99 protein-coding genes and 1 tRNA gene (1 of these 100 running past the window's edge) are annotated in these 115,343 nt (G+C 71.2%); 88 read left to right on the forward strand and 12 right to left on the reverse strand.

Annotated elements, in window-relative coordinates; genetic code table 11:
- Positions 1-43: 43 nt before the first annotated feature.
- The 5 genes from BOSE127_RS16210 (at position 44) to BOSE127_RS16230 (ending at position 7,653) form a co-directional block, all read left to right on the forward strand.
- On the forward strand, positions 44-1,015 hold the full coding sequence (locus BOSE127_RS16210) for an AAA family ATPase (RefSeq protein ID WP_027465773.1): 972 nt from the start codon (positions 44-46) through the stop codon (positions 1,013-1,015).
- 98 nt (positions 1,016-1,113) lie between these two features.
- Entirely contained in the window at positions 1,114-2,427 is a 1,314-nt protein-coding gene (locus BOSE127_RS16215; RefSeq protein ID WP_236559579.1) for a DUF58 domain-containing protein, read from the forward strand.
- Complete coding sequence (locus BOSE127_RS16220; RefSeq protein WP_159558003.1) at positions 2,424-4,901, forward strand: DUF3488 domain-containing protein; 2,478 nt, start codon at positions 2,424-2,426, stop codon at positions 4,899-4,901. The genes BOSE127_RS16215 and BOSE127_RS16220 overlap by 4 nt, the downstream gene beginning before the upstream one ends.
- Complete coding sequence (locus tag BOSE127_RS16225; RefSeq protein ID WP_328698931.1) at positions 4,898-6,832, forward strand: zinc-ribbon domain-containing protein; 1,935 nt, start codon at positions 4,898-4,900, stop codon at positions 6,830-6,832. The genes BOSE127_RS16220 and BOSE127_RS16225 overlap by 4 nt, the downstream gene beginning before the upstream one ends.
- Positions 6,833-6,897: 65 nt before the next feature.
- On the forward strand, positions 6,898-7,653 hold the full coding sequence (locus BOSE127_RS16230) for a hypothetical protein (RefSeq protein ID WP_159558005.1): 756 nt from the start codon (positions 6,898-6,900) through the stop codon (positions 7,651-7,653).
- 47 nt (positions 7,654-7,700) lie between these two features.
- On the opposite strand, the gene BOSE127_RS16235 is transcribed toward BOSE127_RS16230, so the two are convergent.
- The gene (locus BOSE127_RS16235) at positions 7,701-8,693 is read right to left on the reverse strand and encodes an asparaginase (RefSeq protein WP_159558007.1); all 993 of its coding nucleotides are present in this window, start codon (positions 8,691-8,693) and stop codon (positions 7,701-7,703) included.
- A 34-nt stretch (positions 8,694-8,727) separates the two neighbouring features.
- On the opposite strand from BOSE127_RS16235, the gene BOSE127_RS16240 reads away from it, so the two are divergent.
- From BOSE127_RS16240 to rbfA, 12 genes are all read left to right on the forward strand, one after another.
- The gene (locus BOSE127_RS16240) at positions 8,728-9,237 is read left to right on the forward strand and encodes an OsmC family protein (protein WP_017885731.1); all 510 of its coding nucleotides are present in this window, start codon (positions 8,728-8,730) and stop codon (positions 9,235-9,237) included.
- 6 nt (positions 9,238-9,243) lie between these two features.
- Entirely contained in the window at positions 9,244-10,215 is a 972-nt protein-coding gene (locus BOSE127_RS16245) for an FKBP-type peptidyl-prolyl cis-trans isomerase (RefSeq protein WP_017885730.1), read from the forward strand.
- A 2-nt stretch (positions 10,216-10,217) separates the two neighbouring features.
- Positions 10,218-11,330 (forward strand): 1-deoxy-D-xylulose-5-phosphate reductoisomerase, encoded by a 1,113-nt coding sequence (gene dxr, locus BOSE127_RS16250; RefSeq protein WP_159558009.1) that lies wholly within the window; start codon positions 10,218-10,220, stop codon positions 11,328-11,330.
- Between the two features lie 128 nt (positions 11,331-11,458).
- Entirely contained in the window at positions 11,459-12,787 is a 1,329-nt protein-coding gene (locus tag BOSE127_RS16255; protein ID WP_175470761.1) for a M50 family metallopeptidase, read from the forward strand.
- Between the two features lie 25 nt (positions 12,788-12,812).
- Positions 12,813-14,327 (forward strand): purine-cytosine permease family protein, encoded by a 1,515-nt coding sequence (locus tag BOSE127_RS16260; protein ID WP_071251712.1) that lies wholly within the window; start codon positions 12,813-12,815, stop codon positions 14,325-14,327.
- Positions 14,324-14,884, forward strand: a complete 561-nt coding sequence (locus BOSE127_RS16265) for a cysteine hydrolase family protein (protein ID WP_071251711.1) — start codon at positions 14,324-14,326, stop codon at positions 14,882-14,884. The genes BOSE127_RS16260 and BOSE127_RS16265 overlap by 4 nt, the downstream gene beginning before the upstream one ends.
- Positions 14,885-14,940: 56 nt before the next feature.
- The gene (gene ispG, locus BOSE127_RS16270; RefSeq protein WP_171907786.1) at positions 14,941-16,095 is read left to right on the forward strand and encodes a flavodoxin-dependent (E)-4-hydroxy-3-methylbut-2-enyl-diphosphate synthase; all 1,155 of its coding nucleotides are present in this window, start codon (positions 14,941-14,943) and stop codon (positions 16,093-16,095) included.
- A gap of 489 nt (positions 16,096-16,584) precedes the next feature.
- Positions 16,585-18,336, forward strand: coding sequence for a proline--tRNA ligase (locus BOSE127_RS16275; protein WP_159558011.1), 1,752 nt, complete (start codon positions 16,585-16,587; stop codon positions 18,334-18,336).
- 258 nt (positions 18,337-18,594) lie between these two features.
- Entirely contained in the window at positions 18,595-19,590 is a 996-nt protein-coding gene (gene nusA, locus BOSE127_RS16280; protein WP_031259736.1) for a transcription termination factor NusA, read from the forward strand.
- Positions 19,591-19,658: 68 nt separating this feature from the next.
- Entirely contained in the window at positions 19,659-19,970 is a 312-nt protein-coding gene (locus BOSE127_RS16285; protein WP_031259737.1) for a YlxR family protein, read from the forward strand.
- A gap of 74 nt (positions 19,971-20,044) precedes the next feature.
- A complete protein-coding gene (gene infB, locus BOSE127_RS16290; RefSeq protein WP_042540195.1) occupies positions 20,045-22,897 on the forward strand; it encodes a translation initiation factor IF-2 in 2,853 nt (950 codons plus the stop codon).
- Positions 22,898-23,011: 114 nt separating this feature from the next.
- Positions 23,012-23,482, forward strand: a complete 471-nt coding sequence (gene rbfA / locus BOSE127_RS16295; protein WP_017887156.1) for a 30S ribosome-binding factor RbfA — start codon at positions 23,012-23,014, stop codon at positions 23,480-23,482.
- Here the strand turns inward: rbfA and BOSE127_RS16300 are convergent.
- Complete coding sequence (locus tag BOSE127_RS16300) at positions 23,479-24,405, reverse strand: A/G-specific adenine glycosylase (protein WP_442873461.1); 927 nt, start codon at positions 24,403-24,405, stop codon at positions 23,479-23,481. The two genes, rbfA and BOSE127_RS16300, sit on opposite strands and share 4 nt — an antisense overlap.
- 52 nt (positions 24,406-24,457) lie before the next feature.
- On the opposite strand from BOSE127_RS16300, the gene BOSE127_RS16305 reads away from it, so the two are divergent.
- The 5 genes from BOSE127_RS16305 to BOSE127_RS16325 are packed head-to-tail and all read left to right on the forward strand — an operon-like array spanning position 24,458 to position 27,720.
- Positions 24,458-24,904, forward strand: a complete 447-nt coding sequence (locus BOSE127_RS16305; RefSeq protein ID WP_052481889.1) for a hypothetical protein — start codon at positions 24,458-24,460, stop codon at positions 24,902-24,904.
- A gap of 22 nt (positions 24,905-24,926) precedes the next feature.
- Positions 24,927-25,889: a tRNA pseudouridine(55) synthase TruB gene (gene truB, locus BOSE127_RS16310; RefSeq protein WP_159558013.1), complete on the forward strand. Its 963-nt coding sequence runs from the start codon at positions 24,927-24,929 to the stop codon at positions 25,887-25,889.
- Positions 25,886-26,251 (forward strand): hypothetical protein, encoded by a 366-nt coding sequence (locus BOSE127_RS16315; RefSeq protein WP_017887160.1) that lies wholly within the window; start codon positions 25,886-25,888, stop codon positions 26,249-26,251. The genes truB and BOSE127_RS16315 overlap by 4 nt, the downstream gene beginning before the upstream one ends.
- Positions 26,252-26,296: 45 nt before the next feature.
- Positions 26,297-26,749 (forward strand): hypothetical protein, encoded by a 453-nt coding sequence (locus BOSE127_RS16320; protein ID WP_017887161.1) that lies wholly within the window; start codon positions 26,297-26,299, stop codon positions 26,747-26,749.
- An 8-nt stretch (positions 26,750-26,757) separates the two neighbouring features.
- Positions 26,758-27,720, forward strand: coding sequence for a bifunctional riboflavin kinase/FAD synthetase (locus BOSE127_RS16325; protein ID WP_017887162.1), 963 nt, complete (start codon positions 26,758-26,760; stop codon positions 27,718-27,720).
- A 118-nt stretch (positions 27,721-27,838) separates the two neighbouring features.
- On the opposite strand, the gene BOSE127_RS16330 is transcribed toward BOSE127_RS16325, so the two are convergent.
- Together BOSE127_RS16330 and BOSE127_RS16335 are read right to left on the reverse strand one after the other, a co-directional pair.
- Positions 27,839-29,071 (reverse strand): DUF349 domain-containing protein, encoded by a 1,233-nt coding sequence (locus BOSE127_RS16330; RefSeq protein ID WP_017887163.1) that lies wholly within the window; start codon positions 29,069-29,071, stop codon positions 27,839-27,841.
- Between the two features lie 113 nt (positions 29,072-29,184).
- On the reverse strand, positions 29,185-29,997 hold the full coding sequence (locus BOSE127_RS16335) for a peptidylprolyl isomerase (RefSeq protein WP_056068799.1): 813 nt from the start codon (positions 29,995-29,997) through the stop codon (positions 29,185-29,187).
- Positions 29,998-30,126: 129 nt separating this feature from the next.
- Here BOSE127_RS16335 and BOSE127_RS16340 point away from each other — a divergent pair, with 129 nt between their 5' ends.
- The 23 genes from BOSE127_RS16340 (at position 30,127) to BOSE127_RS16450 (ending at position 56,767) form a co-directional block, all read left to right on the forward strand.
- Positions 30,127-31,479, forward strand: coding sequence for a replication-associated recombination protein A (locus tag BOSE127_RS16340; RefSeq protein WP_017887165.1), 1,353 nt, complete (start codon positions 30,127-30,129; stop codon positions 31,477-31,479).
- Positions 31,480-31,728: 249 nt separating this feature from the next.
- Entirely contained in the window at positions 31,729-32,358 is a 630-nt protein-coding gene (gene rpsD, locus BOSE127_RS16345) for a 30S ribosomal protein S4 (RefSeq protein WP_017887166.1), read from the forward strand.
- A 123-nt stretch (positions 32,359-32,481) separates the two neighbouring features.
- Complete coding sequence (locus BOSE127_RS16350) at positions 32,482-32,664, forward strand: hypothetical protein (protein ID WP_017887167.1); 183 nt, start codon at positions 32,482-32,484, stop codon at positions 32,662-32,664.
- A gap of 60 nt (positions 32,665-32,724) precedes the next feature.
- Positions 32,725-35,382, forward strand: coding sequence for an alanine--tRNA ligase (alaS, locus tag BOSE127_RS16355; protein WP_159558015.1), 2,658 nt, complete (start codon positions 32,725-32,727; stop codon positions 35,380-35,382).
- 8 nt (positions 35,383-35,390) lie between these two features.
- Positions 35,391-35,834, forward strand: a complete 444-nt coding sequence (gene ruvX / locus BOSE127_RS16360; RefSeq protein ID WP_031259739.1) for a Holliday junction resolvase RuvX — start codon at positions 35,391-35,393, stop codon at positions 35,832-35,834.
- Positions 35,835-36,040: 206 nt separating this feature from the next.
- Positions 36,041-37,507 (forward strand): endolytic transglycosylase MltG, encoded by a 1,467-nt coding sequence (mltG, locus tag BOSE127_RS16365; RefSeq protein ID WP_159558017.1) that lies wholly within the window; start codon positions 36,041-36,043, stop codon positions 37,505-37,507.
- A 42-nt stretch (positions 37,508-37,549) separates the two neighbouring features.
- On the forward strand, positions 37,550-38,770 hold the full coding sequence (aroC, locus tag BOSE127_RS16370; RefSeq protein ID WP_031259741.1) for a chorismate synthase: 1,221 nt from the start codon (positions 37,550-37,552) through the stop codon (positions 38,768-38,770).
- Positions 38,767-39,348: a shikimate kinase gene (locus BOSE127_RS16375; protein WP_159558019.1), complete on the forward strand. Its 582-nt coding sequence runs from the start codon at positions 38,767-38,769 to the stop codon at positions 39,346-39,348. Before aroC ends, BOSE127_RS16375 begins: the two co-directional genes overlap by 4 nt.
- Positions 39,345-40,442 carry a 3-dehydroquinate synthase gene (gene aroB / locus BOSE127_RS16380; protein ID WP_140448096.1) on the forward strand — a complete coding sequence of 366 codons (1,098 nt, stop codon included), beginning with the start codon at positions 39,345-39,347 and terminating at the stop codon, positions 40,440-40,442. Before BOSE127_RS16375 ends, aroB begins: the two co-directional genes overlap by 4 nt.
- A gap of 178 nt (positions 40,443-40,620) precedes the next feature.
- Positions 40,621-42,312, forward strand: coding sequence for an ABC1 kinase family protein (locus BOSE127_RS16385; RefSeq protein WP_159558021.1), 1,692 nt, complete (start codon positions 40,621-40,623; stop codon positions 42,310-42,312).
- 110 nt (positions 42,313-42,422) lie between these two features.
- Positions 42,423-42,986: an elongation factor P gene (gene efp / locus BOSE127_RS16390; protein ID WP_017887175.1), complete on the forward strand. Its 564-nt coding sequence runs from the start codon at positions 42,423-42,425 to the stop codon at positions 42,984-42,986.
- Between the two features lie 11 nt (positions 42,987-42,997).
- On the forward strand, positions 42,998-43,450 hold the full coding sequence (gene nusB, locus BOSE127_RS16395) for a transcription antitermination factor NusB (RefSeq protein WP_017887176.1): 453 nt from the start codon (positions 42,998-43,000) through the stop codon (positions 43,448-43,450).
- Positions 43,451-43,474: 24 nt separating this feature from the next.
- Positions 43,475-44,074, forward strand: a complete 600-nt coding sequence (gene pyrR / locus BOSE127_RS16400; RefSeq protein ID WP_017887177.1) for a bifunctional pyr operon transcriptional regulator/uracil phosphoribosyltransferase PyrR — start codon at positions 43,475-43,477, stop codon at positions 44,072-44,074.
- Entirely contained in the window at positions 44,074-45,048 is a 975-nt protein-coding gene (locus BOSE127_RS16405; RefSeq protein ID WP_140448093.1) for an aspartate carbamoyltransferase catalytic subunit, read from the forward strand. Before pyrR ends, BOSE127_RS16405 begins: the two co-directional genes overlap by 1 nt.
- Positions 45,045-46,403 carry a dihydroorotase gene (locus tag BOSE127_RS16410; protein ID WP_056068790.1) on the forward strand — a complete coding sequence of 453 codons (1,359 nt, stop codon included), beginning with the start codon at positions 45,045-45,047 and terminating at the stop codon, positions 46,401-46,403. Before BOSE127_RS16405 ends, BOSE127_RS16410 begins: the two co-directional genes overlap by 4 nt.
- Complete coding sequence (locus tag BOSE127_RS16415) at positions 46,400-46,963, forward strand: PH-like domain-containing protein (protein ID WP_042540296.1); 564 nt, start codon at positions 46,400-46,402, stop codon at positions 46,961-46,963. The genes BOSE127_RS16410 and BOSE127_RS16415 overlap by 4 nt, the downstream gene beginning before the upstream one ends.
- Positions 46,960-48,159, forward strand: a complete 1,200-nt coding sequence (gene carA, locus BOSE127_RS16420; protein WP_159558023.1) for a glutamine-hydrolyzing carbamoyl-phosphate synthase small subunit — start codon at positions 46,960-46,962, stop codon at positions 48,157-48,159. The genes BOSE127_RS16415 and carA overlap by 4 nt, the downstream gene beginning before the upstream one ends.
- Positions 48,159-51,452, forward strand: a complete 3,294-nt coding sequence (gene carB, locus BOSE127_RS16425; protein WP_042540292.1) for a carbamoyl-phosphate synthase large subunit — start codon at positions 48,159-48,161, stop codon at positions 51,450-51,452. The genes carA and carB overlap by 1 nt, the downstream gene beginning before the upstream one ends.
- 11 nt (positions 51,453-51,463) lie before the next feature.
- Entirely contained in the window at positions 51,464-52,348 is an 885-nt protein-coding gene (gene pyrF / locus BOSE127_RS16430) for an orotidine-5'-phosphate decarboxylase (protein WP_231564113.1), read from the forward strand.
- Complete coding sequence (gene gmk, locus BOSE127_RS16435; RefSeq protein ID WP_017887185.1) at positions 52,345-53,268, forward strand: guanylate kinase; 924 nt, start codon at positions 52,345-52,347, stop codon at positions 53,266-53,268. The genes pyrF and gmk overlap by 4 nt, the downstream gene beginning before the upstream one ends.
- 27 nt (positions 53,269-53,295) lie before the next feature.
- Positions 53,296-53,559, forward strand: a complete 264-nt coding sequence (gene rpoZ / locus BOSE127_RS16440; protein WP_017887186.1) for a DNA-directed RNA polymerase subunit omega — start codon at positions 53,296-53,298, stop codon at positions 53,557-53,559.
- A gap of 5 nt (positions 53,560-53,564) precedes the next feature.
- Positions 53,565-54,776, forward strand: a complete 1,212-nt coding sequence (gene metK / locus BOSE127_RS16445; protein WP_017887187.1) for a methionine adenosyltransferase — start codon at positions 53,565-53,567, stop codon at positions 54,774-54,776.
- A gap of 8 nt (positions 54,777-54,784) precedes the next feature.
- Positions 54,785-56,767 carry a primosomal protein N' gene (locus BOSE127_RS16450; RefSeq protein ID WP_159558025.1) on the forward strand — a complete coding sequence of 661 codons (1,983 nt, stop codon included), beginning with the start codon at positions 54,785-54,787 and terminating at the stop codon, positions 56,765-56,767.
- A gap of 124 nt (positions 56,768-56,891) precedes the next feature.
- Here the strand turns inward: BOSE127_RS16450 and BOSE127_RS16455 are convergent, their stop codons facing one another.
- Positions 56,892-57,347 carry a DUF4383 domain-containing protein gene (locus tag BOSE127_RS16455; protein WP_017887189.1) on the reverse strand — a complete coding sequence of 152 codons (456 nt, stop codon included), beginning with the start codon at positions 57,345-57,347 and terminating at the stop codon, positions 56,892-56,894.
- Positions 57,348-57,458: 111 nt separating this feature from the next.
- Between BOSE127_RS16455 and BOSE127_RS16460 the strand changes: the two genes are divergently transcribed.
- From BOSE127_RS16460 to BOSE127_RS16540, 17 genes are all read left to right on the forward strand, one after another.
- Entirely contained in the window at positions 57,459-60,413 is a 2,955-nt protein-coding gene (locus BOSE127_RS16460) for a DEAD/DEAH box helicase family protein (protein WP_159558027.1), read from the forward strand.
- A 67-nt stretch (positions 60,414-60,480) separates the two neighbouring features.
- Positions 60,481-61,416, forward strand: coding sequence for a methionyl-tRNA formyltransferase (gene fmt, locus BOSE127_RS16465; RefSeq protein ID WP_159558029.1), 936 nt, complete (start codon positions 60,481-60,483; stop codon positions 61,414-61,416).
- Positions 61,413-62,981, forward strand: coding sequence for an RsmB/NOP family class I SAM-dependent RNA methyltransferase (locus BOSE127_RS16470; RefSeq protein ID WP_236559580.1), 1,569 nt, complete (start codon positions 61,413-61,415; stop codon positions 62,979-62,981). The genes fmt and BOSE127_RS16470 overlap by 4 nt, the downstream gene beginning before the upstream one ends.
- A gap of 35 nt (positions 62,982-63,016) precedes the next feature.
- Positions 63,017-63,676 (forward strand): ribulose-phosphate 3-epimerase, encoded by a 660-nt coding sequence (gene rpe / locus BOSE127_RS16475; RefSeq protein ID WP_017887193.1) that lies wholly within the window; start codon positions 63,017-63,019, stop codon positions 63,674-63,676.
- A gap of 101 nt (positions 63,677-63,777) precedes the next feature.
- Positions 63,778-64,041, forward strand: a complete 264-nt coding sequence (locus BOSE127_RS16480; protein WP_031259753.1) for a phosphoribosyl-ATP diphosphatase — start codon at positions 63,778-63,780, stop codon at positions 64,039-64,041.
- A gap of 70 nt (positions 64,042-64,111) precedes the next feature.
- A complete protein-coding gene (gene hisG / locus BOSE127_RS16485; RefSeq protein ID WP_017887195.1) occupies positions 64,112-64,951 on the forward strand; it encodes an ATP phosphoribosyltransferase in 840 nt (279 codons plus the stop codon).
- Positions 64,948-65,718, forward strand: a complete 771-nt coding sequence (gene hisF / locus BOSE127_RS16490; protein WP_017887196.1) for an imidazole glycerol phosphate synthase subunit HisF — start codon at positions 64,948-64,950, stop codon at positions 65,716-65,718. The genes hisG and hisF overlap by 4 nt, the downstream gene beginning before the upstream one ends.
- Positions 65,719-65,743: 25 nt before the next feature.
- Positions 65,744-66,142 carry a phosphoribosyl-AMP cyclohydrolase gene (gene hisI / locus BOSE127_RS16495; RefSeq protein WP_017887197.1) on the forward strand — a complete coding sequence of 133 codons (399 nt, stop codon included), beginning with the start codon at positions 65,744-65,746 and terminating at the stop codon, positions 66,140-66,142.
- Positions 66,139-67,683 carry an anthranilate synthase component I gene (locus tag BOSE127_RS16500; protein WP_017887198.1) on the forward strand — a complete coding sequence of 515 codons (1,545 nt, stop codon included), beginning with the start codon at positions 66,139-66,141 and terminating at the stop codon, positions 67,681-67,683. Before hisI ends, BOSE127_RS16500 begins: the two co-directional genes overlap by 4 nt.
- Positions 67,680-68,378: a Trp biosynthesis-associated membrane protein gene (locus tag BOSE127_RS16505; protein ID WP_017887199.1), complete on the forward strand. Its 699-nt coding sequence runs from the start codon at positions 67,680-67,682 to the stop codon at positions 68,376-68,378. Before BOSE127_RS16500 ends, BOSE127_RS16505 begins: the two co-directional genes overlap by 4 nt.
- Positions 68,375-68,614 (forward strand): HGxxPAAW family protein, encoded by a 240-nt coding sequence (locus BOSE127_RS16510; RefSeq protein ID WP_017887200.1) that lies wholly within the window; start codon positions 68,375-68,377, stop codon positions 68,612-68,614. Before BOSE127_RS16505 ends, BOSE127_RS16510 begins: the two co-directional genes overlap by 4 nt.
- Positions 68,615-68,624: 10 nt before the next feature.
- Positions 68,625-69,419: an indole-3-glycerol phosphate synthase TrpC gene (gene trpC / locus BOSE127_RS16515; RefSeq protein ID WP_442873462.1), complete on the forward strand. Its 795-nt coding sequence runs from the start codon at positions 68,625-68,627 to the stop codon at positions 69,417-69,419.
- Between the two features lie 128 nt (positions 69,420-69,547).
- Positions 69,548-70,762: a tryptophan synthase subunit beta gene (gene trpB / locus BOSE127_RS16520; RefSeq protein WP_017887202.1), complete on the forward strand. Its 1,215-nt coding sequence runs from the start codon at positions 69,548-69,550 to the stop codon at positions 70,760-70,762.
- Entirely contained in the window at positions 70,759-71,553 is a 795-nt protein-coding gene (trpA, locus tag BOSE127_RS16525) for a tryptophan synthase subunit alpha (RefSeq protein WP_159558031.1), read from the forward strand. The genes trpB and trpA overlap by 4 nt, the downstream gene beginning before the upstream one ends.
- Positions 71,554-71,649: 96 nt before the next feature.
- Complete coding sequence (gene lgt, locus BOSE127_RS16530) at positions 71,650-72,636, forward strand: prolipoprotein diacylglyceryl transferase (RefSeq protein WP_017887204.1); 987 nt, start codon at positions 71,650-71,652, stop codon at positions 72,634-72,636.
- A gap of 160 nt (positions 72,637-72,796) precedes the next feature.
- Complete coding sequence (gltB, locus tag BOSE127_RS16535; RefSeq protein ID WP_374101238.1) at positions 72,797-77,401, forward strand: glutamate synthase large subunit; 4,605 nt, start codon at positions 72,797-72,799, stop codon at positions 77,399-77,401.
- 53 nt (positions 77,402-77,454) lie between these two features.
- Positions 77,455-78,912: a glutamate synthase subunit beta gene (locus BOSE127_RS16540; protein ID WP_017887206.1), complete on the forward strand. Its 1,458-nt coding sequence runs from the start codon at positions 77,455-77,457 to the stop codon at positions 78,910-78,912.
- A gap of 10 nt (positions 78,913-78,922) precedes the next feature.
- On the opposite strand, the gene BOSE127_RS17460 is transcribed toward BOSE127_RS16540, so the two are convergent.
- Positions 78,923-79,048, reverse strand: a complete 126-nt coding sequence (locus BOSE127_RS17460; protein WP_268892448.1) for a hypothetical protein — start codon at positions 79,046-79,048, stop codon at positions 78,923-78,925.
- 115 nt (positions 79,049-79,163) lie between these two features.
- Between BOSE127_RS17460 and pyk the strand changes: the two genes are divergently transcribed.
- The 3 genes from pyk (at position 79,164) to BOSE127_RS16555 (ending at position 83,162) form a co-directional block, all read left to right on the forward strand.
- Positions 79,164-80,609 carry a pyruvate kinase gene (gene pyk, locus BOSE127_RS16545; RefSeq protein ID WP_017887208.1) on the forward strand — a complete coding sequence of 482 codons (1,446 nt, stop codon included), beginning with the start codon at positions 79,164-79,166 and terminating at the stop codon, positions 80,607-80,609.
- Positions 80,610-80,739: 130 nt separating this feature from the next.
- Positions 80,740-81,834 (forward strand): VIT1/CCC1 transporter family protein, encoded by a 1,095-nt coding sequence (locus BOSE127_RS16550; RefSeq protein ID WP_159558033.1) that lies wholly within the window; start codon positions 80,740-80,742, stop codon positions 81,832-81,834.
- Between the two features lie 32 nt (positions 81,835-81,866).
- The gene (locus tag BOSE127_RS16555) at positions 81,867-83,162 is read left to right on the forward strand and encodes an acyltransferase family protein (RefSeq protein WP_081612288.1); all 1,296 of its coding nucleotides are present in this window, start codon (positions 81,867-81,869) and stop codon (positions 83,160-83,162) included.
- Here BOSE127_RS16555 and BOSE127_RS16560 read toward each other — a convergent pair.
- Positions 83,104-83,643, reverse strand: coding sequence for an HdeD family acid-resistance protein (locus tag BOSE127_RS16560; protein ID WP_159558035.1), 540 nt, complete (start codon positions 83,641-83,643; stop codon positions 83,104-83,106). The two genes, BOSE127_RS16555 and BOSE127_RS16560, sit on opposite strands and share 59 nt — an antisense overlap.
- 151 nt (positions 83,644-83,794) lie before the next feature.
- Between BOSE127_RS16560 and exaC the strand changes: the two genes are divergently transcribed.
- From exaC to BOSE127_RS16575, 3 genes are read left to right on the forward strand one after another with little or no spacing between them, the layout of a single operon-like run.
- The gene (gene exaC, locus BOSE127_RS16565; RefSeq protein ID WP_056068770.1) at positions 83,795-85,336 is read left to right on the forward strand and encodes an acetaldehyde dehydrogenase ExaC; all 1,542 of its coding nucleotides are present in this window, start codon (positions 83,795-83,797) and stop codon (positions 85,334-85,336) included.
- Positions 85,336-85,734: a DUF779 domain-containing protein gene (locus tag BOSE127_RS16570; protein ID WP_159558037.1), complete on the forward strand. Its 399-nt coding sequence runs from the start codon at positions 85,336-85,338 to the stop codon at positions 85,732-85,734. The genes exaC and BOSE127_RS16570 overlap by 1 nt, the downstream gene beginning before the upstream one ends.
- Before the next feature lie 52 nt (positions 85,735-85,786).
- Positions 85,787-87,010 carry a GAF domain-containing protein gene (locus BOSE127_RS16575; protein ID WP_159558039.1) on the forward strand — a complete coding sequence of 408 codons (1,224 nt, stop codon included), beginning with the start codon at positions 85,787-85,789 and terminating at the stop codon, positions 87,008-87,010.
- A 25-nt stretch (positions 87,011-87,035) separates the two neighbouring features.
- Here the strand turns inward: BOSE127_RS16575 and BOSE127_RS16580 are convergent, their stop codons facing one another.
- Positions 87,036-87,506 carry a hypothetical protein gene (locus tag BOSE127_RS16580; RefSeq protein WP_159558041.1) on the reverse strand — a complete coding sequence of 157 codons (471 nt, stop codon included), beginning with the start codon at positions 87,504-87,506 and terminating at the stop codon, positions 87,036-87,038.
- A gap of 149 nt (positions 87,507-87,655) precedes the next feature.
- On the opposite strand from BOSE127_RS16580, the gene BOSE127_RS16585 reads away from it, so the two are divergent.
- From BOSE127_RS16585 to BOSE127_RS16605, 5 genes are all read left to right on the forward strand, one after another.
- Positions 87,656-88,339 carry a response regulator gene (locus tag BOSE127_RS16585; RefSeq protein ID WP_236559581.1) on the forward strand — a complete coding sequence of 228 codons (684 nt, stop codon included), beginning with the start codon at positions 87,656-87,658 and terminating at the stop codon, positions 88,337-88,339.
- Positions 88,336-89,826 (forward strand): sensor histidine kinase, encoded by a 1,491-nt coding sequence (locus BOSE127_RS16590; protein WP_159558043.1) that lies wholly within the window; start codon positions 88,336-88,338, stop codon positions 89,824-89,826. The genes BOSE127_RS16585 and BOSE127_RS16590 overlap by 4 nt, the downstream gene beginning before the upstream one ends.
- Before the next feature lie 12 nt (positions 89,827-89,838).
- Positions 89,839-89,920 (forward strand) — tRNA-Leu (locus BOSE127_RS16595).
- Between the two features lie 128 nt (positions 89,921-90,048).
- Positions 90,049-90,654 carry an ANTAR domain-containing response regulator gene (locus BOSE127_RS16600; protein WP_017887240.1) on the forward strand — a complete coding sequence of 202 codons (606 nt, stop codon included), beginning with the start codon at positions 90,049-90,051 and terminating at the stop codon, positions 90,652-90,654.
- A gap of 116 nt (positions 90,655-90,770) precedes the next feature.
- On the forward strand, positions 90,771-91,241 hold the full coding sequence (locus BOSE127_RS16605) for a GNAT family N-acetyltransferase (RefSeq protein WP_159558045.1): 471 nt from the start codon (positions 90,771-90,773) through the stop codon (positions 91,239-91,241).
- Positions 91,242-91,273: 32 nt separating this feature from the next.
- On the opposite strand, the gene BOSE127_RS16610 is transcribed toward BOSE127_RS16605, so the two are convergent.
- Positions 91,274-91,696: a PaaI family thioesterase gene (locus BOSE127_RS16610; RefSeq protein ID WP_159558047.1), complete on the reverse strand. Its 423-nt coding sequence runs from the start codon at positions 91,694-91,696 to the stop codon at positions 91,274-91,276.
- A 47-nt stretch (positions 91,697-91,743) separates the two neighbouring features.
- Between BOSE127_RS16610 and polA the strand changes: the two genes are divergently transcribed.
- The 15 genes from polA (at position 91,744) to BOSE127_RS16685 (ending at position 113,000) form a co-directional block, all read left to right on the forward strand.
- A complete protein-coding gene (polA, locus tag BOSE127_RS16615) occupies positions 91,744-94,413 on the forward strand; it encodes a DNA polymerase I (protein ID WP_056068718.1) in 2,670 nt (889 codons plus the stop codon).
- Between the two features lie 254 nt (positions 94,414-94,667).
- Complete coding sequence (locus BOSE127_RS16620; RefSeq protein ID WP_056069112.1) at positions 94,668-96,347, forward strand: DUF885 domain-containing protein; 1,680 nt, start codon at positions 94,668-94,670, stop codon at positions 96,345-96,347.
- 158 nt (positions 96,348-96,505) lie between these two features.
- Complete coding sequence (gene rpsA / locus BOSE127_RS16625) at positions 96,506-97,984, forward strand: 30S ribosomal protein S1 (RefSeq protein WP_042540921.1); 1,479 nt, start codon at positions 96,506-96,508, stop codon at positions 97,982-97,984.
- Positions 97,985-98,076: 92 nt separating this feature from the next.
- On the forward strand, positions 98,077-98,679 hold the full coding sequence (gene coaE / locus BOSE127_RS16630) for a dephospho-CoA kinase (RefSeq protein WP_159558049.1): 603 nt from the start codon (positions 98,077-98,079) through the stop codon (positions 98,677-98,679).
- A gap of 120 nt (positions 98,680-98,799) precedes the next feature.
- Positions 98,800-100,872: an excinuclease ABC subunit UvrB gene (uvrB, locus tag BOSE127_RS16635; RefSeq protein WP_031259778.1), complete on the forward strand. Its 2,073-nt coding sequence runs from the start codon at positions 98,800-98,802 to the stop codon at positions 100,870-100,872.
- Positions 100,862-101,779 (forward strand): SDR family NAD(P)-dependent oxidoreductase, encoded by a 918-nt coding sequence (locus BOSE127_RS16640; RefSeq protein WP_017887248.1) that lies wholly within the window; start codon positions 100,862-100,864, stop codon positions 101,777-101,779. Before uvrB ends, BOSE127_RS16640 begins: the two co-directional genes overlap by 11 nt.
- 48 nt (positions 101,780-101,827) lie before the next feature.
- A complete protein-coding gene (gene uvrA / locus BOSE127_RS16645) occupies positions 101,828-104,884 on the forward strand; it encodes an excinuclease ABC subunit UvrA (protein ID WP_056068716.1) in 3,057 nt (1,018 codons plus the stop codon).
- A complete protein-coding gene (gene uvrC, locus BOSE127_RS16650; protein ID WP_042540917.1) occupies positions 104,885-106,939 on the forward strand; it encodes an excinuclease ABC subunit UvrC in 2,055 nt (684 codons plus the stop codon).
- 103 nt (positions 106,940-107,042) lie between these two features.
- Positions 107,043-107,942, forward strand: a complete 900-nt coding sequence (gene rapZ / locus BOSE127_RS16655) for an RNase adapter RapZ (protein WP_140448078.1) — start codon at positions 107,043-107,045, stop codon at positions 107,940-107,942.
- Positions 107,943-108,016: 74 nt separating this feature from the next.
- Positions 108,017-108,997, forward strand: a complete 981-nt coding sequence (gene whiA / locus BOSE127_RS16660) for a DNA-binding protein WhiA (protein ID WP_017887252.1) — start codon at positions 108,017-108,019, stop codon at positions 108,995-108,997.
- A gap of 269 nt (positions 108,998-109,266) precedes the next feature.
- Entirely contained in the window at positions 109,267-110,271 is a 1,005-nt protein-coding gene (gene gap, locus BOSE127_RS16665) for a type I glyceraldehyde-3-phosphate dehydrogenase (RefSeq protein ID WP_017887253.1), read from the forward strand.
- A gap of 3 nt (positions 110,272-110,274) precedes the next feature.
- Positions 110,275-111,492 carry a phosphoglycerate kinase gene (locus BOSE127_RS16670; protein ID WP_017887254.1) on the forward strand — a complete coding sequence of 406 codons (1,218 nt, stop codon included), beginning with the start codon at positions 110,275-110,277 and terminating at the stop codon, positions 111,490-111,492.
- Positions 111,489-112,268 carry a triose-phosphate isomerase gene (gene tpiA, locus BOSE127_RS16675; RefSeq protein WP_031259782.1) on the forward strand — a complete coding sequence of 260 codons (780 nt, stop codon included), beginning with the start codon at positions 111,489-111,491 and terminating at the stop codon, positions 112,266-112,268. Before BOSE127_RS16670 ends, tpiA begins: the two co-directional genes overlap by 4 nt.
- Positions 112,269-112,376: 108 nt before the next feature.
- Positions 112,377-112,628: a preprotein translocase subunit SecG gene (gene secG / locus BOSE127_RS16680; protein WP_017887256.1), complete on the forward strand. Its 252-nt coding sequence runs from the start codon at positions 112,377-112,379 to the stop codon at positions 112,626-112,628.
- A 3-nt stretch (positions 112,629-112,631) separates the two neighbouring features.
- On the forward strand, positions 112,632-113,000 hold the full coding sequence (locus tag BOSE127_RS16685) for an RNA polymerase-binding protein RbpA (protein ID WP_027465686.1): 369 nt from the start codon (positions 112,632-112,634) through the stop codon (positions 112,998-113,000).
- Between the two features lie 299 nt (positions 113,001-113,299).
- Here BOSE127_RS16685 and pgl read toward each other — a convergent pair whose 3' ends face one another.
- The 3 genes from pgl to zwf all read right to left on the reverse strand — a co-directional run.
- Entirely contained in the window at positions 113,300-114,070 is a 771-nt protein-coding gene (pgl, locus tag BOSE127_RS16690; RefSeq protein WP_017887258.1) for a 6-phosphogluconolactonase, read from the reverse strand.
- 100 nt (positions 114,071-114,170) lie between these two features.
- Entirely contained in the window at positions 114,171-115,115 is a 945-nt protein-coding gene (locus tag BOSE127_RS16695; RefSeq protein ID WP_027465684.1) for a glucose-6-phosphate dehydrogenase assembly protein OpcA, read from the reverse strand.
- A protein-coding gene (gene zwf / locus BOSE127_RS16700; protein ID WP_017887260.1) for a glucose-6-phosphate dehydrogenase crosses the window boundary here: on the reverse strand, positions 115,112-115,343 show its 3' end. Its footprint extends 1,307 nt past the window's final position; only the last 232 of its 1,539 coding nucleotides appear in the window; the start codon falls outside the window, past its right edge; its stop codon occupies positions 115,112-115,114. The genes BOSE127_RS16695 and zwf overlap by 4 nt, the downstream gene beginning before the upstream one ends.

Consider the following 115,343-nt stretch of genomic DNA (forward strand, 5'->3'; position numbering starts at 1 on the left):
GCCCTCTGCCGCACCTCCCGCCACGACCGAAGGACCATCCCGCATGAGCATGACCCCGGAGCAGGCCACCTGGTTCGCCGACGTCGCAGGCCGCATCGTGACCAACGTCGAGCAGGTGCTCCTCGGGAAGACGTTCGTGATCCGCCTCGCGGTCACGGCGATGCTGAGCGAGGGGCACCTGCTCCTCGAGGACGTCCCCGGCACGGGCAAGACGAGCCTGGCCCGGGCGATGGCGCAGAGCGTGCAGGGCACCACGAACCGCATCCAGTTCACCCCCGACCTGCTGCCGGGTGACATCACCGGCATCAGCGTCTACGACCAGCGGACGCAGGAGTTCGACTTCCACCGCGGGCCGGTCTTCGCGAACATCGTGCTCGCCGACGAGATCAACCGTGCCAGCCCGAAGACCCAGTCCGCGCTGCTCGAGGCGATGGAGGAGTCCGCGATCACGGTGGACGGCGTCAACCACCGTCTCGCTGCGCCGTTCATGGTCATCGCGACCCAGAACCCGATCGAGCAGGCCGGCACGTACCGCCTGCCCGAGGCGCAGCTCGACCGCTTCCTGATGAAGACGTCGATCGGCTACCCGGACCACGCCGCGACGGTGAAGATCCTGGAGACCTCGTCGGCTCCCTCGGCGTCGGTCCCGCTGGCGAGCGTCGTGCCCGCCGCGACCATCACCGAGATGGCTGCCCTGGCGCGCACCGTGCACGTCGACGCCGTGATCGCCGACTACGTCGCCCGCCTGGTCGACGCGACCCGCTCGGCGAGCGAGGTCCGACTCGGCGTCAGCGTCCGCGGTGCGATGGGCCTGATCCGTGCGTCCCGTGTCCTCGCGGCGCTGAGCGGCCGGCACTACGTCACCCCGGACGACGTGAAGGCGCTTGCGGTCCCCGTCCTCGCACACCGCCTGGTGCTCGACGCCGAGGCCGAGTTCGACGGCGTCAGCGCACCGAGCGTCATCGCACAGCTGCTGGTGGAGACCCCGCCGCCCGCCGACCGAGTCACGACGTGACGGACCGCCGGTCCGTCTCCACGCGCTCGCGCCGTCCGTCCTCGACGCGGTCGCGTCGTGGCACGACGGCGTACGAGCGCACGGGGACCGTCACCGGCATGACCAACGTCCGGACGCGCATCGTCGGTGACCGCGACGGCGTCGCAGCGGATGCGGTCATCGGGATCGTCCGGCTCTGGGCAACGGCCTGGAGGTTCGTCCTGCGTCTCTGGGGCGAGGTCTCGTCCGTCGTCACCGGGCTCGGGTGGACGGTCGCCGCGCTGACGCTCGTCGCGTTCGTGGTCGGCTACCGGTTCGGCCTGCGGGAGATCGTCGTCGTCGGGTTCGCCGGTGCGGTGCTCGCGGTCGTCGCCGCGGTGGCGCTGATCGGCCGGTCGCGGCTCGCGATCCGGATGCGGTTGCCGCAGCACCGCGTCGCGGTCGGCGACGAGGCCGGTGTGATCGTCACGGCCGAGAACCCCACACGGTTGCCGTCGGTGCCGACGACCGTCGAGGTGCCGGTCGGATCGGGCCTCGTGGACGTGGCGATCCCCGCCATCGGGCCGCAGGGCACCTTCGAGCGGCAGGTTCCCGTCCCCACGCTCCGCCGCGGGGTGCTCGACGTCGGTCCCGTGACCGGGGTCCGCGCCGACCCGGTCGGGCTCGTCCGCCGCGAGGTCGTCTGGACCGCCCGCGAGCAGGTCATCGTGCACCCGCGCACGATCGCGATCCCGTCGACGAGCACGGGCCTGGTGCGCGACCTCGAGGGGCAGGCGACGACCGACCTGTCGCCGTCGGACATCGCCTTCCACGCGATCCGCGAGTACATGCCCGGTGACGACCCCCGCACCATCCACTGGAAGTCGACCGCCAAGTCCGGCGCGCTCATGGTCCGGCAGTTCGAGGACACCCGACGCTCGCACCTCGTGGTCGCGCTCGGCATCGCCCGCGGCGAGTTCGCCGACGACGAGGAGTTCGAGCTCGCGGTGAGCGCCGCGGCGTCGCTCGGTACCCGGGCGATCCGTGACGGCCGTGAGGTCTCGGTCGTGGTGTCGCAGCGCACCCCGGAGTTCGCCAAGCGCGCCGTCTACGCCGTGCGGACGCTCCCGACCGTGACGCCCACGCGCCTGCTCGACGACTTCGCCTCGGTCGGCCTCGCCGACGCCTGCCTGCCCATCGCCGAGGTCTCGCGGATCGTCGGCAGCGACACCGAGGGCATCTCCGTCGCGTTCCTCGTGGTGGGGTCCACCGTCGGCCTGCCCGCCCTGCGGCTCGCCGCAACCCGGTTCCCCGTCGGGGTGGAGGTCGTCGCGGTGATCTGCGAGCCCGAGGCCCAGCCCCGGTTCCTGCGGGTCGCCGGCCTGACCGTGATGACCATCGGCTACCTGGACGACCTCCGGCACGCCCTGCACCGATCGGCGTCGGCAGCGTGAGCGCCGCACCCGTGACCACCCCGGCACCCTCGGCGGACCGGGCGAGGCGTTCCACGCGACGGTCGGACCGTCGCGATGCCCGACGGCTCGTCCCGTTCCGGCTCGCCGGCGGCACCCTGGCGGTCTGGCTGCTGCTGGCCGTCGCGAGCACGTCGTGGTGGCCGGTGTACCGCGACCCAGCGATGCTCACCGCAGCGGTCACCGCGATCGTCATCGGGACGGTCGTCGCGCTCCTCGGCACCCTGTTCCGGCTGCCGACGGCCGTCGTGGCGATCGCGACGGTCGCCGCCTTCACGGTGAGCGGTGTCCCCGCCGCCGTGCCGAGTCAGGCCAACGGCCTGCTGCCCACCGGGCGCGGATTCCTCGACCTCTTCGCGGGCGTCGCCCTCGGCTGGAAGCAGCTGGTGACCATCAGCCTGCCCGTGGGGTCGTACGAAGCGTTGCTCGTGCCGTACTTCGTGACGCTGCTCGTCGCCACGGTGACCGCCGTGAGCGTGGCGACCCGCGCCTCCAGGCAGGAACTCGCGAGCATCCCGGCACTCGTGCTCTTCGCGGTGGGCGTGGTCGTCGGGCCGAGCCGGCTCGACACGTCGATCGTGACGGCCGTCGTCCTGGTCGGCATCGCGCTCGTCTGGGCGCTGACGGTGCGGCACGCGCGTCGCGCGGTCGCGGTGGCCACCACCATCGGTTCCCGTGTGCCGGTCGCGCGGTCGATCGTCCGTCCGGCGCTCGTCGGCACGGGGACCATCGTGGCCGCGGCGGTCGTGGCGACCGGTCTCGGCCTGGTCGCTCCGCCGTCCGGGGACCGCACGGTCGCGCGCACCGACGTCGTGAAGCCGTTCGACCCCCGCGACTACGTCAGTCCGCTCAGCGGGTTCCGTGCCTACGAGGAGTCGACGGCATCGGACGCCACCCAGCTCCGGGTGACCGGACTGCCGAAGGACGGGTTCGTCCGCGTCGCGACGCTCGACACGTACGACGGCGTGGTCTACCGCGTCGGCGGGTCCGACGGTTCGGCCGGCTCGGGCACCTTCGAACGGGTGCCGACCGCGGTCGACGTCCGGGGTGTCCGGGGCACCACGGTCGACGTCGGGGTGACCGTCGACGGCTACCGCGGTGTCTGGTTGCCCACCGTCGGCGACCTGGAACGTGTGCAGTTCACCGGGAAGGACGCCGACGACGAGCGCGGCGCGTTCTTCTACAACGGGTCGACCAGCACCGGCGCGGTTGTGGGCGGCGTCGGCGACGGCACCTCCTACGACCTCACCGCGGTGCTGCCCGACCAGCCGACCGAACGGCAGCTCGCCACCGCCCGGCCGGGGAGCGCTGCCGTGCCCACCGCGCGGGACGTCCCCGACGCCGTCCGCGACACCGTGGAGTCGACCACGAAGGACGTGTCGGCGCCCGGGGCGAAGCTCCTCGCCGCGCTGCAGGCGCTGCAGCGGAACGGGTACGTCAGCCACGGTGTCGGTGACGACCGGAAGAGCCGGTCGGGCCACGGCGCCGACCGGGTCCAGGAGCTCCTGACCGCACCCCTGATGATCGGCGACCAGGAGCAGTACGCCGCGGCGGCCGCACTCATGGCGGACGAGATCGGGTTCCCCGCACGGGTCGTGATGGGCTTCACCGCCGGGGGAGACTCGGGCCGGAACGGCACCGCACAGCGCGGGGGGACGACGACCTTCCGCGGGTCCGACGTGACGGCCCGCATCGAGGTGGACACCGCGCAGTGGGGATGGGTGATGCTCAACCCGAACCCCGAGGTGCGCGACATCCCGAACGAGCAGCAGCAGACCCCGCAGCCGGTGACCCGGCCGGAGACCGTCGTGCCGCCGCCTCCGGTGGACCAGCAGGACCAGGACCAGCAGGCGCCTCCGGAGAGCGACCGGAACACGCCGCCGGTGCAGCCGCTCTGGCTCCAGATCCTGCTCGCGGTGCTGCCCTGGGCACTCGGGACCCTCGGCGTGGTCGCACTCGTGCTCCTGCCGTTCGCCGTGATCGTGCTGCTGAAGCGACTGCGACGGCGCCGACGGCGGAACGCCGCCTCGCCGCGGGGCCGCATCGTCGGTGCCTGGGACGAGTACCGTGACCAGCTGCTCGACCGTGGGCACGACGTGCGGCGTTCCGCCACTCGTCGTGAAGCCGTCGTCGGCGCACCCGGCGAGGGCGGTACCGGACTCGCTGCGCTGGCCGACCGCGCGGTGTTCGGACCGAGCGACCCCGACCAGACCACCGCCGACCGCATGTGGTCCGCGACCGACGACGCGATCGGCTCGTTGCGCCGCGACCGCACCCGCCGGGAGCGGTTCCGCACGGCGGTCTCGCTCCGGTCCCTGCGGGGAACGCTGCGGCGTCCGACGGCGCGGGCTCGTCGGCCGACCGGCGGCCAGGGTGCACCGGGGCGCGGCGACTACGATGTCCAGAGGCCGGACGAGCTTCGTGGTCGGCCGAGTGAGGACAGAGGCACCACGTGATCAGATGCGAACACTGCGGATCGATGCTCCCGGACGGGGCGATCTTCTGCGGTGAGTGCGGCCGCGCGGTCACCGCTGCGGCGAGCCGTCGCCCGGTCGCGCCGACCCCCGTCGAGCAGGCACCGCCGCCGCCGTTGCAGCAGCCCGACGCGCACGGCCGACGATCCGACCCCGCCTCCGACGCCTGGTTGCCCGAATCCACGCTCGACCCCGCGACCCGTGCCTGGCTCACCGGTGCCGACCGCCGCGGCGAGGAACCGCCGGCCCCCGTGCCGGTGCAGCGTCCCGATGACCTCGCCCCACGACAGGCGCCCTCGCACGTGCACGGTGCCGGGTCGGGGCTCGACGACTGGTCGGGTGCGGCGGACCGGTCAGCGGCCGAGCCGGTCCTGGACCCCGACGCCTACGCGTCCGACCCGCTCGACGCCGACGACCCCGAGCGGACCCGGATCGCCCCGGCACCCGGTCGACCCGCGACACCCGCGACACCCGCGGCGCCGGCGAACGACGCCGATGCGCCCACCGTGCAACAGCCGGTGCCGTCTCCGCCAGCCGCTCCCGTCGCTCCCGTCGCGCCTGTCGCGCCCGAGCCCTCCCTGCCCGTCTGGGCACCGCCAGCCGACTCCGCACCGCCGGCAGCACCCGCCGGTCCGTCCTGGTGGGTGGGCCGGGGCGCACCTGCCGCCGCCGAGGCACCCGCCGAGCCGGTCGTCCCGCCCATGCCAGGAGCACCGTCCGAACCGGTCGCCGAGCAGGACGCTCCGGCTTCCGCGCGTGCGTCCGACGCGCCGGTCGTTTCCGCGCCGGAGCCGGACCACCTGACCGTCGCTGCCTCGGAGACCGCTGCCGACGACGACCAGTCGCCCGTCGTGTCGCCCCCGCAGCCCGGGGACACCGCCGTGGTCGAACCGCTGATCGACCGCCGTCCGCCGCGTCCGGCCCCGCTCGTCACACCGGGCATGCACGAGACGACCATCTGCCACGTCTGCGGCAACCGGCTCGAGCCGGACGACATCTTCTGCGGTGAGTGCGGGGCGGTCCGGCCCGCCGTGACCGCGGCCTTCACCGGCCCGGTCATGCCGTTGCCGATGACCCGGCCCGACTGGGCAGCGGACGACACCGCCGGCACCGAGACGTCCGAGGCGAGCACCGCCACGAACCAGGCAGACGGGCACGACAGCAGTGCGGACGAGCCCGCGGACCCAGACCGGTCCGCCGACGTCGCCGCACTCGACGAACCGGATGACGAGATCCAGGCGGACGACGAGTCCGTCCCCGTCCCCGCCGACGTGGAGCAGTCGAGTCCGGGCGGACGCCCCCGCGGGGCGCACGCTGCACCGGAGACCGAATCGGAGACACCGCGCGGGGCGCCTTTCGTCGCGGATTCGCCGATCCCACCCGTGCCGGGTTCCGTCGCCGCGCCGTCCTCGGCGCCGTCCACCACGACCACGGGCGCACCGCTCGCTGCGCCCCTGCCCCCGATCCCGGGCGTGACCGGACCGGCGCTGCCCCTGCAACCTGCTGACCGGCCGGACTCGAACGCCGGAGTCGACGACCTCGACGAGGACGTCGACGAGACCCGCATCGTCGCGAAGACCCCGACCCGGGCTCCGTTCGTGCTGCACTTCAGCACGGGTGAGCGACTCGGCGTGCACGGCACCGGGCTCCTCGGTCGACTGCCCCGACCGCAGCCGGGGGAGCGCTACGACGACCTGCTGACCGTGCACGATCCGGGCAAGTCCGTGTCGAAGACCCACCTCGAGCTCGGCCGGGACGGCGATGACCTGTGGGTCTCGGACCGGTTCTCCGGCAACGGCACGGTCGTCCGGCACATCGACGGATCCATCCGCCGCTGCGAGCCCGGTCGCCGGTACCGCGTCGAGCGGGGCGCGCGCGTCGACATCGGTGAGCAGTTCTTCCTGGTGCAGTAGGGCACTTCTCCACAGATCCGCTCCCGGGCCAACGCCGGGCACCCGGTTCCTGGTGCGATGGGGACATGTCCCGGTTCACCGCTCGCTGCGTGGTCGTGGGGGCCGCGGTCGCGCTCGTCCTGGTCGGCGTCCTCGCGCCGCTCAGCGGCGTCGGGCACGGTGTCCTGCTCGGCGCAGGCGCGTGCTGCGCCCTGGTCGACGTGGTGCTCCACCGTTCCGCGTCGGCGCTCCCGGCGGACCGTCCGGTCGTGGTCGTCGCGCCGTCGATCCCCGACCGGGTCGGTGCTCCGGGCACACCTCCTGACACGTCAGAACGCCTCCACGTGCTGCAACCGCCGGCGGCCCTCGTCCCCGACGCCGATGGTGGGTCACCCACACTCGTCCTCGGACACGGTCCCGGCGATCACGTGGTCCGGGTCGATGCGGCGTCACACGTCGCGGTCGTCGGGACCGGGGCACTGGCCCTCGCGGTGTTCCGCGGGCTCGCCGAGCAGCTCCGTGCCGCTGCCGTCCACGACGGGGACGACCTGCGGTGGGCCGTCGCGCCCGGACTCCTCGACGCCGGGGGACCGACCAGCGACGAGCCCTCGCCGCGCACCCTGCCGCGGGGCACCTCGGTCGCGGTGTGGATGGACGAGGGCGGCCGACCGCTCGGCACCGTGGTGCTCGTGGCCGGACTCGGATCGGTGCCCCGACAACGAGACGTCACCGTCGAGGTCACGCGGTACGGCTGTTCCGTCCGCCGATCCGACGACCACGACGTCGTCCGGGTCGCCCCGGCGCTCCCGCTGCTCGACCTCGACCCCGTCGGCACCGGCTGAGGAAGCGCGCCGGACGGGGGCGCCGATCGATCAGCGACGACCGAGCATCAGCGCAGCCCGGCGCCCGCGCGCACCGTCCCGACGGGCACACCGCCACCGAGGACCCGCTCACCGGTCGCCTCGAGCACGTCGGCCACCCCGTCGGCCGCGACGAGCCCGTTGCGCTCGAGCAGGGCCAGGGCTGCCAGGGTGCCGGCCCGTTGCGAGCCGTCGAGCACCTTCACCGCGACCGCCGCACCGCCGGGCAACCCCATGACCATGACGCCCTCGGCACCGAACTTCGCGAGCACCTGCAGCCGCTCGATGGTCACCGTGTTCGCACGTCCGACGCCGTCGATCGCCCACGGGTGGGCCAGGACCGCGTCGGTCAGGGCGGCGGAGTCGTCGTCGGCCCGTGCCACGACCCCGGCGAACCCGCGCGCGAGCCCGGTCAGGGTCAGTGGGAACACGGGAGCGCCGCAGCCGTCCGTGCCGACCAGGTCGACGGTCTCGTGCGTGTACTCCTCGACCACGGAACGCACCCGCTGCTGCAACGGGTGCTCCGTGTCCAGGTACGTGGCTTCGTCCCACCCGTTCACCCGGCAGGCGGCGAGCATGCCGGCGTGCTTGCCGGAGCAGTTCATGGCCAGTCGGCGGGGGCCGTCCATCGTGCGGGCGGTCCCGCGGTCGAAGGGCATGTCCGGCGGGCAACCGAGGTCGGCCTCGACGTGGTCGAAGGACTCGAGCATGTGCAGGGCGAGCGCCTGGTGCGCGGCGGTGCCGGCGTGGCTCGCGGTGGTGAGGACGAGCTCCTCGTCGGAGAACAGCGCACCGGCTCGTCGGACCGCCAGCGCCTGGAACGGCTTCATGGTGGAACGCGGGTAGATGCTCGCGGTCACGTCGCCGACGGAGTCGATCACCGTGCCGGTCGCGTCGACGACGACGCCGGCTCCGACGTGTCGGCTCTCGTCGAACCCTGAGCGTTCGAGCACCGCCAACTCGACGGAACCGTCGGCGGTGAGAGGATGGCGATCACTGCGGACTTCGGGGCTCACCGTCATGCCGCCATGCTAGCCAAGGCGAAGGGGCGCACCCGTGCACGACCACTCCTACGAGGTCTCCGTCAGCTGGACCGGCGACCGCGGGACCGGCACCTCCGGGTACCGCGACTACGGCCGCGAACACGTCGTCTCGGCCACCGGCAAGCCGGACGTCCCCGGCTCCGCCGACCCGACGTTCCGCGGGGACCGTGACCGTTGGAACCCCGAGGAGATGGTGGTCGCGGCACTGGCCCAGTGCCACATGCTCAGCTACCTGCACGTCGCGGTCACGAAGGGCTTCACCGTCGTCGACTACCGGGACACCGCGACCGCGTCGCTCCGCCTGAACCGCGACGGGTCGGGCGAGCTGACCGAGGCGACCCTGCACCCGGTGGTCACGATCCTCGAGGCCGACCGGGTGGCGGACGCCGAGGCCGCGCACACCACGGCCAACGAGCTCTGCTTCATCGCGCGGTCGGTGGCGTTCCCGGTGCACCACGAGCCGCAGCTGGTCGTCCGACCTGCGTCATTGGCAGGGGACTCTTCGGCTGGTGGGGCAGACTAGGTTCCCGTGAAGCGTCTCCGCCTGCTCCCGATCGCCATCGTCCCCGCCGTCGTGCTGGGACTCGCCGCCTGCTCCGGCTCCGGTTCGAGCGGGCCCTCGGCCTCGCCGACCCCGTCGGCCAGTGCCACGGCCTCGGCGATCACCTCGTGCCCCGACCCCGGCAAGTCGTCCGACTCGATCAAGGCGACCGGGGCGTTCGGGGGAGCGCAGGCGCCGACCGTGAAGTTCGCGTCCGGTCTGTCCGCCAAGACCCCGCAGGCCACCCGGCTCGTGCAGGGCAAGGGCGCGTCCCTCGACGAGGGCGACTACGCGCAGGTCTCCTACAGCGTGTACGAGGCGTCCGACGCCAAGAAGCTCGGCACCGTCGGCTTCGACGAGGGCAACCCGCAGGTGCTCTCCGTCGGTGGCAAGGGCTTCGGCGCGCTCCTGGCCTGCTCGAAGGTCGGCGACCGGATCGCCGCGGTCGGACAGTCCTCCGCACTCGGCTTCAACACCGGCGGCGAGATCGTCGTGGTCGCCGACGTCGTCGCGCAGACCCCGACCAAGGCGAACGGCACCCCGCAGGACCAGGACCCGGGACTGCCCACGGTCAAGGACAAGGCTTCCGGTGAGCCGGAGATCACGGTCCCGAAGGGCGTGAAGGCACCCACGAAGACCACGGTCGAGGTGCTGAAGCAGGGCGACGGCGCCGCGATCGCCGACGGCGACACCGCGCTCGTGCAGTACAAGGGCGTCGTCTACGACACCGGCAAGGAGTTCGACTCCTCGTGGTCGAAGGGCGTCCCCACCACCTTCACCGTCTCGGAGAGCGCGCTCATCAAGGGCTTCGTCACCGGGCTCGTCGGCCAGAAGGTCGGCTCGCAGGTGCTCATCGTCGCCACGCCGGAGGACGCCTACGGCGCCAACCCGCGGGAGGGCTCGGGCATCCCGAAGAACGCCACGCTCGTCTTCGTCGTCGACATCCTCGCCAAGGGCTGACCGTGACGGACGACCGCGTCGGCAGCGCCGGTCCGGAGCGTCGGCGCATCGTCGTCCTCGGCAGCACCGGCTCGATCGGCACCCAGGCGCTCGACGTCGTCGCCCGCAACCCCGACCGGTTCGAGGTCGTCGGGCTCACTGCCGGCAGCAACCGTGCACTGGTCGCCGAGCAGGCCGCCCGGTTCGGCGTCCGCGACACGGCGTTCGGTGCGGCGGACTCGGAGCAGCTCATCCGCAGCGTCGAGGCCGACGTCGTCCTGAACGGCATCACGGGCTCGGTCGGCCTCGGTCCGACGCTCGCGGCGCTCGAGAGCGGCGCCACACTGGCCCTCGCCAACAAGGAGAGCCTGATCGTCGGCGGCTCGCTCGTGCAGCAGGCCGCGGCGCCCGGGCAGATCGTGCCCGTCGACAGCGAGCACTCCGCGATCGCGCAGGCGCTCCGTTCCGGCGCCGACACCGAGGTGCAGCGGCTCGTCCTCACCGCGAGCGGCGGTCCCTTCCGCGGGCGCACCCGTGAGCAGCTCCGCGACGTCACCCCCGCCCAGGCGCTGGCGCACCCCACCTGGGACATGGGACTCGTCGTCACGACGAACTCCGCGACCCTGGTGAACAAGGGGCTCGAGGTCATCGAGGCGCACCTGCTCTTCGGCGTGCCGTACGACCGCATCGACGTCACCGTGCACGCGCAGTCGATCGTGCACTCGATGGTCGAGTTCGTCGACGGCTCCACCATCGCCCAGGCATCGCCGCCGGACATGCGGCTGCCGATCGCGCTCGGCCTGGCCTGGCCGGACCGCGTGCCCGGCGTCGGCGTCCCGCTCGACTGGACGACCGCGAGCACGTGGACGTTCGAGCCCCTCGACCAGGACGCCTTCGGAGCCGTTGCCCTCGCGAAGCGCGTGGGCGAACTGGGGGGGACGTTCCCGGCCGTGTTCAACGCCGCGAACGAGCAGGCCGTCGCCGCGTTCCACGCCGGCGCGATCGGTTTCCTGGACATCGTCGACACGGTCGAGCGCATCGTCGAGGAGCACACCGCGGGGGAGCCCTCACTCGACGGCGTGCTCGCTGCGGAGCAGTGGGCGCGCACCGCTGTGGACCGCGCACTGACCCGCTGACGCGGGTCGCGCCTCCCGTCCGACGCGGAGGCGGCAGACCGCGGACGTGACGCACCGGCCTGGAGGCCCAGCTCGCCTCGCAGACGGCGCTCGGCTCCGTCATGGAATCAGTCCCGTACTCTTTCCCGGTGACCGTCGAATCCGTCCTGCTCTTCGTCCTCGGCGTGGTCGTCTTCATCATCGGCCTGCTGGTCTCGATCGGACTCCACGAGCTGGGGCACCTGTCCTTCGCGAAGCTCTTCAACGTCAAGGTGACGCAGTACTCGCTGGGCTTCGGCAAGGCGATGTGGTCGTTCAAGCGGGGTGAGACCGAGTACGGCATCCGCCCGATCCTGCTGGGCGGGTACATCTCGATGGTGGGCATGCTCAAGCCGCGCGCTTCGGGCCGCGAGATCACGAACACGGGGATGTACAGCGCGTTCGTGCAGGACGCCCGTCAGGCCAGCGCCGAGCAGATCGCGGACTCCGGCGGCGACGACTCCCGCGCCTTCTACCGCCTGACGCCGTGGAAGCGGATCATCGTGATGGTCGCAGGCCCGGCGATGAACCTGGTGATCGGCATCGTGCTGTTCGGCGTGCTGCTGTGCGGGTTCGGGGCACCGACCACGACCTTCACGTCGAGTGTCGGCTGCGTCCTGCCGAACAGCCGGACGACCGAGTGTTCGCCCGGCGACGCCGTGTCCCCGGCGAAGCAGGCCGGCATCGAGTCCGGCGACGTCGTGCTCTCGGTGAACGGCGAGCAGGACCCCACGATCACGCGCGTCTCCCAGGTCTTCCAGGAGTCCGCGGGTGAGCAGGTCACCGTGGTCGTCGACCGCGACGGCGCGCGGAAGACGCTCGAGATCACCCCGACGACCGCCACCCGTGACGTCTACGACGCCGAGGGGAAGGTCGTCAAGAACGACGACGGCACCACGAAGACCCAGCGCGTCGGCGTGGTCGGCGTCAGCATCGGTCAGTCCCTGGTGCGGCAGTCCCCGGCCGCGGTCCTGCCCGCGACGGGCGCCCAGATCGCCGCGTCGGCGCACCTGATCATCGACCTGCCGCAGCGTCTGGTCGCGGTGTGGAACGCCGCGTTCGGTGCGCAGGAGCGGTCGCAGGACAGCCCCGTGTCGGTGGTCGGTGTCGGTCGTGCGATCGGGGAGGTCTCGTCGATGAGCGGTGTCCCCGTGGTCGACAAGGCGTACACGATCCTCGGGCTGCTGGCCTCGCTCAACATCGGCCTGTTCGTGCTCAACATGGTGCCGCTGCTGCCGCTCGACGGCGGGCACATCGCGGGCGCGCTGTGGGAAGCGATCAAACGACGGTCGTTCAAGCTCGTCGGCAAGGCCGACCCGGGGCCCATCGACCTGGCGAAGACGATGCCGCTGACGATGGTCGTCGTGGTGCTGCTGGCGGGCATGAGCGCGCTGCTCATCTACGCCGACATCGTCCGACCTGTGAACCTGTTCGGGTAGCGCTCGGAGCCACTACGCTCAGCGCATGAGCACAGCCGCCACGAACCCTCCCGAGGTTCGCGCCGTCGAACGACAGGGGCTCGACGTCATCGCCGAGTCGGATCGGAAGGGCTCCCCGAGGGGGCTGTTCTGGCCGTGGTTCGCGGCGAACATCTCCGTCCTCGGCATCGCGTACGGGTCGTTCGTCATCGGGTTCGGTATCTCGCTGGCCCAGGCGACGATCGTCTCGGTCATCGGGGTGGTGTTCTCGTTCCTGCTGTGCGGCATCGTCGCGATCGCCGGCAAGCGCGGTTCGGCGCCGACCATGGTGCTGAGCCGAGCGGCGTTCGGGGTCCGCGGCAACCGGGTGCCCTCGTTCCTCAGCTGGGTCCTCACCGTCGGGTGGGAGACCTCGCTCGCCGCGCTGGCGGTCCTGGCGACCTCGACCGTCTTCACCGAGCTCGGTTGGGACGGCGGGGTGCTGACGAAGGTCGTCGCGCTGATCGTCGTCGCAGCGCTCGTGGTCGGCGCCGGGATCGCCGGGTTCGACGTGATCATGCGCCTGCAGACCGTGATCACCGTCGTCACCGCCGTGTTGACCGTCGTCTACATCGTGCTCGCCGCGCCGACGATCGACTTCGCGGCGCTCGGTGCCCTGCCGTCCGGCAGCACCCAGAACGTCATCGGGGCGCTCGTGCTCGTGATGACCGGGTTCGGCCTGGGCTGGGTGAACGCCGCCGCCGACTACTCGCGGTACCTGCCGCGGGGCGCGTCCACCGGTGGCGTCGTCGGGTGGACGACCCTCGGTGGCGCACTGGCACCGGCGATCCTCGTGGTCTTCGGCGTCCTGCTCGCCGGGTCCTCGCCGGACCTGAACGCGGCGATCCAGGACGACCCGATCGGCGCGCTCACCACGATCCTGCCGATCTGGTTCCTCGTCCCGTTCGCGATCGTGGCGATCCTCGGGCTCGTCGGGGGAGCCGTCCTCGACATCTACTCGTCGGGCCTCGCGCTGCTCAGCGCCGGCGTGAAGATCCCGCGGCCGGTCGCCGCCGGGGTCGACGGCGCGTTCATGGTCGCCGGCGCCGTGTACATCGCCTTCTTCTCGGAGAGCTTCGTGAAGCCGTTCCAGGCGTTCCTCGTGACCCTCGGGGTGCCGATCGCCGCATGGGCCGGCATCTTCGTCGCAGATGTCCTGCTCCGTCGTCGCGCCTACGCCGAGGCGGAGCTCGACGATCGCCGCGGGCGCTACGGAGACGTCCGGTGGCTGCCGATCGCGCTCGTCGTGCTCGGCACGGTGCTCGGCTGGGGTCTGGTCACGAACACGTACGGCGTCCCCGCGTGGCTGAACTGGCAGGGCTACCTGCTCGGCCCGTTGGGACTCGGCGGACGCGGAGGCGCCTGGGCGTACGCGAACCTCGGCGTCCTCGTCGCCCTGCTGGTCGGGTTCCTCGGCACGCTGCTGTTCGCGCGTGGGTCGATCCGCCGTCAGGAAGCACTGAGCACCCCGGAAGCACTCGGCACCCCAGAAGCACTCGGCACCCCGGACGACCTGCGATGAGCGCGGAGGTCCCCGACGACGCCTGGCTCGTCGTCATCGACATGCAGCAGGTCTTCACCGGCGAGAACCCGTGGGCGGCACCGCGCTTCGACCACGCCGGCGCCGGCATCGAACGGCTCCTGCCCCGGTTCACCGGTCGCACGGTCTTCACCCGCTTCGTCGCCCCGGTCCAGCCCGAGGGCGCGTGGGTGCCGTACTACCGCGAGTGGCCCTTCGCGCTGCTCCCGGACGCCGACCCGCTGTACGCGCTCACCGAGCCCTTCGCGTCTGCTGCCGCGGACCGGAACGACCCCGTCGTCACGGAACCGACCTTCGGCAAGTGGGGGACGAGCCTCCAGGCCGTCGTCGGCGACCATCCGCACCTGGTGCTCACGGGGGTGTCGACCGACTGCTGCGTGCTGTCGACCGCGCTGGCGGCGGCGGATGCCGGCGCGACGGTGACGGTCGTGGCCGACGCCTGCGCCGGCGCCAGCGACGCGGACCACGACCGGGCCCTCGCGGTGATGCGGCTCTACGCCCCGCTCATCACGGTCGTGGACTCGGTCAGGGAGCTCTGAACGGACCCACGGGGACCAGAGCCGGCATGGTCAGACCGAGCGCGTAGAGTGCTCACGTGCCCGCAGTCAACCTCGGTATGCCCAAGTCCCCCGAAACCCTCGCTCCGCGTCGCAAGTCGCGGCAGATCCGGGTCGGCAAGGTGCTCGTGGGCGGCGACGCCCCGGTGTCCGTGCAGTCGATGACCACGACGCAGACCACCAACATCAACGCGACGCTGCAGCAGATCGCCGAGCTCACGGCGTCGGGCTGCGACATCGTCCGGGTCGCCGTGCCCACGCAGGACGACGCCGACGCGCTGGCGATCATCGCGAAGAAGTCGCAGATCCCCGTGATCGCCGACATCCACTTCCAGCCGAAGTACGTCTTCCAGGCGATCGACGCTGGCTGCGCGGCGGTCCGCGTCAACCCGGGCAACATCCGCAAGTTCGACGACCAGGTCGGCGCGATCGCCAAGGCTGCCAAGGACGCCGGCGTCTCGCTCCGCATCGGTGTGAACGCGGGGTCGCTCGAGCCGAGCCTGCTCCAGAAGTACGGCAAGGCCACCCCCGAGGCGCTCGTCGAGTCCGCCGTGTGGGAAGCCTCCCTGTTCGAGGAGCACGACTTCCACGACTTCAAGATCTCGGTCAAGCACAACGACCCGATCGTCATGGTGAAGGCCTACCGCCAGCTGGCCGCCGCTGGTGACTGGCCGCTGCACCTCGGCGTGACCGAGGCCGGGCCGGAGTTCCAGGGCACCATCAAGAGCGCCACCGCGTTCGGCATCCTGCTGGCCGAGGGCATCGGCGACACCATCCGCGTGTCGCTCTCCGCCCCGCCCGCGCAAGAAGTCAAGGTCGGCCTGCAGATCCTGCAGTCGCTCAACCTGCGCGAGCGGAAGCTCGAGATCGTCTCCTGCCCCAGCTGCGGCCGCGCCCAGGTCGACGTCTACCAGCTCGCGAACGACGTCACGAAGGGGCTCGAGGGCATGACCGTCCCGCTCCGCGTCGCCGTCATGGGCTGCGTCGTGAACGGTCCGGGCGAGGCGCGCGAGGCCGACCTCGGCGTCGCCTCCGGCAACGGCAAGGGGCAGATCTTCGTCAAGGGCCAGGTCGTCAAGACCGTGCCCGAAGCCGAGATCGTCCAGACGCTCATCAACGAGGCGAACCGCATCGCGGACGAGATGGGTCCCGCGGCCGCCACCGGCACGCCCCAGGTGATCATGGCGCCGTAGGCGCGACCACCATCCCGACCGGAGGCCCGGTGCCAGCTGGCACCGGGCCTCCGGTCCGTCGTCGGGCGGCGCCGGCGCTGGCGACAGCGCCGGTCTGCACGGTGCGTGCTTCGCGGTTCCGTGCCGGGTTGATCGCCCCGTGCGAGCCTGCAGGCGCGCACGGAGCGGCTGGTGCCGCACCGGCCGATCAACCCCGCACCGTGCGGCGCTGCTCCGCGACGCCTGCGACGCCGGCGACGCGCGTGCCGCGCCGGTGAACGGCCTGGAGGCCCGGCGCGGCTGCTCGACGTGCGTCCCGTCGGCACGGTGCGGACTTCGCGAGCGGCAGCCGGGTTGATCGCCCCGTGCGAGCCCGCAGGCGCGCACGGAGCGGCTCGTGCCGCACGAGCCGGCGAACCTCGCACCGTGCCGAGCGGCGATCCTCGCGCACAGCGGTGGGGACACCGCCGGGAACCCGCGCCGCCGGCCCGCCGCCACTAGGCTTGCCCCGTGGTCACACGGCTTTCGCATCTGTTCCTCCGTACGCTCCGCGACGACCCCTCCGACGCCGAGGTGACGAGCCACAAGCTGCTCGTCCGCGCCGGGTACGTCCGTCGCCAGTCCCCGGGGATCTTCGCCTGGCTGCCGCTCGGCCTCCGGGTGCGCGCCAAGATCGAGGCGATCATCCGCGACGAGATGGTCGCAGCCGGTGCGCAGGAGGTCCTGCTGCCAGCGCTCCTGCCGCGTGAGCCGTACGAGGCGACGAACCGCTGGACCGAGTACGGCGACGGCATGTTCCGCCTGCAGGACCGCAAGGGGTCCGACTACCTGCTCGCCCCCACGCACGAGGAGATGTTCGCGCTCCTGGTGAAGGACCTGTACTCGTCCTACAAGGACCTGCCGGTCACCCTGTTCCAGATCCAGGACAAGTACCGCGACGAGGCCCGGCCCCGCGCCGGCCTCCTGCGCGGCCGCGAGTTCACGATGAAGGACGCCTACTCGTTCGACCTCACGGACGAGGGGCTCGAGCGCAGCTACCAGGTCATGCGCGATGCGTACGAGAAGATCTTCGCCCGCCTGGGCCTCGACTACGTCATCGTCAAGGCCGATGCCGGCGCGATGGGCGGCTCCAAGTCCGAGGAGTTCCTGCATCCGATCGGCGTCGGCGAGGACACCTTCGTCCGCAGCGCCGGCGGTTACGCGGCCAACGTCGAGGCGTACGTCACCCCGATCCCCGAGTCCCTGCCGATCGAGGGCCAGCCCGAACCCGTGCTCCTGCCGGCGTCGGACACCCCGACGATCGACACCCTCGTCGCCCACGCCAACCAGGTCGCCCCGCGCGACGGCGCACCGTGGACCGCGGCCGACACGCTGAAGAACGTGGTGCTCGCACTGACGCACCTCGACGGCACGCGCGAGGTCGTGGTCGTCGGCCTGCCCGGTGACCGCGACGTCGACCTGAAGCGTGCCGAGGTGTCGTTCGCCCCGGCCGAGGTCGAGGCCGCCGGCGACGACGACTTCAAGAAGCACCGTGGCCTGGTGAAGGGCTACATCGGCCCGCAGGTCCTCGGCGCCGACAGCGCCACCGGCATCCGCTACTTCGTCGACCCGCGCGTGGTCGACGGCACGAGCTGGATCACCGGCGCCAACGAGCGCGGCGTGCACGTCTCCGGCGTCGTCGCCGGCCGCGACTTCGTGGCCGACGGTGTCGTCGAGGTCTCCGACGTCCGCGCCGGCGACCCGTCCCCGGACGGCTCCGGCCCCCTCGAGACCGCCCGCGGCATGGAGATCGGGCACGTCTTCCAGCTCGGTCGCAAGTACGCCGAGGCGCTCGGCCTCAAGGTGCAGGACGAGAACGGCAAGCTCGCCACGGTGACGATGGGCTCCTACGGCATCGGCGTGACCCGCATCCTCGCGATCCTGGCCGAGTCCCACAACGACGAGAAGGGCCTGGTCTGGCCGAAGAACGTCGCACCGTTCGACGTGCACATCGTCGCCACGGGTCGCGACCAGGTCGCCTACGAGCTGGCGTCCTCGGTCGTCGCCGAGCTCGAGGGCGAACGGTTCGACGTGCTCTACGACGACCGCCCGAAGGTGTCGCCCGGCGTGAAGCTCCGTGACGCCGAACTGCTCGGCATGCCGATCGTCGTCGTCGCGGGTCGCGGCGCCGCCGACGGCGTCGTCGAGCTGTGGGACCGTGCGACGGGCGACCGCCGCGACGTGCCGGTGGCCGAACTGCTCGACGCGGTCCGCGCGATCTGACACGACGCCGTCGTGTCCGCTGGACACCGCCGATCCGACGAGACGCCGCCCAACCGGGCGGCGTCTCGCGCATCTGGCGGCGTCTCGGCGAGTCGACGGCGTGTCACGACCTGGACGTGACCACCTGACGGACGGGAGGCCCGTGGCGACGCCGCCACGGGCCTCCTGTCCGCCGTCTGGTTCTGGGGTACGCTTGTGGCCGACTTCTGCGCAGTTCCACCCCGCAGGAGCGACTCATCTGAATACGGAGGCACCTCGGTGAAGATCGATCTCGCAGTCCTGCGACTCATGGAGCGCGAGCGGGAGATCCCGTTCGACGAGCTCGTCCAGATCATCGAATCTGCCATCCTGACCGCCTACCAGAAGCACGCCGACGAGAACGGCGAGCCGGCCCACGCGCAGTCGCGTGTGGAGCTCGACCGCAAGTCCGGCGAGGTCAGCGTCTACGTCCCCGAGCTCGACGACGAGGGCACTGTCATCGGTGAAGCCGTCGACCAGCCGAGCGACTTCGGGCGCATCGCGGCCTTCGCGGCGAAGCAGGTCATCAACCAGCGCCTGCGCGACATCGGCGACGACAAGATCCTCGGCGAGTTCCGCGGCAAGGAAGGCGACATCGTCGCCGGCGTGGTCCAGCAGGGCCCGAACCCGAAGATGGTGCACGTCGACCTCGGCACGATCGAGGCGATCCTGCCGCCCGAGGAGCAGGTGCCGGGGGAGTCCTACACGCACGGCTCCCGCATCCGCGTCTACGTGACGAGTGTCGCCCGCGGCAACAAGGGTCCGCAGATCACCGTCTCGCGCACGCACCCGGGCCTGGTCCGGAAGCTCTTCGCGCTCGAGGTCCCGGAGATCGCGTCCGGCGTCGTCGAGATCACCTCCCTCGCCCGCGAGGCCGGTCACCGCACGAAGATCGCCGTCAAGGCCAACGAGCCCGGTGTCAACGCGAAGGGCGCCTGCATCGGCGAGCTCGGCGCACGTGTCCGGTCCGTCACGAACGAGCTCGGTGCCGAGAAGATCGACATCGTCGACTACTCGTCCGACCTGGCGTCGTTCGTCGCGAGCGCCCTGTCGCCGGCCAAGGTGACGAGCGCGTTCGTGCTCGACGCCTCGACGAAGGCCGTCCGCGCACTCGTGCCGGACTACCAGCTGTCGCTCGCGATCGGCAAGGAAGGCCAGAACGCCCGCCTCGCCGCGAAGCTCACCGGTGCACGCATCGACATCCAGCCGGACTCCATCCTGGACGGCGAGGACTAGGACGATTTCGCCCCCGGCGTGCCCCTCGAGGGCGCGCCGGATCGCGCACGTCCGAGGCAAGGAGTAGAGTGGTTCCCGTCAGAACGTGCATCGGCAGTCGCCGTCGCGCTTCCCGATCCTCCCTCCTCCGAGTCGTCGCCCTGAGCGATGGCCGTGTCGTGGCGGATCCGAAGGCAGTCATGCCGGGCCGGGGAGCATGGCTCACACCGACCGTCGATGCCTACGATCTGGCCGTCAAGCGCAGGGCTTTCCGCCGTGCGCTCCGGTTGGATCGCGATCCCGACACGTCCGCGGTGCTCGACCACATCGTCGGTCTCCCACAGGAACCGGCCGAGCGCCCGGACATGACAGAACAGGCTGAACGGCTTATGGACAACTGATGAGCGGCTCGAAGTGAGACCCGTCATCCATTGAGTCCTGCCCCTTCACGGGGTGGGACCCGTGAAGGAGAACAGTGGCTAAACCACGCGTACACGAGATCGCAAGCGAACTCGGCGTCGACAGCAAGACCGCACTCGAAAAGCTCAAGGAGCTCGGCGAGTTCGTCCGGGGTGCCAGCTCGAGCATCGAGCCCCCCGTGGCACGGAAGCTCCGTGCCGCCCTGCAGGCAGACGGCGTCCCCGCGTCGAAGCCCGCCGACTCGGCGTCCGCGCCGAGCGCACCCGCCAAGGCCAGCGCGCCGAAGTCGAGTGCACCCAAGCCCGGCGGCCCCCGTCCGGGTCCGGCTCGTCCGGCCCCCGCGCCGGAGCCCGAGGCCCCGGCAGCACCCGCTGCCGACGTGCCGGCACCGGCCGCACCGAAGTCCGTCGCCCAGCGACAGGCCGAGGCCGAGGCCGCGCAGAAGGCCCGTGCCGAGAAGCAGGCCGCTGAGCAGCAGGCCGCCGCGCAGGCCGGCGACTCGACCGACGAGGCACCGAAGTCCGACGCGGTGAAGCCGGGCAGCAGCCCGAAGGCTCCCGCGGCGGCCGGTCCGAAGCCGGGTGGCCCCAAGCCCGGTGCACGTCCGGGCAACAACCCGTACTCGTCGAACCAGGGCATGGGCTCGCGCCCGCCGCGCCCCGGCAACAACCCGTACTCCTCCAACCAGGGCATGGGCCAGCGCCCGGCCGCCGGCGCAGCCGGTGGCGGTGGCATCCCGCGTCCGCAGCCCCCGCGTCCGGGCACGCCCCGTCCGGGTGCTCCGCGTCCTGGTGGTCCCGGTCAGGGCAACCGTCCCAACGGCTTCGGGCAGCGCCCGGGCCAGGGTGGAGGCCGTGGCGGCCCCGGTGCCCGTCCGGGTGCCGGCGGCGGTGCCGGTGGCGGCTTCCCGCGTCCGGCCTTCAGCGGCCCGCGTCCCGCCGGTGGCGGTGGCCGTGGTCGTGGCCCCGGTGGTGGTACCGCCGGTGCGTTCGGTCGCGGTGGCGGCAAGAGCCGTGCCCGCAAGTCGAAGCGGACGAAGCGCGCCGAGTACGAGATGCGTCAGGCCCCGTCGCTCGGCGGTGTGCAGGTCCCTCGTGGCGACGGCAACACGGTCGTCCGACTCCGTCGTGGTGCGAGCATCTCGGACTTCGCGGACAAGATCGACGCCATGCCCGGCAACCTCGTGACGGTGCTGTTCCACCTCGGTGAGATGGCGACCGCGACCGAGTCGCTGGACGAGGCCACGTTCGAGGTCCTGGGCGACGAGCTGGGCTACAAGATCCAGATCGTCTCGCCCGAGGACGAGGACAAGGAGCTCCTCGAGGGCTTCGACATCGACCTCGAAGCAGAACTCGAGGACGAAGACGACGACGTGCTGCAGCAGCGGCCGCCGGTGGTCACCGTCATGGGTCACGTCGACCACGGCAAGACCCGCCTCCTCGACGCGATCCGCAACTCGAAGGTCGTCGAGGGCGAGGCTGGCGGCATCACCCAGCACATCGGTGCGTACCAGATCGTCGCCCAGCACGAGGGCATCGACCGCCCGATCACCTTCATCGACACCCCGGGTCACGAGGCCTTCACGGCCATGCGTGCTCGTGGTGCCCAGGTGACGGACATCGCGATCCTCGTGGTCGCGGCGGACGACGGCATCATGCCCCAGACCATCGAGGCGTTGAACCACGCGCAGTCGGCCGGTGTGCCGATCGTCGTCGCGGTCAACAAGATCGACAAGGAAGGCGCGAACCCCGCCAAGGTCCGCCAGCAGCTCACCGAGTACAACCTGGTGGCCGAGGAGTACGGCGGCGACGTCATGTTCGTCGACGTGTCGGCGCGGCAGAACATCGGTATCCAGGAGCTCCTGGACGCCGTGCTGCTCACCGCGGACGCCGGTCTCGACCTGCGTGCCAACCCCGACAAGGACGCACGTGGTGTGGCGATCGAAGCCCGACTCGACAAGGGTCGCGGTGCAGTCGCCACGGTCCTCATCCAGTCCGGCACGCTCCACGTCGGTGACGCCATCGTGGCCGGCACGGCGTACGGCCGTGTCCGTGCGATGACGGACGAGAACGGGGTCGCGGTCAAGGCTGCGACGCCGAGCCGCCCCGTCCAGGTGCAGGGTCTGTCCTCGGTGCCCCGCGCCGGTGACACCTTCCTCGTCACGGAAGAAGACCGCACGGCCCGTCAGATCGCTGAGAAGCGTGAAGCGGCCGAGCGCAACGCCCTGCTGGCGAAGTCGCGCAAGCGCATCTCGCTCGAGGACTTCACCCGTGCGCTCGAAGAGGGCAAGGTCGAGTCGCTCAACCTCATCATCAAGGGTGACGTCTCCGGTGCCGTCGAGGCACTCGAGCAGTCGCTCCTGGACATCGAGGTCGACGACAGCGTCCAGCTCCGCATCCTGCACCGCGGTGTCGGTGCGATCACGGAGTCGGACATCGACCTCGCCACGATCGACAACGCCATCGTCATCGGCTTCAACGTCCGTCCGGACGTCAAGGCCCGTGAACGTGCGGCGCGCGAAGGCATCGACGTGCGCTTCTACTCGGTCATCTACAACGCACTCGACGACATTGAGCAGTCCCTCAAGGGCATGCTCAAGCCCGAGTACGAAGAGGTCCAGTCGGGCGTCGCCGAGATCCGCGAGGTGTTCCGTTCCTCGAAGTTCGGCAACATCGCGGGTGTCATCGTCCGCTCCGGCACGATCACGCGCAACGCCAAGGCGCGCGTCATCCGCGAGGGCGTCGTGGTCGCCGATGGCCTGGCCATCGAGTCGCTGCGTCGCTTCAAGGACGACGTGACCGAGGTCCGCACGGACTTCGAAGCCGGTATCGGTCTGGGCAAGTTCAACGACATCCAGATCGGCGACGAGGTCGAGACGACCGAACTCGTCGAGAAGCCGCGCGACTGATCGCGTGACTCCTCTGGGCCCCGGCCTCCCCACGCGGGAGGCCGGGGCCCGACCCCTTTCCCACGCAGGACCACCGGCGGGAAGCGTCCCGCCACTGCCTCAGGAGGCACCCACATGGCCGATCCGCAGCGCGCACGCAAGATGGCGGACCGCATCAAGGAAGTCGTCGCACGTCGACTCGACAAGGGTCTGCGGGACCCGCGACTCGGGTTCGTCACGATCACCGACGTCCGTGTGACCGGTGACCTGCAGCACGCGTCGATCTTCTACACCGTCTACGGCACCGACGAGGAGCGCGCAGACTCCGCAGCGGCGCTCAAGGCCGCGACCGGCATGCTCCGGTCCGAGGTCGGCAAGAACATCACCGCCCGGCTCACGCCGTCGCTGGAGTTCATCGCGGACGCCCTGCCCGAGACGTCGGCGCACATGGAGGACCTGCTCGTGCAGGCCCAGGTGCGCGACGAGCAGGTCCGTGCGGCCTCGGTCGGCGCGTCGTACGCCGGTGACGCCGACCCGTACAAGCGCGACGAGGACGACGAGGACGACGACTCCGAGGACGACGGCGCCGCCGAAGCCCGTTCCTAGACCCCGGGCAGCTGGTAGCCGCTCGCGTCGTCGCCGACGGCGAGACCGTCACGCAGCAGCGACGCGAGCGCCCGGTCGCGCTGGTCGGCGTCCGGCCACACCGGTTCGATCTCGGTCCGGGTGACCGGCACGTCGCTGGCGCGCAGCTCGGCCATGATCAGGCCGCGGACCTGCCGATCACTGCCGGCGAACTTCGCCTGGCGCGGTGCCCGCGGTCCGTCGTGCTCCGGGTAGCCGGCAGCAAGCCAGGCGCAGCGGTCCGCGATCGGGCAGGCGTCGCACGCGGGGGAGCGTGAGACGCACACCAGGGCGCCGAGCTCCATCACGGCGGCGTTCGTGGCCGCGGCGTCGTCACGGTCCACCGGCAGGACGGACTCCATCAGCGGGAGGTCCTGCTTCGCCTTCGCCGGCCCGGGTTCGCCCTGGCCGAGGACCGCCCGTGCGAGCACGCGGCGAACGTTGACGTCGACGACCGGGTGCCGGTCGCCGTAGGCGAAGACCGCGACGGCCCGTGCGGTGTAGTCGCCGATGCCCGGCAGCGCGAGCAGGGCGTCGACGTCCCGAGGCACCACGTTGCCGTGGTCGGTCGCGATCGCGGTCGCCGCGGCGTGCAGCGCGAGCGCGCGTCTCGGGTAGCCGAGCCGGTCCCAGGCGCGCACCGCCTCGGACGGAGGCGATTCTGCGAGGTCGCGAGGCGTCGGCCACCGGGTGAGCCACGCCTCCAGACGGGGGATCACGCGCGCGACCTGCGTCTGCTGCAGCATGATCTCGCTGACCAGGGTGCCCCAGGCGGGGAAGCCGGGGCGGCGCCACGGCAGGTCCCGCGCCTGCTGCCGGAACCACGCGATCAGCGGGGTCGCGATGTCGGGCTGTTCCGGCGTGGCCGGTTCCTGCACACCGGCTCCCGCGGTCGGGTTGTCCACATTCTGTCTGGAGGCCCGACTCGCGTTCACCACGACAGCCTACGGTGGACGCATGGCACGCTGGGCACCCGAAGAGACCGACACGATGGCCGCGATCGCTGCAGAGGCGATCGCGCAGGTCGGCACCAACCGCACCGTCATCGGCATCGACGGGCAGGACGGCACCGACCTCGAACGGGTCGCCGCCGCGCTCGTCTCCGGGTTCGAGCAGCACGGGGTCTCCGCCATGGCGGCCGCTGCGCCGTCGGCCGACCAGGACACGCTCCGGGCCGATCTGGTCACGCCCTTCCGCACGACCGGCGCCGGCGACGGCGTGTTGATCGTGCACGGGCGGGGCCTCCTCGCCCCCGGGGTCCGCACCCTGTGGCGCTGGTCGCTGTGGGTGGAGCAGGAAGCCGGGCGGCTCGAGCGCCGGGCCGACGTCAAGATCGCGGCCTCCGCGGTGCTCGACGTCACCGATCCCGAGCACCCCCGCCGTGAGTGGAACGACGCCTGCTGACCGGCGCTGGTAATCTCTCCTGGTGCTCGAAACCGCGCCGGACGGCATCCTCCTCGTCGACAAACCGCAGGGGATCTCCAGCCACCGGGTGGTCTCCATCGCCCGCCGGCGACTCGGCCTGAAGAAGGTCGGCCACGCGGGCACCCTCGACCCCATGGCCACCGGGCTGCTCCTGCTCGGCATCGGGCCGTCAACCCGGTTGCTCACGCACCTGGTGGGGCTCGACAAGACGTACACGGCGACCATCCGGCTCGGTGTGTCGACGGACTCCGACGACGCCGACGGCACGCCCACCACGGCTCCCGGTGTGACCGCTGCCGACGTCTCGGAGGCCGCCGTCGAGGCCGCCGTCGCCGAACAGCGCGGTGTGATCGACCAGGTCCCGTCCACCGTCAGTGCGATCAAGGTCGACGGGCGCCGCGCCTACGACCTGGCGCGGAAGGGTGAGGCGGTCGAACTCAAGTCCCGCACGGTGACCGTCTCGCAGTTCGACGTCACGAACCGCAACGACCGGACCGTCACCGTGGACGGCACGGACGTCGCCGTGGTGGACCTCGACGTCGTCGTCACCTGCTCCTCGGGCACCTACGTCCGTGCGCTCGCCCGTGACGTCGGCGCGACGCTCGGCACCGGCGCACACCTCGTCGCGCTCCGTCGGACCCGGGTCGGACCGTTCGACGTGCGGGACGCGATCGACCTCGAGGACGATGCCGTCGACGTCCGCGCCGCGCTCGCACGTCCTGCGGACATCGCCCGTCGACTGTTCTCCTCCGTCACCCTCGATGCCGCGTCGGCGAAGGACCTCACCGACGGCAAGCGCGTCGCCGCGGAGCACCCCGACTCGGACGGGCCAGTGGCAGCGGTCACCGCCTCCGACGACCGGCTCGTGGGCCTGGTGTCCGTCCGGCGCGGGCTGCTCCGGGTCATCACCAACTTCCCGGCGCCCGGTGCGTCGCCCTCCTCGCAGACCGGAGCGCGCGCGTGATCGAGTGGTTCATGTGGGTGCAACTGGTGCTCGCGGTCGTGGTGGGGCTCTTCGCGGTCGTCGTGGGGTTCATCGGCTGGAAGCCGAACGACTACACCGTCGGCGCACTCGTGCTGATCGAGCTGCTGCTCCTGGTGCAGGGTGTCATCTCGATCGTGCTGCCGGCGACGGGCAGCCCGCCCGACGGCAACGCACTCGAGTTCGGGGTGTACGCGGTGTCGGTGCTCCTCGTCCCACCGGCCGCGGTCGTGTGGGCGCTGATCGACCGGACGAAGTGGAGCACCGTGGTGCTCGGCGCCGGGGCCTTCACCGTCGCGGTGATGGTCTACCGGATGTACCAGATCTGGTTCGCGTTGAACTGACGTCGCAGGTCATGCGCGCAGCCGCGCGTCGGTAGAATCGGTGCAATGGCGACCAGATCCTCACTCGCGACCGGCATCGGCCGCGTCCTCATCGCCGTGTACGGCATCCTCGCGCTGGCGGCGACCGGACGCAGCGTCGTGCAGATCATCGAGAAGTTCTCGTTCGCGCCGTTCGCGTACACGCTCAGCGCCGTCGCCGCGGTGGTGTACATCGTCGCGATGATCGCCCTCATCGTGCCCGGTCGGTTCTGGTACCGGGTCGCCTGCGTCACGATCGCGTTCGAGATGACCGGGGTGCTCGTCATCGGCACCCTGTCGCTGTTCGACCGTCAGCTGTTCCCCGACGACACCATCTGGTCGTACTACGGCATGGGCTACGCCTTCGCGCCGCTCGTGCTCCCGATCGCCGGGCTCTGGTGGCTCCGCAAGCACCACCGCACCGCGGTCGCCGAGCCGACACCGGTTGCGTCCTCGTCCACTGCCCCGGCGAGCGAGTAGGGGCCGCCGTGCAGTTCTACGAGGACACCGCCGACGTGGCGGACGGGTTCGGGCCGAGTGCGGTCACCATCGGCAAGTTCGACGGTGTGCACGTCGGGCACCGAGCCGTCATCGCGCACCTGGAGCGTGCTGCGCGCGAGCACGACCTCGTGGCGACCGTGGTCACGTTCGACCGGCACCCGCTCAACGTGATCGACCCACCGCACGTCCCGCCGGCCCTGACGAGCACCGCGCAACGCCGCGAGCTGCTCGAGGACGCCGGGGTCGACGCGACCCTGCTGCTCCGCTTCGACCAGGAACTCCAGTCGAAGTCGCCCGAGGCGTTCGTGTCCGAGATCCTCGTCGACACCCTGCACGCCCGCCTGGTGTTCGTCGGCAGTGACTTCCGCTTCGGCGCGAAGGGCGCCGGTGACGTCTCCCTGCTGCGTGTCCTGGGGGAGCAGCACGGGTTCACGGTCGAGCTCATCGACGACGTGGACCTGATCGACGACGTCCGACCCGACGACGAGCGCCGGGTGTCCTCCACCTGGATCCGTGAGCTGCTCGGCCAGGGCCGCGTCGCCGAGGCCGCACGGCTCCTCGGGCGTGAACACGCCGTCCGCAGCGTCGTGGTGCACGGCAACCAGCGCGGCCGCGCGATGGGGTACCCCACCGCGAACCTCGATCCGGCGTGCGAGGGGTTCGTCCCCGCCGACGGTGTCTACGCTGCGCGGGTGCTCCACGACGGCACGGTCTACCCGGCTGCGGTGTCGGTCGGCAACAACCCGACGTTCGAGGGCGTGCCGGCCAAGCAGATCGAGGCACACCTGCTCGACGTCGACATCGACCTGTACGGCGACCGGATCTCGGTGCTCTTCGTGTCGTACGTTCGCGGCATGGTGAAGTTCTCGTCGATGGACGAGCTCGCCGCGCAGATGCGCCAGGACGACCTGGACATCCGACTGCTCCTCGGGCTGCCCGCGCCGGTCTGAGCCGCGTGTCCGCCGTCCCCGCGATCACGCTGATCCGGCCTGCACGCTGTGCTCGGCCCGCACGACGACGCCCCCGTGACCGTTCCGGTCGCGGGGGCGTCGTGGGTGGTGCTGCGGCTCAGCCGCCCAGGGCGTCGAGCCAGATCTTGCGGGCGTCGAGGGCTTCCTGCGCGTCCTTGATCTTCCGGGCGTCACCGGTGGCCTGGGCCGCGGCGAGCTCGGACTGGAGCTTGCCGATGGCGTCCTCGAGCTGGCTCGCGAGACCGTTCTGACGGGCCTTGCGCTCCGGGTTCGATTCCTTCCAGTGCGCGTCCTCGAGCCCACGGACGTGGTCCTCGATCGCGCGCAGGCGGTCCTCGACACGACGGACATCGGCGCGGGGGACCTTGCCGATCTCGTCCCACCGGCGCTGGATCCCGGTCAGGGTCTTGCGCGCGGCGACCCGGTCGGTCGCCTGCAGGAGCGGCTCGGCCTCGGTCAGCAGGGCCTGCTTCGCTTCGAGGTTGGCGGAGAACTCTTCGTTCTCGGCCGCGCTCTCGGCGTGGCGCTGCTCGAACAGCACGTCACCGGCGGCCTTGAAGCGGGCCCAGAGTGCGTCGTCGTGCCGCTTGCCCGCACGCCCGGCGTTCTTCCAGTCGTCGAGGAGCTGACGGTAGTCCGGGATCGCGTCGGAGCCGCGGGGTGCGAGGGCCTCGGCCTGCGCCACGAGCTCCTGCTTGCGGGTCCGGGCGTCACGGTGCTGTGCGTCCAGTTCGGAGTAGAAGGCACGACGGTGCTGGTCGACGGTGGACCGCGCTGCGCGGAACCGCTTCCAGAGGTCGTTCGCCTCGTTCTTGGGGATCCGGGGCCCGTCGTGCTGGTGCTGCTGCCAGCGTGCGAACACGTCGTCGAGCTGCGCCGTGATCTGCTTCCACTGCGCGCGCGCCGGGTCGACCGCGGCGAGTGCCTCGGCTTCCTCCACCAGGGCGGTGCGGTGCGCCAGCGCGTCCTGCAGGGCCTGCTGCGCCTGCTCTGCCTGCTCCTTGGTGAGCGAGCCGAGCTGCTCGGCCAGGACACCCACGCGGGTTTCGAGCGACTTGATGTCGCCCACCACCCGTGCATCGGCCACCAGGGCCGTCAGGTGCTCGACCGTCCGCGCGACGTCGTTCGCCGACGCGCCGCGCTGGACGCGCTGCTCGGCGATCTTCACCTGCCCCTCGAGGTCGGCGTACTTCCGCGCGAAGTAGGCGAGTGCTTCTTCGGGGGTGGCGTCCGGGTACTCACCGACAGCACGTTCGGTCTCTTCGTACCGGACGTACACGGTCCCGTTCTCGTCGACCCGCCCCCAGGTCGTTGCTTCGTCAGATCCCACAGGTCTCGCCTCGATCGTGGTCGTGCATCGCCGACGTCACCGTCGGCACGGTCAGGTCGTCAGCCTATTGCACGGACGGGCTCCGCCGCCCGACCGGTGCGACGGGTTGTGGACTACTTCTCCTCCGCGATGGTCGCGTCGGTGATCTTCGTCGCCACCTTCGGCTCGCCGGTGCCGTCGCTGCCGGGGGATGCGATGCCCTTCGCAGCGATCTCCGACTCGAGCTCGGACAGGCCGCTCGTGACCTTCCCGACGACCGTGTAGCCGCCTGTGGAGCCGTCGAGCGTGGTGTCCCCGTAGACGATGAAGAACTGCGTCGACTGCGAGTAGGGGGAGTCCGACCGAGCGATCGCGATCGTGCCCTTCTCGTAGACGCCGTCCTTCGGCACGTTCTCGAGCGGGCCGTACTCGAAGCCCGCGTCGCCGGTACCGTCGCCGTTCGCGGATCCGCACTGCAGGAACTTCAGACCGGCGCTGTCGGCGAGTCGGTGGCACGTGGTGCCGTTGTAGAACTGGTCGCGGATCAACGAGATCTCGGCACTCGCGGCCTGCGGTGCCTTCGCCCCGTCGAGCTCGATGCCGAGGTCGATGCTCTTGTTCAGCGTGAGCGTGCCCGTCCAGGTCGCGCCCTTCGCGATGGACTTGCTCGGCACGTCGCCGGTGTTGCCGGCCGTCGCACTGGCCGACGGCGTCGCCGTGGACGACGCGGAGGTGCTCGGTGTCGGGGCGTCCGACCCCCGCGACCCGGCGAAGGCGAGCTGCGACCCGGTGGCGAGGGCCGCGACGAGGACGAGGGCGCCTGCACCGATCAGGTTGTCGCGCACACGGCGGCTGCGCTGCCGCTCGTGCAGGCCCTGACGGGCTTGGTAGAGGCGGAGCCGCTCGCGCGCCTCACGGTTGTCACGCGCTGGGTTCTTCGGTGCCACGGTGCTGGTCTGCCCTCTCGTCGCAGTGTGCAACGAGCGTAGCCGAACGGTCACCACCACCGGCTCGGAGGCGCGGCGTGCGTCGGTGGTGCGGCTTACGATTGCAGGATGGCAGCGGATCGTTCGGGCATGCACGCGCCCACCACGGGTGGTCGCGCCGGTCTCGCGCAGGGTTCCGTCCCGCTCGCCGTCCGGATGCGACCGACCAGCCTCGACGAGGTCGCCGGCCAGCAGCACCTGCTCGGGCGGGGCTCACCCCTCGTGCAGCTCGCCACCGGCACGCGTGACAACCCCGGCGGGGTCTCCGTGATCCTCTGGGGTCCGCCCGGCACCGGGAAGACCACGCTGGCGCAGGCCATCGCACGCCAGTCCGGCCGCGAGTTCGTCGAGCTCTCCGCCGTGACCGCCGGCGTGAAGGACGTTCGCGAGGTCATGGAGAAGGCACTGACCCACCGCGACCTGTACGGGTCGACCACGGTGCTGTTCCTCGACGAGATCCACCGCTTCAGCAAGGCCCAGCAGGACGCCCTGCTGCCCGGCGTCGAGAACGGGTGGGTGATCCTGATCGCCGCCACCACCGAGAACCCGTCGTTCTCGGTCATCTCGCCGCTGCTCTCCCGCTCGCTGCTCCTGACGCTCAAACCACTCACCGATCCCGACCTCGGCATGCTCGTCGACCGTGCGGTCGAGGACCCCCGGGGCCTCGGCGGCGCCGTCGTCCTGGGCGACGAAGCCCGCAGTGCGATCATCCGGCTCGCCTCCGGTGACGCCCGACGCGCCCTCACCGCGCTCGAGGCCGCTGCGGCATCGGCCACCGCGGCGCAGGACGACGACGACGACACCGTGCCGGTCGTCGACGCCGACACCGTCGCCGCCGCCGTCGACCGGGCCCTGCTCCGCTACGACCGACAGGGCGACGAGCACTACGACGTCATCAGCGCGTTCATCAAGTCGGTACGGGGGAGCGACGTCGACGCAGCCTTGCACTACCTCGCCCGCATGATCGAGGCCGGCGAGGACTCCCGGTTCATCGCGCGGCGGATCATCATCTCCGCGTCCGAGGACATCGGCATGGCCGACCCGCAGGCGCTGTCCATCGCGGTCGCCGCGGCGCAGGCCGTCCAGCTCATCGGCATGCCCGAGGGCCGCATCCCCCTGGCCGAGGCGGTCGTCTACCTGGCGACGGCACCGAAGTCGAACGCCGCCTACAACGGGGTGAACCAGGCGATGGCCGACGTCAAGGCGGGGCGGATGGGCACCGTGCCGATGCACCTGCGCGACGCGCACTACGCCGGGGCGAAGCGACTCGGGCACGGCAAGGGGTACGTCTACTCGCACGACGCCGAGCACGGGGTCGCCGAGCAGCAGTACCTGCCGGACGCCCTCGAGGGCACCGAGTACTACACCCCGACGGCCAACGGGTACGAGCGAGAGGTCGGGCCGCGGCTCGAACGACTCCGGAAGATCACACGCGGGCACTAGTGTCGGTGCTTCTTCGCCGGGCTGGATGCTGCTAGCATTGACGGGCCTACGTCCTGGTCCTCGAGCACGGCTGCGTCGAGGACAGAGTGCCACTCCGGTGGTACGGGGGCAGAGGTTCGGACTGTAGCCGTCCGATCCCACAGGCTCATCCCTCTGGATCCCGTCGTCGGGACCGAGCACGTGCTGCACCACTGAGCGTGCTGTTGGAGTGCCCGGCGAGTATTCAGTTCGAACAGAGAAAAGGACCCTGTGTCTACCAAGTCACGTACCCGCAGCAAGACCCGCCTGTCGCGCGCGCTCGGCATCCCGCTGACGCCGAAGGCGGCCCGTTACCTCGAGAAGCGCCCCTACGGGCCCGGTGAGCACGGCCGTACGCGCCGTCGTGCGGACAGCGACTACGCCGTCCGCCTCCGTGAGAAGCAGCGTCTGCGCGCCCAGTACGGCATCCGCGAGAAGCAGCTCCGCATCGTCTTCGAAGAGGCCCGCAAGACGAAGGGCCTGACCGGTGAGAACCTGGTCGAGCTCCTCGAGCAGCGCCTCGACGCCCTCGTGGTCCGTGCCGGGTTCGCCCGCACCACCGCGCAGGCCCGTCAGCTGATCGTGCACCGTCACATCCTGGTCGACGGCAAGCTCGTCGACCGCCCCTCCTTCCGCGTCAAGGAGGGCCAGCTGATCCACGTCAAGGCGAAGTCCGAGTCGATGGAGCCCTTCCAGGTCGCCGCTGCCGGTGGCCACCAGGAAGTCCTCCCGAAGGTCCCGGGCTACCTCGAGGTCGAGATCGAGAAGCTCCAGGCCCGCCTCGTGCGTCGCCCGAAGCGCGCCGAGGTCCCCGTGACCTGTGAAGTGCAGCTCGTCGTCGAGTACTACGCAGCTCGCTGATCCACTGAACACACCCGAACGGCGGGTCGTCCTCTCGAGGGCGACCCGCCGTTCGGCGTTCCGGCGCCGGCGGCTAAGCTTGTCCGGGCATGCACCGCCCGGGTGCACAGAGGGAGAGGCACCGTGAAGCAGCTGTTCTTCGTCGCCGTCGGCATCGTCATCGGCTTCGCCGTCGCACACCGGGTCGCCCAGACCTCCGGTGGCGCCCGGCTCTTCGCCGAGGTGAACGCCAAGACGAAGGCCTTCACGGGTGCCGTCGCGGACGGCTACCGATCGCGCGACGCCGAGCTCCGCACGGACGTCTGAGCGCTCCGCTTCGAGCTGTCACGACTCTCCTCCACCCACGACCTGAACCCAGGAAGCACCATGCAGACCGCAGAGATCCGCCGCCGTTGGCTCCAGTACTTCGGTGACCGCGGCCACACCGTCGTCCCGTCCGCATCCCTCGTCTCCGACGACCCGTCGCTCCTCTTCACGGTCGCCGGCATGGTGCCGTTCATCCCGTACCTGACCGGGCTCATCCCGGCGCCGTTCCCGCGGGCGACGAGCGTGCAGAAGTGCATCCGGACGAACGACATCGAAGAGGTCGGCAAGACCCCTCGCCACGGCACGTTCTTCCAGATGAACGGGAACTTCTCGTTCGGCGACTACTTCAAGGAGCAGGCGATCCAGTTCGCCTGGGAGTTCCTCACCAAGTCGGAGACCGACGGGGGGCTCGGCTTCTCGCCCGACGACCTCTGGGTCACCGTCTACGAAGAGGACGACGAGGCGATCGCCTTCTGGAAGCAGCACTCGTCGCTGCCCGACGAGCGGATCCAGCGTCTGGGCAAGGACACGAACTACTGGTCGACCGGGCAGCCCGGACCCGCGGGTCCCTGCTCCGAGATCTTCTTCGACCGCGGCCCCGACCACGGCATCGACGGCGGCCCGGCCACCGACGACGACCGCTACGTCGAGATCTGGAACCTCGTCTTCATGCAGTACCAGATCGCCGACGTGCGGTCGAAGTACGACTTCGAGATCACGGGCGAACTGCCGAACAAGAACATCGACACCGGCATGGGGCTCGAGCGCGTCGCCTTCATCAAGCAGGGCGTCGACAACATGTACGAGATCGACCAGGTGCGCCCGGTGCTCGACCGCGCGGCCGAGATCTCCGGCCGTCGCTACGGTGCCGTGCACGAGGACGACGTGCGCATGCGCGTCATCGCCGACCACGTCCGTTCCTCGCTGATGCTCATCGCCGACGGCGTGAGCCCGTCGAACGAGGGCCGCGGGTACATCCTCCGTCGCCTGCTCCGCCGGACCGTGCGCGCCATGCGCCTGCTCGGCGTCGAGGCCGCCACGTTCCCCGAGCTCTTCCCGGCGTCCCGCGACGCGATGCGCGACGCCTACCCCGAGGTGGCGTCCGACTACGACCGGATCTCCCGCATCGCCTACGCGGAAGAGGAGACCTTCCTCCGCACCCTGGCGCAGGGCACGACCATCCTCGACGTCGCGGTCGAGCGCGCGAAGCAGGACGGTGCCCCGTCGATCGGCGGCGACACGGCGTTCCTGCTGCACGACACCTTCGGGTTCCCCATCGACCTGACGATGGAGATGGCCGAGGAAGCCGGCGTGCACGTCGACCGCACGGCGTTCGAGACCCTGATGTCCGAGCAGCGCGCCCGGGCGAAGGCCGACGCGAAGAGCAAGAAGACCGCGATCGCCGACCTGAGCGTCTACAGCGCGTTCCGGGCGAAGGGCGAGACGACCTTCCTGGGCTACGACGCACTCGAGACCGAGACGCGCGTGCTCGGCATCATCGTGGACGGCGTCAGCGTCGACCGCGCGGTGGTGGGCGACATCGCCGAGGTCATCCTCGGCGAGACCTCGCTGTACGCCGAGTCCGGCGGCCAGGACGCCGACCAGGGCTCGATCGTCGGCAACGGGTTCGACCTCGAGGTACTCGACGTCCAGCGACCGGTCTCCGGGCTCTGGAGCCACACCGTGCAGGTCCGCTCCGGCGAGGTCGGGGTCGGCGACGCCGCGAGCACCGTCGTCGATGCCGAGTACCGCCGTGGCGCGACCCAGGCACACTCCGCGACGCACCTGGTGAACGCGGCGCTCCGCGACATCCTGGGGCCGGAGGCGCTGCAGGCCGGTTCGTACAACAAGTCCGGCTACATGCGCCTCGACTTCTCGTGGTCGCAGCCCGTGTCGCTCGAGACCCGCTCCGAGATCGAGGAGGTCGTGAACACCGCGATCCGCACCGACCTCGAGGTGTCCACGCGCATCCTGCCCATCGACGAGGCGAAGGCCCTCGGCGCGCAGGCCCTGTTCGGTGAGAAGTACGGCGCCGAGGTCCGCATGGTCGACATCGGCGGCCCGTGGTCCCGCGAGCTCTGCGGTGGCACCCACGTGGCCTCGAGTGCACAGATCGGACTGGTCAACCTGGTGGGGGAGTCGAGCGTCGGTTCGACGAACCGCCGCGTCGAAGCGCTGGTCGGGCTCGAGGGGTTCCGCGACCTCGCCGTCGAGCGCACGATCGTGTCGCAGCTCTCCAGCGCGCTCAAGGCACCCCGTGTCGACCTGCCGGCCCGCGTGCAGAACCTGATGGAGGACCTGCGGAGCGCCCAGAAGAAGCTCGCCGAGTACGAGTCGGCGAACCTGCAGCAGCGCGTGCCCGCCATCGCCCGCAACGCCACGACCGTCGGTGCCACCACCGTGGTCGCCGAGACGGTCGACGGACTGCAGTCCGGCGACGACCTGCGCTCGCTCGCCACCGGTGTGCGGGGCCAGCTCGGTGACGGTGCTGCCGTCGTCGTGCTCGGGGCGGTCGTCGGTGGCAAGCCGATCGTGATCGTCGCGACCAACGACGCCGCTCGTGCTGCGGGCGTGCAGGCGGGCCCCCTGGCGAAGGAGGCCGCCGGCGTGCTCGGTGGCGGTGGCGGTGGCAAGCCGGACCTGGCGCAGGGCGGCGGGACCGACGCGGCCGCGCTCCCCGCGGCGCTCCGTGCCGTGACCGCACGGCTCGCGGGCTGACCGTGGGCATCCGGTCCGGGCGGCGGCTCGGCGTCGACGTCGGGCGCGCCCGGATCGGGGTCGCGGTGTGCGACCGTGACGGCCTGCTGGCGACGCCGGTCGAGACCGTCCGTCGCGACGACTCGAAGGACCTCCGGCGCATCCTCGAGCTCGCGGACGAGTACGACGTCGTCGAGGTCGTGGTCGGTCTGCCCCTGTCGATGTCGGGCGCGGACACCGCCTCGACCGAGGACGCCCGCGTGTTCGCCGCCCGGATCGCAGCGCGTCGTCCGGTGCGCCTGGTGGACGAACGACTGTCGACGGTGACCGCCCAGCGCGGGCTGCACCAGGCCGGCAAGAACACGAAGAAGTCCCGGGCCGTGATCGACCAAGCAGCCGCTGTTATCATTCTGCAACACGCGCTCGACCACGAGCGCAGTGCAGGTGCCCCTCCGGGCACCACGCTTCCCTGACAGGGCTGCCCGGTACCGCGCAAGGGTGCTCCCGTCGTCAGTCCGCGGACGACGGTGCCCAGGTGGAGTTCCCGACCGAGAGACCGAGGACGTTGGCAGACGATCTGGACTGGAACGCGATCATCGCGCCCGGCAACGACGCCGAGCGGCGGAAGGCGACTTCCGACCGCACGACAGGCACCGATGACCGCGACGACGCTGGTCGGGTGACCCCACCACCCGCGCCTCCGATGTCCCGACGCGAAGCCCGCGCACTCGAGGCCGAACGAGCCCGCGTCACCGGCTCACCCGCCCCGGAGCCCACCGACGAGCCGCAGGCCCCCGAGCCGGCCGACGATGCTCCGGCGACCACGCGCGACGAACGCCCGGCGTCTCCCGCCGACGCACCGATCGCCACCAGCCCCGACGAGCTGCACCCCGAGGTCGCAGCACTCCTGACCGGCGAACTGCCGACCGGGTACGCGGCGACCGCCGCGGGCGGCGGGTCCGGTGCCGACGGGACGGACCACGGCGACGCGACCGGCGGCGGTGGCGCCGCGGGAGGCGGCGGACGCGGGGGACGAGGCGGCAGAGGACGCTCCTCCAGGCAGCCGCGCGACCCGCGACCGAAGCGTCGACGCGGACCGCTCGTCGCCGGGCTCGTGATCGTCGCGGTGGTGCTGGCCGCGGGTGTCGGGGCCTACACGTTCGCCGCCCCGAAGATCCAGCAGCTGATCGGCGCGATCAGCGGTGCGCAGGAGCCCGACGACTACACCGGTGACGGCACCTCGAAGGTGACCATCACCATCAAGCAGGGGGACATCGGCGAGAACGTCGCCGCGACGTTGCAGCGCAGCGGCGTCGTCAAGGACTCGAAGGTGTTCTACAAGCTCCTGCTCGCCTCGCCGGACGTGCAGTTCCAGCCCGGTTCGTACGCGCTGAAGAAGCAGATGAGCTCGAAGTCCGCGCTGGCCGCCCTGCAGGACAAGGACAACCGGGTCCAGGCGTCGATCATCATCCCCGAGGGCACCGCGCTGGCCGACATCGAGGCCGGCATGGTCTCGAAGGCCGGCCTGACGAAGAAGCAGGTCGACGCGGCCGCGAAGGACCTGTCGGCGTACGACCTGCCGGCAGGCGTCACGACGCTCGAGGGCTGGCTCTTCCCCGCGACCTACCCGATCAACCCGGGCTGGTCCGCCGAACAGTACTTCAAGTCGATGGTCGACACGATGAAGGAGCACCTCGCCGCCGCCGGCGTCAAGGAGGCCGACCAGGAGCGCACCATCGTCTTCGCGTCGCTGGTGCAGAAGGAAGCCGGGCTCGCGGCCGACTACCCGAAGGTCGCGCGGGTGTTCCAGAACCGGCTCGACCAGGGCATGAAGCTCCAGTCCGACGCCACGGTCGCGTACGGCACGGGCAACACGCACACCGTGACCACGACCGACGAGGAGCGCGCGGACGCCTCGAACGAGTACAACACCTACGTGCACGAGGGGCTGCCGCCCGCACCGATCTCGAACCCGGGTGACGTCGCGATCAAGGCGGTCACGGCTCCGGCCGCGGGCAAGTGGCTGTACTTCGTGACGGTCGACCTGGAGTCGGGCAAGACGGTCTTCTCGGACACCTACGACCAGCACCTGGTCGCGGTCGAACAGTTCCAGGCCTGGCTGCGGGCGCACCCCGACTACCAGTAGGCGCCGACGTCGCACGGACGAACGCTGTGGGAGGATTGCCGCATGCTTCGTTGGTTGACCGCTGGTGAGTCCCACGGACCCGAACTGATCGCCATGCTCGAGGGCCTGCCCGCGGGTGTCCCGGTGTCGTTCGAGTCCATCCGTGCCGACCTCGCACGCCGCAAGCTCGGCTACGGCCGCGGCTCGCGGATGAAGTTCGAGCAGGACGAGCTGCACGTGTCCGGCGGCGTCCGACACGGTTACTCGCTCGGCAGCCCCATCGCGATCCGCATCGGCAACACCGAGTGGCCGAAGTGGGTCGAGGTCATGAACCCCGAGCCGATCGAGTCCACCGAGATGTCCCGCGGCCGGAGCGCCCCGCTCACCCGACCGCGTCCGGGTCACGCCGACCTGGTCGGCATGCAGAAGTACGGCTTCGACGAGGCCCGCCCGGTCCTGGAGCGTGCGAGCGCCCGTGAGACCGCGGCACGCGTGGCGCTCGGCGCCGTCGCGAAGTCCTTCCTGGCCGAACTCGGCATCCGTTCGGTGGCGCACACGCTGCAGGTCGGGACGGTCCGGGTGCCGGACGGCACCGACCTGCCGCTGCCCGACGACGTGGACCGCCTCGACGAGGACCAGCTGCGCTGCTTCGACGCCGAGACCTCCGCGCGCATGGTCACCGAGGTCGAGGCCGCCAAGAAGGACGGCGACACCCTCGGCGGTGTCGTCGAGGTGCTGTTCTACGGTGTTCCGCCCGGCCTCGGCTCGCACGTCCACTGGGACCGCCGGCTCGACGCCCGCCTCGCCGCGGCGATCATGGGCATCCAGGCCATCAAGGGTGTCGAGGTCGGCGACGGCTTCGCGACCGCCGGTCGCCGTGGCTCCGCGGCCCACGACGAGCTGTACCGCGAGGACGGCGAGATCTACCGCACGAGCGACCGTGCCGGTGGGACCGAGGGTGGGATGTCCACGGGCACCGTGCTGCGCGTCCGAGCCGGCATGAAGCCGATCGCCACGATCCCGCACGCCCTGCACACGGTGGACGTCGTCTCCGGTGAGGACGCCGCGGCGCACCACCAGCGCTCGGACGTCTGCGCTGTGCCGGCTGCGGGGGTCGTCGCCGAGGCGATGGTGGCCCTGGTGCTCGCCGACGCGGTGCTCGAGAAGTTCGGCGGCGACAACGTCGTCGAGACCAAGCGCAACCTCGACGCCTACCTGGCCGCGATCCCGGAGACCCTGCGCACGCGCCGGACCGAGCCCTCGGCGACCTCGACCGACCTGTGAGCACCGACGTCCGACGCGCCGACGCGCCCGTGGTCGTCATCGGCCCGATGGGTGCCGGCAAGTCGAGCGTCGGCAAGCGGGTGGCGAAGGCCCTCGGCGTGCCGTTCACGGACACCGACCGGGCCATCGTCCGCGAGCACGGACCGATCCCCGGCATCTTCGCCGACCGCGGTGAGCCGGCGTTCCGTGCGCTCGAGGCCGAAGCCGTCCGGGCAGCGCTGTCCACGGGCGGCGTCGTCGCCGTCGGCGGGGGAGCCGTCACCCACGCGGACACCCGGCGGGCCCTGACCGGAGCGCGCATCGTCCTGCTCACCGTCTCGCCCGAGGCCGTCGCCGAGCGCATCGCCGGGTCCGACCGGCCGTTGCTGGCGAACGGTGGGATCGACGCCTGGCAGACGATCATGGACGAGCGAGCGGCCACCTACGCCGAACTCGCGCACGTCGTGGTCGACACGTCCCGACGGCCGATGTCCCGTGTGGTCGACGACGTCGTCACGTGGGTGCGCAGCGAAGCTGGCACTCACGCCGCGCCCGGCAGCACGACCACCAGCACCACCAGCACCGAAGGAGCACCGTGACCGAGCCGACCCTGCCCGCCGGGACCACCGAGATCCGGGTGGGCGGTGACGACGGCTACACGGTGGCCGTCGGCACGGACCTGCTCGGCACCCTGCCCGGGATCCTGGGCCCGCGTGTCGCGAAGGTCCTGATCGTGCACTCGCCGACGCTCGGCGCCCGGGCGAACGAGCTCCGAGCACTCCTGGTCGAAGCAGGCCTCGAGGCCCTGATCGCCGAGGTCCCCGACGCCGAAGGCGCCAAGCGTGTCGAGGTCGCGGCGTTCTGCTGGCAGATCATGGGGCAGGCCGACTTCACCCGCACCGACGCGGTCATCGGCCTGGGCGGCGGTGCCGTCACCGACCTCGCCGGCTTCGTCGCCGCGACCTGGCTGCGCGGTGTCGCGTACGTGTCCGTCCCGACGAGCGTGCTCGGCATGGTGGACGCCAGCGTCGGCGGCAAGACGGGCATCAACACGAACGAGGGCAAGAACCTGGTCGGCGCCTTCTCCGCCCCCCGCGCCGTCGTCGTGGACCTCGACCTCGCCCGCACCCTGCCGCGCAACGAGATCCTGACCGGGTTCGCCGAGGTCGTGAAGGCCGGGTTCATCGCCGTGCCCGAGATCCTGGACATCGTCGAGGCCGACGTCGCCCGGGTGACCGACCCGACGACGCCGGAGTTCCGCCGGGTCGTCGAGCTCGCCATCGCGCTCAAGGCCGAGGTCGTGTCGGACGACTTCACCGAGCAGGGCCGACGCGAGATCCTGAACTACGGGCACACCCTGGGGCACGCGATCGAGCACGCCGAGCGGTACCAGTGGCGCCACGGTGCGGCGGTGTCGGTCGGCATGGTGTTCGCCGCCGAACTCGCCCGGCTGACCGGACACCTCGACGACGCCACGGTCGACCGCCACCGGACGATCCTGGAGTCGCTCGAGCTGCCGACCTCGTACGGCGTCGGACGGTGGCAGGGGCTGCTCGCCACCATGCGTCGCGACAAGAAGGCCCGTGCCGGCATGCTGCGGTTCATCATCCTCGACGGCGTCGGCAAGCCCGTCGTGCTCGAGGGCCCCGAGGACCACCTGCTCTTCACCGCCTACCAGGAGGTCGGCGTCTAGCCTGCTCGGTCAGCGCAGGACCCGACGAATCCACTGCAGAGACCGAGCCCCGCGCCGGGCCCGCGCGGACCTGTGGAAGCCGCGCCGGGCCTCCAGGCTGTGGAGGAGGATGGGGCGACGCGACGGACGGCACCACCCGCACGCGGCGGACCCAGCAGCGGGGAGCAGACTGACGGGCGTGCCCACCCCACCCCGACTGAGCGACCTCTCCGGCCCGCGCGACGCCGACACCGGCACGCTGCGCTCCCGGGGCCGGCGTTTCACCGAACTCCTCTCGATCGCCCGCCGACACCACCTGGTCCCCTTCCGCCGCCTCGACTTCTCGCACGACCCGGCGACCTCGGACCTGCGTCGCGACCAGGCCGAGCACCTGCGCCGGGCGCTCGAGGAAGCCGGCGGCGGGTTCGTGAAGATGGGCCAGCTGCTCTCCACGCGCGACGACCTGCTGCCCGAGGAGTGGACCGAGGGACTCGCGCACCTGCAGCGGAACGTCACGGCGGCGCCGGCGGACGAGGTCCGTGCGCTGCTCGAGCAGGAGCTCGGTGCGCCGGTCGACCAGGTCTTCGCCACGTTCGACCCGGTGCCGGTGGCGGCTGCGTCGATCGCGCAGGTGCACCGCGCCCGGCTGCCCGACGGCACCGCGGTCGCCGTGAAGGTGCAGCGGCCGGGCATCGACGCCGCCGTGCGCCGCGACGTCGACATCGCCCTGCGGGTCGTCCGGTTCATGGCCAGGTGGTCGACCGAGGCGCGACAGGTCGGCGTGCAGGACATCGCCGGCCAGTACGCGGACGACCTGATCCGTCAGGTGGACTTCGTGTCCGAGCTGCGGAACCTCACTGCGCTCCGTGCGGCCCAGGCCCGCAGTGCGCGTCCGGACGAGGTCCGGTTCCCGGACCCGTACCCGGACCTGTCCGGCCGGCGCGTGCTGGTGATGGAGTTCCTGGAGGGCGACACGCTCAGCGTGATCCGCGCCGAGCGCTCCGAGCGCGACCTCGACGCGCCGATGCGCGCGATCCTCCGCGCCTTCCTGCGCCAGGTCGTCTTCGACGGCCTGTACCACGCGGACCTGCACCCGGGGAACGTCCTGGTGCTGCCCGACGGGCGGCCCGCGTTGATCGACTTCGGATCGGTCGGGAGGCTCGACCCGGGTCTCCGGGACACGGTCCAGGACCTGTTGGCCGCCTACCTGCAGGACGACACGTCGCGGATCGCTGATGCGGTCCTGCGGATGGCGCCCGTGCGCGATGCGCACGACGAGCCCGACTTCCGTCGGGACATCGCCCGCTTCGTCGCGGACGAGCTCGGCCCGGGTGCACGCATCGGCGTCGACACCGTGGACGACGCGGTCGAGGTCTTCGGGCGGTACCGGTTGAAGCCGCCGCCGGACTTCGTCGCTGCGGCGCGTGCCCTGGCGATCTTCGAGGGCACACTCCGCACGCTCGCACCGTCCTTCGACCTGCTCGAGGAGTCCCGCGGACTCGCCCGGGAGCAGATCACCGACCAACTCCGGCCGGGCAAGCTCCGCGACCTGGCGGCGAAGGAGCTGCTCGGGGTCGTGTCCGCGGCCCGCCGGCTGCCGCGCCGGGTGGACCGCATCGGCGAGGCGATCGAGACCGGCCGGTTCACGGTGAACATCCGGCTCTTCGCGGACAGCCGCGACCGGCAGCTCGTGTCCGGCATGATCCGGCGCATCCTGCTCGTGCTCCTCGGGGCCGGGGCGGGGGTCCTGGCGATCGTGTACCTGTCGTTGCCGGCGCGGCCGACGGCGACCCTGTCCACCGGGGTCGCGGGTGCGTTGCTCGGGGGAGCGGCGGTGGTGCTGCTCGCCTGGGCGGCGGTCGACGCCTGGCTCGCCCGACGACGGCGCTGAGCGCGACGGGCACCGCTCCGGCCGCCGGGCGGGCGTCCGCTACACTCGTCCGGGGCCGTCCGCGGCCCGAGGACACTTCACAACACGACCGAACGGGACACCGACGACTCATGGCCAGTACCACAGACATCAAGAACGGCGCCGTTCTCATCATCGACGGCCAGCTGTGGTCGGTCGTCGAGTTCCAGCACGTCAAGCCGGGCAAGGGCGGCGCGTTCGTCCGCACGAAGCTCAAGAACGTCGTCTCCGGCAAGGTCGTGGACCGCACGTTCAACGCCGGCGCGAAGATCGACACCGCTGTCGTCGACCGTCGTGACTACCAGTTCCTCTACGAGGACGGCGACTCCTACGTGTTCATGGACACCGACACGTACGACCAGATCCCGGTCTCCGCGACCGTGGTCGGCGACGCCAAGAACTACCTGCTCGAGTCCGCGATGGTCACCATCGCCATGAACGAGGGCAACCCGCTGTACGTCGAGCTCCCGACGTCGATCGTCACCGAGGTCGAGACCGAGCCCGGCCTGCAGGGTGACCGTTCGTCCGGTGGCACCAAGGACGCGACCATCATCGCGACCGGTCACCGCATCCAGGTCCCGCTGTACCTGGAGAGCGGCACCCTGGTGAAGATCGACACGCGCGACGGCAGCTTCCTCGGCCGCGTCAACTCCTAGGCGCTGACCGTATGAGTGCTCGTTCGAAGGCCCGCAAGCGCGCCCTCGACATGCTGTACGTCGCCGAGGTGCGCGAGCTGCCGATCGCGGACGTGCTCGCCACCGAGACGGTCCGGCACCTGGACCAGCCGGAGCGTGCCTCCAGCTGGGACTACGCCCGGCAGATCGTCACGGGTGTCGACGACGCCCGTCACGAGATCGACGCCGTGATCGTCGACCACGCCCAGGGCTGGTCGATCGCCCGGATGCCGGTCCTCGACCGCTGCATCCTGCGGATGGCCGTCTGGGAGCTCCGGTTCAACCCCGAGGTCCCCGACGCCGTCGCGATCGCCGAGGCGGTCGAGCTCGCGCAGTCGCTGTCCACCGAGGACTCTGCCGGCTTCGTCAACGGCGTGCTCGGGGCCGTCGCCGGCGGTCGTGCACCGTCTGGTCGGACGGTCGCAGGAGACCAGGAGTCCCGGTAGGGTTGGCCACGTCAGCATCCTTTAATGCCGTCCAGTGAGGCGGGGAAGGGGGTCGACGTGGGAACCAGAACGGTCCTGCAACAGCCCGACATCACGCGTGCCCTGACACGCATCGCGCACGAGATCCTCGAAGCCAACCACGGGGGCTCGGACCTCGTGCTCCTCGGCATCCCGACCCGCGGCGCCGTCCTGGCGGAACGCCTCGGCCGGATCCTGGCCGGCATCGAGCCGGAGTGGTCCTCGGCCGCCGGTGGCATCGGGACGGAGCGTGTCGGCACGCTCGACGTCACCATGCACCGCGACGACCTCGGCCACGGCATCGGTCGAGCCCCGCACCGGACGGTCATCCCCGCCGGTGGCATCGACGGCAAGGTCGTCGTGCTCGTCGACGACGTGCTGTACTCCGGCCGCACCGTCCGCGCCGCGCTCGACGCGCTGCAGGGCATCGGCCGGCCGCGTGCCGTCCGGCTCGCCGTGCTCGTCGACCGCGGCCACCGCGAACTGCCGATCCGCGCGGACCACGTCGGCAAGAACCTGCCCACGGCGTCCGACGAGCGGGTCACCCTGCACCTGGCCGAGACCGACGGCGACGACACCGTGTTCATCGAGCAGGGGGTGGCGTGATGCGGCACCTGCTCTCCACCGCCGACCTGTCCCGCGACCAGGCCGTCCACATCCTCGACGTCGCCGAGGAGATGGCCGAGGTCAACACGCGCGAGGTCCGGAAGCTCCCGGCCCTGCGCGGCAAGACCGTGGTGAACCTGTTCTTCGAGGACTCCACGCGCACGCGCATCTCGTTCGAGGCCGCCGCGAAGCGCCTGTCCGCCGACGTCCTGAACTTCGCCGCGAAGGGCTCGAGCGTCTCGAAGGGCGAATCCCTGAAGGACACCGTGCAGACCCTCGGCGCGATGGGCATCGACGGCATCGTCATGCGCCACGGCGCGTCCGGCGCCCCGCGGGTGCTCGCCGACGCCGACTGGATCGACGTGCCGGTGGTCAACGCCGGCGACGGCACCCACGAGCACCCGACGCAGGCGCTGCTCGACGCCTTCACGATGCGCCGCCGCCTGCACGGCGCCGGTTCGCGCGGCCAGGGCCTCGACGGCGTGCGGGTCCTGATCATCGGCGACGTGCTGCACAGCCGTGTCGCCCGGTCGAACGCCTGGCTGCTCCGCACCCTCGGCGCGAGCGTGACCTTCGCCGCGCCGCCGACCCTGCTGCCCGCCACGACGACACCGTTCGGGGCCGCGGTGCACCACGACCTCGACACCGCCCTGGCCGAGGACCCGGACGTCGTCATGACGCTCCGCATCCAGCAGGAACGCATGAACGACGCCTTCTTCCCGAACCCGCGCGAGTACACGCGGCACTGGGGCCTGACGGCGGCGCGCTTCGGACGGCTGTCCGAGCGCACGCTGATCATGCACCCCGGTCCGATGAACCGCGGGCTCGAGATCGCCGGCGTCGCCGCCGACGACCCCCGCTCGACCGTCGTCGAGCAGGTCGAGAACGGCGTCTCGGTCCGGATGGCCGTCCTCTACCTCGCCCTGACGGGCAGCGCCGGCAACGGCACCGACGCGAAGGAGTCCGCCGCATGACCGCTCACCTGATCCGTGGCGCGCAGCTGGTCGACGGCTCGCGTGCCGACATCCGTCTGGAGGGCCGGCGCATCACCGCGATCGGGTCCGGTCTCGACGCGGCGGGCGCCACCACCGTGGACGCGGACGGGCTCATCGCCCTGCCCGGTCTCGTGGACCTCCACACGCACCTGCGCGAGCCCGGCCACGAGGAGTCCGAGACGGTCCTCACCGGCTCGCGTGCCGCGGCCGCCGGCGGCTTCACCGCCGTGAACGCGATGGCGAACTCGAGCCCGGTCGCCGACACCGCGGGCGTCGTCGAGCAGGTCCAGGCGCTCGGTGACGACGCCGGGTACGTCACGGTCCGCCCGATCGGCGCCGTGTCGCAGGGGCTGCAGGGCACGCACCTGTCCGAGATCGGTGCGATGGCGACCTCGCGGGCGAAGGTCCGGGTGTTCTCGGACGACGGCTCCTGCGTGGCCGACCCGCTGCTCATGCGCCGGGCACTCGAGTACATCAAGGGGTTCGGCGGGGTGCTCGCGCAGCACGCCCAGGAGCCACGCCTGACCATCGGCGCGCAGATGAACGAGGGCCGGCTGTCCTCCGAGCTCGGCCTCGCCGGGTGGCCCGCCGTCGCGGAAGAGGCGATCATCGCCCGCGACGTCCTGCTCGCCGACCACGTCGGGGCGCGGCTGCACGTCTGCCACGTCTCGACGGCCGGCAGCGTCGAGGTGATCCGCTGGGCGAAGTCCCGTGGCATCGACGTCACGGCCGAGGTCACGCCGCACCACCTGGTGCTCACCGAGGACCTCATCGCCGGGCACGACGGCGCCCCCGGGTACGACGCCCGCTACAAGGTGAACCCGCCGCTCCGCGCCCGCGAGGACGTCGAGGCGCTCCGCGCGGCCCTGGCCGACGGCACCATCGACATCGTCGCGACCGACCACGCGCCGCACACCGCCGAGGCGAAGTGCTGCGAGTGGCCGGCCGCCGCGAACGGCATGGTCGGTCTCGAGTCGGCGCTGAGCGTGGTGCAGTCCGCCGTGGTCGACGACGGCCGGCTCGACTGGGCCGACGTCGCCCGGGTGCTGTCCGAGGCGCCGGCGCGGATCGGTCAGGTCGAGGGGCACGGGCAGCGCATCGCCGAGGGCGCGCCCGCCGAGATCACGCTCTACGACCCGTCGGCCAGCCGTGAGTTCGCGGTCACCGACCTCGCCGGCCAGTCGCAGAACTCGCCGTACCTCGGCATGACCCTGCCGGGCCGGGTCGTCGCGACCTTCCACCAGGGGTACGCGACGGTGCTCGACGGCCGGGTCGTCGACGCGGACACGATCGCGGCGCACGCCGCGGCGCTCCGGACAGGGGCGCGCGCATGAGCGGCGACACGCAGCGCTGGCTCCTCGGCGCGGTGATCCTGCTCGCGGTCGCCGCCCTGTTCGTCGCGATGGCGCGCACCTGGCGGACGCGGACCAGGAAGCAGGCGGAAGCCGTGCCTCCGGTCCGGGTGCCGGCCGACCTGGCACCGGCGGTCGGGTCGTGGGACGGGTTCACCGTCGCGACGACCCGCGCCGACCAGCCGTTGGAACGCATCACCGCAGGCGGCCTCGGGTTCCGCGGCCGCGGCGGGGTGACGGTCCACGCGACCGGCGTGGTGATGCGCCTCGCCGGTACCGACGACCGCTGGATCGCGCGTGACGCGGTCCGCGGCGCCGACCGCTCCACGTGGGCGATCGACCGAGTGGTCGAACCCGGGGGACTGGTCCGTCTGCGATGGACGGCGACCGGCGCCGCAGGTGCGACGGACCTGGACACCTACTTCCGGTTCCCGGAGGGCGACGCAGCCGCGCTGCACGCCCTGCAGGGACTGACCGAGACCGGGCCGCAGGCGACTGCGGCCGATGCTCCGCGAACCGCGGGCGAAGGGAAGAAAGCATGACACGCGAACGGGCCGTCCTGGTCCTCGAAGACGGCACCCGGTACGACGGCTGGGCCTACGGCGCCCGTGGGCGCACGCTCGGCGAGGTGGTCTTCGCGACCGGCATGACCGGCTACCAGGAGACGCTGACCGACCCCTCCTACGCCGGGCAGATCGTGGTGCAGACCGCGCCGCACATCGGCAACACGGGGGTGAACGACGAGGACCCCGAGTCCCGTCGCATCTGGGTCGCCGGGTACGTGGTGCGCGACCCCAGCCGCGTGGTGTCGAACCACCGCGCGAACGCCACGCTCGACGACCACCTGGTGCGCGACGGGATCGTCGGCATCGCAGGGATCGACACCCGCGCCCTCACCCGCCGCATCCGCGACGCCGGCGCCATGAAGGGCGGCGTCTTCAGCGGCGCCGACGCGGCACTGCCGGAGTCGGAGCAGCTGGACGCCGTGCGGTCGCAGGCCACCATGGCGGGCGCGAGCTTCTCGTCGCTGGTGTCCACCCCGGAGACGTACGTGGTGTCGGCCGAAGGTGAGCAGATCGGCACCCTGGCCGTCCTCGACCTCGGTGTGAAGGCGTCGACCACCCGGTACCTCGCCGCCCGCGGCTTCGAGGTGCACGTCGTGCCGCAGGACATCTCCGCCGAGGAGCTGGAAGCCCTCGCACCGGATGCCCTCTTCTACTCGAACGGCCCCGGTGACCCCGCCGCCTCGGACGCGCAGGTCGAACTGCTGCAGGGCAGCCTGCGCACCGGCCGGCCGTTCTTCGGCATCTGCTTCGGCAACCAGCTGCTCGGCCGTGCCCTGGGCTTCGGCACCTACAAGCTGCCCTTCGGCCACCGCGGCATCAACCAGCCGGTGCTCGACACGACCACGGGCAAGGTCGAGATCACGAGCCAGAACCACGGCTTCGCGGTCGACGCGCCCCTGGGCGAGGTCATCGAGTCGCCGGCCGGGTTCGGTCGGGTCGAGGTCTCGCACTACTCGCTGAACGACGACGTGGTCGAGGGCCTCCGAGCGCTCGACGTGCCGGCGTTCAGCGTGCAGTACCACCCCGAGGCCGCCGCCGGGCCGCACGACAGCATGTACCTCTTCGACCGGTTCGCGGACATGGTGCGCGAGCGTCGCGACGGTGAGCCGCTCGACGCGGCCACCGCCGACGCCACGACCCCAGCAGCAGAAATCACCAAGGAAGCGAACTGATGCCCAAGCGCGCAGACATCAACTCCGTCCTCGTCATCGGTTCCGGCCCGATCGTCATCGGTCAGGCCGCCGAGTTCGACTACTCCGGCACCCAGGCGTGCCGCGTCCTGCGGGCCGAGGGCGTCCGGGTCATCCTCGTCAACCCGAACCCGGCGACGATCATGACCGACCCCGACTTCGCCGACGCGACCTACATCGAGCCGATCACGAACGCGTCGCTCGAGGAGATCATCCGCATCGAGAAGCCGGACGCCGTCCTGCCGACCCTCGGTGGTCAGACGGCCCTGAACGCGGCCATCGCGCTCGACGAGGCCGGCATCCTCGCCAAGCACGGCGTCGAGCTCATCGGCGCCAAGGTCGAGGCGATCCAGCGCGGCGAGGACCGCCAGCTCTTCAAGGAGCTCGTGCTCGAGTCCGGTGCCGACGTCGCCCGCAGCCACATCGCGCACACCTTGGAAGAGGCGAAGGAGTTCGCGAAGGACCTCGGGTACCCGCTCGTCGTCCGCCCGTCCTTCACCATGGGCGGCCTCGGCTCGGGCTTCGCCTACAACGAGGCCGAACTCGTCCGCTTCGTCGGCGACGGGCTGCAGTCCAGCCCGACGACCGAGGTCCTGCTCGAGGAGTCCATCCTCGGCTGGAAGGAGTACGAGCTCGAGCTGATGCGCGACAACTACGACAACACGGTCGTCATCTGCTCCATCGAGAACGTCGACCCGGTCGGTGTCCACACCGGTGACTCGATCACGGTCGCCCCCGCGCTGACCCTGACCGACCGCGAGTACCAGAACATGCGGAACATCGGCATCGACATCATCCGTCGCGTCGGCGTCGACACCGGTGGCTGCAACATCCAGTTCGCCGTCGACCCGTCCAACGGCCGCGTCATCGTCATCGAGATGAACCCCCGCGTGTCCCGCTCGTCGGCCCTGGCGTCGAAGGCCACGGGGTTCCCGATCGCGAAGATCGCCGCGAAGCTCGCGATCGGCTACCGGCTCGACGAGATCGAGAACGACATCACGAAGGTCACCCCGGCGAGCTTCGAGCCGACGCTCGACTACGTGGTCGTGAAGACCCCGCGGTTCGCGTTCGAGAAGTTCCCGGCCGCCGACGCCACCCTGACCACCACTATGAAGAGCGTCGGCGAGGCGATGGCCATCGGCCGGAACTACGCCACGGCGCTGCAGAAGTCGCTGCGCTCGCTCGAGAAGCGCGGGTCGAGCTTCCACTGGGACACCCCGGCGTCCGAGCTCGACAAGGACGCCCTGCTGGCGAAGTCGTCGATCCCGACCGACGGCCGCATCGTCACGGTCCAGCAGGCCCTGGTCGCGGGTGCCACCGCGGACGAGGTCTTCGAGGCCACCAAGATCGACCCCTGGTTCATCGACCAGATCGTGCTCATCAACGAGGTCGCGGACGAGGTCCGTGCCGCGGAGACCCTCGACGCGGACACGATGCGCTGGGCGAAGGAGCACGGCTTCAGCGACACCCAGATCGCGAGCCTGCGCAGCACGGACGCGGCACCGGTCTCCGAGCAGCAGGTCCGTGACGAGCGGCACGCCCAGGGCATCCGACCGGTCTTCAAGACGGTCGACACCTGTGCCGGCGAGTTCCCGGCCCTGACGCCGTACCACTACTCGTCGTACGACACCGAGACCGAGATCACGCCGAGCGACCGCAAGAAGGTCGTCATCCTCGGTTCCGGTCCGAACCGCATCGGGCAGGGCGTCGAGTTCGACTACTCCTGCGTGCACGCGTCCTTCGCGCTGAGCGCCGCCGGGTTCGAGACGATCATGATCAACTGCAACCCCGAGACCGTGTCAACCGACTACGACACCTCGGACCGCCTGTACTTCGAGCCGCTCACGGCCGAGGACGTCCTCGAGGTCATCGAGGCCGAGGCGGCGTCCGGCGAACTCGTCGGTGTCGTCGTGCAGCTCGGTGGTCAGACCGCACTGGGCCTGGCGAAACCGCTCGAGGCCGCCGGGATCCCGATCCTCGGCACCAGCCCCACCGCGATCGACTCGGCCGAGGAGCGCGGGCAGTTCTCCGCCATCCTCGACGCGGCCGGGCTGCTCGCACCGCGGAACGGCACGGCCCACGACCTGACGAGCGCCACCACGGTCGCCGAGGAGATCGGGTACCCGGTCCTCGTCCGCCCGTCGTTCGTGCTCGGCGGCCGCGGCATGGAGATCCTGTACGACTCCCCGTCGCTCGCGGACTACTTCGACCGGATGGCCGACCAGGCGATCATCGGCCCGGAGCTCCCGCTGCTGGTCGACCGGTTCCTGGACGACGCGGTGGAGATCGACGTCGACGCGCTCTTCGACGGCGAGCGGCTCTACATCGGCGGCATCATGGAGCACCTCGAAGAGGCCGGCATCCACTCCGGCGACTCGGCGTGCACCCTGCCCCCGGTCGGTCTCGGCCGCGCGGAGATCCAGGGCGTCGTCGACGCGACCGAGAAGATCGCCCGCGGCATCGGCGTGCAGGGCCTGCTCAACGTCCAGTTCGCCATCGGCGCCGGCGTGCTCTACGTCCTCGAGGCGAACCCGCGCGCCAGCCGCACGGTGCCCTTCGTGTCGAAGGCGCTCGGCATCCCGCTGGCGAAGGCCGCGTCCCGCATCATGACCGGCACCACGGTCGCCGAGCTCGTGGCCGAGGGCATGCTGCCCGAGCGCGACGGTGCCTTCGTGCCCGCGCAGTCGCCGGTCGCCGTCAAGGAAGCCGTGCTGCCCTTCCGGCGCTTCCGCACCCGCGAGGGCCAGGTCGTCGACTCGGTGCTCAGCCCCGAGATGCGCTCCACCGGCGAGGTCATGGGCATCGACCGCGACTTCCCGCGGGCCTTCCTCAAGTCGCAGGACGCCGCGTACGGCGGCCTGCCGACCAGCGGCACGGTCTTCGTGAGCGTCGCCGACACCGACAAGCGCGCGATCGTGCTGCCGGTGCACCGCCTGCAGCAGCTCGGCTTCACGATCATCGCGACCGAGGGCACGGCGGAGATCCTCCGGCGCAACGGCATCGAGGTCGGCATCGTCGGCAAGTACAGCCAGGGTGGCGAGAGCGTCGTCGACCTGCTGGCCACCGGCGAGGTCGACATCGTCATCAACACGCCGTCCGGTGCTGCCGGTCGTGCGGACGGGTACGAGATCCGTGCGGCCACGGTCGCGGCGGACAAGCCGCTGTTCACGACGATCGCGCAGATCGGTGCGGCCGTCGCGGCGATCGAGACGATCGGTTCGCCGCTCAACGTCCGCAGCCTGCAGGACTACGCGCTCGAGCGCGCCACCTGGTGACGGCTGCCAGCGTGGGCACGAACCGGTCAGGAGGCCCGGCCTCCTTCGGTGACCGACTCGCGTCCGCCGTGCGCGAGCGTTCACCGCTCTGCGTCGGCATCGACCCCCACGCCGCCACCCTGGCGGCGTGGGGGCTCGGCCGCGACGAGCAGGGCCTTGCCGCATTCGGCGCGGCCCTGGTCGACGCGGCTGCCGGCCGCGCGGCGATCGTGAAGCCGCAGGTCGCCTTCTTCGAGGCGGCGGGGGTGGCGGGCTACCGCGCGCTCGACGCGACGATCCGTCGGGCACGCGATGCGGGCCTCCTGGTCGTCGCCGACGTGAAGCGGGGCGACATCGGGACGACCGGTGACGACTACGCGCTGGCGTGGCTGGACCGCGACGGGCCGTTCGCGGCCGACGCGATGACGGTGTCGCCGTACCTCGGGTACGGCTCGCTCCGGGGCACGATCGACGTCGCGCGCCGGAACGGTGCGGGGGTCTTCGTGCTCGCGGCGACGAGCAACCCCGAGGCCCGGGTGCTACAGACCGCGGTGCTGGCCGAGGGACCGCGTACCGGCCGGACGGTCGCGGCCGGTATCGTCTTGGACGTGGCAGACGACAACCGGTCCGTGGGCGATCAGGCCCTGGGCGACGTCGGGCTCGTGCTCGGCGCGACCCTTCGACTCGACGACTTCGGCATCGACGCGGACGCGATCGGCTCCGCGCCGGTCCTCGCCCCGGGCTTCGGCGCCCAGGGGGCCCGCATCGAGGACCTCCGGGCGCTGTACGGCGCCCGTGCCGAGCAGGTGCTCGTGAGCGAGTCGCGCGGCCTGCTGACCGACGGTCCGGACGGGGTCGCGGCCCTCGTCGCCGACCGCGCCGACCGCATCCGCACGGCACTGGCGGCGGCAGCGTGACCGACGCGCCCGAGGGCCTGCCCGCGCACCGCACCCCGCCAGAGGTGGACCGCGTCGCCGCGGCGAAGGCCGCCGTCGCCGCGCGACGCGCCCGGGCTGCGGTGAAGGCGGCGATCGCGTCGGGGGAGCGCTCCGCACTCGACGTCGCCCGTGCCGCGTGGGACGACTCGCTGGTCGAGACGACCTCGGCCGAGCGTTCGCTGCGGGTCCGCGACCTGCTCGTCAGCCTGCCGGGCATCGGCCCCGCACGAGCCGAGGCGATCATGGGGACCCTGCGGATCGCACCGTCGAAGCGCCTCGGTGGCCTCGGCACCCGGCAGCGGACCGCGCTGGCGGACTGGCTCGCCGCGCGCGGTCGCAAGCGTGGTGCCTCGAAGCTCGTCGTGCTCGCCGGACCCACCGCGGTCGGCAAGGGCACGGTGAGCGCGCACATCCGACAGCAGTACCCGGACGTCAACCTCAGCGTCTCCGCCACCACCCGGAAGCCCCGCCCCGGCGAGGTCGACGGTGTGCACTACTACTTCGTGGACGACGCCGAGTTCGACCGGATGATCCGCGACCGCGAGCTGCTCGAGTGGGCGACCGTCCACAACTCGTACCGCTACGGCACCCCGCGGCCGCCGATCGACCGTGCGCTCGACGCCGGCGAGAAGGTCATGCTCGAGATCGACCTGCAGGGCGCACGACAGGTCCGCGACGCCATGCCCGAGGCCGTGCTGGTGTTCCTGCTGCCCCCGACGTGGGAGGAACTGGTGCGCCGGCTCATCGGCCGTGGCACCGAATCCGCGGATGAACAGGCGCGTCGTCTCGAGACCGCGAAGGTCGAGCTGGCCGCCCAGGACGAGTTCGACGTGCGGATCGTGAACTCCGATGTCGGCACCGCGGCACGTGAGGTCGTAGACTTGTTCTCTGCGCCCTGACGGGTGCACTGACTTCGAGGAGACACCATGGCCAACCCCCAGGGCATCATCGACCCGCCCATCGACGACCTGCTCAGCAAGGTCGAGTCGAAGTACGCGCTCGTCATCTTCGCGTCGAAGCGCGCCCGCCAGATCAACGACTACTACGCCGACCTGCACGAGGGCTCGCTGTTCGACAACGTCGGCCCGCTCGTCGACTCGACGATCGACGACAAGCCGCTGTCCGTCGCGCTCCACGAGATCAACGAGGACAAGCTCACCGTCACCAAGCAGCAGCAGCCCACCGACTGATCCCGGTGACTGCAGCTGCTCTCCGCCTCTTCACGTCCGAGTCGGTGACCGAGGGGCACCCCGACAAGATCTGCGACCAGATCTCGGACAGCATCCTCGACGCGCTGCTCACGGTCGACCCGAACGCGCGCGTCGCCGTCGAGACGATGGTGACCACCGGGCTCGTGCACGTCGCCGGCGAGGTCACGACCTCCGGCTACGTCGAGATCCCGAAGCTCGTGCGTGACGTCATCACCGGCATCGGCTACAACTCGTCGGACGTCTCGTTCGACGGCGCCACCTGCGGTGTCGAGGTCTCGATCGGTGCGCAGTCGCCCGACATCGCGCAGGGTGTGGACGAGTCGCTCGACTCCCGCACCGGTGCGGTCGATCCGCTCGACCGTCAGGGCGCCGGCGACCAGGGCATCATGTTCGGCTTCGCGACGAACGAGACCCCCGAGTACATGCCGGTCGCGATCTGGCTGGCGCACCGTCTCGCCGAGCGCCTGGCCGCGGTCCGCAAGTCGGGCGAGCTGTCGTTCCTGCGTCCCGACGGCAAGACCCAGGTCACCGTCGGGTACGACGGCGTCGTGCCGAAGACCGTCGAGACCGTCGTGCTCTCCACGCAGCACTCGCCGAGCGTCACGCTCGACGAGCTCACCGCCGCGATCACCGAGCACGTGATCCGTCCGGTCCTCGACCTCGTCGACCTCGACTCCTCGCACGTCGACGTCATCGTCAACCCGACCGGTCGCTTCGAGATCGGTGGACCCCAGGGCGACGCCGGACTCACCGGCCGCAAGGTGATCGTCGACACGTACGGCGGGGCCTCCCGTCACGGTGGCGGCGCGTTCAGCGGCAAGGACCCGTCGAAGGTCGACCGTTCGGCCGCCTACGCGCTGCGCTGGGTCGCCAAGAACGCGGTCGCCGCGGGGCTCGCCGACCGGCTCGAGGTGCAGGTCGCGTACGCGATCGGCCGCGCGAAGCCCGTCGGGCTCTACGTCGAGACCTTCGGCACCGGACACGTCGACGACGCCACGATCGAAGCCGCCATCCGCCAGGTGTTCGACCTGCGTCCGGCCGCGATCATCCGCGACCTCGACCTGCTCCGACCGATCTACGCGCAGACCGCGACCTACGGCCACTTCGGCCGCGAGCTCCCCGGGTTCACGTGGGAGCAGCTCGACCGTGTCGAGGAACTCCGCGCTGCCGCAGGACTCGTCGCCGCGACCGTCTGAAGCACCGCGTGACCACCGTCGCGCGCGTCGTCCTCGACTCGCCGCTCCCGCAGTTGGACCGTCTGTTCGACTACCGGGTGCCGGCCGAGCTCGAGGACGACTGCGTCGCGGGGGTCCGCGTCAAGGTGCCGCTGCGCACCGGGGCGCGGATGTCCGACGGGTACGTGGTCGAGATCGTCACCGAGGGTGAGTACCCCGGTGAGCTCAGCCAGATCGAGGCCGTGCTGTCCCCGGTGCCCGTCCTGGCGCCGGAGATCTGGACCCTGGCGCGCGCCGTCGCGGACCGGGCGGCGGGCGTCGCCTCCGACGTCCTGCGCCTCGCCGTACCACCGCGTCAGGTGCGCGCCGAGAAGGCCTGGCTCGCCCGTGACACCGCGTGGTCGCCCCCGCCGGTGACCGCTCCGCCCGTCACCGGCTACGCCGACGGCGTCCTGGAGGCCGTGGTGACGGAGCACGGACGTGCTGCGGTCGCCGCCGTGCCCCAGCCCGTGGCGGTGGGTGACGCGGACGCGCCGGTCTGGGTGCCCGGATGGGCTGCGACGCTCGCCCAGGCCGCGGCGCACACGCTGGCGGCCGAGCAGTCCGCGGTGGTCGCCGTGCCGGACTTCCGCGACGTCATCGACCTCGAGCGCGCCCTGCTCGCCGTGCTGCCGCCGGAGCGGGTGGTGCGGTTCGACGCGAAGCAGACGAACGGGCAGCGTGCGAAGGCCCTGCTGCAGGCCCGCACGCACTCGGTGGTCGCGATCGGGAACCGCACGGCGATGTACGCGCCGGCGACGGAGCTCGGGCTGATCGCGATGTGGGACGACGGCGACGCCTCGTTCATCGAGCAGCGGGCGCCCTACGTGCACACGCGCGACGTCGCCCTGGTGCGGGCGGCCCAGTCCGGTGCCGCGCTGCTGTTCGTCTCGCACGCGCGCAGCACCGACGTGCAACGCCTGGTCGAGCTGCACTGGCTGCAGGACGTCGTCCCGTACCGCGTGAAGACCCCGAAGGTCATCCCCACCGTGCAGCAGACCGGGGCCGAGGGCTTCGCCGCCCAGGCGCGCATCCCGAGTTCGGCCTGGCGCGCCGCGCGCGAGGCGAGCCAGCACGGAGCCGTCCTGGTGCAGGTCGCCAGCCCGGGCTTCGGCACCGGCCTGGTCTGCGCCGAGTGCGGCGAACGGGCGCACTGCCGGGTCTGCGGCGGCCCGCTCGGCAGCCCCCACCGGGGCGCCACCCCCCAGTGCCGGTTCTGCGGTGCCCTGGCCGTCGGGTTCCGCTGCCCGACGTGCGGCAACGGCACCGTCAAGCCGGTCGGCCAGGGCGCACAGCGCACCGCGGAGGAGCTCGGGCGTGCGTTCCCCGGCACCCGGATCATCGTCGCTGACGGATCCCGTCCGCTCGACGAGGTCCCCGCCAAGCCGTCGGTCGTCGTCGCCACCCGCGGGGCGGAACCCTCGGTGCCCGGCGGTTACGCCTGCGTGCTGCTGCTCGACGGCGAGAAGATGCTCGCCCGCGAAGGGCTGCGCGTGCAGGAGGACGTGCTGCGCTTCTGGACGAACGCGGCGGCGAAGTCGGCCCCCGGCGCCGAGGTGTACCTGGTCGGGATCGGTGGGCGTCTGGCGTCTGCGATGGCCCTGTGGCGGCTCGACGGACCCGCGCACGACGAACTCACCGACCGCCGTGAACTCCACTTCCCGCCGGCCGTCCGGGTGGCGACGATGACCGGCACCGACGAGGCCGTCACCGCTGCGGTCGAGGCCCTGGGCGACGCGGTCGTCGGTCCGGTGCTCGGCCCGGTCCCCGTCGAGGACGACGCTCTGCCGGGCACGGTCCGGGCGATCGTGCGGTTCCCGTACGCCCACGGTGCCGAGGTCGCGGCGACGCTCAAGGCCGAGGTCATCCGGCGTTCGTCGACCCGGCGGGTGCTCAAGGGCGGCAACCGCCGACGGGCCGCTCCGACGCTGCGGGTGCGGCTCGACGACGCCGAACCGTTCTCCGAGGTCTGAGCCCGGCCGACCGGGTGGGCACGACTGGGTGGCCCCGACGCAGAACGACACCGCCGACGTCGTGGGACGTCGGCGGTGTCGTTCGGGGTCTGCCGCGTTGCTGCGACAGTCGGGTGTGCGCCGGTCAGGCGTTGGCGGGCCGGCGACGCTCGCGCGGCAGCACGACGCCGAGGGCGACCATGCCGATGGCGAGCACGAGGTGCAGCCAGTTGTCGGCGTTGTTCAGCGGGACGAAGTTCGCACCCGAGCTGTGCCCGGCGGTGAACAGGCCGTAGACCCACAGGACGAAGTAGACGACCCCGCCGAGCACGAGGTACATCCGCGAGCCGGTGGCCCGGTTGGCGGCGAGCAGTCCGACGACGCCGAACAGCAGGTGGACGATGTTGTGCAGCACCGACACCTGGAAGATGCCGAGCAGCATGCCCATCGACTCGTGTCCGGCGCCGGCCAGGTCACCGGTCGTGATGCCGGGGACGAACCCGGCGATCCCGACGAGCAGGAACACGATGCCGACCACGAGGGCGGCCTTCTGGACGGACGAACCGGCGTAGCGGTTGGTGGCGGTGGTGACGTCGCTCATGGTGGTTCCTTTCCTGATGTGGTTCAGACCGTACGCAGCCACCGCGCAGTCGGTTCACGGACGGTCCACGGAACGCATCCCGCCGCGCACTGCCCGTGGGAGACTCGAGGCGTGACGACGGGGGAACGGGGCGGTCCGCTCACGGGCTGGCGCTACCAGGGGACGCTGCGGCGCTACCAGCAGGACGTGCTCGACCGGGTGCCCGTGGTGCCAGGGGACCCGGTGCACGTGGTCGCGCCGCCGGGCTCCGGCAAGACCCTGCTCGGGCTCCTGCTGGCCGGCCGCGCCGGAGCCCGCGCGCTCGTCCTCGCGCCGACCGCGACGATCCGCTCCCAGTGGGCCGTCTCGGCTGCCGCGCTCGACGGTGCTCCGGCCGTCCGCGTGTCCGAGGACCCCGAGCACCCCGGTGACCTGACCGCGCTGACCTACCAGATGCTCTCGGTCCTCGAGACCGGCAACCCGCTCACCGAGCTCGCGGCTGCGGACTGGCGCCGCGAACTCGTCGAGGGCGGCCGCGACGAGCAGGCTGCGGCAGCGTGGCTCGTCGACCTCGATGGCTCCAACCCGACGGCGTACCGGAAGGGGATCGCGCGGCGCTCACGGGCCATCCGCCGTCGACTCGCCCGCGAGGACCCGGCGCTCCTCGCGACCGCGCTGCACCCGAACGCCCGGGCCCTGGTCGACCGGCTCGTCGCGCACGGCGTCGGCACCATCGTGCTCGACGAGTGCCACCACCTGCTCGACCACTGGGCCCTCGTGGTCGCGTACCTCGCCGCACGCATCCGGCAGGCCGGCCGTGAACCCCTGCTCATCGGGCTCACCGCCACCCTGCCGTCCACCGACGACCGGGACGCGCACGACAACTACACCGCGCTGCTCGGCGACGTCGACCACGAGGTCCCGACACCGGCCGTGGTGAAGGAGGGCAACCTCGCGCCCTACCGAGACCACGTCTGGTTCGTCGAACCCACGCAGGACGAAATCGCGTTCCTCCGCGAGCACGAGGACCAGCTCGCGAGCCTGGTGGCGACGACGTTCGACGACCCCGACGGCGCGGACTGGCTGGTGCACACCCTGCAGCCACCCGTCGACCAGTCCGACGGTGACCGCTCGGCCACGGCATCGCCCGAGACGCGGCTGGCCCGTGCGTTCGACACCGACTTCGCCGTCGCCGAGTCCGCCGCGCGCATGCTCGCGGAGGTCCGTCCGGACCACCCGGTCCTGGCCTTCGTCCACCACGCCGCCCGGAGCACACCCGACGCCGAGCAGCGACTCCGGCTGCTCGCCCGCTACGCCCTCGACCGGCTCCTGCCCGATCCCGACCGAGCGGAACAGTGGCAGCGGATCAAACGGTCCATCGTCGACTTCGGCTTCACCCTGACGGACCGCGGGGTCCGGCGTGGCCGCGACCCCGTCGACACCGTCCTCGCCTCGTCCGCGGCCAAGGACACCGCGGTGGGGGAGATCCTCCGGCTCGAACTCGAGCAGGAGGGCGCGGGCCGCCTGCGCACCGTCGTCGTCACGGACCACGCCACGCACGGCAACGCCCGTGGCTCGGGTGGGCGCGACGCCGGCGCGCTCCGCACCTTCGCGACGATCGCCGCGGACCCGACCCTCACCGGCCTGCACCCCGTCCTCGTCACCGCGAAGCACCTCCGCATCGCCGCCCGCGACGCCGACGTCCTGCTGCCCGCGCTCCGACGCCACCTCGGCACCGAACTGCCCGCCAGTCCGGTGGACGGCACACCGGGGGTGCTCGCGGTGGAGACCGCCGGCACCGGCTCGGCCGCGGTCATCGCCGCCGTCTCGGCACTGCTCACCGACGCGACCACCCGTCTCGTCGTCGGCACCCGCGGACTCCTCGGCGAGGGCTGGGACTGCCCGGCGGTGAACACCCTGATCGACCTCACGGCCGTCGCGACGTCCTCCGCCACCCAGCAGCTCCGCGGCCGCACCCTGCGCCTCGACCCCGCCTGGCCCCGCAAGGTCGCCCACAACTGGACCGTCACCGCCGTCGTGCCCGCTGACGTCCCGCTCCTCGCAGCGCCGGACGTCAGCCGCATGCACCGGAAGCACGATCAGCTCTGGGGACTCCTCCGCGAGGACGACACCCAGGTCGTCCGCGGCACCGGGACCGCACTCTCCGACGCACACGCCCTGCGGCTCGCCGCGATCGTCGCCAAGGACAAGCGGCGGAACGTCCGAGCGCTCGACGACGACATCGCGGCGGCGCTGCCGTCCCGCGAGCAGACCCACGCGGCCTGGCGCATCGGCGAGCCGTACGCCGACCGCGAGAGCACGGCCGCCGTCCTCCACGAACCCGATGCCGCGCCCTGGACCACCGGCCCCACCGCAGCCGCCGTGATGACCGTCGTGCTCGCGCTGGTACTCGCGGTCGTCGCACAGTCGTTCCGTGTCGTCGTCGAACTCTGGCGCGCCGGCGTCGTCCTCGGCGTCGTCGGTGCGGTCCTCGCCGTGGTCGCCGCGACCGCGGTCGCCTGGCCGGTCGCCCGGCAGCTCGGCACGGCGCTGCGACAGCGGTTCGACACCACGCACGGCTACCGGAGCGCCGTCCGCGTCGTCATCGACGGCCTGCACCGCGCCGGACGCATCCCCGCCTACGGGGACGGCGACATCCGCGTCACCCCGACGATGGCCGGCAGGCTGCCGGTGGCGTTCACCATGGAGGCCCTCGGTGGGACCGTGGAGGACCGCCGCACGGTGACGAGCGCACTCGCCGAGGCGTTCGGTCCGGTCCGCACGCCGCGGTTCCTGCTCGAGACCGGGCGCGGCGAGGCAGCGCGGCTGCGCCGGGCACCGCTGCTGGCGCTCGCGCTGTGGATCGCACGGACGACCACCCGCGGCAACCGGTTCCTGGCGGTCCCGACGGGGATCGGACGACGGCGGGAGGACGCCGAGGCGTTCGCCGCCGACTGGGACCGTTCGGTCGGTCCGTGTCGACTCCACGAGATCGACTCGCCAGCGTCGCTCGTGCTGCTGCTCCGCGCTCGACGTGACTCCGGGGCGACGAAGACGCCGCCGTCCCTGCGTGACCAGTGGTCCTGACGACGGGCTGGTGACGTCGGCCGGTGCTCGTGCCAGCCGCGGGCGACGCGCGTGGGACGATGGACCCATGCGTCTCGTCGTCGCCGGCAGCCCCGCTGCGGCCGTCCCCACCCTCCGCCGTCTGGCGGCGTCCGACCACGAGATCGTCGCGGTGCTCACCCGGCCGGCCACCCCGCAGGGCCGCAAGCGGGTCCTCACCCCGACCCCGGTGGCCGTCGTCGCCGCGGAGCTCGGACTGCCGGTCATCGAGGCCTCGCGCGTCGACGACGCCGTCACCGCCCGTATCACGGACCTCGACGTCGACCTCGGCGTGATCGTCGCCTACGGCGCTCTGCTCCGCCGTCCGGCCCTCGACGCCCCGCGGCACGGGTGGATCAACCTGCACTTCTCCGACCTGCCGGCGTACCGCGGCGCTGCTCCCGTGCAGCGTGCGGTGATGGCCGGCGACACCCGGACCGCCGCCACGGTCTTCCAGCTGGTCGAGGCGCTGGACGCCGGCCCGGTGCACGCCGCGCGGCCCTTCGAGATCGACCCCGAGGCGACCTCGGGCGAGGTCCTCGCCGCGATGGCCGAGGTCGGCGCCGACGTCGTGGCGGACGTCGTGGACGCCATCGCCGCCGGCACCGCTGTCGCGACCGAGCAGTCCGGCGAGCCCACGCTCGCCCCGAAGCTCACGATCGACGACGGCCGCGTCGACTTCGCCGCTCCGGCAGCGGTCGTGCACGCCCGGCTGCGCGGCGTCACGCCCGAGCCCGGCGCGTACGCCCACCTGGGCGGGACCCGCGTGAAGCTGCTCCGCAGCACGCTCCAGCCAGGAGGCGCCGAGGACCCCGCCCCGTCGCTCGCGCCCGGTGCGCTCGCGCTCCACGGCGGTCGGCTGCTGGTCGGGACCGCCGACACCCCGCTCGTGCTGCTCGAGGTGCAGCCGGCGGGCAAGAAGGCGATGGACGCCGCCGCCTGGGCCCGTGGCCTCGGCGAACTGGACGGGAAGGTCCTCGCATGAGCCCCCAGACGAAGCCCCAGGCTGCCCGCCGTGGCCCCCGCCCGGCCAGTGCCCGCCGCGTGGCGTTCGACGTGCTCCGCGCCGTGCAGGTCGACGACGCCTACGCGAACCTGCTGCTGCCGACGCGCATCCGCCGTGCCGGACTCACCGCCCGCGACGCCGGGTTCGCGACCGAGCTCACCTACGGGTCGATCCGGATGCTCGGCCGCTACGACGTGATCATCGCGCTGGCCTCCGGTCGCCGGGCCGAGAACATCGAGGCGGACGTCCTCGACGTGATGCGCCTGGGCGCCCACCAGCTGCTCGCCATGCGCACGCCGACGCACGCCGCCGTCGACGCCACGGTCGAGCTCGCCCGCGAGGTCGGTGCCCGCCGCGCCACCGGGTTCGTCAACGCCGTGATGCGGAAGATCGCCGCCCGCACCGACGACGAGTGGGACGCCCTGATCACCGAGGGCCGCGCCGGGGACGCCCTGCTCGCCACCCGGTGGTCGCACCCGGTCTGGGTCGTCTCCGCACTCCGCGACGCCCTGGCCGCCGAGCGCTCCCGCGACGAGCTCGCAGCCCTGCTCGCCGCCGACAACGCAGCACCCCGGGTGCAGCTCGCAGCCCTGCCCGGACTCGCCACCGACGAGGACATCGCCACGGCGACCGCGCGCACCGCGCCGGACGACGACACCGACGCCGCGTTCGCTGACGCGACCGGGGCGGACGACGTGCCCGCGGCCCTGGTGCCGGCCGTCGACGAACCGGAGGCCGACGGCGCGACCGGCACCGTGCCTCCCGTCCGGTCCGCCGAACCCGTCGTGCAGGCGGACGCCGCGCCGGTGTCGCCCGTCGGGATCCGCGGCATCTCCGGCGACCCGGCACGCGTGCCGGGCGTCGCCGCCGGGCGACTGCGCGTGCAGGACGAGGGGTCGCAGCTCGCCGCGCTGGCGCTGAGCCGCTCGTCGGCCGTGCGTGCGGGGGAGCGGTGGCTCGACATGTGCGCCGGTCCCGGCGGCAAGGCCGCGCTGCTCGCCGCCGAGGCGCAGCAGGGCGGGGCGACCCTGGTCGCCAACGAGCTCGTGCCCGCCCGGGCCGGACTCGTGCGGAACGCCCTCGGCGTGTTCGGCGACCACGTGCGGGTCGTCGAGGGCGACGCCCGTCGGTACGGCCGCGACGGCACCGGGATGACCTTCGACCGCATCCTGCTCGACGCCCCGTGCACCGGGCTCGGCGCACTGCGTCGCCGGCCGGAGGCCCGCTGGCGGAAGCTCCCCGAGGACGTCGAGGAGCTCGCGGCGCTGCAGACCGAACTGCTCGACGCCGCCGTCCGCGTGCTCGCTCCGGGCGGGACCCTGGCCTACGTGACGTGCTCGCCGCACCTGGCCGAGACGCGCGGGCAGGTCGACGCGCTGATGGGGCGGCACGGTGGCCGGCTCGAGCAGCTCGACACCGCCACGGTCGTCCGGGGTGTCGCCGCTCGTGACCCGGAGATCGCGGACGGCGCCACAGCGCAGCTGTGGCCGCACCGGATCGGCACGGACGCGATGTTCATCGCGCTGTTCCGCCGCGTCGACTGAGGCCCCGACGCGCGGCACGCCGGTAGGCTTGCCCGGTGACGATCCGCATCTCGCCGAGCATCCTGTCCGCCGACTTCGCGAACCTCGAGCGTGAACTCCACCGCATCGAGACCGCCGACCTGGTGCACGTCGACGTGATGGACAACCACTTCGTGCCGAACCTGACGCTCGGGCTGCCGATCGTCGAGCGCCTGCAGCAGGTGTCGCCGGTGCCGCTCGACGTGCACCTCATGGTCACGGACGCCGACCGCAACGCGCCGAAGTACGCCGAGACCGGTGCGTCGAGCGTCACGTTCCACTTCGAGGCCGCCGAGGACCCGGTGGCGACCGCCGCGGCGATCCGGTCGAACGGTGCCCGCGCGGCCGTCGCCGTGAAGCCCGGCACCCCGATCACCCAGGTGCTGCACCACCTCGACGCCTACGACATGATCCTGCTGATGACGGTCGAGCCCGGGTTCGGCGGCCAGTCGTTCATGCCGTCCGTGATGCCGAAGCTCGCTGACGCGCGCGCGGCGGTCGACGCCTCGGGGCTCGACGTCTGGCTCGAGGTGGACGGGGGCATCTCGGTGGACACCGTGCCCGAGGCCGTGCGGAGCGGTGCCGACACGCTCGTCGCGGGGTCGGCGGTCTTCGGCGGCGAGCCCGCCGCGCGCATCACCGACCTGCGCGAGGCCGCCGCCCGGGCACGCTCGTGACCGTGGGAGCGCCGGACGGTGCCGGCGTCGCCGAGGCGACCACCGCCTCCCGTCCGGACGGTGCGTCGGCAGCGTCAGCGGAGACCGGTAGCCTGGACCCCGTGAAGACGTTCGACGACCTGTTCCAGGAGCTCACCGAGAAGGCGCGCACGCGCCCCGAGGGCTCCGGCACCGTCGCCGAACTCGACGCCGGCGTGCACCAGATCGGCAAGAAGATCGTCGAGGAAGCCGCCGAGGTCTGGATGGCGGCCGAGTACGAGGGCGACGAGCGCACCTCGGAGGAGATCTCGCAGCTGGTCTACCACCTCCAGGTCCTCATGGTCGCCAAGGGGCTCACCCCGGCGGACGTCTGGCGACATCTGTAGGACGCGCTCGGGCACCAGCCCGCGCACCGACCTCGATCCGCCACGACCCCGACCAGAAAGCAGACCCCTGATGCTCCGCATCGCCGTGCCCAACAAGGGCTCCCTGTCCGAGACCGCGTCCGACATGCTGCGTGAGGCCGGGTACGCCGGTCGCCGTGACCCGAAGGCGCTGCACCTGCTCGACGAGCGCAACGGCGTCGAGTTCTTCTTCCTCCGCCCGCGGGACATCGCCACGTACGTGGGGTCCGGCGCACTCGACGTCGGCATCACCGGCCGTGACCTGCTGCTCGACTCCGGCTCCGAGGCGCACGAGGTCGACGCGCTCGGCTTCGCCGACTCCACCTTCCGGTTCGCCGGCACGCCCGGACGGTTCGCCTCGCTGCAGGACCTCGACGGCGTCCGCGTGGCCACGAGCTACCCCGGCCTCGTCGGAGCGTTCCTCGCCGAGCACGGGGTCACCTCGACGCTCGTGAAGCTCGACGGCGCCGTCGAGAGCGCCGTGCGGCTCGGGGTCGCCGACGCCGTCGCCGACGTCGTGTCGACGGGCAGCACGCTCCGACAGGCGGGCCTCGAGATCTTCGGCCCGGTGATCCTCGAGTCGACCGCGGTGCTCGTCTCCACCGACGAGACCATCGCCGGCATCGACGTGCTGCGTCGGCGGCTGCAGGGCGTGCTCGTCGCCCGCGGCTACGTGATGCTCGACTACGACGTCCCCACGGCACTGCTCGAGCAGGCGACGGCGGTGGCGTCCGGCATCGAGTCGCCCACGGTGTCGCCGCTGCACGACCGCGAGTGGGCGGCGGTCCGCGTGATGATCCCGCGCGACGACGCGAACCTCATCATGGACGCGCTCTACGACCTCGGCGCCCGGGCGATCCTCGTCAGCCCGATCCACGCCGCACGCCTGTGACCACCGGCGGCGTGTCGGTGCGGGTCATCCCGTGCCTCGACGTCAAGGGCGGCCGAGTCGTCAAGGGTGTCAACTTCCTCGACCTGCAGGACGCCGGTGACCCCGTCGAGCTCGCGGCGCGGTACTACGAGCAGGGTGCCGACGAGCTGACCTTCCTCGACGTCGGCGCCACGGTCGAGAACCGGGCGACGATGTACGACACCGTGACCCGGACGGCCGAACAGGTCTTCATCCCGCTCACCGTCGGTGGTGGGGTGCGCAGCGTCGACGACGTGTCGCGGCTGCAGCAGTGCGGTGCGGACAAGATCGGCGTGAACAGCGCGGCCATCGCCCGCCACGAACTCGTCGGCGAGATCGCCGACCGGTTCGGCGCGCAGGCCGTCGTGCTCTCGCTCGACGTCAAGCGGTCGGACCGGATGCCCTCGGGCTTCGTGGTCACCACCCACGGGGGGCGGACCGAGTCCGACCTCGACGCGATCGCCTGGGCACGCGAAGCCGTCGAACGCGGTGCGGGGGAGCTGCTCGTCAACTCGATCGACGCCGACGGCACGAAGAACGGGTTCGACCTCGAACTCGTGGCCGCGGTGCGCGCGGTCTCGTCCGTCCCGGTGATCGCCTCAGGAGGCGCGGGTCGCGTCGAGCACTTCGCCCCGGCCGTCGACGCGGGTGCGGACGCGGTCCTCGCCGCCAGCGTCTTCCACCGTGGCGAGATGACCGTGGGGGACGTCAAGGCCGCGCTCCGCGCGACCGGTCACGCCGTCCGCTGATCCGCCGCCGTAGGCTAGGAGTCTCATGACCGACAGCACCAGTACCGACACCGAGGCGGTCCTCGACCGCGCACACTTCGGTGCGGACGGCCTGCTCCCCGCCATCGTGCAGGAGGAATCGTCGAAGGACGTCCTCATGCTCGGCTACATGGACCGGGAAGCCCTCCGCCGCACCCTCACCGAAGGCCGTGTGACCTTCTGGTCGCGGTCGCGGAACGAGTACTGGCGGAAGGGCGACACGTCGGGACACGCGCAGTACGTCCGCGGGGCCGCGCTGGACTGCGACGACGACACGCTCCTCGTGACGGTGCACCAGGTCGGGGCGGCGTGCCACACCGGTGCGCACCGGTGCTTCGACGTCGACCCGCTCGCGCCCGTGACCATGTCCGCCCCGGCCGACGCAGCCGTGGAGGCGACCCGATGACCGCCGCGACGATCTCCGAGAACCCGCACACGACCTCCCGGCCGGAGTTCGACGGTCTGGTCGACGACCACCGTGTCATCCCGGTCGTCCGCGCCCTGTACGGCGACAGCGAGACGCCGGTCGGCGTGTACCGCAAGCTCGCCGACGGCCGCCCCGGGTCGTTCCTGCTCGAGTCCGCCGGCCAGGGCGGCCTGTGGTCGCGCTGGTCGTTCGTCGGGGTGCGGAGCTTCGGCGTCCTGACGCAGGACGGCGACCGCGCGGCGTGGATCGACACCGGCATCGACGCCGAGCGGGCCGTCGGGTCCCTCGACGGTGCCCCACTGGACGTCCTCGCGCGGCTGCACGAGCGCTGGGCCACGCCCCGTGTGCCCGGCTCGCCGCCGCTCGTCGGCGGCACCGTGGGCTTCATCGGGTGGGAGGCCGTCCGGCAGCTCGAACACCTGCCGAACGTGCCGCCGTCCGACTTCGACGTCCCCGGACAGGCGCTGTCGTTCGTCTCCGAGCTCGCCGCCCTCGACCACCGCACCGGGCTCGTGCTGCTCGTCGCGAGCGTGCTGAACGACGGCACGGACGACGCCGATGCCCTGTGGGCGGACGCGCAGCAGCGCCTCGACCGCATGCAGGGCGACCTGGTGCAGCCGAGCGTCGCGACCGTCGCCGAGGCGTTCGAGATCGCGGAGCCGACCCCGACGCACCGGACGAGTCCGGCCGACTACATGGCCGCCGTCGAGCGGTCGAAGGACTTCATCCGCGACGGCGACGTGTTCCAGGTCGTCATCTCGCAGCGGTTCGACCACGAGGTGACGGCCGACCCGCTCGACGTCTACCGCGTGCTCCGGACCCTGAACCCGAGCCCGTACATGTACTTCCTGGCGCTGGCGGACACCGCCGACGAGCGGTTCTGGATCGTCGGCGCCTCGCCCGAGGCGCTGGTGAAGGTGCAGGGCGACCACGCCGTCACCCACCCGATCGCCGGGTCCCGCCCGCGTGGTGCCACGCCCGAAGAGGACGTCCGCCTCGGCGAGGACCTGCTCGGCGACCCGAAGGAGCGCGCGGAGCACCTGATGCTCGTCGACCTGTCCCGCAACGACCTGCAGAAGGTGTGCGAGCCGGGCACGGTCGCCGTCACCGAGTTCATGACGGTCGAGCGGTTCAGCCACATCATGCACCTGGTGTCGAGCGTCGAGGGCCGCATCCGTCCCGAGGCCTCGGCCATCGACGTGTTCCGGGCGACGTTCCCGGCAGGCACGCTCTCGGGCGCGCCGAAGCCCCGAGCGCTCCAGATCATCGACGAGCTCGAGCCCGCCAAGCGTGGTGCGTACGCCGGTGTCGTGGGCTACTTCGACTTCGCCGGGGACGCCGACCTGGCGATCGCGATCCGCACCGCCCTGATCAAGGACGGCGTCGCCCGCGTGCAGGCCGGGGCCGGCCTCGTGGCCGACTCCGATCCGGAGACCGAGCACGTCGAGGCGGTCAACAAGGCCGCGGCCCCGTTGCGTGCCGTCGCGACGGCGAACCGGATGCGCGAGGTCCGCTCGTGAAGCGGTCGCGCCCGATCGTCGTCGTCGCCGGACTCCTGGTCGCCGGCATCATCATGCTCGCGTGGACCCAGACCTGGTTCACCGTCCGCCTGCACGCGGGAGCGGCAGTCACGTCGACGGTCGCCGCCGACGGCGCAGCGGTCGTGCCGCAGTTCACCGCGCTGGCGATCGCGAGCCTCGCGCTGTTCCTCGCGATGACCATCGCCGGACGGGTGCTGCGCATCGTGCTCGCCGCCGTGGAGATCCTGCTCGGCCTCGGCGTGGTCGTCAGCGGCATCACCGCGGCCGCCGACCCGATCGCCGCTGCACGCGGCGCCGTGGGCGAGGTCGCCGGGGTGAGCGACCTCGGCGCCGTCCGGAGCGTCGTGTCGAGCGTCAGCGTGAGCCCGTGGCCCGCAGTCGGCATCGCGGGCGGCGTGCTCGCCGTGCTGCTGGGCGTCGTCGTCATCGTGGTCCAGCGCGCCTGGCCCGGACCGAGCCGGAAGTACGGAGCCGCGACCGCCGGAGCCGCCGCCGCGGCGCGGGCCGCGGCACCCGTCGAGCGCGATGCGGTCGTCGACTGGGACGACCTGAGCGCGGGCGTGGACCCCACCACCGTGGACGGCGCGGGCGCGGGGGCGCCGAGTGACGACACGGTAGGATCGACAGGGCGTCGCTCGACCGACGACGCCGGAGCAGAACGAGGAGCACCGTGAGCAACACTGAGCCCGCAGAACTCGGCGAAGGCCACTCGCCGGCCGCCTGGACCGCCGTCGTGATCATGCTGATCGGATTCGCGGCAGGCACGCTGTTCTTCTGGTTCGACCAGCCGTGGGGCGTCTGGGCCTCCGCTGGCGTCGTCCTCATCGGCCTCATCGTCGGTGGCGTGATGAAGAAGGCCGGCTACGGCGTCGACGGTCCGAAGTTCGTCCCCAAGCACCACGGCGAGTAGGGGTCTGCCGATGCCGAACGTGCTCGAGACCCTCGTCACCGGCGCCCTCGAGGACGCCGCAGCCCGTCGTGTCGATCGCCCGTACGCGGACGTCGAACGCGACCTCGACCGGGTGGCGTCGCCCCTCGACGCCCTCGCGTTCCTGAGCCCGGGCGACCGGGTGAAGATCATCGCCGAGGTGAAGCGCGCCAGCCCGTCCCGCGGGGCGATGGCCGCGATCGCCGACCCCGCAGGCCTCGCCGCCGACTACGAACGTGGTGGCGCGTCGACGATCAGCGTCCTGACCGAGGGGCGCAAGTTCCTCGGCAGCCTCGCCGACCTCGAAGCCGTGAAGGCCCGTGTCGGGGTCCCCGTGCTCCGCAAGGACTTCATCGCCGACCCGTACCAGGTCATCGAGGCCCGGGCGTCGGGTGCCGACGTCGTGCTGCTCATCGTGGCGGCGCTCGAGCAGGCCCGGCTGGTCGAGCTGCACACGCTCGCCGAAGAACTCGGCATGCGCGTCCTGGTCGAGGCGCACTCCGGTGACGAGGTCACGCGTGGCCTGGACGCCGGTGCCCGCATCCTCGGCGTGAACGCCCGCGACCTCACCGACTTCTCGCTCGACCGCGACCTGTTCGGGTCGCTCGCCGACCGCATCCCCGACGGGGTCGTGCGCGTCGCCGAGTCCGCGGTCTCCGGTCCCGCCGACGTCGCCCACTACCGTGCAGCGGGCGCCGACGTCGTGCTGGTCGGCGAGGCGCTCGTGACGGGGAGCGACCCCGCCGCGACCCTCGCGTCGTTCATCGACGCCGCCGACCAGGCCTGACCGGCTCACCAGGCCGCCGAACCGCGGCCCGGTCCGCTCCACGCATCGAGGCCGCCGACCGCGGCCGCACGTTCCACCCGTCCGACGCGGCCGACCGGCCGCGTCGGACTCGTCCCGGGAGACACATCGTGACCTCACTCCGCGACCTGCACGGCCCCTACTTCGGCGACTTCGGCGGACGCTTCGTCCCCGAGTCCCTCGTCCTCGCGCTCGACGAGCTCGAGGCCGCCTTCCGTCAGGCCTGGGCGGACCCGGCGTTCCGTGCGGAACTCGACGCGCTGCACCGTGACTACACCGGGCGTCCGTCGATCATCACCGAGGTGCCGCGGTTCGCGAAGCACGCCGGTGGCGCCCGGATCATCCTGAAGCGCGAGGACCTGAACCACACCGGCTCGCACAAGATCAACAACGTCCTCGGCCAGGCCCTCGTCGCCCGCCGCCTCGGCAAGACCCGCCTGATCGCCGAGACCGGGGCCGGGCAGCACGGTGTCGCCACCGCGACCGCCGCAGCCCTGTTCGGCATGGAGTGCGTCGTCTACATGGGCGCCGTCGACACCGAGCGCCAGGCGCTCAACGTCGCGCGGATGCGCCTGCTCGGCGCCGAGGTGATCCCGGTCGAGACCGGTTCGCGCACCCTCAAGGACGCCATCAACGACGCCCTGCGCGACTGGGTCGCCAACGTCGAGTCGACGCACTACCTGCTCGGTACCGTCGCCGGTCCGCACCCGTTCCCCGAGATGGTGCGCGAGTTCCACAAGGTCATCGGCGAGGAAGCGCGCCAGCAGGTCCTCGACCGCATCGGTCGGCTGCCGGACGCCGTCGCGGCGTGCGTCGGCGGCGGCTCGAACGCGATGGGCATCTTCGAGGCGTTCCTCGACGACGAGTCCGTCGCGCTGCACGGCTTCGAGGCCGGTGGTGACGGCGTCGAGACCGGTCGGCACGCGGCGAGCATCACGCTCGGTCGCGAAGGCGTGCTGCAGGGAGCGAAGTCCTACCTGATGCAGGACGAAGACGGCCAGACCATCGAGAGCCACAGCATCTCCGCTGGGCTCGACTACCCGAGCGTCGGCCCGGAGCACGCGTACCTGGCGTCGATCGGCCGCGCGAAGTACCAGCCGATCACCGACACCGAGGCCATGGAGGCGTTCCGCCTGATGAGCCAGACCGAGGGCATCATCCCGGCGATCGAGTCGTCGCACGCCCTGGCCGGTGCCATCAAGCTCGGCAAGGAGCTCGGGCCCGAGGGCGTCGTGCTCGTGAACCTGTCCGGCCGCGGTGACAAGGACGTCGCGTCCGCCAGTCGCTACTTCGGCATCCTCGACGAGAACGCGGTGCAGCTGTGACCACGAACAAGACCGTCGCCCAGACGATCGACGCCGCCAACGCCGAGCGCGCCGGAGCCGTGGTCGGGTACCTGCCCGCCGGGTACCCGAACCTGCAGACCAGCGTCGACGCAGCCGTCGCCCTCGCCGAGAACGGCGTGGACGTCATCGAGTTCGGCCTGCCGTACTCCGACCCGGTCATGGACGGCCCCGTCATCCAGCGCGCAGCCGAGGAGAGCCTGGCGAACGGCTTCCGGGTCGCACAGGTCTTCGACGCCGTGCAGCAGATCACCGAGCGGGCCGACGTGCCGGTGCTCGTCATGACCTACTGGAACCCGGTGCTGCGCTACGGCGTGGACCGCTTCGCCGACGACCTCCTCGCAGTGGGGGCCGCCGGTCTCATCACGCCCGACCTCATCCCCGACGAGGCCACCGCGTGGACCGAGGCGTCCGAGCGCACCGGCCTCGACCGGGTCTTCCTCGCCGCGCCGTCCTCGTCGGACGAGCGCATGCGTCAGGCGGTGGAGTCCAGTCGTGGCTTCGTCTACGCCGTCTCGACGATGGGTGTGACCGGCGCCCGGGTCGGGGTCGACGTCGCCGCACGCACCGTGGTGTCGCGCCTGCGTGACGCCGGGGTCGAGCGAACCTGTGTCGGCCTCGGGATCTCGACGGCGGAGCAGGTCGGCGAGGTGCTCGAGTACGCCGACGGTGCGATCGTCGGGTCCGCGTTCGTCCGGGCCCTGGCCGACCTCGGTGTGCAGGGTGTGGCCGACCGGGCCGCCGACCTCGCCACCGGCGCCCGCCGCCGCTAGTCCAGTTCCTGTCGGGCCCGCGACCCGCGCTACAGTGAGCGAGGCCGACGCCACGTCGACCGCGCCCCGTCAGTTCCGAAAGGCGACAGCACCTCCATGCCCCTCCTGAGCATCCCGAGCCCGAGCACCGCCTGGCAGTACTTCGACCTGACCGCCTGGCTCCGCGACGCGTTCGGCTGGTCGCTGCCCCTCGACTTCCGCATCCACGCGTACGCGATCTGCATCCTGGTCGGGATCGTCGCCGCGGTCGTCCTCGCGAACCGTCGGCTCAACGCCCGGGGCGTCGAGCGATGGATCATCATCGACATCGCCATCTGGGCCGTGCCCGCCGGCATCATCGGCGGACGGCTCTTCCACGTGTTCACCCACGTGTCCGACTACTTCGGCCCCGGCATCGACCCGCTGTCGTTCCTGTACATCTGGGAGGGCGGGCTGGCCATCTTCGGCGCGCTGATCCTCGGGTCGGTCGGCGCCTGGATCGGGTGCCGCCAGGTCGGTCTCCGGTTCACGTCGTTCATCGACGCCGTCGTGCCGGGCGTCCTGCTCGCCCAGGCCTTCGGACGCCTGGGCAACTACTTCAACCAGGAGCTCTTCGGCATGCCGACGAGCCTGCCCTGGGGGCTCGAGATCGACTCCAGCAACGCCGCGTTCCCGAAGGGCCTGCCCGAGGGCACGCTGTTCCACCCGACGTTCCTGTACGAGATCATCTGGAACGTCCTCGGCGTGGTCGTCATCCTGTTCCTGGCACGCAAGTTCACGCTGCAGTGGGGCAAGGTCCTCGGCCTGTACCTGATCTGGTACGGCGCGGGCCGCTCGGTGCTCGAGTCCATCCGCGTCGACACGAGCGAGACCTTCTTCGGCGTCCGCACGAACGTGTGGATGGCCCTCGCCGCGGTCGTCATCGGCATCCTGATCTTCGTGGTGCAGAGCCGACGGCACACCGGCAAGGAGCCGAGCCCCTACCTGCCGGGTCGCGGGCCTCGTCCGACCTCCGATGTAGACTCCGAAGACACCTTCTCGGAGCACGACGACGACGCAGCAGACGGCGTCACGAGTGACGAACCGGTCACGACCACCCGCTGAACCAGACGGTCTCCGCCACAAGCGGGGCCCAGCAACCTCGCCGGCCGCCAGGGCAACGACCACTGACGGCGGGCACGGGCACCAGTCCCGCCCGCTCGGGCGGAACGCACCACCGGGCCACCGCTGTCCCTGTTCCACTTCCTCGTGAGGACGGTTCCCCATGGCGCTCCAGCCAACCCAGCCCTCGGCACCGACGAGCCTCGTGCCGCCGCACCGCCGCTTCTCCGCGATCCCGGACGCCACGGGCATGTACGACCCGGCGAACGAGAAGGACGCCTGCGGACTGGCGATGGTCGCGACCCTGCGCGGCACGCCGGGGCACGACATCGTCGACGCGGCGCTCGGTGCGCTCCGGAACCTCGAGCACCGCGGTGCTGTGGGATCCGACGCGGGCACCGGTGACGGCGCCGGCATCCTGTGCCAGGTGCCGGACGAGTTCCTGCGGGACGTCGTACCGTTCGAGCTGCCGGCAGCGGGGGAGTACGCCGTCGGGACCGCCTACCTGCCGCTGGACGACGACGCCCGGCACGCGGTGAAGGGCGCCGTCGAACGACTCGCCCGCGAAGAGGGCCTGAAGGTCCTGGGGTGGCGCGAGGTCCCGGTGCGTCCGGAGGTCCTCGGCACGCTCGCCCGCGCCGCGATGCCGGCGTTCGAGCAGCTGTTCGTCGCCTCGATCCGGCACGACGTGCACGGGGCATCGTGGAGCGGCATCGCCCTCGACCGGCAGGCGTTCCGGCTCCGGAAGCGCGCCGAGCACGACAACGACCTGTACTTCATGTCGCTGTCGAGCCGCACCATGGTCTACAAGGGCATGGTCACGACGCTCCAGCTCGAGCCGTTCTACCCGGACCTGAGCGACGAGCGCTTCACGTCGAAGCTCGCGATCGTGCACTCGCGCTACTCCACCAACACGTTCCCGTCGTGGCCGCTCGCCCAGCCGTTCCGGACCATCGCCCACAACGGTGAGATCAACACGGTGCGCGGCAACCGCAACTGGATGCGGGCGCGCCAGTCGCAGCTCGAGAGCGAACTGCTGGGCGACATGGCCCCGCTGCTCCCCATCGTCAGCCCGGGGGCGAGTGACTCGGCCTCGTTCGACGAGGTCCTCGAGCTGCTGACCCTGACCGGTCGGACGCTGCCGCACGCCGTGTCGATGATGGTTCCAGAGGCGTGGGAGAACCAGGTCGGGATGGACCCGGACCTCCGGGCGTTCTACGAGTACCACTCGATGCTCATGGAGCCGTGGGACGGCCCCGCCGCGATCACCTTCACCGACGGGTCGCTCGTCGGCGCCACCCTCGACCGCAACGGCCTGCGCCCCGGCCGGTTCCTCGTCACCGACGACGGGCTCATCGTGATGGGCTCCGAGACCGGGGTCATCGACGTGCCGGCCGCCAAGGTCGTGCGCAAGGGCCGCCTGCGCCCGGGCCGGATGTTCCTGGTGGACACCGAGGCCGGCCGCATCATCGAGGACGACGAGGTCAAGCGCGAGCTCGCCGCCTCGGGTCCGTGGGCCGACTGGCTCGAAGCCGGCCGCATCAACCTGAACGACCTGCCGGAGCGCGAGCACATCGTGCACACCCCGGCCTCGGTCACCCGCCGTCAGCGGGCGTTCGGCTACACCGAAGAAGAAGTCCGCATCCTGCTCCGTCCGATGGCCGCGGCGGGTGCCGAACCGCTCGGTGCGATGGGGTCGGACACCCCGATCGCGGTGCTGTCGGAGCGTCCGCGACTGCTCTTCGACTACTTCACGCAGCAGTTCGCCCAGGTGACCAACCCGCCGCTCGACTCGATCCGCGAGCAGGTCATCACCTCGATGGGGATGGGTCTCGGTCCGGAGCGCAACCTGCTCTCCGCCGGTCCGGAGCACGCGAAGCAGATCACGCTTGACTTCCCCGTGATCGACAACGACCAGCTCGCCAAGGTCCAGCACTTCGAGACCGAGTCGGGTCGCCACCTGACCGTCACGATCAAGGGGCTGTACCGCGTCGACGCCGGCAAGAAGGCGATGCAGAAGCGCATCGCCGCCGTGTGCGACGAGGTCGACGCCGCGATCGAGTCCGGCAAGCAGTTCATCGTGCTGTCCGACCGCGACGGCAACGCCGAGCAGGCACCGGTGCCGAGCCTGCTGCTCCTCGCGGCGGTGCACCACCACCTGATCCGCACCGAGCAGCGCATGAAGGTCGGGCTCATCGTCGAGGCCGGCGATGTGCGCGAGGTCCACCACGTGGCGACCCTGATCGGGTACGGCGCGTCGGCGATCAACCCGTACCTGGCGATGGAGACCTGCGAGAACCTGGTCCGCGCGGGCATGATCCCCGGCATCACCCCCGAGCAGGCGGTCAAGAACGTCATCAAGGCGCTCGGCAAGGGCGTGCTGAAGATCATGTCGAAGATGGGCATCTCCACGGTGTCCAGCTACGCCGGTGCGCAGGCCTTCGAGGCCGTCGGGCTCAGCCAGGAGTTCGTCGACAAGTACTTCACGGGCACCTCGTCGATCCTGGGCGGCGTCGACATCGACGTCATCGCCAAGGAGAACGCCGAGCGGCACGCCCAGGCGTACCCGCAGGACGGCGCGGTGCTGTCGCACGAGCGGCTGCAGATCGGGGGCGAGTACCAGTGGCGCCGTCAGGGTCCGCCGCACCTGTTCAACCCGGACACGGTGTTCCGCCTGCAGCACGCGACCCGTGCCCGCCGGTACGACATCTTCCGCGAGTACTCGAGCGCCGTGGACGACCAGTCCGAGCAGCTGATGACGCTCCGCGGGCTGTTCCGCTTCAAGCAGGGTGCGCGCAAGCCCATCGCGCTCGACGAGGTCGAGTCGATCGAGTCGATCGTCAAGCGCTTCAACACGGGCGCGATGTCCTACGGGTCCATCTCGAAGGAAGCCCACGAGACCCTCGCCATCGCGATGAACCGTCTCGGCGGCCGCTCGAACACGGGCGAGGGCGGCGAGGACGTCGACCGCTTGCTCGACCCCGAGCGCCGCAGCGCCATCAAGCAGGTCGCCTCCGGACGCTTCGGCGTGACGAGCATGTACCTGACGCACGCCACCGACATCCAGCTCAAGATGGCGCAGGGTGCGAAGCCCGGCGAGGGTGGTCAGCTGCCCCCGGCCAAGGTTTACCCGTGGGTGGCCCGCACCCGGCACGCCACCGCGGGCGTCGGCCTGATCTCGCCGCCGCCGCACCACGACATCTACTCCATCGAGGACCTCAAGCAGCTGATCTTCGACGTGAAGCGGGCCAACCCGGCCGCCCGCGTCCACGTGAAGCTCGTCAGCCAGTCCGGCATCGGTGCCGTCGCGGCCGGTGTGACGAAGGCCCTGGCCGACGTCGTGCTCGTGTCCGGCCACGACGGTGGCACCGGCGCCAGCCCGCTGAACTCGCTCAAGCACGCCGGCACTCCGTGGGAGATCGGCCTGGCCGAGACCCAGCAGACGCTCATGCTGAACGGCATGCGCGACCGGGTCGTCGTGCAGGTGGACGGGCAGATGAAGACGGGGCGCGACGTCGTCGTGGCCGCGTTGCTCGGAGCAGAGGAGTACGGCTTCGCGACCGCTCCGCTCGTGGTCGAGGGGTGCATCCTGATGCGCGTCTGCCACCTGGACACCTGCCCTGTGGGCGTCGCCACGCAGAATCCCGAGCTCCGCAAGCGCTTCTCCGGCAAGCCGGAGTTCGTCGTCAACTTCTTCGAGTTCATCGCACAAGAGGTCCGCGAGCTCCTCGCGGAGCTCGGCTTCCGCAGCCTCGACGAGGCGATCGGGCAGACCGACGCGCTCGACGTGGACCGCGCCGTGGAGCACTGGAAGGCGTCGGGCCTCGACCTCGCGCCGGTGCTCAAGGGACCGCACTTCGACGACGCGGAGCCGCGCCGCCACCACCGCGAGCAGGACCACGAGCTGGACCAGCACTTCGACGTGCAGCTCATCCAGCAGACCGCTGACGTGCTCGACCACGGCGGGTCGATCGCGCTCGACCTGCCCATCCGGAACACCGAGCGCGCCGTCGGCACCATGCTCGGCCACCAGGTGACCCTGCGACACGGGGAACACGGGCTGCCCAACGGTTCGATCGACGTCACGCTGCGCGGTTCGGCCGGGCAGTCGCTCGGCGCGTTCCTGCCGGCGGGCATCACGCTGCGCCTGATCGGCGACAGCAACGACTACGTCGGCAAGGGCCTGTCCGGCGGCCAGATCGTCGTCCGCCCCGACGCCGGTTCGGGCTTCGACCCGGCCGAGAACGTCATCGCCGGCAACGTCATCGGGTACGGCGCCACCCAGGGCAGCATGTTCATCCGCGGCATCGTGGGCGAGCGGTTCCTGGTGCGCAACTCCGGTGCCACGGCGGTCGTCGAGGGTGTGGGCGACCACGCGCTCGAGTACATGACGGGTGGACTCGCGCTCATCCTGGGCGAGACCGGCCGGAACCTCGGTGCCGGTATGTCGGGTGGCACGGCGTACGTCCGGGGCCTGCGCCGGGAGCACGTGAACACCGACGCCCTGGCGACCGGCGAGCTCCGGCTCGAGGCGCTCGACAGTGCCGACGTCGAGATCGTCACCGACCTGCTCACCCGGCACGCCGACGAGACCGGGTCGACGCTCGCGTCCGACCTGCTGGCGTCCGGGGACCTGAGCGACTTCGTCAAGGTGCTGCCGCGCGACTACGCGGCGGTGCTCGAGACGCGCAGACAGGCCGTCGACGAGGGGCTCGACCCCGACGGTGACATCGTTTGGAATCGGATCATGGAGGTGACCGGTGGCTGAGCGTCACGCACGTCCGGAATCGACAGAGCCCATCACAACCCTGGAGGTGACCGGTGGCTGACCCCAAGGGATTCCTGAAGGTCCAGGAACGCGAACTCCCGCCCCGGCGCCCCGTGCCCGTGCGGCTCATGGACTGGAAAGAGGTCTACGAGCAGCAGGAGTCCGGTGTCCTGAAGCGCCAGGCCGGCCGGTGCATGGACTGCGGCGTGCCGTTCTGCCACCAGGGCTGCCCGCTCGGCAACCTCATCCCGGAGTGGAACGACCTGACCTGGCGCGGTGAGGGCCGTCAGGCGATCGAACGCCTGCACGAGACGAACAACTTCCCGGAGTTCACGGGGCGGCTCTGCCCGGCCCCGTGCGAGTCGTCCTGCGTGCTCGGCATCAACCAGCCGCCGGTGACCATCAAGCAGGTCGAGGTCTCGATCATCGACCAGGCGTTCCAGAACGGGTGGGTCACGCCGCACCCGCCGGAGCGCCTGACCGGCAAGACCGTCGCCGTGGTGGGCTCCGGCCCCGCCGGGCTCGCCGCCGCGCAGCAGCTCACGCGTGCCGGGCACACGGTCGCCGTCTACGAGCGGGACGACCGCATCGGCGGACTGCTCCGCTACGGCATCCCGGACTTCAAGATGGAGAAGCGCCAGATCGACGCGCGCCTCGCCCAGATGCAGGCCGAGGGCACCCGGTTCCGTGCCGGTGTCGAGATCGGCAAGGACATCACCTGGGACGACCTGAAGTCCCGCTACGACGCGGTCGTGGTCGCCACCGGTGCCACCGTGCCCCGTGACCTGCCGATCCCGGGGCGCGACCTCGAGGGCGTGCACTTCGCGATGGACTACCTGGTCCAGCAGAACAAGGCGAACGCGGGCACGACGGTCGACAACCAGATCACGGCCGAGGGCAAGCACGTCGTCGTCATCGGCGGCGGCGACACCGGTGCGGACTGCATCGGCACCGCACACCGTCAGGGCGCGCTGAGCGTGACGAACCTGGCGATCGGCAAGCAGCCGCCGCTCGAGCGTCCGTCCGACCAGCCGTGGCCGATGTTCCCGACCGTGTTCGAGATCACGAGTGCCCACGAAGAGGGCGGCGAGCGGCACTTCCTCGCCTCCACCGTCGAGTTCCTGTCGAACGACGCGGGTGAGGTCCGTGCGCTCCGGGTCGCCGAGACCGAGTACCTCGACGGCCGACGGGTGCCGAAGGCGGGCACCGAGCGGGAGATCCCGGCGGACCTCGTCCTCATCGCGATGGGCTTCACGGGCCCCGAGTCGGACACGATCGAGCCGCAGCTCGGCCTGCCGACCACGGGCTCCGGGTCGCTCGACCGCCGTGCCGACTACGCGACCAACGAGGCCGGCGTGTTCGTCGCGGGCGACGCGGGTCGGGGGCAGTCGCTCATCGTGTGGGCGATCGCCGAGGGCCGTGCCGCGGCCGCACAGGTGGACGAGTACCTCGAGGGCTCCACCATCCTGCCGGCTCCGGTCAAGGCGACCGACCGGGCGATCTCCGTCTGATGCCGGACGATCACGAGATGTCGGACCGCCACCAGATGTCGGACGGCCACCAGATGTCGGACGGCCACCAGATGTCGGACCGCCACCGGACGACGGATCGCCGCCAGAAGACGGACCGTCTCCACCAGATGCTCACGCTCCCGTGAGCGTGAGGCCACCAGCACTCGGTAGGGTGCTGGTGGCCTCGCTTCGTTCCGCGCGGCCCCACAGCGCGGAAACCCAAGCTCCATCCACCACCACGAAGGAATCCATTGAGACGCGCAAAGATCGTTTCGACGCTCGGACCGGCAACGTCGGACTACGAGACCGTCAAGGAGATCATCGAAGCGGGCGTCGACGTCGCCCGCCTCAACCTCAGCCACGGTGACTACAGCGTCCACGAGGCCAACTACGTCAACGTCCGTCGTGCCGCCGAAGAGCTCGGCAAGCCCGTCGCGATCCTCGTCGACCTGCAGGGTCCGAAGATCCGTCTGGCCCGCTTCGCCGACGGCCCGCACGACCTGGCGGTCGGTGACATCTTCACCATCACGACCGAGGACGTCCCCGGCTCGAAGGAGATCTGCGGCACGACGTTCAAGGGCCTGCCGCAGGACGTCAAGCCCGGCGACCCGCTGCTCATCGACGACGGCCGTGTCCGCCTGCGTGTCCTCGACACCGACGGCGTGCGGGTCCGCACCGAGGTCGTCGTCCCCGGCACGGTGTCCAACAACAAGGGCATCAACCTGCCCGGTGTCGCCGTCAACGTCCCCGCGCTGAGCGAGAAGGACGAGGCCGACCTCCGCTGGGCGATCCGCCAGGGTGCCGACCTTATCGCGCTGTCGTTCGTCCGCAACGCGAGCGACGTCGTGCGTGCGCACGAGATCATGGACGAAGAGGGCAAGCGCCTGCCGGTCATCGCCAAGGTCGAGAAGCCCCAGGCCGTCGACGCGCTCGAGGAGATCATCGACGCCTTCGACAGCATCATGGTCGCCCGCGGGGACCTCGGCGTCGAACTCCCGCTCGAGGCCGTCCCGATCGTGCAGAAGCGCGCCGTCGAGCTGTCCCGCCGCATGGCGAAGCCGGTCATCGTCGCGACGCAGATGCTCGAGTCGATGATCTCGTCGCCGATCCCCACGCGCGCCGAGACCTCCGACGTCGCGAACGCCGTGCTCGACGGTGCCGACGCGGTCATGCTGTCCGGTGAGACGAGCGTCGGTGAGTACCCGGTGCAGACCGTCCGCACCATGGCCCGCATCGTGGAGTCCACCGAGGACCACGGCCTCGAGCGCATCGCGCCGCTCGGCACCAAGCCGCGCACCCTCGGCGGTGCGATCACCCTCGCCGCCGTCGAGATCGCCGAGTTCACCGAGGCGTCGTACCTCTGCGTCTTCACCGAGTCCGGCGACTCGGCCCGACGCATGTCGCGCCTGCGCCACGGCCTGCCGATCATCGCCTTCACCCCGAACGAGGCCACGCGCCGCCGGATGGCACTCACCTGGGGCGTCCGTTCGTTCCTGGTGGAGCGCAAGACCCACACCGACGAGCTCTTCTCGCAGGTGGACGACGTCCTCCTCGAGAACGGCCTGGCCGCCCCCGGCGACCGCGTCATCGTGACGGCCGGGTCCCCTCCCGGCATCGAGGGCTCGACGAACGACCTCCGCGTGCACCGGGTGGGCGACGCCCACGCCGAGGCCGCCCCGGCGTACGTCCGGGACTGATCCGACGGATCCGTCGCCACCAGGGCGCGGACGGGAGGCACGGTGCGCGCAGCACCGACCGCTTCCGGTCCGCGCCCTGCCGCGTCTCCACGGCCCTGGTGGTGACCGGACGTCGGCCGCAGGCGGCAGGATGGTCGCTGTGAGCCTCCGATCCGACACCCCGGCGCCGCGCGCCGACGTCCGCCGCTGGCGTCGTTACCTGGCCGACGAACGTGCCGAGGCGGCTGTGTACCGCAACCTCGCCGCGCGCCGTTCCGGCGAGGAGCGCGAGATCCTGGCCGCGCTGGCCGAGGCCGAGGGGCGGCACGCCGACCACTGGCTCGACCTGCTCGGCGACGACGTCGGCCGGCCGCAGCGGGGCAGCCTCCGGACCCGGGTGCTCGCCGCGCTGGCCAAGCGGTTCGGGTCGGTCTTCGTCCTCGCGCTCATGCAGCGCGCCGAGGACCGCTCGCCGTACGCCGACGACTCCGACGCGACCGCGCGGATGGCCGCCGACGAACGCATCCACGGCGAGGTCGTGCGCGGGCTCGCGAACCGCGGCCGGATGCGGCTGTCCGGCACGTTCCGCGCGGCGGTGTTCGGCGCGAACGACGGCCTGGTGTCCAACCTGGCGCTCATCATCGGCATCAGCGCCTCCGGGGCCGACCGGCACTTCGTGCTGCTGAGTGGCATCGCTGGCCTGCTCGCGGGCGCGTTGTCGATGGGTGCGGGGGAGTACGTCTCCGTCCGGTCGCAGCGGGAACTGCTCGAGGCGTCCGCGCCGCACCCCGAAGCCGGCAGGGCGGTGTCGGACCTCGACGTCGACGCGAACGAGCTCGCCCTGGTCTACCGCGCGCGCGGGATGTCCGAGGCCGAGGCGACCCATCACGCGGCGCAGGTGCTGTCCGGCATCGGGGAGCGGCGCCCGGCGACCGGTCCGACCCCGGTCGCGGACGACCACGAGGCCGTCGGCACCGGGCTGAGCGCCGCCGTGTCGAGCTTCTGCTTCTTCGCCTCGGGCGCGGTCATCCCGGTGCTGCCGTTCCTGTTCGGCATGCAGGGCTGGGCTGCGATCGCGGTCGCCGGCGGGCTGGTGGGGATCGCCCTGCTCGGCACCGGTGCCGTGGTCGGCGTGCTGAGCGGTGCCTCGCCCGGCAAGCGGGCGTTCCGGCAACTCGCCATCGGGTTCGGTGCGGCGATCGTCACCTACGCGCTCGGCCTGCTGTTCGGCACCGGCTCGGCCTAGCGGTCATATCCGATATGTGACATGCTGTTTGCATGTCGACTGCTCGCGCGCCCCGTCTGGACCTCGCCCACATCGACGGGATGCGCGGGATCCTCGCCGCGTTCGTCGTGGTCGCCCACACGGTGCAGTTCACCGGCGTCGCCGGGTCCGTGGCGGCGTCGATGCCCGTCGTCTACCGGGTGCTCAGTGCCGGTGACCTGCGCGTGCCCGCGTTCATCGCGATCTCGGGCTTCACGATGATGATCGCCGTCTCGGGGCGCCACGACCTGCGCCTCGGCACCACCTACGGGGCCTACGCGAAGCGCCGGATCCGTCGGCTCGTCCCGCCGTACCTGACGGCGCTCGTGCTGGCGCTGGCGCTCATCGCCTTCGTCCCGGTGATGAACGAGCCGCACGGCACGGTCTGGGACGACAAGCTCCCGGTGACGTTGCAGGGCATCGTGACCCACGTGTTCCTGCTGCACAACCTGTCGCCGGAGTGGATCACGTCGATCAACGGGACGCTGTGGAGCCTGCCGATCGAGATGCAACTCACCCTGCTGATGCCCGTGCTCCTGCTGCTCTGGCGGCGGACCCACCCCGTCGTCGTCATCGTCCTGTCGTTCGCCCTCGCCGTGCTGTCGATCGCCACCGGCGTCGGTGCCTGGTCCGCGCCGCACTTCCTCGGGATCTTCGGTGTCGGCATGTACGGTGCCCACCTCGTGATCGGGTCCGAGGACGACCTCCGCCGCCGGCGACCCCGATCCCTGCAGCGGATGTTCCGACACCAGCGCTCCGTGCTCCTCGTCGCCCTCGTCGTCCTGACGGCGGCCTTCGTGCAGGTCGCCGCCGCTCCGGGCATCGTCCACAGCGCCGTCACGGGCACCGTCGCCGGCCTGGGGATCACGCTGCTCCTCATGGTGCTCGCCGACGGGCAGCGGACCGGACGTGTCGGTACCCACCGGGTCCGGCGGTTCCTGGGCGGACGCCGTCTGGTGCAGTCGGGGCTGGTCTCCTACAGCGTGTTCCTGGTGCACAGCCCGCTGCTCGCGCTCGGCAACCTGCTCCTGCTGCCGCTCGGGCTCCCGACACCGGTGCAGTTCGGTCTGATGCTCTTCGTGGTCGCTCCGGCGGTCGTCGCGGTGTGCGTCGTGTTCGCGGTGCTGGTCGAACGCCCGTTCATGAACAGCCACCAGCGCGCGCTGCTCGGCGAGCTGTTCGGCCGTCGAGCGGTCCCCGGCACGCCGCACGTCGCCTCGACCGACGCGGCGGCTGCGACCGCGGTGCCGGTCAGCGGCGGAGCGCGGCGCGCGGCGGCAGGAGCAGCAGGGCCGCGGCGCCGACGATGACGAGCGCGATGCCCGCGAACACCATGAAGACGGTCAGTGCGAGCCCGGGGACGATCAGCACGACGATCCCGCCGATGATCGACAGCACCCCGCTGACGACCGTCGGCACCCGTGACGATCCGGGATGGCCGACGAACCCACCGACGATCGCGGCGACGCCCTCGATCAGGAACCCCACCCCGGCGAGCACGGCGTAGACCACGAGCGGGATCGCCGGGTCGAGCAGGGTCACCAGCCCCGCGACCGCGACCAGGCCACCGACGATGCCGGACGTCCACCGCCACGCCGGGCGGGTGCCGTGCCCCCGCACCGCGGCGAAGACCCGCAGCGCACCGGCCACGACGAGGTACACACCGAACAGCAGTGCCACGAGCACGAGCGACGGACGGGGCCAGACGATCGCCACGATGCCCAGGGCGATGGCGACCACGGCCGTGACGACGACGAACACCCGGAACGTCCTGACGGCACGAGAATCCACGAGCGCTCCTCCCTGATCGCCAGCGCTGGTGTCCAGCACGCTACCCGTCGCGCCGTGGCCTCGTGCAACCACCTGCAACCCCCGCGGCCGTACCGTGCGGAGCAGGCACACGACCCGTGCGCCCCGACAGCGTCGTCGAAAGGGCACCACCATGACCATCGCACCTTCGCCCACCAGTTACGCCGCACCAGGCGAACCCGGCTCCCTGGTCGAGTACCGGTCCCGGTACGACCACTTCATCGGCGGCGAGTACGTCCCGTCGTCGAGCGGGCAGTACTTCGAGAACCCCACCCCCGTCACCGGCAAGGTGTTCACCGAGGTGGCCCGCGGTGACGCCACCGACGTCGACCGTGCCGTCGCCGCGGGCTGGAAGGCGTTCCCGTCGTGGGGCCGCACGAGCGCAGCCGAACGGGCCGTCGTCCTGAACAAGATCGCCGACCGCATGGAGGAGCACCTCGAGATGCTCGCCGTCGCGGAGACGTGGGAGAACGGCAAGCCGATCCGCGAGACCCTCGGCGCGGACATCCCGCTCGCGATCGACCACTTCCGGTACTTCGCCGGGGCCATCCGGGCGCAGGAGGGATCCGCCGGCGAGATCGACCACGACACCGTGGCGTACCACTTCCACGAACCGCTCGGCGTCGTGGGGCAGATCATCCCCTGGAACTTCCCGATCCTGATGGCGGTGTGGAAGCTCGCACCGGCCCTCGCCGCCGGCAACTGCGTCGTCCTGAAGCCCGCCGAGCAGACCCCGGCGTCCATCCACGTGCTCGTCGAGCTCATCCGCGACCTGCTGCCCGCGGGCGTGCTCAACGTCGTCAACGGCTTCGGCATCGAGGTCGGCGCACCGCTCGCCCAGCACCCGGACATCCGCAAGATCGCGTTCACGGGGGAGACCACCACCGGTCGGCTGATCATGCAGTACGCATCGCAGAGCCTCATCCCGGTGACGCTCGAACTCGGCGGCAAGAGCCCGAACGTGTTCTTCCCCGACGTCGCCGCCGAGAAGGACTCCTTCTACGACAAGGCGCTCGAGGGCTTCACGTTCTTCAACCTGAACCAGGGCGAGGTCTGCACGTGTCCGTCCCGGGCGCTCGTGGCGAAGGAGATCTACGACGGCTTCGTCGCCGACGGCCTGGACCGCGTCCGAGCCGTCAAGCAGGGACACCCGCTCGACCTGTCGACGATGATCGGCGCCCAGGCGTCGAACGACCAGCTCGAGAAGATCCTGAGCTACATCGACATCGGCAAGCAGGAGGGCGCGAAGCTCCTGACCGGCGGCGAACGGGCCGACCTGGGCGGCGAGCTCTCCGGCGGCTACTACGTCACCCCGACGGTGTTCGAGGGCGACAACTCGATGCGGATCTTCCAGGAGGAGATCTTCGGCCCGGTGCTCGCCCTGACGTCCTTCAGCGGCTACGACGACGCGATCGCCACGGCCAACGACACCCTCTACGGGCTCGGCGCCGGCGTGTGGAGCCGCGACGTCACGACCCTGTACCGCGCCGGACGCGACATCCAGGCCGGACGCGTCTGGTCGAACACCTACCACCAGTACCCGGCGGGCGCGGCGTTCGGCGGCTACAAGCAGTCCGGCATCGGGCGCGAGAACCACAAGATGATGCTCGACCACTACCAGCAGACGAAGAACCTGCTCGTCTCCTACGCCGACGGACCGATGGGCTTCTTCTGATGCCCGACACCGCACGGGTCGCGATCACGCCGGCGGCGGGGGAACTCCTCCGCACCCTCACCGCCCGGCACGGCCCGCTGATGTTCCACCAGTCCGGCGGCTGCTGCGACGGCTCGAGCCCGATGTGCTACCCCGTCGGCATGTTCCGGACCGGTCCGGGGGACGTCCTGCTCGGCGCACTGCAGGTGGACGGCCTCGAGCCGGTCGAGGTCTCCATGTCGGTGTCGCAGTTCGAGTACTGGAAGTACACGCACCTGACGATCGACGTGGTGGACGGTCGCGGCGGCGGGTTCTCGGTCGAGGTCCCCGAGGGCAAGCGGTTCCTCACCCGGTCGCGGATGTTCGACGACGCCGAGCTCGCCGATCTCGGCCTGGTCCCGAGGGTGGCCCGGACGTAGGCTGACCGCACGCGTCGCGACGGAGCGGCGGGTGGGGTCGATCGGAGGACGCATGCGCGCACCCGGTCGGCTCCGCCCGCTCGTCGCCGAGTCGTGGCAGCGGTCCGCCCGGGTCGACCCGGACGCGGCTCCGGTGCTCGCCCTGGGGGACGACGAACTCGACGCCGCACGGCAGGACGGCCCCCTCGCGACCCTGCTGCCAGTGGTCCGCCGGCTGCTGCTCGACGACTCCCGCTCGGCCGGGTGCGTCGTCGCCGTCGGGGACGCCGCGGGTCGCCTCGTCTGGGTCGACGGCGCCCGGTCCACCCGACGTGCCGCCGAGGACATGGGCTTCGTCCCCGGGGCCGACTGGTCGGAGGAGCGCGTCGGCACCAGCGCTCCCGGCACGGCCCTGCGCCTGGACCGTCCGGTGCAGATCCGGTCCGACGAGCACTACGCGAACGCCGTCAAGCCGTTCTCGTGCACGGCGGTCCCGGTGCACGACGCGAGTGGCGCCACCGTCGGGGTGCTCGACCTGACGGGCGACGACCGCGCCGTCGAGCGGCACACGCTGTCGCTGCTCGCCGCCACGGTCGCCGCCGCCGAGGCCCAGCTCGCCCTGGCCGCGGTCCGCCCGCGCGCGCGGACACCCCACGTGCCGTCGGCCGAGCTCACCGTGCTCGGGACCGACACCGCCGTGCTCCGGATCGCCGACCGGCGTCTCCAGCTCTCCGCCCGGCACTCCGAACTGCTCGTCGTGCTCGCCGCGCACCCCGGCGGTCTCGCGGCAGCCGACCTCGCCGCCGCCGTCTACGGCGACCCGGGTGCGGTCGTCACCCTGCGCGCCGAGGTGGTGCGGCTCCGCCGGGTCCTCGCGCAGCACGCGCCGGGCGTGACGGTGACGTCGCGGCCGTACCGGGTGGTCGGAGTCCGGACCGACGTCGACGGCGTGCTGTCCGCGCTCGGACGCGGGGCGCGCCTCCAGGCCGTCGACCGGTACGCCGGACCGGTCCTGCCGGGCTCGGCCGCACCCGGCGTCGACGCGCTCCGTGACCTGGTGCGGCTGCGGTTCCGCGAGTCGGTCGTCGCCGACGGCGGCGTCGACGCCCTGCTCGCGTGGGCACGCACGCCGGACGGCGCGACCGATGCGTTCGTCCTCCGCGCGCTGCTCGCGGTGCTGCCGCGGCGATCGCCGCGACGGGCCGGTCTCGTGGCGGCGATCGAGGCGCTCGAGGGTTCCGGGGACGCTCGGGACGACCAGGCCGGGAGGCGCGCCCCGCGCGATCGGGATCGCTGACGGCGCGCGCTCCCCGGCTCGGTGATCAGGAACCGGAGGCCGGCGCAGGGGTCGTGGTCCCGTCGGGAGCTGCCGGGGCGGGTGCCGTGGCCTTCCCCGTCTCGCCGTCCTCCGGCGGGGCCGGCGCCGTGGGCTTCGCACCCTCCTTCGGCGGGGTCGGCGCCTTCCCGTCGGCGCCCTTCGGCGGGGCGGGGACGGTCGCGTGCGCACCGGCGTCCGGGAGCGCCGTGCAGCCGGGCGCCGTCGCGGGCCCGCCCTCGGGCGGTGCGGGCACCGTCGCGGTGTCGCCGTCGGCCGGGGCCGGCGTGGTCGCACCGGTCGGTGCGCCGGTCGGGGTGCCCTGCGCCGGGGAGGTCGTGGCTGCGTTCGCCGTGGCGATGCCGAACCCGCCGAGCACCAGGACCGCGGCCGCGGCCGTGCCGATGCCGACCCGTCGCAGGAGCGCCCCGCGTCGTCGGGTGGGAGTGGTGGTCGAGTCGTCTCGTTCGTCGTGCATGGTGGTCACCGTTCGTCTGTCCGAGCGGATCCGGGTGATCCGCCGCTGCAGACGACGCTCGGGTCCGAATCTGAAGCATGCCTGAAGCACAGGGGTTCTCCAGCGTCCTCCATGCTCGGTGGCCGTCGGAGCGCCGTACGGTGTCCGCCGTGCCTGCTCCCGCCCGAATCCTGGTCGTCGAGGACGACGACTCCATCCGCACCGCGGTCGCGACCACACTCCGCGCCGAGGGCTTCCTCGTCGCCGAGGCCGTGGACGGACGGGACCTCGTCGACGACCTGCGACGCAGCGCCCCCGACCTCGTCCTGCTCGACTGGATGCTGCCCGGACCGAGCGGCATCGTGCTCGCCGGACGGGTGCGTTCCGCCACGGACGCCGCCGTCGTCATGATGACCGCGCGGGACGAACTCGACGAGCGGTTGCGCGGTTTCGCCGAGGGGGCCGACGACTACGTGGTGAAGCCGTTCGCGATGGCCGAACTGGTCGCCCGCGTGACCGCGGTGCTCCGACGGCGTGGCCGGATCCCCTCGGTCGTCGAGGTGGGTGACCTCGTGCTCGACCCGGACGCCGCCACCGCCCGCCGCGCCGGGGTGCTGCTCGACCTCACCGCGACGGAGTTCCGCCTGCTGCGCTTCCTGGCCGAGAGCCGGGGCCGGACGGTGTCCAAGGGACAGATCACCACCCAGGTGTGGGGGTACGACGACGTCGCGGCGAACGTCGTCGAGGTCCACCTCAGCGCCCTCCGGCGGAAGATGGAGGCGCACGGACCACGCCTCGTGCACACCGTCCGGGGCATCGGGTACCGGCTCAGCGACGAGCGGACCGCAGCGTGAGGGCTGAGGCCGGGCGCCTGCGGACCACCTCGCTGCGGCTGCGGACCGTCGTCGCCATCGTGGTCCTGCTCGCCGTCCTGCTCGCCGGGCTGACGATCGCGGTCGAGGGGCTGCTCGGCGTCCGGCTCCGCGCCCAGGCCGAGGACCGCCTGCGCGACCGTGCGTCGGCCGCCGCGGCGCTCGTCGGCACCGTCGACGCCGAGGACCTGGCCGACCGGCTCTCCGCGCAGGGACTCTCGGTCCGGATCGTCCAGCCGGACGGGGACGCCGTCGAGGCCGGACCGACCCCGGACCAGCTCCGCGCCGGTCCGCCCGACCCCGGTTCCCTCCCCGTGACGGTCCCACGGGGCAGCGGGGGCGTCGGACGGACACCCACCGATCCGGCCACGCCGGCGCCCGCCGACGACGGCGCCACGATCACGTCGTCGTCGGTTCGCGAGGACGACGGTGTCCTCACCCTGGTGAGCCGGCTCGACGACGGCACCCGGATCACCCTCACCGCCGGCACCCGCGACGTCCAGGACACGCTCGTGCAGCTCGGCTGGGTGATGGGCGGTGCCTCGGCGGCGTTCCTCGGCATCGCCGTCCTCGGCGTCGTCCTGGTCGTCCGACGGTCCCTGCGACCGCTCGACCAGATGGCGACGACCGCGCGGTCGATCGCCGGCGGTGACCGTGGGCAGCGGCTCCGACCCTCGCGCCGCGACACCGAGATCGGTCGCGTGGCCGTCGCCCTGGACGAGATGCTCGACGCGGTCGAGGGCGCCGAGCGTGACGCCGTCGCCGCAGAGGCCCGCGTCCGGTCGTTCCTCTCCGACGCCGCGCACGAACTGCGGACACCCGTCGCAGGGGTCCGCGCGGCCGCCGACACCCTGGTGCGGGGTGGCGCCGGTGACGACCGGACCCGCGAGGTGCTGGCCGTGCACGTCGTCCGGCAGGCCGACCGGGCAGCTCGGCTCATCGAGGACATGCTCACGATGGCCCGGCTCGACCGCGGGATCGAACTCGACCGGCAGGTGGTCGAGCTCGGGGCGTTCCTGGCGGCCGAGGGAGACCGGCTCCGGCTCCGGCTGCCCACCCTCGAGCTCGACGTCGTCGTGCCCGAGCACCCGGTGGAGGCCGACGTCGACGCCGAGCGGATCGCCCAGGTCCTCGGCAACCTCGTCGACAACGCGGCACGTGCGGGCGGTGCGACGGGACGGGTCGTCGTCAGCCTCGACGACCGCGGACCCGGCCCCGTGGTACGGGTCGAGGACGACGGGCCGGGGATCCCCCTGGAACACCGTGAGCGGGTGTTCGACCGGTTGGTCCGGCTCGAGGCCGCACGGGCCGCCCGCTCGGGCGGAGCGGGGCTCGGGCTCCCCATCGCACGGGGCATCGCCGAGGCGCACGGCGGCGGGCTGCGGTACGGCGAGGACGGCACCCTGGGCGGCGCCGTGTTCGAGTTGTCGCTCCCGGCGGCGACCGGGGTGGTGCGCGCGTCCTGCTAGCCTGGAGTCCTCGCGAGTGTGGTGGAATCGGCAGACACGGGGCACTCAAAATGCTCTGCCTCACGGCGTGCGGGTTCAAGTCCCGCCACTCGTACGAAATTGCTCACGGCGTGCGGGGCAGTTCGGACCCGCGTCCCGCCACTCGTACCAAGCTGCCCATCCGTCTGATCGATCCGCGTGGTCTGGGATGCGGCAGTTCCGTCGTCTAGTAGGCTTTCGTCCGTGAGTGACACAGAAGCAACAGCACCAGCACCCCGTCGCGTCGTCGTCGCCGAGGACGAGTCGCTCATCCGCCTCGACATCGTGGAGATCCTCCGCGACAACGGGTTCGACGTCGTCGGTGAAGCCGGAGACGGCGAGACCGCCGTCCAGCTCGCGACCGACCTGCGTCCCGACCTCGTCGTGATGGACGTCAAGATGCCCCAGCTCGACGGCATCTCCGCAGCCGAGAAGCTGTCCAAGAACCACATCGCTCCCGTCGTCCTGCTGACCGCGTTCAGCCAGAAGGACCTCGTCGAGCGTGCCACCGAGGCCGGTGCACTGGCCTACGTGGTCAAGCCCTTCACCCCGAACGACCTGCTCCCCGCGATCGAGATCGCCCTCTCGCGGTACCAGCAGATCATCACCCTCGAAGCCGAGGTCGCCGACCTCGTCGAGCGCTTCGAGACCCGCAAGCTCGTCGACCGTGCCAAGGGCCTGCTGAACGAGAAGATGGGCCTCACCGAGCCCGAGGCGTTCCGCTGGATCCAGAAGGCGTCGATGGACCGCCGCCTGACCATGCACGACGTCGCCAAGGCGATCATCGAGCAGCTCAGCGCCAAGAAGTAGCGGACGCCGCAGCACAGCACCGTCGCTCACGGAACGCCGTCGGACCCCCCGGGGTCGGCGGCGTTCCTGCGTCCGGGGGCGGGGCATGGGGCGCGACCACCTGGCAGGGTGGAGCCATGGACGACGTGGTGATCCGGGCCTCCCGGCCTGACGACATGCCGGCGGTGGCCGACCTGCGGTGGCGGTGGAGCGTGGACGAGGGCGGCCGCTCACCGGTGCAGACGCCGGAGGAGTACCGCAGGGCGATGACGGAGTTCGCGGCCCGGCACCGGGAGTCGCACCGGTGCGTCGTCGCCGAGCGGGACGGCGTCGTGCTCGGCATGGCGTGGTTGGCGGTGCACCCGCGGCCGCCGGCGCCGCACGTCGACGGTGACCGGTTCGCCGCCGAGCTGCAGACGGTCTACGTGCACCCGGAGCTGCGGGGTTCCGGCGTCGCCGGACGGCTCGTCACGGCCCTGCTCGAGCTCGCCGACGAGCTCGGCGTGGAGCGGACGTCGGTGCACTCGAGCGTGGACGGCGAGCGGCTCTACCGGAGGCTCGGGTTCGGCGACGCCCGCCTGCTGCTGCAGCGGCCGCCGGAGGACTGAGTCATCGCTCCGTCGCCCCGTCGCTCCGTCGGTCAGCGACGCTCGCGGATCATGTTCGTGATCCGCACGGTGGAGCAGCGACGACCCTGGTCGTCGGTCAGGACGATCTCGTGGGTGGTGAGCGTGCCGCCCAGGTGGATGGCGGTGCACGTGCCCGTGACGATGCCGCTCGTGGCGCTGCGGGAGTGCGAGGCGCTGAGCTCGATGCCGACGGCGTAGCGGCCGGGCCCGGCGTGCACGTTCGCGGCCATCGACCCGAGGCTCTCCGCGAGGACGACGTAGGCGCCGCCGTGCAGCAGGCCGACCGGCTGGCGGTTGCCCTCGACGGGGATCGAACCGACCGCTCGCTCCGCCGAGAGCTCGGTGATGACCATGCCCATCTTCTCGGCCAGCTCGCCCGTGCCGCGGTCATCGAGGCGGGGGTCGATCGTGGTCGAGGTGGTGTCGTCGGTCACGGTCTGCGTCGACCTTCCGTGTCAGCGGGCGTCGGTAGGCTGTCCGGGTGTCGGACTCCGCAAAGCCTACCCTCATGGTCATCGACGGCCACTCGCTCGCCTTCCGGGCCTTCTACGCGCTGCCGGTCGACAGCTTCGTGAACCGCGAGGGGCAGCACACCAACGCGATCCACGGCTTCATCTCGATGCTGCTGATGCTCCTGCAGCGCGAGAAGCCCACCCACCTTGCGGTGGCGTTCGACATCTCCCGGTTCTCGTTCCGCACGCGTGAGTACGCCGAGTACAAGGGCACCCGCTCCGAGACACCGGCCGAGTTCAAGGGCCAGATCCCGCTGCTGCAGCAGGCGCTCGAGGCGATGGGCATCACCACCGTCACGAAAGAGGACTACGAGGCCGACGACATCCTCGCGACCCTCTCCAAGCAGGGCTCCGACCAGGGGTACAAGGTCTACGTGGTCTCTGGTGACCGCGACTCGATCCAGCTCGTCAACGACGACGTGACGCTGCTGTACCCGTCGGTCCGCGGTGTCTCCGAACTCACCCGCTACGACCGCGACAAGGTCTACGAGCGGTACGGCATCGAGCCGCACCAGTACCCGGACATCGCGGCCCTCGTCGGCGAGACCAGCGACAACCTGATCGGCATCGACAAGGTCGGCGAGAAGACCGCGGTCAAGTGGGTCACCCAGTACGGGTCGCTCGACGGTGTCCTCGAGCACGCCGACGAGATCAAGGGCGTCGTCGGCAACAACCTGCGTGAGCAGCGGGACCGTGCCGTGCGGAACCGCCGGCTCAACCGCCTGGTCACCGACGTCGAACTGCCCGTCGGTCCGGCCGACGTCGCACTCCGTCCCGTCGACGAGAACGCGGTGCGCGAGCTCTTCGCCAAGCTGCAGTTCCGCACGCTGCTCGACCGCGTGTTCAAGGTCGCCGGGTCGGGCGAGCCCGCAGAACCCTCGGCCGAGGGCACCGTCGACGACGGTGCGCCGACCCCGCCGCCCGTCAAGACCCTGATCGACGAAGAGCTCGGCTACTGGCTCGAACGCCGGAACGCGACCGAGGCGGCGAACGGCTACGGCGTCGCGGTCGAGGTCATCGACGGACGCCTCAGCGCCATCGGCATCGCGACCCACGACGACGCCGTGCTCGTGCCGGGTGGCAGCGGCGCCCAGGACTACGAGCAGCTCTCGGCCTGGTTCGCGTCCGACGCACCGAAGCACTTCCACGACGCCAAGGCCGCGATCAAGGCCCTCGGCACCGCCGGCTTCGTGGTGAACGGCGTCGCCGGCGACGCCCGGATCATGGGGTGGCTCGCACAGCCCGGCAAGCAGGGGCAGCCGCTGTCCGACCTCGTCTACCAGGAGCTCGGCGAAGAACTGCCGACGGCCGACCCGAACCAGCTCGTCCCCGAGACCGACCCGGTCAACGTCGGAGTGCACGCCTGGTTCGTGCTCCGCGTCACCACGGCCCTGCGTGCCCGGATCGACGCGTCCTCGCTGCAGGTGCTCGACGACATCGAGCTGCCGCTCGTCTCGGTGCTCGCGGGCATGGAGACCATCGGCGTCGGCATGGACCGTCCGGTGCTCACGGGCCTGTCGAAGGAGCTGGGGGAGCGCGCCGCCGAGCTGGCGCAGCAGGCGTTCGCCGAGATCGGGCACGAGGTCAACCTCGGGTCGCCGAAGCAGCTGCAGGAAGTCCTGTTCACCGAGCTCGCGATGCCGAAGACCCGCAAGACCAAGACCGGGTTCTCGACCGACGCCGCGAGCCTGGCCGACCTGCAGGAACAGCACCCGCACCCGTTCCTCGGGCTCCTGCTGCAGCACCGCGACGCCACGAAGCTCCGGCAGATCGTCGACACCCTCGACGCCGCCGTGGTCGACGGGCGCATCCACACCCGGTACGAGCAGACCGGCACGAGCACCGGCCGGGTGTCGTCGACCGACCCGAACCTGCAGAACATCCCCGTGAAGACCGCCGTCGGTCGCCGGATCCGCTCGGCGTTCGCGGTCGCCGAGCCGTACACGACGCTCGTCACCGCCGACTACTCGCAGATCGAGATGCGGATCATGGCGCACCTCTCCGGCGACCCCGGGCTGATCCAGGCCTTCAACGAGGGCGAGGACCTGCACCGCTTCGTCGGCGCCCGGGTCTTCGGTGTCGACCCGTCCGAGGTCTCCAACGAGATGCGCACGAAGGTCAAGGCCATGTCCTACGGCCTGGCGTACGGGCTGAGCGCGTTCGGGTTGTCGAAGCAGCTGCGCATCGAGCAGTCCGAGGCCCGCACGCTCATGACCGAGTACTTCTCCCGCTTCGGCGCCGTACGCGACTACCTGCGCAACGTCGTCGAGCAGGCGCGTGAGGACGGCTACACCGAGACGATCTTCGGTCGCCGTCGTCCGTTCCCCGACCTGAAGAGCCCGAACCGGGTGCTGCGCGAGAACGCCGAGCGGGCCGCGCTGAACGCACCGATCCAGGGTTCCGCCGCCGACATCATCAAGATCGCGATGCTCGGGGTCGCCGACGACCTGCGCGACGACGAGCTGGAGTCCCACCTGCTGCTCCAGGTGCACGACGAGCTCATCCTCGAGGTCGCTCCGGGCGAGCAGGAGCGCGTCGAGGAGATCCTGCGCACCCGGATGGGCAACGCCGCCGAGCTGACGGTGCCGCTCGACGTGTCCGTCGGCGTCGGCCGCAACTGGGAGGACGCCGCGCACTGACGCGGGGCCGCCGGCCCTGGTGGTGACGGTCGACGGACAGGAGGCGCGGTGCCAGCTGGCACCGCGCCTCCTGTCCGTCGATCCGCAGCGGCCGTCCGCCGTGGTCCACCTGGGTAGGGTCGAGGGCATGACCGATGACCGTCCTGTCCGCCAGCCGTCCGCCGTCGACCGTGTCGCCGAGGACTGGGTCACCACACTTGTCCGTCGATCCGCAGCGGCCGTCCGCCGTGGTCCACCTGGGTAGGGTCGAGGGCATGACCGATGACCGTCCTGTCCGCCAGCCGTCCGCCGTCGACCGTGTCGCCGAGGACTGGGTCACCACACTCGTCGACCTCGACCCGACGACCGCCACGTACATCGGGGTGCCGGGGCGCACGGGGGAGTACGGCGACACCTCGCCCGCCGGCGCCGCCGCGCTGGCCGAGGCCGCCCGCGGCACCAAGCGTGCACTCGACGCCGCTCCGGCCGTCGACTCCGTGGACCAGGTGACCAAGGCCGACCTCGGTGCCGAGCTGGACCTCACCGTCGAGTCCTACGAGCGCAAGCTGCACCTCCGCGACCTGAACGTCATCGCGAGCCCGGCACAGTCGGTGCGCGAGATCATCGACCTGATGCCGACCGCGACCGAGTCGGACTGGCAGGACATCGCGAGTCGGCTGCAGGCGCTGCCGGATGCGCTCGAGGGCATCCGCGAGACACTGCTCGAGGGCACGCGTGAAGACGTCACCCCGGCGAAGCGCCAGGTCGCGCTCATCGCCGAGCAGGCGGCGCGCACCGGCGCCGACGGCGGGATGTTCCGTCAGCTGGCCGACTCCGCCGCGTTCGAGGGCGACGTCCCCGTGCCGGAGGCGCTCCGAGCCGACCTGCGCCGCGGTGCCGAGGTCGCGGCGGCGGCCTACCGCTCGTTCGGACAGTTCCTGGAGCACGAGCTGCTGCCGCTGGCCACCCCGGTCGACGCCGTCGGTCGCGAAGCCTACGAGCTGCACTCCCGCCGGTTCCTCGGTGCGGTCGTCGACCTCGACGAGACGTACGAGTGGGGCCTCGAGGAACTCGCCCGGATGCGGGACGAACAGGAGCGCATCGCCGACCGCATCGAGTCCGGTGCGAGCGTCGCCCGCGCGATCGAGGTGCTCGACACCGACCCGTCACGGATCCTGCACGGGACCGACGCCCTGCAGCGGTGGATGCAGGAGACGAGCGACGCGTCGATCGCCGCGATGGCGGGGACGTACTTCGACATCCCGGACCCGATCCGTCGCCTGGAGTGCCGGATCGCTCCCACGCAAGAGGGCGGGATCTACTACAGCGGTCCCTCCGACGACTTCTCCCGTGCCGGTCGCATGTGGTGGTCCGTGCCCGAGGGCGTCACCGAGTTCGGCACCTGGCGTGAGAAGACGACGGTCTACCACGAGGGCGTCCCGGGCCACCACCTGCAGATCAGCCAGGGCGTCTACAACCGCGGCGAGCTGAACACCTGGCGCCGGCAGCTGTCGGGCTCCTCGGGGCACGTCGAGGGCTGGGCGCTCTACGCGGAGCGGCTGATGGAACAGCTCGGGTTCCTCGACGACGACGGCGACCGACTCGGCATGCTCGACGGCCAGCGGATGCGTGCCGCCCGCGTCGTCCTGGACATCGGCGTGCACCTGCAGAAGACGAACCCCGACGGCGGCGGTTGGACGTGGGAGTACGCGCTCGACTTCATGGGGCAGAACGTCAACATGGACCCGGCGTTCGTCCGGTTCGAGGTGGCCCGCTACTTCGGGTGGCCGGGGCAGGCACCGTCCTACAAGGTCGGCCAGCGCGTGTGGGAGTCCATCCGCGACGAGGTCGCCGCGCGTGAGGGAGCCGACTTCGACCTGAAGGCGTTCCACCACCGTGCGCTCTCGCTCGGCAGCATCGGTCTCGACACCCTGCGCACCGCCCTGGTCGGGTGACGCGCCGTCGACCCGCCCGGTTGTGAGGCTTCGGCCGGTGCGGTTAGACTTGTGCGGCGCAATCCGCGCCACTCAATCAATCGCCACGGCGGTGCACCACGGGGGCCGAGTCCCCGCACGCCATGGCCCGACTCATGTCCGTTCGGAGCAATCTCTACATGACAACCACTACGACCAAGGCTCCTAAGCAGGTCGCCATCAACGACATCGGTTCGGCTGATGACTTCCTGGCCGAGGTCGAGAAGACCCTGAAGTTCTTCAACGACGGTGATCTCATCTCCGGCACCGTCGTGAAGATCGACCGCGACGAGGTCCTCCTCGACGTCGGTTACAAGACCGAGGGTGTCATCCCCTCGCGCGAGCTCTCGATCAAGCACGACGTCGACCCCAACGAGGTCGTCGAGGTCGGCGACGAGGTCGAGGCCCTGGTTCTCCAGAAGGAGGACAAGGAAGGCCGCCTCATCCTGTCGAAGAAGCGTGCGCAGTACGAGCGTGCGTGGGGCGACGTCGAGAAGATCAAGGAGTCCGACGGCGTCGTGACCGGGACGGTCATCGAGGTCGTCAAGGGCGGCCTCATCGTCGACATCGGCCTCCGTGGCTTCCTCCCCGCCTCGCTCATCGAGCTCCGTCGTGTCCGCGACCTCACGCCGTACCTCGGCCAGGAGATCGAGGCCAAGATCCTCGAGCTCGACAAGAACCGCAACAACGTGGTCCTGTCGCGCCGTGCGCTCCTCGAGCAGACGCAGTCCGAGTCCCGGACCACGTTCCTCAACAACCTCCACAAGGGCCAGGTCCGCAAGGGCATCGTGTCCTCGATCGTCAACTTCGGTGCGTTCGTGGACCTCGGTGGCGTCGACGGTCTCGTCCACGTCTCCGAGCTCAGCTGGAAGCACATCGAGCACGCCAGCGAGGTCGTCGAGGTCGGTCAGGAAGTCACCGTCGAGATCCTCGAGGTCGACCTGGACCGTGAGCGCGTGTCGCTCTCGCTCAAGGCGACGCAGGAGGACCCGTGGCAGGTCTTCGCCCGCACCCACGCGATCGGCCAGATCGCACCGGGCAAGGTCACGAAGCTCGTCCCGTTCGGTGCCTTCGTCCGTGTTGCCGACGGCATCGAGGGCCTCGTGCACATCTCGGAGCTCTCGAACAAGCACGTCGAGCTCGCCGAGCAGGTCGTCTCGGTCAACGACGAGGTCTTCGTCAAGATCATCGACATCGACCTCGACCGTCGCCGCATCTCGCTCAGCCTCAAGCAGGCGAACGAGGGCGTGGACCCGGAGAGCGACGAGTTCGACCCGGCGCTCTACGGCATGCCGACCGAGTACGACGACAAGGGCGACTACAAGTACCCCGAGGGCTTCGACCCGGAGACCAACGAGTGGCTCGAGGGCTACGACACGCAGCGCACCGAGTGGGAGGGCCAGTACGCGGCCGCCCAGGGTCGTTGGGAAGCCCACAAGGCGCAGGTCGCGAAGACCATCGCCGACGAGGCGCAGGGTGGCTTCGACCTCCCGGCCACGGCTTCCTCGTCGTCGTCGTCGTCCTCGTCGTTCGCCGGCGAGACGGGTGGCGCAAGCCCCCTGGCCGACGACGCGTCGCTCGCTGCACTCCGCGAGAAGCTCAGCTCGACCAACAACTGATCGAGCGGTTCGTCCCGACCGGAAGCCCGGCACCCCTGACAGGGTGCCGGGCTTCCGGCGTTTCCGGGCTTCCGGGTCGTTACCCTGTTGCCGTGCACATCATCGGACTCACGGGCGGCATCGCCGCGGGCAAGTCGACCGTCTCCCGACGCTGGGCCGAGCACGGGGCCGTCGTCGTCGACGCCGATCGCCTGGCGCGGGACGCGGTGGCACCGGGAAGCCCGGGCCTGGCACAGGTCGCCGAGCGGTTCGGCGCGTCGGTCATCGCCGCCGACGGCTCGCTCGACCGGCCCGCACTCGGATCGATCGTCTTCGCGGACCCCGCGGCGCGGAAGGACCTCGAAGCCATCACGCACCCCGAGGTGTGGCGGCTCGCGCAGCAGGCGTTCGACGGAGCCGAGTCCGCTGACCCCGACGCCGTGGTGGTCTACGACGTGCCGCTCCTGGCCGAGGCTCGGGGGTCCCGTCCGCTCCGGTTCGAGGCGGTCGTGGTGGTGGACGCCCCCGCGGCGCAGCGCATCGAGCGACTCGTCGAACACCGTGGGATGCCCCGTGAGGAGGCCGAGCGCCGGGTCGCAGCCCAGGCGAGTGACGAGGACCGCCTCGCCCTCGCCGACCACGTCGTCGACGCGACCGGGACCCTCGAGCGGACGATCCGCTCCGCCGACGAGGTGTGGGCCCGGATCACGGGATGAGCCGTGCGCACCCCGGAGGGCGGTCCGGTCCGGCGCCGTCGGAGGTGACAGTACGCCCAGGGCGAGCAACGTCCTCCGGTGTCAGGGGTGCCGACTAGCGTTGTCCCCATGGGTGTTGCGATCGAACCGACCCGAGCGGTGCGTCCGTTCGAGGTCATCAGCGAGTACTCGCCGAGTGGCGACCAGCCCGCGGCCATCGCGGAACTCGCCGGGCGGATCAACGCCGGTGAGACCGACGTCGTGCTGCTGGGCGCGACCGGTACGGGCAAGTCGGCGACGACCGCGTGGCTCATCGAGCAGGTGCAGCGGCCGACGCTCGTGCTCGCGCACAACAAGACCCTCGCGGCGCAGCTCGCCAACGAGTTCCGCAGTCTGATGCCGAACAACGCGGTCGAGTACTTCGTCTCCTACTACGACTACTACCAGCCCGAGGCGTACGTCCCGCAGACGGACACGTTCATCGAGAAGGACTCCTCGGTCAACGCCGAGGTCGAACGACTCCGGCACTCCACGACGAACTCGTTGCTCAGCCGGCGCGACACCGTCGTGGTCTCCACCGTCTCGTGCATCTACGGCCTCGGCACCCCCGAGCAGTACATGAACGCCTCGGTCGCACTCCACGTCGGCCAGACGATCTCCCGTGACCAGCTCGTGCGCAAGTTCGTCGCCATGCAGTACCAGCGCAACGACGTCGACTTCGCGCGCGGGACCTTCCGGGTGCGCGGCGACACCATCGAGATCATCCCGATGTACGAAGAGCACGCCATCCGCATCGAGATGTTCGGTGACGAGATCGAAGCGCTCTCCTCGCTGCACCCGCTGACGGGCAACGTCATCGACGACCTGCCCGCCGTCTCGATCTTCCCGGCGTCGCACTACGTCGCCGACACCGACGTGATGCACCGGGCGATCGTGTCCATCAAGGAAGAACTCGCGGAACGGCTCGCCGAGCTCGAGGGCCAGGGCAAGCTGCTCGAGGCCCAGCGGCTCCGCATGCGAACGACGTTCGACATCGAGATGATGGAGCAGATCGGGTTCTGCTCCGGCATCGAGAACTACTCGCGGCACATGGACGGCCGCGGCCCGGGTGAGGCACCGCACTGCCTCATCGACTACTTCCCGGACGACTTCCTCATCGTCATCGACGAGTCGCACGTCACCGTGCCGCAGATCGGTGCGATGTACGAAGGCGACGCCTCGCGCAAGCGCACCCTCGTCGAGCACGGGTTCCGTCTGCCGAGCGCGATGGACAACCGCCCGCTGAAGTGGGAGGAGTTCCTGGAGCGCGTCGGCCAGAAGGTCTACCTGTCGGCCACCCCCGGCCGTTACGAGCTCGGGGTCACCGACAGCGTGGTCGAGCAGATCATCCGCCCGACCGGCCTCATCGACCCCGAGATCGTGGTGAAGCCGAGCGACGGCCAGATCGACGACCTGCTCGAGGAGATCAAGCAGCGTGTCGAGAAGGACGAACGCGTCCTCGTCACGACGCTCACCAAGCGCATGGCCGAAGAACTCACCGACTTCCTCGGCAACGCGGGCGTGCGGGTCCGGTACCTGCACTCCGACGTCGACACCCTGAAGCGTGTCGAACTGCTCACCGAGCTGCGGCAGGGCGTGTACGACGTGCTCGTCGGCATCAACCTGCTGCGTGAGGGCCTCGACCTGCCCGAGGTGTCGCTCGTCGCCATCCTCGACGCCGACAAGGAAGGCTTCCTCCGTTCATCGACGTCGCTCATCCAGACGATCGGTCGTGCCGCCCGCAACGTGTCGGGCCAGGTGCTCATGTACGCCGACAAGATGACCGACTCGATGAAGATCGCGATCGAGGAGACCGACCGCCGTCGCGAGAAGCAGGTGGCGTACAACCTGGAGCGCGGGATCGACCCGCAGCCACTGCGCAAGAAGATCGCCGACATCACCGAGGTCCTGCAGCGCGAGAACGACGACACGAAGGCGCTCCTGCAGGGCCGCCCCGGTACGGACGGCCGTCGTTCGCCGACGCCGAACCTCAAGCGCGGGGGCATCGCGGGCGAGGGCGCGACGCAGCTCGGGGCCACCATCGCCGACCTCAACGACCAGATGCTGCAGGCGGCGGCCGAGCTGAAGTTCGAGCTCGCAGCCCGACTGCGCGACGAGGTGCAGGACCTGAAGAAGGCCCTGCGCCAGATGGAGTCGGCCGGGCATGTCAGCTGACGCTGCCCGCACGGTCGTCATCACCGGTGCGAGTGCCGGCCTCGGCTACCACGCCGCCGAACAACTGGCCGCGGCCGGACACCGGGTGGTGCTGGCCACGCGCGACCGCGGTCGGGCTGCGGCCGCCGAGCGCAGCATCCGGCGACACGTCGACGGTGCGTCGCTCGCCCACGTCCACCTCGACCTGGCAGACCTCGACTCGGTGCGTGCAGCCGCCGCGGAGCTCGCACAGCTGGAACCCGACGGCGTCGACGCGGTCGTGAACAACGCGGGCGTCGTCGGCGCGTCCACACAGCGGAGCACCGCGCAGGGAACCGAACTGCAGATCGGCACGAACCACCTGGGCCACTTCGCCTGGACCGGCCTCGTGCTGCCCCTGCTCGAACGACGCGCCGGCCGGATCGTGCACCTCGGCTCGATCGCGCACCGGTTCGCACAGCTCGACCCGACGGACCCCCTCGGCGTCGGCCGCTACTCCAACCATCGCCAGTACGCCCGGAGCAAGCTCGCCGTGATGCTGTTCGGGTTCGAGCTCGCCGAGCGGCTGGCCGATTCGGGGTCGCCCGTGTCGAGCGTCGTGGCGCACCCCGGTCTGTCACTCGACCGGCTGTCGCCGGTCCGACCGGACATCAGTCCGGTCCGCCCGGAACCCGAGTGGATCCGCCCGGCTGCGCGCCTCGTCGCCCAGGGCAAGGACGTCGGTGCCGAGCCGCTCGTGCACGCCGCGGTCGGTGCGGACGTGCGCTCGGGGGAGTACTGGGGTCCGGCCGGCTGGGGACAGCTCCGCGGTGCATCGACGGTGGTCGCGGCGGAACCCCGGGCGCACGACCGCACGGTCGCCGCGCAGCTCTGGACCGCGAGTGCGCGCGCTTCCGGGGTCGCGTTCGCTCTCGACGCATTCGTCTGACCCTGCTTCCCGGCCGAATGTCGGTGCCGCTTCGTAGACTCGACGACGATGACCATCACCTCTGACCCCGGTACCTCGACGTCGGGCCGGAACGCCTTCGGCGAGCCCGCTGACCTCCACCTCCCCGGCGGGAACGCACCGCACAGCACCTCCACGCTCAGCGTGCGCGGTGCCCGCGTGCACAACCTCCGTGACGTCGACCTCGAGATCCCGCGCGACTCGCTCGTCGTGTTCACCGGCCTGTCCGGCTCGGGCAAGTCCTCGCTCGCCTTCGACACGATCTTCGCCGAGGGGCAGCGCCGCTACGTCGAGTCGCTGTCCGCCTACGCGCGCCAGTTCCTCGGCCAGGTCGACCGCCCCGACGTCGACTTCATCGAGGGGCTCTCGCCGGCGGTGTCGATCGACCAGAAGTCGACCAACCGCAACCCCCGGTCGACGGTCGGCACGATCACCGAGGTCTACGACTACATGCGTCTGCTCTGGGCGCGCATCGGGGTACCGCACTGCCCGACGTGCGGCGAGGTGATCAGCAAGCAGACCGTCCAGCAGATCGCCGACCAGCTCATGCAGTTCGAGACCGGTACCCGGTTCCAGGTCCTCGCACCCGTCATCTCCAAGAAGAAGGGCGAGTTCGTCGACCTCTTCCAGGAGCTCGCAGCGTCCGGCTACGCCCGTGCGATCGTCGACGGGGAGCGCATCCAGCTCAGCGACCCGCCCAAGCTCAAGAAGCAGGTCAAGCACGACATCTCGGTCATCGTCGACCGCCTGGTGTCGAGCGACGACATCCTCGGGCGGCTCACCGACTCGCTCGAGACCGCGCTGCGGCTGACCGACGGCACCGTCGGCATCGACCTGGTGGACCACGAGGGACCCGGGGCGGTCCGGACCTACTCCGAGAACCTCTCCTGCCCGAACAACCACCCCCTGGCGCTCACCGAGATCGAGCCGCGGACGTTCTCGTTCAACGCCCCGTTCGGTGCCTGCCCCGAGTGCTCCGGCCTCGGCACGCGCATGTCGGTCGACCCCGACCTGGTGCTCGGCGACCCCGAGGCATCGTTGCGTGACGGCGTCCTGCTGCCCTGGACCGGCACCAGCGGGCTGTACTCCTACTTCGAGAAGCTGCTCGGCGGCCTCGGCAAGGAGCTCGGCTTCTCGCTCGACACCCCGTGGAACCAGCTCGACCCCGCGGTCCAGGCGTCGATCCTGACCGGCAAGGACTTCCAGGTCTCGGTCTCCTGGCGCAACCGCTTCGGCCGCGAGATGCGGTACACGAGTGGCTTCGAAGGCGTCATGCCCTACATCGAGCGCAAGTTCGCCGAGGCCGAGTCGGACTCGCAGCGGCAGCGCTTCCAGGGCTACCTGCGCGAGGTCCCGTGCCCGGTGTGCGAGGGAACCCGCCTCAAGCCCGAGGTGCTCGCGGTGACGGTGAACGACCGCAGCATCGCGGACGTCACCGACATGTCGCTCGACAACGCGTACTCGTTCATGGACGAGCTGACGCTGACCGACCGCGAAGCGCACATCGCCGCGGCGGTGCTGCGTGAGATCCGCGCGCGTCTCGAGTTCCTGCTCGAGGTCGGTCTGAACTACCTCACCCTGGCGCGTGGTGCCGGTGGCCTCTCCGGTGGCGAGGCACAGCGCATCCGTCTGGCGACGCAGATCGGCTCCGGCCTGACGGGCGTGCTCTACGTGCTCGACGAGCCGAGCATCGGCCTGCACCAGCGTGACAACCGTCGACTCATCGACACCCTGGTCAAGCTCAAGGACCTCGGCAACACGCTCATCGTCGTCGAGCACGACGAAGACACGATCCGCACGGCCGACTGGGTCGTCGACATCGGCCCCGGCGCCGGCGTCAACGGCGGCAACGTGGTGCACTCCGGTTCGTACGAGGGCATCATCGAGAACCGCGAGTCGATCACGGGTGACTACCTCGCCGGCCGCCGTGCGATCGAGGTGCCCGCCGAGCGTCGCAAGGTCAACCTCAAGCGCGCCATCACGGTGCAGGGCGCTCGGGCGAACAACCTGAAGACGATCGACGCGGACTTCCCCCTCGGTGTCTTCACCGCGGTCACGGGTGTCAGCGGTTCCGGCAAGTCGACGCTGGTGAACGACATCCTGTACAAGGTGCTCGCCAACCAGCTCAACGGTGCGCGGCACATCGCGGGCAAGCACACGCGGGTGAAGGGCCTCGACCAGCTCGACAAGGTCGTGCACGTCGACCAGGCACCGATCGGCCGCACGCCGCGGTCGAACCCGGCGACCTACACGGGCGTGTTCGACCGCATCCGGCAGCTGTTCGCCGAGACGCAGGAAGCGAAGACCCGCGGCTACCAGCCCGGTCGATTCAGCTTCAACGTCAAGGGCGGTCGCTGCGAGAACTGCGCCGGTGACGGCACGATCAAGATCGAGATGAACTTCCTGCCCGACGTCTACGTCGCGTGCGAGGTCTGCGGTGGTGCGCGCTACAACCGCGAGACGCTCCAGGTGCACTACAAGGGCAAGAACATCTCCGAGGTCCTCGACATGCCGATCAGCGAGGCGGCCGAGTTCTTCGAGCCGATCTCCGCGATCCACCGCTACATGGCGACCCTCGTCGACGTGGGCCTCGGCTACGTGCGCCTCGGCCAGAGCGCGACCACGCTCTCCGGCGGCGAGGCGCAGCGCGTCAAGCTGGCCACCGAGCTGCAGCGTCGCTCGAACGGCCGCACGGTGTACGTGCTCGACGAGCCGACCACCGGTCTGCACTTCGAGGACGTCCGCAAGCTCCTCCTCGTGCTGCAGAGCCTGGTCGACAAGGGCAACACCGTCATCACCATCGAGCACAACCTCGACGTCATCAAGTCCGCCGACTGGCTGATCGACATGGGGCCCGAGGGCGGCTCCGGTGGCGGCACGGTCCTGGCGACGGGCACCCCGGAGCACGTGGCGACCGTGCCGGAGAGCCACACCGGTGTCTTCCTGCGCGAGATCTTCGACGCGCAGGACGCCCGGGTCGGCAAGCAACAGGCCGTCGGTGCACGCCAGGCAACCCAGAAGCAGCAGGGCGGCAAGCAGTCGGGCACGACCAAGCAGACGAGCAAGCAGAAGGCGGGTGCTCGGTAGGTGGCGGACACCGTCCCGTGGCGTCCGAAGGCGGGGGAGATCCCGACCGACCCGGGCGTCTACCGATGGCGTGACGAGGCCGGCCGGGTGCTCTACGTCGGCAAGGCGAAGAACCTCCGCGCCCGGCTGAGCAACTACTTCGCCCCGCTCCCGACGCTGCACGAGCGCACCCGGCGGATGGTCCTGACGGCCCGCAGCGTCGAGTGGACGACGGTCGGTTCCGAGATCGAGGCGCTCCAGCTCGAGTACACCTGGATCAAGGAGTTCGACCCGCCCTTCAACGTCAAGTTCCGCGACGACAAGTCGTACCCGTACATGGCGGTCACCCTGGGTGACGAAGCGCCGCGGGTGATGGTGACGCGCAACCGCAAGATCAAGGGGGCGAAGTACTTCGGTCCGTACCCGAAGATCTGGGCCGTGCACGACACCATCGACCTGATGATCAAGGTGTTCCCGATCCGGACGTGCTCGGACTCCTCGTACAAGAAGGCGATGCAGACCGGCCGCCCGTGCTTCCCGGGGCAGATCGGCAAGTGCGGTGGCCCGTGCTCGCAGAAGGTCACGATCGAGGAGCACCGGGCGCTCGTCGAGGAGTTCGTGCGCTTCATGAACTCCTACGACCGTCGGGTCATCACCGAGCTCCGGCAGCGCATGGGCGCCTCCGCCGACGCGATGCAGTACGAGCAGGCCGCGAAGTTCCGCGACCAGGTCGAGGCGCTCGAAGCCGTGCTCGAGAAGTCCGCCGTGGTGCTCCGTGACTCGGTCGACCTCGACCTGTTCGGCATCGCGGAAGACGAGCTCGCCGCCGCCGTGCAGTTGTTCTCGGTCCGGGGCGGCCGCATCCGCGGTGTCCGCGGCTGGGTGGTCGACAAGGAACTCGACATCGCCACCGGCGACCTCGTCGAGCAGATCGTGCAGGGCGTCTACGTCACCGACGAACCCCCGCGCGAAGTCGTCGTCCCCGAGCTGCCAGAGGACGCCGACGCGCTCCAGGAGTGGCTCAGCAAGCGCCGGAACGGGCGTGGCACGAAGCTCAGCACCGCCCAGCGCGGCGACCGTGCGGGTCTCGCCCGGACGGCTGCGCAGAACGCCGGGCAGGCGCTCATGCTCTACAAGACCAAGCGCTCCGCCGACTACACCACCCGGGCCGCAGCACTCGCCGACATCCAGGACGCCCTCGGCATGACCGAGGCGCCGCTCCGCATGGAGTGCTACGACATCTCGCACCTGCAGGGCACGAACGTCGTCGCCTCGATGGTGGTGTTCGAGGACGGTCTGCCGCGCAAGGACCAGTACCGCCGGTACTCGATCGCCGAGACCACCGACGACACCGACAGCATGCACCAGGTGCTGTCGCGGCGCCTGGCCCGGCTGGACGAGGACGCCGAGCTGCCGGACGTCCCCGACGTCACGACGGACGAGGTCGTCGAGGGGTCGAAGCCGACGAAGCGGTTCGCCTACCGTCCGCAGCTGCTGATCGTCGACGGCGGCCAGCCCCAGGTGCAGGCCGCGAAGCGCGCGATGGACGAAGCCGGCGTGCACGACATCGCCCTGGTCGGCATCGCCAAGCGGCTCGAGGAACTCTGGCTGCCGGACGACGACTTCCCGGTGATCCTGCCCCGCAACTCCGAGGCGCTGTTCCTGATCCAGCGGATCCGTGACGAGGCGCACCGGTTCGCGATCACCCACCAGCGCAGCAAGCGCAAGCGCGACGTGCGCTCACGGCTGTCCGAGATCCCCGGTCTCGGACCGAGTCGCGTGAACGCCCTGCTGAAGCACTTCGGATCGGTCGCCCGGCTGCGTGAAGCCACGGCCGAGGACATCGGCGAGGTGAACGGGATCGGTCCGGCGACGGCTGCCGCGGTCGTCTCGAAGCTGGCCCAGACGCCGACGAGCGCACCGGCCACGAGCGCGTCCAGCGCCCCCGAGCCGGACGCCGACGCGATCGCGGACACCGTGACCGAGGACGCAGCCACCCAGCAGACCGTTACCCACCCCGGAGGCCCGGTGCGGGTCCCCGAGGTGACCAGCGACGGTCCGCAGCGACCGTCGTGACGAACCCCACGCCTCCCGTCCGTCACCGGGCGGTAGCCTGGTGCGGCAGCCGAGACCTCCCCGGGCGACGCGCCCGGGCCGCCACGACGGAGCCCACTCCCAGATGACCGACAGCGCCACCGCGACCACACACGCGTCGCAGCACGACATCCTCATCGTCACCGGCATGTCCGGGGCCGGGCGGTCCACGGTCGGCAAGGCCCTGGAAGACCTGGGCTGGTACGTCGTCGACAACCTGCCCACGCAGATGCTGGCCCCGCTGACCGAGCTCGCCGACCGTGCGGGCGAGAAGATCCCGAAGATCGCCACGGTGGTCGACGTCCGGGGCGGGCGGTTCTTCACCGACCCCGAGCACGCGGTCGAGCAGGTCCGCTCGAGCACGTCCGCGCGGGTCCGGGTGCTGTTCCTCGAGGCGACCGACGCCGTGCTGGTCCGACGGTTCGAGCAGGTGCGCCGACCCCACCCACTCCAGGGCGAGGACACCCTGCTCGACGGCATCGCCCGCGAACGCGCGCGTCTCGCCGGCCTGCGTGAGGCGTCCGACGTGGTGATCGACACCTCCGACCTCAACATCCACCAGCTCGCGAACACCGTCATCGAACAGTTCGCCGACGAGCACTTCGTGGGACTCCAGGTCACGCTGATGAGCTTCGGGTTCAAGTACGGACTGCCCGCCGACGCCGACATGGTGGCGGACGTCCGGTTCCTGCCGAACCCCTACTGGGTGCCGGAACTGCGGCCCCACACCGGCCTCGACCAGCCCGTGTCGGACTACGTCCTCGCCCAGGCCGGAGCCCGTCCGTTCGTCGACCGCTACGCCTCCGTGCTCGAGCCGGTCTTCGAGGGGTACCAGCGCGAGAACAAAAGACACGCTACGATCGCCATCGGCTGTACCGGCGGGAAGCACCGCTCGGTCGCCATCGTCGCCGAGTTGGCGAACCTCCTCCGCGGGATGCCAGGCGTCGCCGTGCGTGTGAAGAACCGAGATCTCGGCCGGGAGTGACCGTCCCTCCGGCCGCTCCCACGCCCGTGCCGCCGGATCTGCGGGAACCACTGAATGAAGTTAGGAATGATGCTGTGCCGTTGACTGCCGAGGTCAAGGACGAACTGGCCAGGGTCGCCGTGAACCGCAACACGGTCCGCGCCGCCGAACTGGCCACGATCCTCCGGTTCGCCGGTGGTCTGCACGTCATCTCGGGCCGCATCGCGGTCGAGGTCGAGCTCGACACCCGGATCATCGTGCACCGGGTCCGCAAGGACCTCGCCGAGCTGTACGGCGTGCGCAGCGAGGCGTCGGTGGGGTCGTCCGCATCTTCCCGTCGCGGGACCCGCTACCTGGTCCGCGTGCTCGAGGCGGGGGAGACCCTCGCTCGCCAGACCGGCCTGATGGACGCCCGTCGTCGACCCGTCCGCGGGCTGCCGAACCGCCTGACCACGGGCAACCGCGAGGACCTCGCCGCCATCTGGCGTGGTGCGTTCCTCGCCTCCGGCACCCTGACCGACCCCGGTCGGGCCGCTGCGCTCGAGGTCACCTGCCCCGGCAACGAGGCCGCGATGGCCCTCGTCGGTGCCGCGTCGCGTCTCGGTGTCGCCGCCAAGGGCCGCGAGGTCCGCGGGGTCCACCGCGTCGTCATCCGCGACGGTGAGGCCATCGGTCAGATGCTGACCGTCATGGGCGCCGCACGCACCACCGCCGACTGGGAGGAGATGCGCCAGCGCCGCGAGGTCCGTGCGACCGCGAACCGCCTGGTCAACTTCGACGACGCGAACCTGCGCCGTTCCGCGCAGGCCGCCGTGGCCGCCTGCGCCCGGGTCGAGCGCGCGCTCGAGATCCTCGGCGAGGACGTCCCCGACCACCTGCAGTACGCCGGAACGCTGCGCCTGCAGCACCGCGACGCCTCGCTCGACGAGCTCGGCCAGCACGCGGACCCGCCCATGACCAAGGACGCCATCGCGGGTCGCATCCGTCGCCTGCTGGCGATGGCCGACAAGCGGGCCTCCGACCTCGGCATCCCGGGTACCGAAGCGAGTGTTCCCGAGGAGCTCGAAGGGGTCTGACACGGGTCTGTCGACCCTGCGGACGGGAGGCGCGGTGCCAGCTGGCACCGCGCCTCCCGTCCGTTTCCGCACCCGTTCCCGGACCCGTGCCAGGCCTGGTCGGCGACCGTCCGGACGGACCGTCATCCCGCTCGGGCACGCAGTGTCCGACTGCTAGGGTCGTTACGGCGACGTTACGGGGCGTATCGTCCACCACACGCGGGCCCGCCAGGGTGCGCGACTCCCGAAAGCAGCGCCCCCTGGGCGCTCCACACTCACCAGGAGATCCATTGACCGTCAAGATCGGTATCAACGGCTTCGGCCGCATCGGCCGTAACTTCTTCCGGGCCGCCCTCGCGAAGGGCTCCGACCTCGAGATCGTGGCGGTGAACGACCTCACCGACAACGCGTCGCTCGCCAACCTGCTGAAGTTCGACTCCATCACGGGTCGTCTCGGCGTCTCCGTCGAGCTCGACGGCGACAACATCGTCGTCGACGGCAAGGCCATCAAGGTCCTCGCCGAGCGCGACCCCGCCAACCTGCCCTGGGGCGAGCTGGGTGTCGACATCGTCATCGAGTCGACCGGGTTCTTCACCAAGGCCGCCGACGCGCAGAAGCACATCGACGCCGGTGCCAAGAAGGTCATCATCTCCGCCCCGGCCTCGGGTGACGACGTCACCATCGTGCTCGGCGTGAACGAGGACCAGTACGACGCTGCGAACCACCACATCATCTCGAACGCGTCCTGCACCACGAACAGCCTCGCGCCGCTCGCCAAGGTGTTCCACGACAAGTTCGGCATCGAGCGTGGCCTCATGACGACGGTGCACGCCTACACCGCCGACCAGAACCTGCAGGACGGCCCGCACAAGGACCCCCGTCGTGCCCGCGCCGCCGCGCTGAACATCGTCCCGACCTCGACCGGTGCCGCCAAGGCCATCGGCCAGGTCATGCCGGAGCTCGCCGGCAAGCTCGACGGCTTCGCCCTGCGGGTCCCGGTCCCCACCGGCTCGATCACCGACCTCACCCTCGAGACCAAGTCTGAGGTCACCGTCGACGAGATCAACGCCGCCTACAAGGAGGCCGCAGAAGGTCCCCTCAAGGGCATCCTGCTCTACAGCGAGGACCCGCTGGTGTCGACCGACATCACCACGGACCCGCACTCCTCGATCTACGACTCCGGCCTGACCAAGGTCATCGGCGGCCTCGTGAAGATCACCTCGTGGTACGACAACGAGTGGGGCTACTCGAACCGCCTCGTCGACCTCACCGAGTACGTCGGCGAGCGTCTGTAACACATGGCCCTCCGCACCCTCGAGGACCTCGGCGACCTCGCCGGCAAGCGTGTCGTCGTCCGTTGTGACCTGAACGTCCCGCTCAAGGACGGCACCATCACGGACGACGGCCGCGTGCGGGCGTCGCTGACCACCCTGAACACCCTCGTCAACGCCGGCGCGCGCGTCATCGTGATCTCGCACCTGGGTCGCCCCGACGGGGAGCCCAAGCCCGAGTTCTCGCTCGCGCCGGTCGCCCAGCGGCTCTCCGAGCTGCTCGGCAAAGAGGTCACGTTCGTCGGCGAGACCGTCGGCGACGAAGCGACCGCCGCGGCCGAGGCCCTCGAGGACGGCGACGTCCTGCTGCTCGAGAACCTCCGGTTCAACCCGGAGGAGACCTCGAAGGACGCCGCCGCGCGGAGCGCCTTCGCGGACCGCATCGCGGCCCTCGGTGACGCCTTCGTCTCCGACGGCTTCGGTGTCGTACACCGCAAGCAGGCCTCGGTCTACGAGCTCGCGTCCGCGCTGCCCAGCGCGGCCGGGTCGCTCATCGAGACCGAACTGCGGGTGCTCGAGCGGCTGACCACCTCGCCGGAACGGCCGTACACGGTCGTGCTCGGCGGGTCGAAGGTCAGCGACAAGCTCGGTGTCATCGACCACATCCTGCCGAAGGTCGACACGCTGTGCATCGGCGGCGGCATGCTCTTCACCTTCCTCGCGGCCCAGGGCCACGGGGTCGCGAAGTCGCTGCTCGAAGCCGACCAGCTCGACGTCGTCCGCGAGTACCTCTCGCGTGCGAAGGAGCTCGGCGTCACCATCGACCTGCCGACCGACGTCGTGGTGGCATCCGGCTTCGCGGCCGACGCCGACCACGAGACCGTCGCGGCGGACGCCATCGAGTCCTCGTCGTTCGGAGCGGACGGCATCGGCCTCGACATCGGCCCGGAGACCGCAGCGCGGTTCGCCTCGGCCGTCTCGGGTTCGAAGACCGTGTTCTGGAACGGCCCGATGGGCGTGTTCGAGTTCCCGGCCTTCGCCGCCGGCACGAAGACCGTCGCGCAGGCGCTCACCGAGGTCGACGGCCTCGGCGTCGTCGGTGGTGGCGACTCCGCTGCCGCCGTGCGCTCGCTCGGCTTCTCGGACGACCAGTTCGGCCACATCTCGACCGGTGGCGGTGCGAGCCTCGAGTTCCTCGAGGGCAAGTCGCTGCCTGGTCTCGAAGCACTGGGGTGGACAGCATGACCCGGACTCCGTTGATCGCGGGCAACTGGAAGATGAACCTGGACCACCTCCAGGCCATCGCCACGGTGCAGAAGCTCGCGTGGACCCTCAAGGACGCCCGGCACGACTTCGACGACGTCGAGGTCGCGGTCTTCCCGCCGTTCACGGACCTGCGGAGCGTGCAGACGCTCATCTCGGCCGACAAGCTGCCGATCCACTTCGGTGCGCAGGACCTGTCGCAGTTCGACTCCGGTGCCTACACCGGTGACGTCTCCGGCGCGTTCCTGGCGGCGCTCGACGCCCAGTACGTCATCGTCGGCCACTCCGAGCGGCGCACGCTGCACGGTGAGACCGACGAGGTCGTCGCGGCGAAGACCGCAGCGGCAGTCAAGCACGGCCTCGTCCCCGTGGTGTGCGTCGGCGAGACCGGCGAGCAGCGTGAGGAGCGCGGCGCCGGTGTCGTGCCGGTCGAGCAGCTCCGCGTCGTGCTCGACGCGGTCAAGCCGGCCGACATCGTCGTGGCGTACGAGCCGGTCTGGGCCATCGGGTCCGGCCAGGCGGCCACGGCCGAGCAGGCGCAGGACGAGTGCGCGGCCATCCGTCGCGGCATCGCTGCTGCCTGGGGCGACCAGGCCGCTGCGGACACCCGGGTGCTCTACGGCGGCTCGGTCAAGTCCGGCAACATCGCGGGGTTCCTCCGCGAGCCCGACATCGACGGCGCGCTCGTCGGTGGCGCTTCGCTCGACGTGCAGGAGTTCGCGGCCATCGCGCGGTTCCGTCAGCACGTCGGGCTGTAGTCCACAGGCGTCGTCGCGGGCAGTCGTCCGCACCACTCCCGTCCAGGTACCGGCCGTGCTCCGCGCGGCCGGTACACTGGTACGGCTGACTGACACGAAAGGTACGTCGTGGCGATACTCTCCGTCGTGCTGCAGGTCCTGCTCGCAATCACGAGCCTCCTGCTCACGCTCCTCATCCTGCTGCACAAGGGCCGCGGTGGTGGCCTCTCCGACATGTTCGGCGGTGGGGTCACGAGCAACCTCGGTGCGTCCGGCGTGGCCGAGCGCAACCTCAACCGCATCACGGTGATCCTCGGTCTGGTCTGGATCGTTTCCATCATCGTGCTCGGTCTCATCAACAAGTTCACGGCGGGGGTCTGATCCATGGCAAGCGGAGGCAGTGCAATCCGAGGGTCTCGCGTCGGCGCGGGACCGATGGGCGAACAGGACCGCGGGGTCCAGGCCGAGCGCGTGGCGATCTCGTACTGGGACGCCCTCGGCAACGAGGTCGTGCGGTACTTCGCCGCCAACCTCCCCGACGAGGAGATCCCCGAGACGGTGGACTCGCCGTCGAGTGGTCTCCCGGCTGGGCGCGACAAGGAGAACCCTCCCGTGGTCTCCAAGACGGAGCCCTACAAGACCCACCTCGCGTACGTGAAGGAACGCCGCACCGAGGAAGAGGCAGCGCAGCTCCTCGAAGACGCGCTGCAGCAGCTCCGCGAGCGTCGCGGCACCGCGGCGAAGAAGGCGTAGCGCCCACACACTGACGAAGGCCCCCGCACCGGATGGTGTGGGGGCCTTCGTGCGTCCGTCCGTCGGGGGAGGAGGGCGCGCGGGGAGCCGGCTCGTCGAGTGGAGTGGTCACGACATGCCGCCTGCGGTGCGCCGGGGTTGCACGTTGTGTCGCCTGCGGCGCGCGCGGGCGACAGTTCGTGACCGCCCGGTATCGCGACGGCGGGGCGTCGTGACCGCGCGCGGTGGTCGCGACCACTGACGGACAGGAGGCCCGGTGCCAGCTGGCACCGGGCCTCCTGTCCGTCAGGAACGCGCGTCTAGTACGTCGACGCGATCAGGTTCTCGGGGACGTCGCGGGCGGCGTCCTGGTCGACGAAGAAGACGGTGCGCTTGCGGCCCTGCACGCCTCCGACGGGGACGTCGTCGACCGACGCGCCGGCGAGGGCGAGCCCCAGCACCGACGCCTTCTCGGCGCCGGACAGGATGACCCAGACGCGCTGCGAGGCGTTGATCACCGGGTAGGTGACGGTCAAGCGCTGCGGCGGCGGCTTGGGGGAGTCGTCCACCGACACGACAGCGCGGTCGGTGACGGTGAGCTGCGGGAACTCCGGGAAGAGCGACGCGGTGTGTCCGTCCGGGCCGACACCCAGCAGGGTGATGTCGAAACGCGGAGCAACGGCACCCTCGGGCGCGGCGTCCTGCAGCTCACGCTCGTACTGGCTCGCAGCGGCCTCGATGTCGAGCCCGCCGTCCGAGGCCGGCATCGGGTGGATGTTCGACGCGGGGATGTCCACGTGGTCGAAGAAGTCGGTCTGCGTGCCGGTGGTGTTGCGGTCGGCGTCGTCCGACGGGACCCAGCGCTCGTCGACCCACCAGACGTGCACCTTCGACCAGTCGACGCTCTCGCGCGCCGGCGACTGGCCGATCGCGGCGAGGACGAGGGACGACACCGAGCCACCGCTGATCGCGATGTCGGCACGCTCCTGCTCGTCGAGCACGTCGATGATCTTGGTGATGAAGCGTGCGGCGACCGAAGCGCCGAGGGCCTGCTTGTCGGGGTGCACGAGCACCCGCCGTTCGTTGGTCACGTGACTCCCGTGTTCGTGGCGGCCGACCGGTCGTCCGACCGCCTTCGGTCCGGTCGGGCCGCCTGCACCAGACAGACGGCCCGACCGTGTGGGGTGTGGATCAGCGGGCGATGGTCTCGCGCAGCTGGGGCACCCCGTGCTTGACGACGTCTCCGAAGAGGACGTCCGGGTCGAGTCTACGGAGTTCCTCGGCCAGGCAGTCACGCAGGTTGCGGCGTGGCAGCGACAGGTCGTGCGTCGGCTGCCCGGGCATCGAGAGCGTGGCGACGTCCACCAGGGAACGCTCGAGCTCGATGGTCCCGGACTCGCGGACGAGCTTCACGCCGTGGATACCGCTCGACCCCGTCGCACGGGGCGACGTGACGACGGACACCGGCACCTGGAGCTGCAGCTGCAGCCAGGCGGCGAGCAGGATCGTCGATGGGCTGTCGGACGCTCCGGAGACCTCGACCGCGGTGATCGGCTCGTACGGCGGCTGGTCGAGCGCCGCGGCGAGCTGGTTCCGCCACAGGGTGAGACGGGTCCAGGCGAAGTCGGTGTCACCCGGCACGTAGGACGCGCCGAGGGCCTCGATCGCACCGTTCGGGTCCTTCTGCGCGGCAGCGTCGGTGATCCGGCGCTGCGCGATGCGGCCCAGGGCCGACGCCGCGGGCTGCTCCGGCGCCGTCTGCGGCCACCAGGCCACGACGGGTGCGTCCGGCAGCAGGAGCCCGGTGACCAGGCTCTCCTCGTCGGTCGCGGTCTCGCCGTACGCACGGAGGACGATGACCTCGCTCGCACCCGCGTCGCTGCCGACACGGATCTGCGCGTCGAGGCGCCCGGGGGACTTCGTGTCACCGCTGTTCTTCGAGACGATGATCACGCGCATCGGGTGCTCGCGGGACGCTTCGTTCGCCGCCTCGATCGCCTCTTCCTCGTGGCCGAGGGCCGTCGAGATGATGAGGGTCAGCACCCGGCCGAGGGCGACGGCGCCGCCCTCTTCGCGGATGCGGACGAGCTTCTTCTGGATCTTCGACACCGTGGTGTCGGGCATGTCGATCTTCACGGACGCCTCCAGGTCCGACCGTCGCGGGCGAGCAGGGCATCGGCGGATGCCGGACCCCACGTGCCGGGACGGTACTGCTCGGGCTGGCCCTGCGTGGCCCAGAACTCCTCGATGGGGTCGAGGATCTTCCAGGACAGCTCGACCTCCTGGTGCCGCGGGAACAGCGGCGGGTCACCGAGGAGCACATCGAGGATGAGTCGCTCGTACGCCTCGGGGGATGCCTCGGTG

Source organism: Curtobacterium sp. 8I-2, from assembly GCF_902506155.1.
In the GTDB taxonomy this organism is placed as follows: Bacteria; Actinomycetota; Actinomycetes; order Actinomycetales; family Microbacteriaceae; genus Curtobacterium; species Curtobacterium poinsettiae.

Excerpts from the sequence above, each read along its gene's own strand:
- BOSE127_RS16210 (WP_027465773.1), top strand. The coding sequence starts at position 44 with ATGAGCATGACCCCGGAGCAGGCCACCTGGTTCGCCGACGTCGCAGGC.
- BOSE127_RS16215 (WP_236559579.1), top strand. The coding sequence starts at position 1,114 with ATGACCAACGTCCGGACGCGCATCGTCGGTGACCGCGACGGCGTCGCA.
- BOSE127_RS16230 (WP_159558005.1), top strand. The coding sequence starts at position 6,898 with ATGTCCCGGTTCACCGCTCGCTGCGTGGTCGTGGGGGCCGCGGTCGCG.
- BOSE127_RS16235 (WP_159558007.1), bottom strand. The coding sequence starts at position 8,693 with ATGACGGTGAGCCCCGAAGTCCGCAGTGATCGCCATCCTCTCACCGCC.
- BOSE127_RS16260 (WP_071251712.1), top strand. The coding sequence starts at position 12,813 with ATGAGCACAGCCGCCACGAACCCTCCCGAGGTTCGCGCCGTCGAACGA.
- BOSE127_RS16265 (WP_071251711.1), top strand. The coding sequence starts at position 14,324 with ATGAGCGCGGAGGTCCCCGACGACGCCTGGCTCGTCGTCATCGACATG.
- rbfA (WP_017887156.1), top strand. The coding sequence starts at position 23,012 with ATGGCCGATCCGCAGCGCGCACGCAAGATGGCGGACCGCATCAAGGAA.
- BOSE127_RS16305 (WP_052481889.1), top strand. The coding sequence starts at position 24,458 with ATGGCACGCTGGGCACCCGAAGAGACCGACACGATGGCCGCGATCGCT.
- BOSE127_RS16320 (WP_017887161.1), top strand. The coding sequence starts at position 26,297 with ATGGCGACCAGATCCTCACTCGCGACCGGCATCGGCCGCGTCCTCATC.
- BOSE127_RS16340 (WP_017887165.1), top strand. The coding sequence starts at position 30,127 with ATGCACGCGCCCACCACGGGTGGTCGCGCCGGTCTCGCGCAGGGTTCC.
- alaS (WP_159558015.1), top strand. The coding sequence starts at position 32,725 with ATGCAGACCGCAGAGATCCGCCGCCGTTGGCTCCAGTACTTCGGTGAC.
- aroC (WP_031259741.1), top strand. The coding sequence starts at position 37,550 with ATGCTTCGTTGGTTGACCGCTGGTGAGTCCCACGGACCCGAACTGATC.
- efp (WP_017887175.1), top strand. The coding sequence starts at position 42,423 with ATGGCCAGTACCACAGACATCAAGAACGGCGCCGTTCTCATCATCGAC.
- nusB (WP_017887176.1), top strand. The coding sequence starts at position 42,998 with ATGAGTGCTCGTTCGAAGGCCCGCAAGCGCGCCCTCGACATGCTGTAC.
- pyrR (WP_017887177.1), top strand. The coding sequence starts at position 43,475 with ATGCCGTCCAGTGAGGCGGGGAAGGGGGTCGACGTGGGAACCAGAACG.
- BOSE127_RS16405 (WP_140448093.1), top strand. The coding sequence starts at position 44,074 with ATGCGGCACCTGCTCTCCACCGCCGACCTGTCCCGCGACCAGGCCGTC.
- BOSE127_RS16410 (WP_056068790.1), top strand. The coding sequence starts at position 45,045 with ATGACCGCTCACCTGATCCGTGGCGCGCAGCTGGTCGACGGCTCGCGT.
- BOSE127_RS16415 (WP_042540296.1), top strand. The coding sequence starts at position 46,400 with ATGAGCGGCGACACGCAGCGCTGGCTCCTCGGCGCGGTGATCCTGCTC.
- carA (WP_159558023.1), top strand. The coding sequence starts at position 46,960 with ATGACACGCGAACGGGCCGTCCTGGTCCTCGAAGACGGCACCCGGTAC.
- carB (WP_042540292.1), top strand. The coding sequence starts at position 48,159 with ATGCCCAAGCGCGCAGACATCAACTCCGTCCTCGTCATCGGTTCCGGC.
- rpoZ (WP_017887186.1), top strand. The coding sequence starts at position 53,296 with ATGGCCAACCCCCAGGGCATCATCGACCCGCCCATCGACGACCTGCTC.
- BOSE127_RS16455 (WP_017887189.1), bottom strand. The coding sequence starts at position 57,347 with ATGAGCGACGTCACCACCGCCACCAACCGCTACGCCGGTTCGTCCGTC.
- fmt (WP_159558029.1), top strand. The coding sequence starts at position 60,481 with ATGCGTCTCGTCGTCGCCGGCAGCCCCGCTGCGGCCGTCCCCACCCTC.
- BOSE127_RS16470 (WP_236559580.1), top strand. The coding sequence starts at position 61,413 with ATGAGCCCCCAGACGAAGCCCCAGGCTGCCCGCCGTGGCCCCCGCCCG.
- hisG (WP_017887195.1), top strand. The coding sequence starts at position 64,112 with ATGCTCCGCATCGCCGTGCCCAACAAGGGCTCCCTGTCCGAGACCGCG.
- hisI (WP_017887197.1), top strand. The coding sequence starts at position 65,744 with ATGACCGACAGCACCAGTACCGACACCGAGGCGGTCCTCGACCGCGCA.
- BOSE127_RS16500 (WP_017887198.1), top strand. The coding sequence starts at position 66,139 with ATGACCGCCGCGACGATCTCCGAGAACCCGCACACGACCTCCCGGCCG.
- trpC (WP_442873462.1), top strand. The coding sequence starts at position 68,625 with ATGCCGAACGTGCTCGAGACCCTCGTCACCGGCGCCCTCGAGGACGCC.
- lgt (WP_017887204.1), top strand. The coding sequence starts at position 71,650 with ATGCCCCTCCTGAGCATCCCGAGCCCGAGCACCGCCTGGCAGTACTTC.
- gltB (WP_374101238.1), top strand. The coding sequence starts at position 72,797 with ATGGCGCTCCAGCCAACCCAGCCCTCGGCACCGACGAGCCTCGTGCCG.
- BOSE127_RS16550 (WP_159558033.1), top strand. The coding sequence starts at position 80,740 with ATGGTCGCTGTGAGCCTCCGATCCGACACCCCGGCGCCGCGCGCCGAC.
- BOSE127_RS16555 (WP_081612288.1), top strand. The coding sequence starts at position 81,867 with ATGTCGACTGCTCGCGCGCCCCGTCTGGACCTCGCCCACATCGACGGG.
- exaC (WP_056068770.1), top strand. The coding sequence starts at position 83,795 with ATGACCATCGCACCTTCGCCCACCAGTTACGCCGCACCAGGCGAACCC.
- BOSE127_RS16570 (WP_159558037.1), top strand. The coding sequence starts at position 85,336 with ATGCCCGACACCGCACGGGTCGCGATCACGCCGGCGGCGGGGGAACTC.
- BOSE127_RS16575 (WP_159558039.1), top strand. The coding sequence starts at position 85,787 with ATGCGCGCACCCGGTCGGCTCCGCCCGCTCGTCGCCGAGTCGTGGCAG.
- BOSE127_RS16580 (WP_159558041.1), bottom strand. The coding sequence starts at position 87,506 with ATGCACGACGAACGAGACGACTCGACCACCACTCCCACCCGACGACGC.
- BOSE127_RS16605 (WP_159558045.1), top strand. The coding sequence starts at position 90,771 with ATGGACGACGTGGTGATCCGGGCCTCCCGGCCTGACGACATGCCGGCG.
- BOSE127_RS16620 (WP_056069112.1), top strand. The coding sequence starts at position 94,668 with ATGACCGATGACCGTCCTGTCCGCCAGCCGTCCGCCGTCGACCGTGTC.
- rpsA (WP_042540921.1), top strand. The coding sequence starts at position 96,506 with ATGACAACCACTACGACCAAGGCTCCTAAGCAGGTCGCCATCAACGAC.
- BOSE127_RS16640 (WP_017887248.1), top strand. The coding sequence starts at position 100,862 with ATGTCAGCTGACGCTGCCCGCACGGTCGTCATCACCGGTGCGAGTGCC.
- uvrA (WP_056068716.1), top strand. The coding sequence starts at position 101,828 with ATGACCATCACCTCTGACCCCGGTACCTCGACGTCGGGCCGGAACGCC.
- rapZ (WP_140448078.1), top strand. The coding sequence starts at position 107,043 with ATGACCGACAGCGCCACCGCGACCACACACGCGTCGCAGCACGACATC.
- BOSE127_RS16670 (WP_017887254.1), top strand. The coding sequence starts at position 110,275 with ATGGCCCTCCGCACCCTCGAGGACCTCGGCGACCTCGCCGGCAAGCGT.
- tpiA (WP_031259782.1), top strand. The coding sequence starts at position 111,489 with ATGACCCGGACTCCGTTGATCGCGGGCAACTGGAAGATGAACCTGGAC.
- BOSE127_RS16685 (WP_027465686.1), top strand. The coding sequence starts at position 112,632 with ATGGCAAGCGGAGGCAGTGCAATCCGAGGGTCTCGCGTCGGCGCGGGA.